The sequence below is a fragment of the Colwellia sp. Bg11-28 genome, assembly GCF_002836245.1.
GTDB lineage: Bacteria > Pseudomonadota > Gammaproteobacteria > Enterobacterales > Alteromonadaceae > Colwellia > Colwellia psychrerythraea_A.
The window spans coordinates 173,015-288,357 of sequence record NZ_PJBA01000008.1 but is presented as its reverse complement, the minus strand read 5'-3'; the positions used below and the strand labels follow the sequence as shown (position 1 = coordinate 288,357).

Sequence of the window (115,343 nt, the reverse complement as noted above, 5' to 3'; positions counted from 1 at the left end):
CATCGCTTTGTTTGGATCAACCATACCACTGCTTTGTTGGTAATCAAGCTGTTTACGTGCAGCTGCTACTCGGCCCATATCAACAAATCTAAATTTACCAGAACGAAGTAATTTGGTTGAAATAGAGTCAGTAATTGATTCGGTATCAATGTGTTCACTGGTCTTATTTTTAATACTTTCAACGAACATAATAGGGCGAGTGTTTGCTGTTAGTGTACCTACGACAGGAGATACTAGTAATGAGTCAGTCATATCACCAGCTACTTTTTGTAGGTCAGTAGAGCCAAAACTAATATCCGTTGTTTCAACTTCAGTCGCATCACCATAACGTACTACAGATTTATTGGTACAACCGGCAACAAGAGTTAGTGTTAGTGCGACACTGGTAATCATAATAAGTTTTTTCATTTGGTTTTCCTCTAACTAATTTGAATAAGTAAATATGCTATTTTTTGGGTTGAGTATTATCGTTTCAATACTAAAATTTAAAGAATTTTTCCGGTACTTCTCGTACATAGAGGCTAAACGATGCAACTTGATTCGTTGGTGCTAATCCAGGTACTGTTTCGGTTTGCATACCATGCAAATCAAGTGGTTTCCAAGGGGCTTTACCGGCTTCAATCACAAAGCCATCTTTATCAAACCAAGTAAATTGATATTGCAGTTTGAGTGTTTTTTCATAGGTACTCGTGAGTGATAAATTAATTTCAAGCAAATCATTATTTGTTCGAGATCTGATATCACTTATATGAAGCTTCCTGCCTAACTCTGGGTTATGCACCTGTAAATGCTTACTGAATTTTTGCCCTGGGGCTATTTGATCACTGCCCATACCGGAGGTAACCGGCGGAACATTTTTACAACCACTGATCAGTAACGTTGCCGTCAACGCTGCGATTAACAGTGCGGAACGTCTTGTTGTAGTCGATGTCATCATTTTAACTTTTTTCATTGTTTAGTACTCCATGTTTAACAGGGCGCTATGCTTAACTAATATTTTAGGTGATATTTCACTGTGTACTTTAATTTAAAGATTGATACTTTGATAATTAGTATAACTTCCGATTGAGGTTAATTTTACTAAGGTTTGTCTGTCTTCGTTAATTTCAACCGTGATAGTGCGACTGTTGCCGTTAATGTTCAATTCTACTTCTTGTTGGCCAGGCGCCAAGTCTAATCGAAGTATATGAATACTATCGGGTAGTGTACTCCAACTGCGAGTATCTGCTTTTTCAGACGCTATATTGTAAAGTCCGGCTAAAATGTTACCGACATCACCACCTTTGCGGCTCATTTGTTGTCTCAGTTCTTCTTTAGCAACAAGACGCACAACTTGTCTGGTGACAATCGCTGGCATCTCATCTTGTAATTGCTTAGCGGCAAGAGATTGTAAGCGGACAATCTCTTGAGACTGATAGGTATTGCCTTGATAATTTAATGAGAGTCCAGAGTATTGGCGTAAGCGATTTTGGTAACTAGGTAAAGCTAAACTGTAAAAGCGCATATCGTTGTGGCTAGTGAAAATGGGTAGGTGGATGGATACTTCCTGTTTACTCGGGATGATGCCTTGTTCAACAAGCACAACAAGTTGGCCACCTTTAGTTAAAGCTTGTTGACCATTAATATTTTGGCGTGTGCTTTGGGTAATATCGCTAGAAAAACGGTTACCGAATAATTGAATGTCATTAGTCATGCCAAGCTTAGTAGCCAAGCGCCAGACATCTTTTTGCACGGTTACGTTGTGAGGGTAAATTTCTAATGCTTTTTTATAGTCTATATAAGCATCATTGGCTTGTCCTGCGGCTTCGTAAAGTACGCCAGATAAGTAAAAGGTATAGGCATTTTGAAAACCATTTTTTACCTTGCCAATGGCGGTACTCATTGATGGATATTTACTTGCTAAGCTTTCAGAACTCACGCCTTTTTTTGACATTTCTTCTTGGCTATCAAAAAGTGCTTGTTGATTGGCTTGTAAGGCTTTTTGCTGAACTAAATTCGCGCGTCGTATTTCAACTAAAGCACCAGAGAGATCATTTTGGTTTAAGTAATTAAGTGCTTGGTAACAATGCAGCATACTTTGTTCATAGTAGTGAATGTCGTATCGAGTTGCGTTGTCGTTACTAACAACTGCTTGAATGTTTTCTATACCACGGCTTAGTTGAATTTTAGCTGCTTGTTCCGCTTGCTGAACCTGTCGATATACTAGGGCAAAGTCTTGCTGACTTTGTGTGTGATTATTGGCGAGAAACTCTAAACGGGCTTTTTCTAATAAACTTAAACCATAACTGCCATTGCTTTCACTGCGCTCTGGTAACAATGATACTGCTTGTTCGAAGTTACCTTGCTGTTGAGCATTTTTTGCCCCTTGCATCTGTTTATTATAGTTACTAAATAAATCACTAAATGAAGTGCCAGCACAAGCACTTAGTGCTAATGAAAGTAGTAGGATTATCGAGATTTTGGAAGGAATATTCAGCATATTAGTAGCTTATCTTGTTAACAGTATATAGCAAGAAGATAGCTGTATAAAAAGTGTAAGTTTATGCAACATTATGAAACACATGAAGAGTGATCTAGAATAAATGGGTATGAATTAAAACACTGTACCCTTAGGTTAAATATGCATTAAATAAGGATGAATGATGATAGATAAAAGAGTATGGCTCTTTATGACGATGAGTCTGTTTATAGGTACAAGCCAAGTACAAGCTAAAGATGTCATTGTTGAAATATATAAAAAACAGTTTATTCCCAGCGAAGTAACCATTGAAGCTGGCGATAGAGTGATTTGGAAAAACATTGAAAAACGTCAATACCACAATGTTTGGTTTAAAGGCTCTGGTGAAGAAGAGCCAGATTACTTTTTTCCTGATGAAAGCTATCAGCGACAATTTGATCAGTTAGGTACATTTGCCTATGAATGTGGCCCTCATCCTAAGATGAAAGGTAAGGTTATCGTTAAAAAATCTCAGCAATAACCTTAAAAATGTTGTTGATATAAAGCGGCCTATTTAGCAGCTATAACCTTAATTTAACTGAGGTTATAGCCTTTTTTTATGATGAAATAAGGTGATAAAAAAGCAAATTTTTTGATATAGCGCAAAATTACTCCTAATTATGTAACTATTTATTACAACCCCTCGAAAACTTGATTTCCATCAAGTTGCTTACTAAGCTTCCTCGCTATCATCTACTTGCTTTATAAAACTTACGCATGAACTATTTCATTAAGGAAACACCATGTCAGAGAGCTTTACTAAAGGCATGGCAAGGAATATTTATTACGGTGGAAGTATATTCTTCTTCTTAATATTCTTAGCTTTGACTTTTCACACAGTAAAAGAGATGCCCAAACGGGATAATCGAGAAAATATTACCGAAGCGGTTGAACGCGGTAAACACTTATGGGAAAAAAACAACTGTATTGGTTGTCATACACTTATTGGTGAAGGCGCATATTTTGCTCCAGAACTAATGAACGTATATGACCGTCGCGGCGGTGGTAATGAAGTAGCTTTTAAAGCTTTCTTAAATGGTTGGATGAATGCTCAGCCATTAAACATTCCAGGTCGTCGTCAAATGCCTAACTTCCACTTAAATGACCAAGAAATTGATGATTTAGCTGAGTTCCTTATATGGACATCAAAGCTAGACGCCAATAACTGGCCACCAAACATTGAGGGGTAGGGCGTGAATACTTTAAAATATCAATCACAAGCCGTAGCAAAACCTTATTTTATTTTTGCTATGATCTTGTTTGTAGGCCAAATATTATTCGGTCTGATCATGGGTTTGCAATATGTAGTTGGCGACTTTTTAGGTGGAATAATTCCATTTAACGTAGCTCGTATGGTGCATACCAACCTATTGATTGTTTGGTTACTCTTTGGTTTTATGGGGGCTGCTTATTATCTGGTGCCCGAAGAATCAGAAACTGAGTTATACAGTCCTAAATTAGCAATTATTTTATTTTGGGTATTTGCTGCAGCAGGTGTATTAACTATCTTAGGTTACTTATTAGTACCTTATTCAACGCTAGCTGATATTACGCTTAACCACTTATGGCCAACTATGGGTCGTGAATTCCTAGAACAACCAACGATTACTAAACTTGGTATTGTTATTGTTTGTTTAGGTTTCTTATTTAACTTAGGTATGACTATCTTAAAAGGTCGTAAAACTGCCATTAACATGGTGATGATGACTGGTTTAATAGGTTTAGCAGTATTCTTCTTATTCGCTTTCTATAACCCAACTAACTTAGCATTAGATAAATACTTCTGGTGGTTTGTGGTTCATTTATGGGTAGAAGGTGTTTGGGAATTAATCATGGGCGCAATCTTGGCTTATGTATTAATCAAAGTGACTGGTGTTGACCGTGAAGTAATTGAAAAATGGTTATACGTAATCATTGCGATGGCACTTATCTCAGGTATCTTAGGTACTGGTCATCACTTCTACTGGTTAATGACACCTGAATATTGGCAGTGGGTTGGTTCTATCTTCTCAGCTCTTGAACCACTACCTTTCTTCGCTATGGTACTATATGCATTTAATATGGTTAACCGTCGTCGTCGTGAACATCCTAACAAAGCTGCTACATTATGGGCATTAGGTACTGCGGTAATGGCATTCTTAGGTGCTGGTGTATGGGGTTTCTTACATACATTATCATTTGTAAACTACTACACGCATGGTTCGCAAATTACTGCAGCTCACGGTCACATGGCTTTCTACGGCGCATATGCAATGATTGTTATGACAATTATCTCTTATGCTATGCCTAAGTTACGTGGTATTGGTGAAGCTAACTGTAACAAAGCGCAAGTAGTTGAAATGTGGGGCTTCTGGTTAATGACAGTGGCTATGGTATTTATCACCTTGTTCTTAACAGGTGCTGGTATCTTACAAGTATGGTTACAACGTTTACCTGAGTCTGGTGAAGCTTTAAGCTTTATGGCAACTCAAGATAAACTTGCTATCTTCTACTGGTTACGTGAAATTTCTGGTGTTATCTTCCTTCTAGGTTTGATTTCTTACATCACTAGTTTCTTCATTACAGAAAAAAAAGCTCAAGCATAATGTAAATATGTCTTGTTGACTGACAAAAAGCCGTGACACTGTCGCGGCTTTTTTTTGCATTTATATTAGGGTCTGTTGATCTTTCGAGATTGTTTTTGCAGCGATTTATTGGGTATTTATACAAGGTAGAGCCTTTGTAATGTGGTTGTTCCACATAAAAAGGCGATAACGCCGTAAAAATGACCAACAAACGCTGTCCGAAGGATTCGGCTAAAAGCGTCTTACTCTTTGTTGAGTAGTCTTTGCTTAGAATGACTAGGCTACACACTACTCGCCGCGATTAAAACGCTTTTATCTCGAACAAAGTTTAACCGCGAAAGATCAACAGACCCTATACCAATCCCATTAAATTATTGCCCACTTGTGCTGGTTAAAATACTCCAAGGCGGCGTTGCTCTCAATCCCAATAGCCAGCTATTGCTCAATCGAGCGCCTTGCCCTGATTTATTTTTCCTATGCACAACAAGATCACAAACTTAATGGAATTGGTATTATTCATCCTATTTTATCTTCACTTTACCGAAAATCGTTTTATCCTATCTTTAGTAGCTGTTACTTTGCGTCACCCTATAATTAACTAATGTTAATTTCAGCCAACTTAATCTGATGAGGATTTCATTATCTCTGCTTCAACCGCTCAAATATTCCAACATAGGCAGAAAGGCTTAAGCTTTCTCGTCCCTTTGATGGTGATGCTAAGTTTATCATCCAGCCCTGTTTTAGCTGCTCAAGAGTCTGAGCAACAGCAAAATAAACATGAACGCAAACTGGCTATCGATGAGAAAAACATCACAAAGCACAGCACTAAGGTCAATGGACAGAAGTTTAAATATACTGCGACTACAGGAACGCAGCCTGTTTGGGACGAAGAAGGTAATCCAATCGCGAGTTTGTTTTATACCTACTACCAACGAAGTGATGTAAAAGATAGCGCTAAACGTCCATTGGTAATTTCCTTTGATGGTGGGCCAGGCTCTGCTTCAGTCTGGATGCATGTGGCTTATACTGGCCCCAGAGTGCTCAATGTGGACGATGAAGGTTATCCATTACAGCCTTATGGCGTAAAGACTAATCCCTATTCAATTTTAGATGTTGCGGATATTGTTTTTGTTAACCCGGTAAATACGGGCTACTCACGTGTGTTGGCTGGTAAAGGCGGAGAAATGCCAAGTAAAGAGCAGCAGAAAAAAATGTTCTTTGGCGTTAATGCTGATATTAACTATTTAGCCGAGTGGCTTAATACCTTTGTAACGCGAAATAATCGCTGGCGCTCACCTAAATATTTAATTGGTGAAAGCTATGGCACTACACGTGTTGCCGGTTTGGCCAAAGAGCTACAAGAACGTCAATGGATGTATGTTAATGGCGTGATTTTAGTTTCACCAACCGATATTGGTATCAAACGAGATGGACCGGTAAAAGCGGCAAATAGACTGCCTTACTTTACTGTTGCCGCTTGGTACCACAAAGCCTTAACTCCTGCGCTTCAACAAAAGCCTTTAGCAGAACTACTTGCAGAAGTTGAAACCTTTACACTTAGTGAATATTTACCAGCTTTGGCTAAAGGCGGCTTTATTACCGCACAAGAAAAGCAAGTTATTGCTGAGCAAGTTGCAAAGTATGCCGGTTTATCAGTAACAGCCGTTATTAATAATAATTTAGATATCGATAATTCATTTTTCTGGAAAGAATTATTACGAGATAGAAAGCAAACTATTGGCCGCTTAGATTCTCGCTACTTGGGAATTGATAAAAAAGTTGCTGGCTCTAGTCCTGATTATAATGCTGAATTAAGCTCATGGTTACACAGCTTTACCCCAGCAATTAATTATTATTTACGTGAAGAATTAAATTATAAAACAGATATTAAATACAATATGTTTGGCAACGTCCGTCCGTGGGACCGTACTGGCAATAAAACCGGTGAGGGACTTCGCTCTGCCATGGCACAAAACCCGTATTTACAAGTGATGATTCAATCAGGGTATTTTGATGGTGCAACAAATTATTTCGATGCTAAATATACCATGTGGCAATTAGATCCAAGTGGTTTGATGAAAGATAGGTTGTCATTTAAAGGGTATGAGAGTGGTCATATGATGTATTTACGTCATGAAGACCTACGAGATGCTAATCAAGACATTCGTGAGTTTATTAAGAAAAGTTTGCCGGCGAAAGGACAAGCAGCCAAATACTAAAACATGATTAGGTCAAAGTAGACTGATAACTAAAAAGCTTACTTGTAAATAGTAAGCTTTTTTTATGTCTAATAATGCTTGATAGAGAACTGATATGGGTAATTAAGTGATAGCCCCGTTGAATTATAAGAATTTATTGTTAAAGTGATTCATTGTGCTATGTTTTTAACGTTAGCGTTTATTTTAGTAGGTTACACCTATTAATTTTTGCATCTGCTGAAATATATAGATCAAATGTACGGTGACTATATTGCAAATAAAGAAAGTGAAATGTGATCTTTATCGATTAAATTACCGTAAACAGTAAGTGATAGTTAGCGTTGAGCTAGGCACTATATCTAACCGTTAAATTGGTCATGAAATTAACAGTTAATTTAGGTGCACATTAATAATGTAAACACTTAAGGTAACCGAATAGGATGTTAAAAAAAGCACTGCTCTTGCTCCAAGATTACCTAAAGCACTTAGGCTTTAAAGCTCAAATTCACTTTGAGTTAGAAGGTTGCTATAAAATCCCTGACCATATTAATGATATTGACCTTACTGCAGTCAACCACAGCTTATCTATGTTGGATATTGATGGTGAAGTCGTTAATGAATATTGGAAAAACCAATGGGAATATGTGTCTTTATTTAATGGTCAGTCTCCGCTAAAAGAAGCTGATAACTTAGTTCGAGCTATACATCACCTTCCCATAATATTTGCTCAACATGGCATTACGGAAACATTAATTCAACCGGTAGTTTGGTCGGGTGATCAAGGAAAGTTAGCGCTAGGCTCTCGCGATATTTTTACCACGGATACTCGGGCTGTTCATATACCCAATGCAATTCAAATCAATGTCAGTGTTATCAATGAGCAGGGAGTTAATATTATTTCCCATGATGGTTTTGGTGAATACTTACAACAATGTTTTTTGCAAACGAGTAAAGCATGTAGTCTTTTATATTTGCCCGAAGAAGAAGCATTCGAACGTTTAAAATTAAAATCATACTATGGCTTGGCAGAAGAGCTTTGTTCTCCTTGTGATATTTCCGGTGGGCATCAAGGTAGTATTGCGCTGTATAAAGAGTTAGGTAAGCATAATCAACAAATGGGTGAAGAGACCTTATTATTTGATCAACATAATAAAATACTAGTTACCGAGCAAAATTGGCAAAAAACAGCACGTATAGAACACCGGCTAGGCGCTTCAAGTACGTCTTATAATCCCCATGTTAATGTTTTATTTTCTTTAATGAATGTTGTTGATGCCCTTGAGGTATATCTGCAAGAAAGTTGCCTATCTGATTTATCTTCTTCAATACCAGCCATCGAATTACCCAAGTCACTATATAACCAATACCAAAAAGCGGCCGGTGGCGCTAAAGACTCTCTTGGTGCTATTGAACTATTTACTCGTTGTCCTTGGTTTAGTGAACGTATCAATAAGGTACAGCAGTTTATGATTTCAATAAATAATGACAGTCACCAACCTGCTTATTTAGGTGATTTAATTAAGCAACAAATTCTCGCTAAATATCAAGTTAAAAAAATAGCATTACCTAATAACTTTAATTACACACTATAGGCGGCGTTTTATGGACACTTACAAAGACAACGAAGTAAACGAGCCCAAATCACCAACGTTAACGGGGGATTCCATAAATGGAAAACGTGCTGAATTAAAACGCTATTTTAAAGCAACGTGGCAACGTTATGATTCTTTGTTCTCATTGGTCAATAATGATGAGGCGTATTATCAGAGACCAGAGCCGTTGAGACATCCACTGATTTTTTACTTTGGACATACCGCCTGTTTTTATATAAATAAACTTATATTAGGTAAATATATTGATGAGCGCATTAACCCTCGAATCGAAGCAATTTGCGCCGTTGGTGTAGATGAAATGAGTTGGGATGATCTGAATAATGAACATTACGATTGGCCAGCAGTCGATGAAGTAAGAGTGTACCGACAACAAGTCTTCAATGTAGTAGATCATATCATTGATACTATGTCGCTAGTATTACCTATTAAGCAAAATTCATTAGCATGGATTATTTTAATGGGCTGTGAACATGAGCGTATTCACATTGAAACATCTTCAGTAATTATGCGGATGTTGCCATTAGCTTCATTAACACCTAATGAATGTTGGCCTACTTGCCTGCAAACCGATAGTCCGCCAAATAATGTATTGATGCCAGTAAAGGGAAGTGTGATTGATTTTGGCAAGCCTACTTCAGATGATAGCTTTGGTTGGGACAACGAATACGGATGTGCAACCTTAGCCTTAGATGATTTTCATGCTGCAAAATACTTAGTGTCTAATGAAGAGTTTTTGAGCTTTGTCGAGTCAGGTGGTTATCAAAATAATTTTTTATGGACCCAAGAGGGACAAAAGTGGTTGGCATATAGCGAAGCGACGATGCCACGATTTTGGTTAAATAAATCGGGTGAATATTGGCAGCGAAACTTGTTAAATGAAATGCCTTTGCCGCTTGATTGGCCAGTAGAAGTAAACTATCTCGAAGCTAAAGCTTTTTGTAATTGGAAAAATAGCTTAGGTGACAAAGTATTAACTATTGAAGGCAAACAAGGTCATTACAGATTGCCTTCTGAAGCCGAATGGCTGTCTTTACGAGAGCAAGTTGAAGGTGATTTACTGTCATGGCACAAAGCGCCAGGTAATATTAATAGTGAATACTTTGCTTCTTCTTGCCCGATAAATTTATTCTCACAAGGTGATTTTTATGACATTGTCGGTAATGTCTGGCAATGGACAGAATCAGCCATTGATGGTTTCAGTGGTTTCTCAGTTCATCCTTTATATGATGATTTCTCTACGCCTACCTTTGATGGTAAACACAACCTAATTAAAGGAGGGTCTTGGATCTCGACAGGTAATGAGGCGATGCAAAATTCTCGTTATGCTTTTCGTCGGCACTTTTTTCAGCATGCGGGCTTCAGGTATGTAGTAAGTAAAAATGAGAATGTACCGAATTTAGCTGATAATCACTATGAAACCGATACTAAAGTGTGCCAGCAACTTCATAATCACTTTGAACAGCTAAATTCATTGAGTGCTTCGTTATATAATAAAGAGCAACAAGCTAGAAAAGATCTGAATCTAGCCATCAATGGACCGCAGTTAGCGAATAATTACTTAGATAAACTCGCTAATACCATTATTAGAGTAGTTGATAAATATAACGTCCAACCAATGTCCAAATGTCTAGATTTAGGCTGTAATGTTGGCGGTTTAAGTTTTATCTTAGCTAAGTATTATGCTTCGATCGATGCGGTTGATTTTTCAGCTAGATACATTCAATACGGTGTAAAGCTCCAACAAGGGGAATCGATACGATATGTAATGCCTCGAGAAGGTGAGCTGATTGATTTTCATGAGTTTAGCTTACCAACCCAATTACAGGAAGAATCAAAAAAAATTCACTTTAGCCAAGGGGATATTGGTAATTTAAAAAACATATTTACGGGCTATGATGTCATTGTTGCCCAAAATGTTTTAGAGAAAAGTTATGATCCCGCGTTGTTTTTAGCGCACGTTCACCAACGACTTAATGCACAGGGTATATTGGTTATTATTTCAGATTATCAATTTACTGAAGAAGTAACAGATAAAACTAAATGGTTAGGTGGACAGAAAATCAATGGTGAAAACTTGACCGGCTTTGAAGCATTAACTGCTTTATTGTCTAAAAAATTCACCTTGGTAATTGAGCAAGAAGTCACTCAAATAATTAAGACCAATACGCGTCACTTTGCGGTCGTTCAACCTCAATTAACAATATGGCAATTGAAAGAAGATAATCGATATTAAGCGCAAAAAAAGTAAGACTATGGCGCTTTTTATAAATAGTAATTGTTGGTAGTAATAGATACGTTAAAAGTGTCTGTATCACCTGCTTTTACTAAGTTCCTGAGACGCCAATACTAATTGTAAAATGTAAAGCTAATGTAGTATGAGATACTAATAACAATGCTTATGGCTTTATTGATTTCTTTTTAGCCTAAACAGCTGTATAATGCGCGCCCAATTATAGTCCAATTCGTTTGTCTGCTTAAAGTAGCGGTCAACGACAGTAACAGCGAGTAAAGCCTGTGTTAGATAAATTAAGAAATGTGGCAATTATTGCTCACGTTGACCACGGAAAAACCACTTTAGTTGATAAATTATTAGAGCAGTCTGGTACTCTAGATACGCGTGGCGGTCTAGAAGAACGTACAATGGATTCGAATGATATCGAAAAAGAACGTGGTATCACAATCTTAGCTAAAAATACGGCTGTTAACTGGAATGGCTACCGTGTAAACATCGTAGATACTCCTGGCCATGCTGATTTTGGTGGTGAAGTTGAGCGTGTAATGTCAATGGTAGATTCAGTTTTACTTATTGTTGATGCACAAGAAGGCCCTATGCCACAAACGCGTTTCGTAACGAAAAAAGCGTTTGCTCAAGGTTTAAAACCAATTGTTGTTATTAACAAAGTTGATAAGCCTGGTTCTCGTCCTGATTGGGTTATGGACCAAGTTTTTGAATTGTTTGATAACCTTGGCGCTACAGATGAACAGCTTGACTTTAAAGTTGTTTACGCTTCAGCAATCAATGGTTGGGCTTCGTTAGAAGAAGGCGTTACTGGCACTGACATGACTCCTTTATTTGATACTATTATTAAAGAAGTTCCACAGCCAATCGCTGATCCAGAGGGTGCATTTCAAATGCAAATCTCTCAACTTGATTACAACTCGTACTTAGGTGTAATTGGCGTTGGTCGTATTACCCGTGGTTCTGTTAAGCCGAACCAACAAGTAACTATACAATTAGCAAACGGCGGCGTTCATAACGCTAAAGTAGGTAAAGTATTTGGTTATTTAGGACTAGAACGCCTTGATATCGCTGAAGGTTTTGCCGGTGATATTATTGCAATTACTGGTTTAGGCGAATTAAAGATTTCTGATACGATTTGTTGTCCAACAGAAGTTGAAGGTTTACCTGCATTATCTGTTGATGAACCAACTATCAACATGACGTTCCAAGTAAACACTTCACCATTTTGTGGTAAAGAAGGTAAGTACGTTACTTCACGTAACATCAAAGATCGTTTAGACAAAGAGTTAATTCATAACGTTGCATTACGTGTTGAACAACTAGCAGATGCAGATAAATTTAAAGTATCAGGTCGTGGTGAACTTCATTTAGGCATCTTAATTGAAAACATGCGTCGTGAAGGTTTTGAATTAGCAGTATCACGTCCAGAAGTTATTATTCGTGAAGTTAATGGCGAATTACAAGAACCATATGAAACAGTAACGATTGATGTTGAAGAACAACATCAAGGACCTATCATGGAGAAGATGGGTGTTCGTAAAGCTGAATTAACAGATATGGCACCAGATGGTACTGGCCGTATTCGTATGGATTTCATCATGCCAAGTCGTGGTTTGATTGGTTTCCAAACTGAATTCATGACATTAACGTCAGGCTCTGGTTTGATTTATCATACATTCTTTGAATACGGACCTCACAAGGGTGGCGAAATCGGCCAACGTAAAAATGGTGTAATGATCGGTAATGCAACAGGTAAAGCATTAACTAACGCTATCTTTAACTTACAATCTCGTGGTCGTATGTTAATCGGACACGGTGTTGATATTTATGAAGGTCAAGTTATTGGTATTCATAGCCGCGATAACGATTTAACAGTAAATGCCCTTAAAGGTAAGCAGTTAACTAACGTTCGTTCATCAGGTACTGATGAAGCACAAACATTAACGCCACCTATTGTTATGTCTTTAGAGCAAGCATTAGAATTTATCGATAACGATGAATTGGTAGAAGTTACACCAGAAAGCATTCGTATACGTAAAAAATTCTTGAAAGAGAATGATCGTAAACGTGAAGGTCGCGGTGTTAAATAATTATTAACTCACTTTTGTGAGTTGTAAATAAAAAGCGCCTATTACATAAGTAATAGGCGCTTTTTTTATGTCAGAACTTCTTAGGTAAATAACTAACTGTCTTTGTAAGATATCTCTGCAATTACTGCCAGTTTTATCAACAATAGCGATAATATTTCCTAGTAAGTGGCTGTTTATACATAGTAAAGGGTAATAATATTTCAATATATAAATATCTTGTTACTTCTACTTTAGAAATAACTCAGCAGATAATATATTTTATAACTACCCTTATAGGTATCAAGCAGTAAGTTATAAACTGCTCTGTCCACACAAAAGGAATTGTATTATGACCCCAGCACAGCTAAAAGAACTCCAAGAGCTAAGCCATATTTTTAGTCAAGGTAAAGCTAGCCCTCAACAAATGCAGCAGCTTTCAGCTTTACTGGCTCAAATTAATTGTTACGGTGAAGAAAATAGAGCGGAAGAAAGTGAGCAAGTTAACTTTATTGATACTCCTCACTTTGGATGATAGTGAATAGCTATTTATCTGAAGCGGGCAAGGGCAGCTTAGCGCTTATCCTTACTAGCCGTAATCTTTATAAGTTGCCGCATCTATTATCGACCACACATGAAATACTCCAGCTATAATTGCTGGAATGACCATCCACCAAAGTGCATAGCCACCCACACATACAATTGCAAAAATCAATGCAGCCATTAACCTGCCTTGCACTAGTTGCCCTAATCCAGGGAAAAAAACATTACATATAGCAGAAATTACATTACCTGCAGAACCTTGACTCGCCATCAGTCACTCCAAATTATTCTATAGTGAAGCTAGCGTGAGGCTAGCTAATTAATTGTCTCTATCTTAATATATATACTACTTAGGGCAAATCAGTAAATTGTTAACAAATATGAGTTTATTCAACGAAAAAAAGCTAATTAGTTTTTGGCATGACAATAAAGAGTTACTTTTTTATTTTACTCGCCGAGTTCGACGTGAGCAGATACAAGTTGTTGCCGGTTATTTATCTTATGTTTGTTTAATGTCATTGGTTCCACTAATTGTTGTCATGTTATCGGTAATGACTGCATTTCCACTTTTTGCTGAGTTACAACAAAGTATTGAACAATTTGTTTATCAAAATTTTGTACCTGCTGCTGGAGATGTGGTGCAACAGTACTTAACTGGCTTTGTGGCAAATGCTTCAAAAATGTCGGCTGTCGCAATCTCTTTTTTGTTTTTAGCGGCACTATTATTGATTTCATCAATCGATAATACTTTTAATAAAATTTGGCGGGTCACTGATAAGCGGCGCACTATTACCTCATTTGCTATGTATTGGATGGTATTAACCTTAGGTCCAATATTGGTTGGCGCAAGTATTGCGTTATCCTCTTACTTAGTTTCAATTGTCGCTGTTGATGAATACGATGTATTAGGCCTGTCTGATATGTTTTTACGCATGCTACCACTGCTTTCTTCCATAATCGCCTTTATCATCCTCTACATAGCGGTACCTAATAAAGCCGTACCTTTCAGATTTGCTTTATCGGGTGCCATTGTTGCGGGTGTTCTATTTGAATTGGCGAAAAAAGCGTTTGCTTTGTATATAACTGCATTTCCTTCTTACCAAGTAATTTATGGTGCTTTAGCTACTATCCCTATTATATTCCTGTGGGTTTATGTCTCTTGGATTATTGTACTAACAGGGGCATTAATCACTGTTTCTTTACAAGAATATGAAATATTAAAAGAGAAAAAAGTAAATGAAACTGATAGAGCACAAGTAAAGGATGAGGAAATATCATGATAGCGTTAATACAACGGGTAAGTCAGGCAAGTGTCACAGTTAATGGTGAAATCATAGGGGAGATAGAAAAGGGTTTATTAGTTTTCCTTGCCATTGAACCGTTAGATAATGAGCAAAAGGCAAAACGATTAGCTGAGCGGGTTGCAGGTTATCGTGTTTTTAATGATGAAAATGACAAGATGAATCTTAATGTTAAACAAGCAGAGGGGAATATCTTAGTGGTATCCCAATTTACCTTAGCGGCAGATACCTCTAGTGGCATGAGACCAAGTTTCACTACAGCAGCAAAGCCAGAGTTTAGTAATCATCTATATCAGTTCTTTGTTACCCAACTTAGAGATAAAGGTTTTGATGTTCCTACTGGGGAGTTTGCCGCCGACATGAAAGTAGCCTTAATAAATGATGGACCGGTCACTTTCACACTGACCATTTAACCTCCCTTAGTGTTATAAACCTTACCAGCCACAGCACTGCTTATTTTTTAACTAATTAAACTATCACTTTATAGTAAGTGGTGTTATAATCTCGCGCCCGTTAAGTTTGAGTTATGGCTTTAATGCCTAAATTCTATACAAGACGGGGGTCTTTCAAAAGGCAGTGACGGGTCAATTTTCGGCCTTAAATTTTATATTATCTTATTGTTTATCTTGCATTTAGCAAGGTTTAGAAAAAAGATAACAATGGAGCAAAATCAATGATCCAAATGCAATCACAGCTGAATGTTGCTGATAACAGTGGCGCTAAGCGTGTTCAATGTATAAAGGTTCTTGGTGGCTCGCACCGTCGCTATGCACGCATTGGTGATATCATCAAAGTTGCCGTAAAGGAAGCAAGTCCTCGCGGTAAAGTAAAAAAAGGTGATGTTCACACTGCGGTAGTGGTGCGCACTAAGAAAGGTGTTCGTCGTACAGATGGTTCTGCTATCCGTTTTGACGAAAACGCGGCTGTAATGTTAAATGCTAACTTACAACCAATTGGTACTCGTATTTTCGGGCCTGTGACACGTGAACTTCGTAATGAAAAATTTATGAAGATCGTATCATTAGCACCAGAAGTACTATAAGGAGTCACGATAATGGCATCTAAAATTCGTCGTGATGATGAAGTAATTATACTTGCAGGTAAAGACAAGGGCAAAACTGGTAAAGTTACCAAAGTTCTTGTTGAAGACGGCAAAGTATTCGTAGAAGGTATTAACCTAATCAAGAAACACACTAAGCCTGTACCTCAGTTACAGCAGCCTGGTGGGATTGTTGAAAAAGAAGCACCTTTACAAGTTTCCAACGTAGCGATCGTTAACTCAGCAACGGGTAAAGCAGATCGTGTTGGTTTTAGAATTGAAGACGGCAAAAAAGTACGTTTTTTCAAATCTAATAACGAATTAATTTAATTGGAGTAAACGATGGCGAAACTGCATGATTTATATAAAGATACAGTTGTAGCTGAGTTGCAAAAGCAATTTGGTTATAAAAGTGTCATGCAAGTCCCTCGGATTGAAAAGATCACCCTTAACATGGGTGTTGGTGAAGCTATTTCTGATAAGAAAGTTTTAGAACACGCCACAAATGATCTTACTGCAATCTCAGGGCAAAAGCCGATCACGACAGTAGCACGCAAATCAGTTGCGGGCTTCAAAATTCGTGAAGGCTACCCTATTGGTACGAAAGTAACTCTACGCGGCGAGCGTATGTGGGAATTTTTAGAGCGTTTAATCTCTATTTCTATTCCTCGTATCCGTGACTTCCGTGGCTTAAATCCTAAGTCATTTGATGGTCGTGGTAACTACAGCATGGGCGTTCGTGAGCAAATTATCTTCCCTGAAATCGAATACGATAAAATCGATAAGATTCGTGGATTAGATATCACTATTACTACTAGCGCGAAAGATAACGAAGAAGGACTAGCTTTATTGTCTGCCTTTGATTTCCCGTTCAAGAAGAAGGTGTAGAGTTATGGCTAAAACGTCAATGAAAGCTCGTGAAGCTAAAAGAACCAAGTTAGTAGCACAATATGCTGAAAAGCGTGCTGCGTTAAAAGCAATCATCTCAGGTACTGATTCTTCGGATGAAGAACGCTGGGATGCTGTATTGAAACTTCAAAGTTTACCTCGTGATTCGAGCAGTAGTCGTCAACGTAACCGTTGTAACATTACTGGACGTCCACATGGTTTCTTACGCAAATTTGGTTTGAGCCGTATTAAATTACGCGAAACTATGATGCGTGGTGAAGTTCCAGGTCTTAAGAAAGCTAGTTGGTAATTCACGGGAGTAAATGGTTATGATGACTGATCCTATCGCGGACATGTTTACACGCATCCGCAACGGTCAATCTGCAGCAAAAGTTGCAGTACAAATGCCATCTTCTAAAGTTAAAGTTGCAATTGCTACTTTGCTTAAAGAAGAAGGTTATATTTCAGAGTTTTCAGTATCAGGTGAAGTTAAACCTGAACTAGCTGTAACATTGAAGTATTTTGAAGGTAAAGAAGTAATTGAAAAGATCAAACGTGTTTCACGTCCTGGTCTTCGTATATACAAAAGCTGTGATGAACTTCCTAAAGTTCTTGCAGGTATGGGTATTGCGATCATTTCAACTTCTAAAGGTTTGATGACGGATCGTGCCGCTCGCTCTGCGGGTATTGGCGGTGAAGTTCTTGGTTTCGTAGAGTAAGGAGAATAATATGTCTCGTGTTGCAAAAGCACCTGTCGTTGTTCCTGCTGGCGTTACCATTACGTTATCAGGTCAAGACATTACAGTTAAAGGTCCAATAGGCGAATTATCTCGCACGATCCACAGTGACGTTGTTGTTTCTCAAGAAGAAAACAACATCATTACTAATATCGTTGCTGATGTTAAAGGCGCTTGGGCTCAAGCCGGTACTACACGTGCTTTAATCAATAATATGGTTGAAGGTGTTAGTAAAGGTTTTGAAAAGAAATTAGTTTTACAAGGTGTTGGTTACCGTGCCAAAGCTGCTGGTAAGTCTTTAGACTTATCTTTAGGTTTTTCACACCCAATCAAACATGCGATTCCTGAAGGAATTACTTGTGAAACTCCTAGCCAAACTGAAGTTACACTGAAAGGTTGTGATAAGCATTTAGTTGGTCAAACCGCTGCGAACATTCGTGCATACCGTAAACCTGAGCCTTATAAAGGTAAAGGTGTTCGTTATGTTGATGAATACGTTCGTCGTAAAGAAGCTAAGAAGAAGTAGGGTAATACTATGGATAAGAGATCATCTCGTTTGCGCCGCGCTAAACGCGCTCGTGCAAAAATTAGCGAGTTGGGTGCGAATCGTTTAGTTATATTCCGTACTCCTCGTCACATTTACGCTCAATTGATCGCTCCAACTGGTTCTGAAGTAATCGCATCTGCGTCTACTTTAGACAAAGAAGTTAGTGCTCAAATTGAAAAAACAGGTAATGTTGCAGCAGCAACTGCAGTAGGTAAAGCAATCGCTGAACGTGCTGTAGCAAAAGGTATCACTAAGATAGCTTTTGATCGCTCTGGTTTCCTTTACCACGGTCGCGTAAAAGCGTTAGCAGAAGCAGCTCGTGAAGCTGGTCTTCAATTCTAGGGGTTGATAATGGCTAATCATAATCAAGAAAACTCACAGCAAAGTGATATGGCTGAAAAGCTAATTGCCGTTAACCGCGTTTCAAAAGTGGTTAAAGGTGGTCGCATATTCAGTTTTACTGCACTAACAGTAGTTGGTGACGGTAATGGTCGCGTTGGTTTTGGTTACGGTAAAGCACGTGAAGTGCCTGCTGCAATCCAAAAAGCAATGGAAAAAGCGCACCGTAACATAGTAACGATTGACTTGAAGGGTACTACTCTTCAACATGTTATTACGGGCAAACATTCTGGTTCTAAAGTCTTCATGAAACCAGCTTCTGAAGGTACAGGTATCATCGCCGGTGGCGCGATGCGTGCAGTACTTGAAGTTGCAGGCGTTCAGAACGTATTGTCAAAAGCATACGGTTCTACTAACCCAATCAACGTAGTTCGCGCTACTGTTTCTGCCCTAGTGAATATGCATTCACCAGAAGGCATGGCAGCTAAACGTGGCAAACGCGTTGACGAAATTTTGGGGTAATTGAGAATGTCTAAAACAGTTAAAGTAACTCAACTAAAAAGTTCTATCGGTCGTTTACCGAAGCATAGAGCTACATTAAAAGGCCTTGGTCTACGTCGTATCAATCATACAGTTGAGTTAGAAGACACTCCATCTGTACGTGGTATGATTAACAAGGTTTACTATATGGTTAAGGTGGAGGATTAATTATGCATTTAAATACTTTATCCCCTGCACCGGGATCTCACAAAGCTAGAAAACGCTGTGGTCGTGGTATTGGTTCAGGCATCGGTAAAACTGGTGGTCGTGGTCATAAAGGTCAGAAATCTCGTTCTGGCGGTAGTGTACGTCCAGGTTTTGAAGGTGGTCAAATGCCATTGAAACAACGTTTACCTAAATTTGGTTTTACTTCACGTAAATCTTTAGTTCGCGCTGAAGTTCGTTTACACGAATTAAACCTTATCACTGGTGATGTTGTTGATATTCATGCACTTAAAGACGCTGGCCTAATTACACGTAATATCGTAGCTGTTAAAGTTATGTTATCTGGCGAAATTACTCGTCCAATTACATTACGTGGTATTGCAGTAACTAAAGGCGCACAAGCAGCTATTGAAGCTGCTGGTGGCAAAGTAGAGGAATAATACACAATGGCTACACCAGGAACGGCTACCTCACAAGGTAGTAAGGGCGCAGGCGGTTTGTCTGAGCTTAAACAAAGATTATGGTTCGTATTCGTTGCCTTAGTTGTGCTTCGTTTAGGGTCTTTTGTGCCAATCCCTGGTATTGACGCCGCTGTATTAGCTCAGTTCTTTGAACAACAAAAGGGCACTATCGTAGAGATGTTTAACATGTTCTCCGGTGGTGCACTTGAGCGAGCCTCAGTGTTGGCACTTGGTATTATGCCGTACATCTCAGCTTCGATTATTATGCAATTGCTTACTGTGGTTCATCCCGCAATGGCAGAGCTTAAAAAAGAAGGTGAAGCTGGACGTCGTAAAATCAGTCAATACACACGCTACGGCACTTTAGTTCTAGCAACAGTACAATCAATAGCGATTGCCAGAAGTTTACCGGAAATGATGCAAGGGCTTGTTATCAATGCAGGCTTTAGTTTCTATTTCACCGCAGTAATTAGTTTGATCACTGGTACCATGTTTTTAATGTGGTTAGGTGAGCAAATTACTGAACGCGGTATCGGTAATGGTATTTCGATTATTATTTTTGCAGGTATTGTTGCTGGCATGCCATCCGCGGTTGGTCAAACAGCTGAAATGGCGCGTCAAGGTGAATTGCACTTATTAGTATTATTGCTTATAGGCGTTGTGGTATTTGCAGTAACTTTCTTAGTAGTATTTGTGGAACGTGGTCAACGACGTATTGTTGTTAACTACGCTAAACGTCAGCAAGGCCGAAAGGTGTTTGCTGCGCAAAGTACCCATTTACCTTTGAAAGTGAATATGGCTGGTGTTATACCGCCAATCTTTGCCTCAAGTTTAATCTTGTTTCCAGGCACGCTTGCGAGCTGGTTTGGTCAAGGTGACGGCCCCGTTGCTGACTTCTTACAAGGTGTTTCAGGAGCTATGTCTCCAGGACAACCTTTGTATGTAATGATGTTGGCAGCAGCAATTATATTTTTCTGTTTCTTTTACACGGCTCTTGTTTTCAATCCGCGTGAAACTGCAGATAACTTGAAAAAGTCTGGTGCGTTCATTCCAGGGATTCGTCCGGGTGAACAAACATCCAAATATATTGATAAAGTCATGACACGTTTAACCCTTTGTGGTGCGGCGTATATTACCTTTGTCTGTTTGGTTCCACAGTTTATGATCATGGCATGGGACGTACAGTTCTATTTCGGCGGGACATCTTTATTGATTATCGTAGTAGTGATTATGGACTTTATGGCACAAGTACAAACGCATATGATGTCTCATCAATATGACAATGTACTTAAAAAAGCGAACTTGAAAGGCTATGGTCGTTAGACCGAGTTGATTTAGTTAACGGAGTATAAAATGAAAGTACGTGCATCCGTAAAAAAGATTTGTCGTAATTGTAAAGTGGTAAAGCGTAAAGGCGTAATTCGCGTTCTTTGTGTTGAACCAAAGCACAAACAAAGACAAGGTTAAGCTTAGCTTTTAACCTAATATCTTTTAGAAGTGGCATTATGTAGATTTATCTGTATAATGCCGCTTCGATTTGCAGAAAAAGAGAATGGTTGGGTATCCTAACGGGCTTTCCAACCAAAGTAATTTTAATTATAAATAGGAGATGTGATTAGTGGCCCGTATCGCTGGCATTAACATCCCTGATCGTAAGCATGCAGTAATCGCCATTACTGCGATTTACGGTATCGGAGCTACACGTGCGAAAGCAATTTGTGCAGCTACTGGTATCGCTGAATCAACGAAGATCAGTGAATTAGACGAAGCAAAAATAGATTTGCTACGCGCTGAAGTGGATAAATTTACCGTTGAAGGTGATTTACGCCGTGAAGTTTCAATGAACATTAAACGTCTTATGGATTTAGGTTGTTACCGTGGCATTCGCCATCGTCGCAGTCTTCCTCTACGTGGTCAACGCACTAAAACAAATGCGCGTACCCGTAAAGGTCCTCGTAAGCCAATTAAGAAGTAAGAGGAACTAGACAATGGCTAAAACACCAGTTCGTACGCGTAAACGCGTAAAAAAACAAGTTGCTGATGGCATGGCTCATATCCATGCTTCTTTCAACAACACAATCGTGACTCTTACAGACCGTCAAGGTAATGCGTTATCTTGGGCGACTGCCGGTGGTTCAGGTTTCCGTGGTTCACGTAAATCAACTCCGTTCGCTGCGCAAGTAGCTGCAGACCGCGCAGGCGCTGTTGCAAAAGAGTTTGGCTTGAAGAATATTGAAGTGTTCGTAAAAGGTCCAGGTCCAGGTCGTGAATCTGCTATCCGTGCCTTAAATGCTGCTGGTTTTAAAATCACCAACATTACTGACGTAACACCTATTCCTCATAATGGTTGTCGTCCTCCGAAGAAACGTCGCGTTTAAGCGCTTTTTTTTAGGATAGTTGGAGAAAGAAAATGGCTAGATATTTAGGTCCTAAGTTAAAACTTAGTCGCCGCGAAGGTACAGATTTGTTCCTTAAAAGCGGTGTTAGAGCAATTGACACTAAATGTAAAATCGAAACAATACCAGGTCAGCACGGCGCCCGTCGCGGTCGTTTGTCAGACTATGGTGTTCAACTTCGTGAAAAACAAAAAGTTCGTCGTATTTTTGGCGTGCTAGAAAAACAATTCAGTAATTACTACAAAGAAGCGGCACGTCAAAAAGGCAACACAGGTGAAAACTTGTTACAGCTTTTAGAGACTCGTTTAGATAACGTAGTTTACCGTATGGGTTATGCAAGCACTCGTGCTGAAGCCCGTCAATTAGTTAGCCATAAGGCTATCGTGGTAAACGGCGTTGTAGTTAATATTCCATCTTTCACTGTTAAAGCTGAAGATACTGTTTCTGTTCGTGAGAAGTCTAAAACTCAAGCGCGTATTATCGCTGCTTTAGAATTAGCTGATCAACGTGAGAAACCACTTTGGGTTGAAGTAGATACTAAGAAGCTTGAAGGCGTTTTCAAACGTGTTCCAGATCGTGCTGACTTATCTGCCGAAATTAATGAACAGTTGATTGTTGAACTTTACTCTAAGTAGAGTTGCACTTTAAGAGAGGACATATATGCAGGGTTCTGTAACCGAATTCCTTAGACCACGCTTAGTTGGCATTGAAACCGTTAGCCCTCGTCGTGCTAAGGTAACTTTGGAACCACTAGAACGTGGTTTTGGTCACACTTTAGGTAATGCGTTACGTCGTATTCTTTTATCTTCAATGCCGGGTTGTGCCGTAACTGAAGTTGAAATTGACGGTGTTTTACATGAGTACAGTAGTAAAGAAGGTGTTCAAGAGGACATCATCGAAATATTGTTAAACCTTAAAGGGCTTGCAGTTATTTTAGAAGGCAAGAATGAAGCCGTTCTTACCGTAACTAAGTCTGGTGAAGGCCCTGTAACGGCAGCTGATATACAACATGACGGAGATGTAACAATTGCAAATCCTGATCATGTTATCTGCACCTTAACAGGTGAAGGTTCTATCAGCATGCGCATTAAAGTTGAAATGGGACGTGGTTATGTTCCCGCTTCTGCGCGCCGTGATGCCGAGGAAGAAGATCGTGCTATTGGTCGTTTGTTGGTTGACGCCTCATTCAGCCCAGTAGTTAGAATTGCTTATGATGTTGATTCTGCACGTGTTGAACAACGTACAGATTTAGACAAATTAGTTTTAGATATGGAAACCAATGGTACATTGGATCCGGAAGAAGCTATCCGTCGTGCTTCAACTATTCTTGCTGAACAGCTTGATGCGTTTGTTGAACTTCGTGATATCAAAGAAGTAGAGCAAGTGGAAGAAAAACCATTGTTCGACCCAATCTTGCTTCGTCCTGTTGATGATCTAGAATTAACTGTTCGTTCAGCTAACTGTCTAAAAGCAGAAGCAATTCAATACATTGGTGATTTAGTACAACGTGCTGAAGTGGAGCTTCTTAAAACGCCTAATTTAGGTAAGAAGTCTCTAACTGAAATCAAAGACGTGTTAGCGTCGCGTGGTTTGTCTCTAGGCATGCGCCTAGAAAACTGGCCACCTGAAAGCATTGTTGACAACGACTAGTTCGATCATCATTTTTTTAATAGTTAGAGAGAAGGATTAACTTATGCGTCATCGTCAAAGCGGTCGCCAGTTAAACCGTAATAGCAGTCATCGTCAAGCGATGTTCCGCAATATGGCAAGCTCTTTAGTTAAGCACGGCGTTATTAAAACGACTGTTGCTAAAGCTAAAGAACTACGTCGTGTTCTTGAGCCACTGATTACATTGGCTAAGACCGACAGTGTTGCAAATCGCCGTTTAGCGTTTGCTCGTACACAAGATAAAGAAGTAGTAGGTATTTTATTCAACGAACTTGGTGCTCGTTACCAAGAACGTCCAGGTGGTTATACTCGCATTTTAAAATGTGGTTTCCGTACTGGTGATAAAGCGCCTATGGCATATATTGAATTAGTAGACCGCCCAGTAGTAGAAGACGCTCCTGAAGTAGTTGAAGAATCAGCAGAAGCATAAACGAAAGTTTATACTTCAATTAAAAAACCGAGCTTAGGCTCGGTTTTTTATTATCTGAAATTTGATAAAACTATTAACCATGCATATAGTGACTATGTAGCCTTCATCGTTAAACTTGTCGCTTTCTTCCTTGACCTAAACGTAAATTCACCGTATAAAATATCTATCGTACTTTAGTTTATCCTTTGAGCCTTTATGTCTTCACGCAATCCAATCATAGCAGTCACTGGCTCATCAGGAGCGGGTACATCAACAACGACTGCTTCCTTTGAGCATATCTTTAGAACACTCGGTATATCCTCTGTCAATGTAGAAGGTGATAGCTTTCATCGCTTCTCACGACAAGAAATGGATATGGAAAAACGTAAAGCGAAAGAAGCACGGAAAAACATTAGTTACTTTGGTGATCTTGCTAATGACTTTAGCGCTTTAGAGAAACAATTTCGTGATTATAGCGAAACAGGTAGAGGACAAATTAGGCGCTATTTACATACGTTTGATGAGGCAGTTCCGTACAATCAAATGCCAGGTACTTTTACTCCTTGGGAAGAATTTGGTGAAGGCACTGACTTGTTATATTACGAGGGGCTTCATGGCGGTGTTGTAACTAAGGATAATGATGTAGCAAAGCATGTCGATTTGCTTATCGGCATGGTACCTATTGTTAATTTAGAGTGGATTCAAAAGATTATTCGCGATACTAATAAACGTGGACATTCTAGAGAAGCGGTGACCGCAAGTATCGTTCGCAGTATGGAAGATTATATCTCTTTCATCACCCCCCAGTTTTCTCGCACTCATATCAATTTCCAGCGAGTACCTACGGTAGATACCTCTAATCCATTCAGTGCTAAGGCAATCCCTAGCTTAGATGAAAGTTTTGTGGTTATTCGCTTTCGTGAAGTCAAAAATGTAGATTTTCAGTATTATCTTCGTATGATTGATGGATCATTTATGTCGCGAATTAATACCCTTGTCGTTCCTGGTGGAAAAATGGGTCTAGCGATGGAGTTAATTTTAACACCGCTAATACGGGATTTAATGGATCGTAAAAACCAAGCAAACAAACAACTAGACTGGATGAGCGATTTATAACGATCGTTTATACAAATTATTGATTTATATAAATACACCTCTAAAGTATTTAATTACTGTTGTTGGCTTTAAATGCATTGCTTTCTGCTATTGTGTTTTATGGTATTCTGAATACTTTAATATTTGGGTCTATTAGAAGTCTTAATTTTTCAGAGAATAACTCTTAAAGCCAAAGTGGTAGAGTTATTCGCAGTACCAAAATTAGTATTAAGGTTTTGGAGAGGAATAATACGATCATTTGTGTAAACAAATTCTCTATAATTGCACGTGAGGGTAAAGACTATTATTAAAAGTGAAAATCACTTTGTTTGCTATTTCATTGGAGTAAGTGACATCAAAAGGTCATTATATGATTTCGACCTGCTGCCTTTGCTTCATAAAGCGCTTTATCAGCTTTAAATAATAGTTCTGATAAATCGTTCTCTCCTTGGTAACTCACGACACCAGCACTGACTGTTTGTGTTAAATCGTTTGAAATGATTGACCACTCATACTGCTCAATGTTAGTTAACAACCTATTAGCAATAGATAATGCTGTATCTATGTCGGTATCAGGCAGTAAAATTATAAATTCCTCGCCTCCAACACGACCTACAACATCACCTTTTCGAATGACATTAGATGCGATATTGGCAAGGCAAATTAACACTTGGTCACCAATATTATGGCCTAATTCATCATTCACTAACTTAAAGTAGTCAGCATCAAAGAAAATTAGCGAGAACTGTGTTTGGTTTTTCTTACTGTAGGTAAGACACTTTTCAGCCTGAAAATAGGTTTCTCGGCGATTAGCTATCTTTGTTAATTCATCAGTAAAGGCGAGTTTTTTAAATTGGTGTTTATGATGCATTTGTTTATAAGCAAATATTGACACCAATATTAATATAATTCCGACTAAGGTAATTATGATTAATTGCATCGATTTATTCCGTTGCAACATGTTCAATTGTATTTCTTTATCTTTAGCGTGCTGAACTAATAAAGTATTTTCATGCTTAATTCTATCAGTATCAAAGCGAGTTTGTAATTCAGCATTTAGCTTTGTAAGCACACTTTTATCTTGTGCTAAATGAACGTGCAGATGATTTCTTAACGCAAAGTAAGCACTTTTCCAGCTTTTATTAGCCTCGTGAATATTGCTTCTGAGTAAATGGACTTTACTAAGTCCACGTTGATTTTTATCGATTAAGAAGGCTGCTTCAGCGTTTTGTAAAGCGTGTAAGCTAGCGGGGTAATTGTTAAGTTTCAGCTGAGCATTAGCTAAATATAATTGTAAAAAACTATACGGAGCATTAAATTCAGGTGTAATTGTACTTTCTGCTTGTTGTAATATAGTCAGCGCTTTGTCGTATTGCCCTAATGTTATTAGGTTGTTGGCGATATTTATCGACATGTCAGCTGCAATGACTGGTTGTTTGTTGAGAAGAAACTGTTGGCTTACTTGATAACGGGTGTTGGCTTCATCTAATTTATTTAATTGCTCCAAAGAAGAGGCTATTTGAATGTTTATGCCATTGGCTTCAAATATTTTCCCTTCTTTGATGTAAACCTCTTCTAACTGTAATTGATATTTCAAAGCTGTTCTTGCATCACCAAATCGTCGATAGCTAGTCGCTAGTTCGCCTAAATTTATATTGGCCCAATAGGTTAATTTAAGTGACTCATAGTGATTTTGTGCCGTAAGTAAATCCTCAAGGGATGCGGAGTAATTGCCTTGATAAGAGTGCAGAGTGCCTCGTTGACTATGTCCATGGGCAACCAGTAGCGGTGCTTCAATGGTGTATGCTTGGTTAATTGCGGTAGTTAAATCTTTAAGTGTAGTCTCAACTTGACCTAGTAATCGTTGATAGCTGGTTTTACATAACGTTAAATCAATTGTGATTTTTGATGGGGTATATTGGCTAAATATATCGAGTTGTTCATTTGCGTATGATATAGCTGATATTATTTGTTCATTTGTTTCGGCTTTTTGATTCCAACACTTTGCCCGTATATATTCTTTTTGACGTAGAAAATCATTGGAAGCAATTGTACTTTTCAATTCTTGAAGTAAGCTATCTGCTTGTTCGGGGGATGCTGGTTTATTAGTTTTAAACAACGCGATTATGACATCAGCGCGTTTATTTTCGTTAGCGTTAACCGATAAACAGAAAAAAATACTACTAATGTAACTCGCAATAATTAAAAAAGTGACAAGACATTGCTTAATGAACAATAAATACCCCTGAAGCATAATGATTAACGCACTATACCATCATAGAAGTTAAACTGTGCGGTTTATCCTGTAAGGTCTCAGAAATGCGGTTCATATATGGAGCGTGTCATTGCGAGTGGTGTGTGATTACTTAAAACTGACGAGATTATGAAAATAAGTCCTTAGAGCTATTTCTGCTTAAATGTAGGCATTCTATTTACGACCTCTTAGGGTTATGTAAATTATTTACCGATAAAAAGTTCATCTAATTCTATCGCTAGTTGTGTTTTTATTTGTATTTCATCCTGAGCTGATAGTTGATGCTCACCGAGGTTAGAGTCAAGATTGAAAATATGTTGTCTCAATTCAATAGACTGTCTTGCTAGCTTACAGTGAAACAAGTTATGTGTTGTCATAACACTGTCTTTAACCTGGTATTTTGAGAGTGTATCTGTGGTTAAATGCTCACTGATTTGACTAATCTCATGATCATTGAAGTGCTTTTTACCGTATTGATCGCGCGTCATACCTCTAATACGATAATCTATATCGATAACATCCGCTGAAAAAGCCTCGATCACATAATCTAATACTTTTAAGGGCGAGATAATGCCACAGGTTGATAATTCTATATCAGCTCTAAAAATAGCTATGCCACTTTGTGCAGTTTCTTCTGGGTAGGTATGAATGCATAAATGGCTTTTATCTAGATGAGCCACTAAAGATTCTGGTTTTGCTTCTTCAGAAATCATTAAAGTTACACTCGCTCCTTGTGGGGTGTAATCTTGGCTCGCTATATTTAATACATTACCACCGATGGCGTGACAAACTTTAGTCAGCAGAACTTCAAGCAGTGCGCTGTTATAGGTTCGATTGATGTAGGTGTTATAACTCTCAACGGACTGAATTGAAGGTAAATAATGTACCTTGTATAACGAAAAGCTTAAACTTTTTGTTAAATTATTAAAGCCATACAGGGGGATTTTGTTATCAGTATTCATAAAGTAGTAGGGTTACGAAGCAACAATTTCAAAGTCGTGAGTAATGTCAACTTTAGCGTTTAACATTAAGGCGACAGAACAATATTTGTCTGCTGATAAGTTCACTGCGCGCTCAACGTGCTTAGCTGCAACATCAGCTCCAGTAATTACAAAATGCAGATGAATTTTTTCAAACAATGCGGGTACGCTATCGACACGAGTACCAGAGATATCGACATGACAGCCGATTATGCTCTGTCTCGCCTTTTGCAATATGCTAACTACATCTACCGAAGAACATCCTCCCAGAGAGATGAGTACGGCTTCCATAGGGCTAGGGGCTAAGTTACCACCATTTGCATCTAAAACCATGGTGTGGCCACTTTCTGAGGTGCCCATGAATAACTCTTCGCCTAACCACTTTACTTGTGCTTCCATAATCGACTCGATTTACAATTAATATATAGGGATTCTATCGAAGTTGAAGCCCCATCACCAGTCGTTATGTGTAATAGAGTTTCTTATTGAAGTTAGCGCTGTAATGACAAGGCTAATTATACCTATTCTACTTGAATATGCAGGGTTCAGCTGGAGTTTGAAACGGCGTCAAGCGGAATGGGTATAAGAGATACTAGCTTGCTTTAATAAGAAGTTAATCTTTATGAATAACGGTATCAAAGAGGTTTTTGATTAAACCTGCAAATTCTTTTATGAAGGCTTGTTGTGCAGCATTAACTGGATTATTGATAACACCTGATAGGATTTCTTCAAGGTCGTAAACGATAGCATCTACTTCTCGAATAATGGCATTGCGTTGATTAAAGGTCAGGTCTTGGTTTTGACTACAGACACTAATGATTTGGTCACACAGTTCTACTTCAATAGCTGACATTACGGTTTCACTAGCTTGTGCTGGTGCTGTTGAGTTTTCAAATAAACTGAGATGTTCGGTAAGGTATTCAATTATTTGAATGTAACCGTCAGTGTCTGTAACCATAATATTTTGGCTTACCTGTGTAAATTAGTAGTACTTTTGTTTGAGTATAGCAGGAAGTTTAGTGTTTTTAATGAGTGTGAATCAATAGCCCTTTATTTTTTATAGACGCTTTTGTACAAAAGCTTCTATAAAAAGATTGATGAGAAAGGGCTTTAAAAGATAAGGCTACTAGTTTACTGCAGTGTGGTAGGGACAACCATTAATACTGCACGCTGACCATTACCTACATTGGCATTAGGGAATACAATGCTCTCACCTAGAAGGGTAGTACGGTATTCTTGATTCATATCAGTAGACAAAAGTGTACCTACTGGGTAATCAGTAAAATTACTCGCTTCATCGGCAACATAAAGTTCAAATATATCACTCACTTTAGTGATATCACCTAGTGCTTCAAATAAATTGAAATCGTTGTTATCAAAACTTTTTAGCGGTATTGCTTCATCGCTAATAAGAGCGCTTAGGTTGTTTGTCATGGCTTGAAAGTTTGCCATATTGTTTTCGCCAAAGGGTCTTACTTTACCCAGCTCAATAGTAAAAGCATGTGCGGAAAAGTTGGCACTACTGAAATAGGAGAATGTACCACTGGGGCCATGACCGAATAAAATAGTGTTAACACCACAGCTAGCCATGAAGCTTAACTGCTCTTTATCCCATGGTTTACCTGCTTGGTATGGGTAAATTGCAAACTTTTCATATTTAGAGTTTCGAATAGCGGTATGCAAATCGTAGTGATAGTTAGTCATTTTGGATGAATTAGTTACTTGGCTTTCGCGGGTATTGCCGCTGGTATTATCAGTCGCGTTTGTAGCAGTGCCAGCGTTAAAGAAATCACTAACGTAACCTTCTAATTTTTCTGCTCGATACTTTTCAAAACAAGGATCGATATCTTGGTACTTACCACAAAATAAGCGATTTAAATTTTCTGTTTGAAAACGTTTTGCGATATTCATTGAAACAGGGTTACCCATAATTAATAGGGTACGGTGCTTTACTTGAATTTTTTGGGCAATAATGTCACTAATCAACTGTTGTACTATTTCAATCGGGGCAGTTTCATTTCCATGAATGCCCGATGAAATAACAATACTCTTACTTGGTGTTGCCGACTTTTCTTTAATCAGTTCAGGCTCAACATTTTCCGGTTCAATTAACAGTACACCGGTGTCGAGTAAGCTAACTTTTGCTTGCTTGACCTTAAAACTTAATTGGTTATCTGCGCCAGTTTGGACAAAGCCTTGCTCAAATTGACGTGTTAACGCGATAAAGTCACCTTGCTCAACAAAGTGGCGATAAGCTTGGGTAAAGCTATCACTGGTAATATCGGTAAGGTTTGCTGCGGTAAGAGTATTGTTGTTTTGCATTTAGAATTTCATACCAGGCGTCAATGTTGCAGGTAAGCTCACTTTTTCTGCTTCAACTGAGGCAATTGGGTAAGCACAATAATCAGCAGCATAAAACGCGCTGGCTCTGTGGTTACCACTAGCACCAATGCCACCAAATGGTGCAGCGCTGCTTGCGCCTGTAATTGGTTTGTTCCAGTTAACAATACCAGCACGAATGCGAGTAAAGAAGTGATTGTAAGACGCTTCACTATCAGATAACAAACCGGCAGAAAGACCAAAACCAGTATTATTAGCTTCATCAATCGCTTTATCGAAATCGTTGTAACGGTATAACTTAACTAGTGGACCGAAATATTCTTCATCAGGTATGTCGGCAATAATGTCACTAACATCGATAATACCAGGAGAAACAAAACCAGTACCTACTTCTAGATGTTTAAGCTCTAAAACAGACTTTGCGCCTAAAGTGAGTAATTTAGCTTGTGCATCTACTAAGCTTAAAGCCGCTTTTTCTGAAATCATAGAGCCCATGAATGGTTGCGCTTCGTCATCGTAGTAACCAATAGTTAAGTTTTTGGTTACTTCGATAAGACGGGCTAAAATAGCATCACCTTGTTCATTGGCTTCAATGAATAAACGACGCGCACAAGTACAACGTTGGCCAGTAGTAACGAAGGCAGATTGAACAATATCATGTACAACCGCATCAATGTCGCTAACATCTTTAACAACAAGCGGGTTATTACCACCCATTTCTAGCGCAAGTATCTTACCCGGTTGACCGGCAAATTGTTCATGTAATATATGACCAGTATTAGAGCTACCTGTGAAAAATAAACCATCAATAAGTTTATGGCTAGCAAGGGCTTTACCTGTTTCTACTTCACCTTGAACTAGGTTGATAACACCGTTAGGTAAACCAGCCTGTTCCCAAAGTTTTAACATTTCTTGTGCAACGCGAGGCGTTAATTCACTTGGCTTAAATACGATAGTATTACCAGCAATTAATGCTGGTACTATGTGGCCATTTGGCAAGTGACCAGGGAAGTTATAAGGACCAAAAATAGCAACTACACCATGAGGCTTATGACGGATAAAGGCTTTAGCGCCAGGCATAGGGTTTTCAACTGTGCCAGTACGCTCGTTGTAAGCTTTCAGTGAAATAGCGACTTTAGCTACCATCGCGCCAGCTTCACCGGTAGTTTCCCACTTTGGCTTACCAGTTTCTAAGGCAATAGTTGTTGCTAACGCATCTTTGTTCTCAGCTAATAATTCAGCAAATTTTGTTACCACGGCAACACGTGCTTCTAAGCTGATATTTGCCCAGCTTTCAAATGCTTGACGAGCACTTAAAACGGCATCGTTTACTTGATCTGTACTGGCAGTTTTACCTTGCCAAATGACTTCATTACGAGCAGGGTTAGATGAGTTAACATCATGACCTAAACCGGCTTGCCATTGACCATTAATAAATTGAACTGGATCTGTGTGAGACATGGTATTTCCTTCTCATTGATAGTGGTGATAGAGGCGTTCTGCTATCACCATTAGTAATTTGACGAGTGACTAGTATTAGCCACGCTAAATTTGTAAGTTGTTGTGCTAAGACAAAGTGGCAGGGACTAATTAGATATTATACGAACCCAATCACCAGCACTGACCATCAATGCATCGGCAACGGCTTGACTAATCACAACTTGGTTAGCTGTGTCGCGTAATGAAAGTGGCGCTTGAGTGGCTCTAAAGTCTTCAACTTTACTATTACAAATAATGTAATTATCAGTTGATTGCACTTCATCAATGATTACTTGGCAACGCTTACTTTGGTTAACCGATCTAATATTGTTAACATTCGATTCCACCGTAGGACCCGCATCAAAAATATCAACATAGCCACGTCTTGCAAAACCTTCCGCTTCTAATAAGCGAAGTGCTGGTACTGTTTGCGGATGCACCTTGTCAATTACGTCTTGTGCTTCTTTACTTAGCAAATTGACGTAAATTGGATACTTTGGCATTAACTCAGCAATAAATTCTTTTTTACCTATACCAGTTAAGTAATCAGCAGTAGGGAAGTCCATTGAGAAAAAATGTTCTTCAAGCCAATTCCAAAATGGTGAGCGACCTTCATTGTCTGAAACACCACGCATTTCTGCAATAATGGTGTCAGAAAAGCGTTCTTTATGTTCCGCGATAAAAAGAAAGCGGAAACGTGATAGAAAACGACCATTGTTATTTTTACGATGACTATTACTTAAAAATAACGTACAAATTTCACTCGCACCGGTGTAATCGTTACATAGTGACAAGGTTTCTACGGTATTGTAAATATTCAGTTCTCGTGAGCTATGGACAACTTTACCTAAATGATAATGATAAAAAGCATCATCTAAACCAACAGCAGCTTCAATACCACTGGTACCAACAACGTCACCTGTTTCGGTATCTTCCATAACAAAAAGATAACCTTCTTTTCCCGCTTGGCTCACTTCTTTTGAAAAGGATTCTTCAGCAAGGCTAATACGTTGTTGAAGTAATTGTTCATTTACTGGTAGTGACGTAAAACCGTGGCCAGAATCTATCGCGATTTGGTATAAGGCTTTCAAGTCACTTGTTTTAATAGGACGTACAATGATCATAAATGCTCTCGATGAAAAGAAGTGGTAACCTGCTCAAACCCTAGCGGCAAGAACAGGTAACTATTAGCATTGACTAGGCTAGTTTCGGTTAAATTAAACTAAACTAACGATAGCTTTTTCAAAGCGCGCTAAACCAAGAGCAATATCTTCATCAGGAATTACAAGTGATGGTGCAAAGCGAATAATACTTGCGCCAGCAACTAATACCATAACGCCTTCATCCATTGCCGCATTTAAAAAGGTTTTAGCTTGGCCTTGGTATTTTTCGGTTAATACCGCACCGATTAATAAACCTTTACCACGAATTTCAGAGAAAACATTATATTTAGCATTAATTGCGTTTAAGCCATCAACGTAAAGTTTAGCTTTAGCTTTGATACCGGCTAAAACTTCTGTTGTATTTACTGTATCTAATACTGCTTCAGAAACAGCACAAGCTAATGGGTTACCACCGTAAGTACTGCCATGAGTACCAATTTTAAGGTGCTTAGCAATCTCTGTAGTAGTAAGCATAGCGCCGATAGGGAAACCACCACCTAAACCTTTAGCCGAAGTTAAAATATCAGGAGTAACACCTAGATCCATATAGGCGTATAACTCACCTAAACGGCCAACACCTGTTTGTACTTCATCAAAAATTAACAAGGCATTGTGTTGATCACATAAAGCGCGAACACCTTTAATGAATTCATCTGTTGGCGAAACAATACCACCTTCACCTTGTAATGGTTCAATCATTACGGCACACGTTTTATCAGAGATTAGTGCTTTTAAACTATCAAGGTTATTATATTCTGCATGATCGATATCACCTGGTTTTGGACCAAAGCCATCAGAATAAGCTGCTTGACCACCAACCGTTACAGTAAAGAAAGTACGGCCATGGAAACCTTGCTTAAAAGCAATGATTTGTGATTTATCTGCACCATGTACGTCTAATGCCCAACGACGAGCTAATTTAAGTGCCGCTTCATTTGACTCAGCGCCTGAATTACAAAAATAAACTTTTTCAGCAAAAGTACTATCAACTAATTTTTTTGCTAAGCGTAATGCTGGCTCATTTGTTTGAACATTAGATAAATGCCAGATTTTCTCGCCTTGCTCTTTTAAAGCACCCACTAAAGCTGGGTGACAGTGACCCAAAGCGCTAACGGCAATACCGCCGGCGAAATCTATATATTCTTTGTCTTGTTGATCCCACACTCTAGAGCCTTGACCGCGAACTGGAATAACCGCTGAAGGTGCATAGTTTGGCACCATTACATCATCAAATAAGCCGCGTTCAACTGAAAAATGTTCTGACATTTTTAAAATCCTCATTTATAAGTGGGTAGTTTTTTTAATAGCTTATACCAATTGAGCTAATATATTAATCAAATTAGAATTTCATTAGCGAGCTTAGAACAAACAAAAATTATTTAAACATAGTTATTCTATATTTGATTAATTTTGCGACGTTATCAGTTCGCTAATGACTTCCCAAAGGGCTAGTACCTAATAAAAGGTAAAGGTTTACATACATCGTTATTGGTTTTGACAAGGTAATAACCATTCTCTTCAATCAATGCCTTGCCTGTAATCCTTTTAACTCTCGCTAATTGAGTAATTAATTAATTCACTTGGTATCACTGCATAATCTAGATAAAGCTTAATGAATATCTAATTATTGTAAAAAATAATAACAGCGAGTTAAAAAATAGAGCAATAGTATGACAGGAAATAGTCTGCTTGTCTTGCGGTGCTAGCCTGTAGCCCAGAAGAAACAAAGGCTTAGCTAACTTTATTCATAAAAGATGAATATTTATTGATTCGGATTGTTTTGTGGAAATAAGGAGATAAGGGAGGGAGTAGGCGCTTGCTTGATGAAAGCCATCAGCGTGATTTTTTAATAATTAATCATAAAAAAATCACGTAAAAAACTAAATTTTGTAGCAAATGAGCAACAAAATAGAGGAAGTTTGTTTTTTACGACGGTTTTACAGTGCTTAATTGAAGTTAAGCTTGATGTGATCAATATCGCTTTTTTTCAATAGTGTTATTTCGGCAGGTGTTAAATTAACCGTACTGAGTAACTTTTTACTTTCATCACTATCAATTAATTCTTCTTTCGCTAGCGCTCTAAAAGCGACATAGGCTTTAGCTTTGGCAACAAGTTGTGCAATAGGGTGCATTTTCTCAATATTATCAGCGTAAGCTAAATCAAAGATGGGCTCGGTGATAGCAAGTCGTTTAAAATGCATTTTCTCAATTAAATCAGCAGAAAGTTGCGAACTTCGCATAATTAGCTGCTCAAGGAGTAACTCTTCACTAGTCTCAATTTTTGATAAAACATTGTGCAAGCGTTTGTCTTTTTTCTCAAAGGCTTCACGTACTTCTTTTTTATGCATCTCACTAAACTTTGTTAAATAGCAGCGAGTGACAGCAAGTCTGCCAATGTTTGACAACATACCTGTGGTAAAAGCAGTAAATTCATCAAGGCCTTGCTCTTTGGCTAATACGCGTGAAGCCAGTGCAATGGATAAACTATCATTCCAAAGTTTACGTTTCATTAAACCGTAAGGAGCTGTACTAGTTGGCAACCAATGTTTTAACGTAAAAGTTGGCATCACTAATTTTAAATTATCTAAACCAATATAACTTAACGCTAGTTTGGCATCAGTAACTTGTACATCAGCACGTTTTCTATATTGTGGTTTATTCACTAAGCTAATTAAATCAATGGTTAACCAAGATAATGAAGCAGCAAGATCTTTGATTTGATTCACTGAAGCCGCACGAGCAGATAAAATATCAAGGATAGCAGGACAGGCATCTTCAATGCCTAATACATAATGATAGAGGTGTTCTTTATTATCAAAGTCACTATTAATTTGCGTACGCAGACGACTAAAGAAATTTTGTTTCGTTTGTTTTCGAAAATGTTCTTCGCCATGCTCGGCAATAATCTTCTCTTGTTGAGCTTGCACTTCAACAGATAACAATTCTCGGCGGCGGTTTTCTTGTTCGCTACCTTGATGATCAACCATAGAGACTTTACCACTTTGCTTTTCCGCAAAATCTTTACAGATAGAGAGGCTAATAGCACGTTGATAAACTGTGGCAACAGTTTGATTGTTTTCAAAAATCTGCATAGAGGTTTTATTGCTTACCTAAAATATAAAATTGAGCATCGAATGTGTGAAATCTATCGCTTTAAGGGTACTACTTTATCTGGCTTTACTCTAAAAAGCTCTTGTTATTAGCTTATCGGGTAATTTTTAAATTGCTTGATAAAATTTGCTAATAAACATTGTCCTTGCTCCGTAAGTATTGATTCTGGATGGAATTGTACACTGCTAATCGGAAGCGTTTTATGTTCTAGCGCCATAATTTCATCTACCTCACCTTGTTCATTTTGGCTCCATGCCGTCATGGTGAGTTCTGCTGGTAATGATTGTTTGTTAACTATCAGAGAATGATAACGTGTTACTTGTAATGGATGATTTAATTCAGCGAATAAACCTTGTTGATTGTGTGAAATCTTGGAGGTTTTACCATGCATAACTTTTTTTGCTTTTACCACACTAGCACCAAAATGTTGTGCAATACATTGATGGCCTAAACAGACACCTAATAAAGGTATTTTACCGGCGAATTCTTTTACCACGTCAAGGGAGATGCCAGCCGAATCAGGATCACAAGGACCAGGCGATATAACAATATATTGAGGCGTTAATTGCTCAATTTCTTTAAGGCTAATTTCATTATTTCTATAGACAACAACCTCTTGACCTAGCGCTTGAAAATAATGCACTAAATTAAAAGTAAATGAGTCGTAATTGTCGATCATTAATAACAAAAAAGTCGCCTCGCAGCTAATAAAATTCGCGGCTATTCTAATGCTTTTATTGGAATGGAGCAATGAAATGAAGGGATAAAAACGATATACCCAAGCCACCTGCATCTTCAGGTGGTTTGGGTATAAGCTAGCAAGTTGCTAGCTCTTATTGTATAGCTTATAGTTTTACTTAGAACTTAGCTGTCATTTGAACCCAAAGTTTATTGGTATCAGTTGGAGCTATGCCTGAATCACCTTCGCTATAGTTAGCAGCTTTAACTAAAACACCATAGTTTTTGTTAATTTGGTAAGTGGCAACTAAATCTAACTCGTTACCAAAATCAATGCTACCTTCATCCGATGAGAAATCATGGTAAGTTGCTGCCCATTTAACGCCTGACACTTTACCTTTGGCAGTTAAATAAATATCTTGTAGACCTTCTTTTGGAGTACCTAAGAATTTATCAGCCCAACCGTTGAATTTATGCTTAGTTGCTAATGGCGTGTTAAATGCAACTTTACCATCATCACTACCCAATAATTCATAACCACCTAAAACAGTTACTTGACCAAAGTTATAACCTGCTTCAGCATTAATATACATTGCTGAATAGCTCATTGGGTTATCACCATTGTCGCTTTGAGTCGCGAGGCTAGCATTTACTAAAAACTTACCAAACTTGCCATTATATAGCGCACCTACTGTGCTGCTAGAGTTTTTATAGTTAGCGACTGCATCATAGTCTAGAAGGTAAGCAAAACCCGCTAATTTATGACTTTTGTTAATGTTGTACTTCGCATTAACTAAGTGGAAATCACCTTTAACGTTTCCGCCTTTAATATCATTGATGTTCTGGATGTAGCTATAGTCAGCTAAGAAAGCATCCGCTTTATATTGTGCGCGAACTCCATCATATGTTTGTTCATTTTGACGCCAGCCTACACCACCAACAAAACGCTGATTGTTGTGTAAAACACGTTGGCGACCAACTACGGCACTAAAGCCATTGTTTGCGTACTTGATAAAAGCTTGGTTTACGTCAGTACTTTGTGGATCAACAACTACTGGATATTCAGTGTTACCATTTTGAGTACTATTATAGTCATCTACTAGAGCATCTACTTTATCAACTTCTAAACCCAGCGAGAAGTTACTGTAACTGCCTGTGTCAATTGTGATACGACTTTTTAGCGTTAACGCTGCAGCCTTTTTGTCTATACCGTCTTGATCTACGCCTTCGTAACGAGCACGTAAATTAACTTTAACTGTGCTCTCACTTAACGCTTCAGTAATGCTGTTGCCGTGTTCTGTTTCACCAGCAAAGGCGGTAGGAGCTGCTAAAATTGCTGCACTGATTAATGTTAAGGTAAACTTATTTACTACTGTTTTCATAATAATATCCTAATTTCATGTTTTTAAGAGGGGTCGTTAACTTTGTTATTATTATTGTTCTAAGTAACTGATGGGGGGAGTTTTGCACTGCATCAGATTGAATAGTTTGATTTAAATCAAGTTGTTAATATATGTATTTTAATAGGTTTACTAACTTGATTTAAATCAAGGTTAGCTTCAACTTAAATGTAGATTCCCATTGTTGGTACTCTTCTGGCTTAAAGATTTGATACAAGCACAATTGTACTCAAGAAAGTGTTACCCAGTTAAGCGCTGCTTAGGATAAAATGGCAAACATCATGCCCTGGCTTATCACGTTAACAGAGTAGCCCAAATTTTTAATATAGCTAGGTCGACCTAACTAAGGTAAAAAAATGAAAAGAGTTGTCTTATATACCATGGAAAAGTGTCCTCATTGCCAAACGGCAAAACGTTACCTTGAACAGCAAGGTATTGCTTTTAGGTTATGTAATATTAAAACGGCAAAAGGACAGAAAGAGTTTTCAGCCACCGGCTTTAGGGGGGTACCTGTGCTGAAGGTAGGTGACCAGCTACTTAACGGTTTTTCAGTTCAAGCGTTTACTGAACTGTATAAAAACTAAGTTTACATAATACTCAGTAGATTAATTTATTCTCCGTTAGTGTTTTCCTTGACTACCTTGTTTGAAAATACAAAATTAAAGACCCCTTATACTGCTTTCTTCTACATTATTTTAATTCCCCCACACACATTGCACCAGATGATCTCAGTGGAGTTGTTTTCTGCACGCTCTTGGTGCGAATAGAACCTTTTTAAAACTCAATTATCAAATAACCAATTGATTTTTAATATTAATTTATGTTGGCACATGAATTGTATTATCAGTTGTTAGCGATATAAAAACGATAACTAGAGGTTAACCATGAAAATAATTAGCGCAATCATAAAGCCATTTAAATTAGATGATGTTAGAGAGGCTATTTCTGAAGTAGGCGTCGAAGGTATCACGGTAAGTGAAGTCAAAGGCTTTGGTCGTCAAAAAGGGCATACCGAACTATACCGAGGCGCTGAATACCAAGTTGATTTCTTGCCAAAAGTAAAAGTAGAAATTGCGGTGAATGAAGAACTTGTTGAACGTTTAGTTGAAGCCATCACTAAATCTGCTTACACCGGAAAAATTGGTGACGGTAAGATTTTTGTTTATAACTTAGAACAAGCTATCCGTATCCGTACGGGCGAGCAAGATTCTGAAGCACTTTAAAGGAGAATAATAATGGAACAAAATATATTTCAATTACAATACGCCTTAGACACCTTTTATTTTCTTATTTGTGGTGCCTTAGTAATGTGGATGGCTGCTGGTTTTTCAATGCTTGAAGCTGGCTTAGTACGTGCTAAAAACACTACCGAAATTTTGACTAAAAACGTCGCGCTATATGCAATTGCTTGTATCATGTACCTTGTTGTAGGTTACGATATTATGTATGGCGGTGGTGTTTTCTTAAATGGTATTGCGCTTGACGGTGCTAGTGATGCAGAAGCACTTGTTGGTGCTGTACTTGCTGAATCAGCTGAAGCTGGTTTTGATGGTGGCGCGGTTTATTCAAACGCTTCTGATTTCTTCTTTCAAGTAGTGTTTGTTGCTACGGCAATGTCGATTGTATCAGGTGCTGTTGCTGAGCGTATGAAGTTATGGGCTTTCTTAGCATTTACCGTTGTATTAACTGGCTTTATCTATCCTATGGAAGGTAGCTGGACTTGGAACGGTGATGCTGTCTTTGGCTTATATACCTTAGGTGACTTAGGTTTCTCTGATTTTGCTGGTTCAGGTATTGTTCACATGGCAGGTGCTTCTGCAGCATTAGCTGGTGTGTTATTACTTGGTGCTCGTAAAGGAAAATACAGTAAAGACGGTAAAGTTAACGCCATTCCTGGTGCTAACTTACCCATGGCGACATTAGGTACCTTTATTTTATGGATGGGTTGGTTTGGTTTTAATGGTGGCTCAGTATTAAAACTAGCTGACATTAATAGTGCTAACTCAGTAGCTATGGTGTTTTTAAATACCAATGCTGCCGCTGCTGCGGGTGCAATATCAGCGCTTATCTTTGCTAAAATATTGTTTAAAAAAGCGGATTTAACCATGACATTAAACGGTGCATTAGCAGGCTTAGTGGCTATTACGGCTGAGCCATCAACACCTTCACCATTGCAAGCAACAATCTTTGGTGCAATTGCGGGCGTTATTGTGGTGATGTCAATTTTAGCTTTAGATAAAGTGAAGATTGATGACCCAGTAGGTGCTATCTCAGTTCACGGTGTTGTTGGTTTCTTTGGTTTAATGATTGTTCCAATCACTAACTCGTCGTCTAGCTTCAGTGGTCAGCTTATTGGTGCAGCAACTATCTTTGTTTGGGTATTTGTTACTAGTTTCATTGTGTGGTTTGCTCTGAAAAAAGTTATTGGTATTCGTGTAAGTGCTGAAGAAGAATACGAAGGTGTTGATATCTCTGACTGTGGTATGGAAGCTTACCCTGAGTTCACTAGAGGTTAGAGCTCCAGAAGTTAGTAATATTCAAGTCTAGAATACTAAGAGTCAAACAAAAAAGCAGCGACATCACTAGATGATACGCTGCTTTTTTATTGACTCTCTTCTGTTTTACTAAATCAACTGATAGCTAATAGATAGTAGTTTACTAGAGAACAAGGGTTTAACTTTCGATAAAACGTTTTCTGGTTGCTAATAATCCTAACATTGCAATGGTAAACCAAGTCATTGAGCCGCCACTGTCTTCCACGTCAGGCACACTTTTATTTGGATCACTTGGGAAAGCATCATCGATATCCTTTACGCCATCACCATCACTATCAGGGTATTTTGATAGTAGAGGATTCAAACCGCTATCAGTAACTCCTGAACTATCGATGATTGTTACTTGTTCAATCACAACAAAGTTTTCCGGACCCGGCACGACCATATCAGTACATGTTTTATTACTTTCAATTATCATAGGAATGCCCTGTAAAGCGCCATTCGTACAAAGATTTTGAATCAGGGATATTTTTTCTATGATATCAAAGCCTTTAATAACTTGACCAAAAACGGTGAAACCACCGTTTTGTCGGTCTAAGTTATTAGCGTCCGAGGTGTCATTGTTATCTTTTAAATTAAAAAACCATTGGTTCGTAGCACTATTAACATCATTGCCTTTTTTAGCCATGGCAATGGTGCCTTTGACATTAGAATAAACCGGTTCGTTTACTACGGGAGCGTTAGGCTCTAGAGGTGTTAATGGCCAAGTACCGCTAAATTCAAAACCGCCCGCTTGCACAACAAAACCAGGAGAAACTCTATGAACAACCGAGTTGGTGTAATGCCCATTATCAATATAGTTAAGAAAGTTCTTTACTGTTTCAGGTGTTGTTTTATCAAATAAGTTGATTTCAATACTGTCAGGGCTTAATGATGTTTTAATTGCAACTATGGTGGCATTAGCTGTGTTTGCAATACCTAAAGTCGCAGTGGCTATGCCGACAAGGGCGAATATCTTTCTGGTATTTTTCTTTGTTATTTGTGTAAACATGGACAACCTAAGTTTGCAGTTAATGGTTCGAATTTGTAGCTCATAGTAAAGACTGTGATTGGTGTTAACAAGTAGCCGTTACACTTTAGTAACTTAGCTTTAAATATTAAGGTTACTTTTTTTAGGGAAATTAGGCTGGTAATACCTTGATTATTTATAAGAAATACTTCGCAGTAAGCCTGCTATGTTCACCAGCTTAATTAGTGCTTTGAGAGTTCGCTTGCTTTGGTATCGAAAGACATTAGAATAGCGCCAACCGCGTTGTAAATACGCTTATAAGTTTAAGGAAAAAATGTGAGAAAACTATTGTTGGTGAGTATTTTTATGCTGCTTTCGTCTTTGTCTAGCTTTGCTCAAGCCGACATGAAGTTGGGTGTCGCGCTCGATATGGATTTAAGCCTTGTCGCGCAAATAGATCGTTACAATATCGTACTGGGTGATAGAGGCTTTGCGGTCGATTACTTAATTAAAACAGGTCAATTTGATAATAAAACGCCATTGTCTTGGTATTTTGCTGGTGGTGGTTGGACTGAGTGGGATGATGGCTTTGGTGTTCGTGCTCCCGTAGGTATTTCTTGGTACTTTGCTAAGGGTTGGGACTTATATGGACAGGTGCAGCCAGTAGCAAATTTTGATGATGGCTTTAAGTTTAGCGTTGATGGTGCTGTTGGTGTACGTTTTTCATTTTAGCGGATAATTACATAAGTGAATAATCTACCATAAAAAAAGCGCCTCAAGGCGCTTCTCATTCCTGCTGAATCCTGCATTTAGAGATAACATGGGTATAGATCAATAACCATAATTCTCAATTTGTTTACACTGAGCCAATAAATTGAACAGAGTACTTAATTATGCGTTGGCGTTATTTTATTATTTTACAAGCTATTATCTTGCTGATTGCAGCAGGGCTCGTTTATAAACATCAAGATAAAGCTAAGTTAATTAAAACTCCGCCTATTGAATTGGCAAAGTGGTACAAACCTGACAATAAGCGTCAAGTTTGGCTACATAATATGTTTAAACTTCGCCGTGAAATGCAGGCGGTAGAGTTCTACGCGCAACAGCAAGATGCTGAACATTTGCAAGTGTGGACAGAGCAGCTGACTGAACACTACCTTAAAATTGCCGACATGGTACCTGCTTGGCAAAAAAAATTATCGATAAACACGATGGAAGAATTGAAGTTCGCTAGTGAGCAACAGGATTTCTCATCGGTATTAGTTCAGCATAAAACGTTGCAAAAAAGTTGTGATTCTTGTCATGACGATTATCAAGCCATTACGGCTCTGACCTATAGAACACCAGACTTCTCAAACATTCAAATTACCCCTGAGCTTAGTTTTGTTGAACATATGGATATGTTAACAAGGCAAGTGAACCAGATAAAAATTTCAGCACAGGATGGTAATAAGTCTTTAGCGCTATCATCTTTAGCAGACCTGAATGATGAAATGGCAACGTTGGGAGAAACCTGCGTAGATTGTCATAAAAAAGATCGTAAGCCTTACCCAAGTGAAATGATGAAACAAACACTCAGTAGTTTAAAAACATCCATAGAATCAGGCACCGCTAAACAACAAGGACGCGATCTTGGTACGTTAGCCGTATTAGCATGTGCTCGTTGTCATGGCACACACCGTATTGCTTATGGTGCTAAAAAACATTTAGTTAAAGAAGTTAGCTTCAGTAATTTGATAAAGCACTAACGGTTAAATAGCTGCTAGTGAGTTTGCGTTGACTTAACTCTCAAATTAACCATTGATGGTTGGGCGAGTGTGTTCACTATTATTTACCTTTAGTATCACTTAGGCTTTTTATCAACGCTAACTTGATCAAAATCAAGCGAGCAGAGCAGCTTTTACTGTTGTATTGACAGACTAAATGCTATTATCTAAATAATAGTAATTATCATTAGCTCTTAGGTTACACCTTTGAGTAAGATGAATTTGTTTTTTGGATTTATATCATGACTCTAGCTGAACTTCCCCTTAATAAACCAGCCAAAATTAGCGCGCTACCGAAAGATGAAGCTATTGCTGCTCAATTGATTGAACAGGGCTTCACGCTTAGGTCACATGTATCATTAGCGCATAAGGCTCCTTTTAATGGCCCAATGGCTTTTCGCTTACACAATACTAAAATTAGCATTCAGCGAGATATCGCAAAGCAAATTGGCGTTAATTTTTAATCAATGAATGAGCTATTCATTCATAACAAGCAACCAAAAAGAATCTTTCCGTGAAACAATCAAAACATTTCGCACTGGTTGGTTTTGCCAACTCGGGCAAAAGCACTTTATTTAACCTGTTATTATCTGATAGCGAAAGTAATAAAAAGCAAAGTAAACAAAATGTAGGCAATTGGTCAGGTGTGACAGTTGCAGCTAAAAAAACAAGCATTACCCTAAATAATAACGCTGCCTATTTATCTGATCTTCCTGGTTTAAGTTCATTAGAACGTCATGCAGAACAGGGTAAAGATCTCACTATTTCTCAATCATTTTTGCAAGAAAATGATATTGATTTTTTAGTCAATGTTGTTGATATTAATCAGCTTAGTCGTCAACTTTATTTAACTAGCCAGTTATTAGAGCTTGGAGTACCAATGATCGTGGTGCTTAATAAAATCGATCGACAAAAACAGTTAGACATTGATATTTCGCAATTAGCAGCCGAATTAGGTTGTCCTATTGTTGCGATTAGCGCACAACGTGATGATGCCCTAAAAAAGGTGCAACAAGCACTTGGTCAATTAAACGGTGACCTATCTGCCGTTCACCAAAAAATTATTGATAATGCTCACACCGAGTCAAAAGATAAGCCAGAGCCAAACGTCAAAGTAATGCACGCTCGTTATGACTACATTACGGATATGCTGGCGCGCGTAAGCAGTGTTGAAGCAACAAACGCTGCTTTTGCTAATCCAACATCTAGCAACAAGCCCTTTTCAGAAAAAATTGATAGCCTAGTCTTACACCCTATAACGGGCATACCCGTTTTTCTTGGTGTGATGTACTTGCTCTTTATGTTTGCCATTAATGTCGGTAGTGCCTTTATCGATTTTTTCGATATTATTAGTGGTACCTTATTCGTTGAATATCCTCTGCACTTCCTTGCACCTTTAGATTTACCACAGTGGATACTTACTATTGTGGAAGGCTTGGGCAGTGGTATGCAAACGGTCGCGACTTTTATTCCTATTATAGCCTGTTTATTTATTGGCTTATCACTGCTTGAGAGTTCAGGCTACTTAGCTCGCGCTGCTTTTGTTGTAGACAGTTTGATGCAAAAAATTGGCTTGCCCGGTAAAGCTTTTGTTCCTTTGATTGTTGGCTTTGGCTGTACGGTACCTGCGGTAATGTCAGCAAGAATACTTGATAGTGAACGAGAACGTATTACCACAGTAATGATGTCACCCTTTATGTCATGTGGGGCAAGGTTACCTGTTTATGCACTATTTGCCGCCGCATTTTTCCCTGATAACGGTCAAAACTTAGTGTTTTTATTGTATTTAGTCGGTATTGCCGCCGCTATATTTACCGGATTCTTATTAAAGAAAACCGTTTTATCAGGCACGACCTCATTAAACATTATGGAATTACCGCAGTATGAGATGCCAAGAATTGGTGCTCTTAGTAAGCGAGTATGGCAGCGTACCAGTAGTTTTGTCACAGGTGCAGGTAAAACAATTGTGATCGTGGTGTGTTTACTTAACTTTTTTAACTCTATTGGCATTGACGGTAAGTTTGGCAGTCAAGACAGTGAGAACTCGGTATTGAGCCAAGGGGCAAAAGTGGTTATGCCGTTATTGGCACCTATGGGTGTTCAAGAAGACAATTGGCAAGCCGGCGTAGGAATAATTACCGGAATATTTGCCAAAGAAGTATTGGTTGCCACGTTTAATAATTTATATTCACCACATGCCTCAGAGGGTGAAGGCGCACCATCATTGGTGCAAAGTTGGCAGGACGCGACTGATAGCATTAAAGAAAATTTATTTGGTATTTCTCCTGATGACCCTTTGGGTATTAGTGTCGGTGATATCAGTGATTTGAATATTGCTGCACAAGAGCAAGGTGTTGAATTAACTACTTACCAACGAATGCAGTTAGCTTTTGTTAGCCAGTTAGGCGCTTTTAGCTATTTATTATTTATCTTACTTTATACCCCTTGCGTTGCTGCTATGGGAGCAATTAAAAATGAAGTAGGTAGTCGTTGGGCTGGATTTGCTGGAATATGGAGCTTTGTTTTTGCTTATTTGGTATCAACGTTATGTTATCAAATTGGTAATTTCTTGGCATCACCATTAAGTTCTAGTATTACTATTGCTCTCGCTTTATTAACCTTTGTTTTGATTTACTTTTGGCTTAAACATAAAGGTAAAAAGGTATTAACTATTCCTGTAAGGGTCAGTTACAGCTAATAACTATGTAATTTCGCTTAATATGGGTTTAACTCTATCTGAATAGTTTGCCCAACAAGTCCCATTTCAATTTACCTCATTCGTCATAGCTAACAATCCTCGTTGTTGTTAGCTATGTCACCTTAATTACTACCTTCATTGTTACTCTCACAACATCCAAAACTCCACTATTTAAATCGTTTTCCTTAACCAAAGTCATATTATACCAATCGTAATAATTGATTAATCACTTAGCGATAATTAAAAGGCTTAGAGGCAAGGCATTGATTGAAGAGAATGGTTATTCAGGAGAATATGCTCCTGCATTCTCTAAGAAGCTTCATCCCTGTAGCGTCCTTGTCAAAATCAATAACGCCGGATGTAAGCCTTTTAGACTCGCCCTTTGGGAGCTCATTAGTAAACTGATAACATCACAAAATAAATGAAATATAGACTAACTATGGTTAAATTATTTTACTTGTTTTAAGCTCGCTAATGTAGCTCTAAGCAGACCAATAAATTAATGCGATGGGTATTAATTCTCACTGAAATCTTGTACTTTGAATAGTAACGGGTATATACCCCAGTGTGATTTCTATCGGGTAATAGAGTGAAAATATGAATAATAAAAAAACAACATCAATTAAGCGCATTGCACTATTAACCAGTGGCGGTGATGCTCCAGGGATGAATGCAGCGATACGTTCAGTTGTATTAGCAGCTCATCATTATCATATTGAAGTCATTGGTTTTTATCATGGTTATAACGGCTTGGTATGTGAAGAGCATATCGCCATGGCTGAACCGTTAACCTTGTTAAAAGTAAATGGCATTATTCACCTCGGTGGTACGATATTGAAAAGTGCTCGTTGTCAGTTAATGCATGAAGCAAAAGGCTTACAGTTAGCCGCGGATACCTTAAATGATAAAAATATCGATGCACTTGTTGTTATAGGTGGTGATGGATCTTTTTCTGGATTGCTGGCGCTTCAAGCGTATTGGTCAGGTCAGATGATTGGAATTCCGGGAACGATAGATAATGATCTTGATGGGACTGATTACACTATTGGCTTTGCCACAGCAGTAAACACTGGCATAGAAGCAATTGACAAAATTCGTGATACCGCAGATGCTTTTGAACGGATATTTATTGTTGAGTTGATGGGGCGACATTGTGGCCATATAACGTTCAATGTTGGTATTGCTTGTGCGGCAGAGCAGGTATTATCTTTTGAAAATTTTAACGCGAATGAGCAGTCGTCAAAATTACAGCAACTTGCGACAGAAATTACCACAGCAAAGAAAAATCGTCATTCAAGTTATATTATTGTTATCGCAGAAAACCTGTGGCCAGGTGGCGCTGTAGAATTAGCGAGACAATTGCACCTACAAGCTGATATTGAGTGCACGCCCTGTATATTAGGCCATATACAGCGAGGTGGCTCACCCATTGCTAAAGATAGAATACTCGCGACAAAAATGGGCGTAGCTGCTGTGCAAGCACTTATAGACGGTGAATCTAATATTATGGTGGCAGAGCAAAATAATGCGATGAATTTTATTACGCTGGATGAGGCAATTAAGCACAAAAAAGTAGTAAGCAAACAACTCATTGATGCACAACAAAATATCTTGGCGTTAACAGCGCAAACCCAGTGTTAATAACGAGTTGAAAATAAGGCTAATAATTGCCTTTAATCAACCCCTTGCTTAAAAATCGTTTCTACTTCAAAGAGGTGATTCATTATCAAGGCAACATGGGTAGAGATAATGAAAAGCTGCTGCCATTACCTAGTTCGCTCTTAACCATGAGTTCAGAATTTATCACTTGAGATAATTTTTGGCTAATCGCCAATCCTAATCCGGCATGTTGAGTACTATCTTCTATGGCATTACTCGCTCTATATCTTGCATCAAATATATAGGCGATATCTTCTTTACTTATACCACTACCATTATCCGTTACGCTAACTTTTACTTGTGTGGATAGTTGAGTAACCGTCATGACAATGTCACCACCGTTGTCGGTATGTCTAATGGCATTTTCTAATAAATTTGTCATTATTCGCTCTAACTTAGCAATATCAGAGTAAACAATGAATTGGCAAGGCTGAGGTTGCAAGGTTAGAGCAATATTTTTCTCGGCAGCTTTTAAGGTAAACTTAGCCAGAATGTCGTGTAACAACTCACCAATAGGGAAGGTTTCTAGATTGACAGTCACTTGACCATTTTCTAGATGCGCGAGCTCAAAAATTTGGTCAATAAGACGCTTAAGTTGACTAACGTTGCGCTGAACAGTCGCTAAATAATCTTGTTTTTCAATGCTGGATAAATTGTCTCCTTTGATCGCTAAGATTTCAATATACCCTTGCATTGTCGCTAGTGGTGTTCGCAGATCATGAGATAAATGAGCTAATAACTCTCGACGTATACGATCGTTTTCAGTCAATAAAGAAAACTGCTGATTGATTTGCACAACCATATCGTTAAAGGTAGCACCAAGGAAATGCACTTCATTACTATCAATGTTCTGGCTTGACTCAGAGCCCCATTGCTTTAATTCAACCTTTGTTTGATCAAATTTCACGGCTTTAAGCGCCTGCATTTGTGTTGCTAGCTCTCTTACAGGACGAGTGAAATAGCGAAATACGGCTAATAAAACAAGTAAAAATAGGAACAAACTGGCGACAACAAATGCGCCATATTTCTGTAAGTCTTTATCTGATTGTACTTGGCTAAAAATTGAATCATAAATTTCGCCGCCAATAATAATATATAAATAACCCTGCAGCAGCTCACCTTGATAAACCGGAGAAGCTGAAAATATTTTTTTATTATTTATATCGCGAGGATCATCTCCAAAAACAGGCACTTGCTGTGGTTTATCAATAAGCTTTTTTAACGGTATTAGTGAAACAGATTTTCGTTTTATTTTAGCGGGATCAGCGGAATACGTTAAAATATTACCTTGGGTATCTAAAAAGTAAAATTCAAAGGCAGGACCTAAAAGCATTAGTGTATGAAAAAGATTTTCTAGAGCCGCTTTATCGTAAACACCATCTTGTAATAACGGATTATCGTGGGCTAGATGTTCCGCGAGATTTACGTGCAACTTTTGCTCTGCCTGGTACTTTGATTGCTGTACCAGAGAGTTACTCCAAGCAACGAGTAGTGAGGCCATGACCATGAAGGTAGCGCAGAGTGTTAATGCTAAGCGTTGATAAAGTGATGTTTTCATCGAAGATCAGTCCTTACATACCGTTGATGGCATTACGCCCGCTGAATTAAGTTTATAACCAACTCCCCAGACGGTCTGAATTATTTTTGGTTCAGTACAGTCTTCCTCAAGCTTACTTCTAAGGCGATTAATATGAGAGTTAACCGTGTGTTCATAACCATTGTGATGGTAACCCCAAACACCATCGAGTAATTGAGCGCGTGAGAATACCTGATCAGGGTGTTGACAGAAAAAATCAATCAATTCAAATTCTGTAACCGTTAAGTTAATTGCTTTATTTTTATAAGTGACTTGATGAAATCTATGATCAACCAATAGTTGTCCTATCGATGTACTTGTCTTATCTAACTGAGCCGATTCTTGAACTGGTTTTTCTTCATGTACCAAGCTATTAATTTCAGAGGCGTTTTTAGCGGTAATTGCATGGACTCTGCGTAATTGGCTTCTAACGCGGGCTTGTAATTCACGAACACTGAAAGGTTTAGTCATATAGTCATCAGCCCCCAACTCAAGGCCCAATATACGGTCTATTTCTGATGTTTTAGAAGTAAGCATAATAATGGACTGTAACGGCTTTTCTTGTCTAACTTGTCGACAAATATCTAAGCCGCTAATACCAGGCAACATCACATCAAGCAAAATAAGCTGATAGTCTTTTGTTAACGCTTGTTGTAATGCTTCGTTTCCTTGTGTACAAATATCGCAATTCAAATCTAATTCAGATAAATGCACCTTAATAAGTTTGGCAATATCAATTTCGTCTTCAATTATTAGAATATTATCTTTCATATTTTGGCCAATGAGTGAACTGAGCCGCTCATTGGCCAAGAACACTACTTAGTTCGAGTTATAGTTAATTTAACTGCAGGATTATCAAAACGATGAGCCTGAGTTAGTACTGAGCTTGGTAAACCATCATCTTTACTAACCACACCAGAATGATAACCGACTAAATCGATATCATCACGCGTTGAATCATAGCCAACCCCACCATCAGCTGGGCCTGGAATAGTACCTGCGGCTTCGTTGTTTTGCTCGGTGCCTGAATCATAGACATTTAATCGCCATGATTTTTCTTGGTTTAAGGTCAATGTTGATATATCTACACCAGTAAGACCCGAGAAAGCATCATTTGTATTCACCAACATAGTGGCAACAGTCAAATAAGTTGCTGCACGATCCATTGTACTGATGTTCACAGTAACGCTAGTGCCCGGTAACGTAGGACCTTCAGCCGTTGCCGTGGCTAGATTATTCTCTAGTGCAATAAAGTCAGCATTATCTCCACCTTCAGCTAATTTTTCTAAAGCAACAGAAGCTGCTTGACCAACTTGCCACATTTTAGCATCGCCGTGAAGTGAAACCGCAACAGGTGATAAAGGCTGAGCGTAGGTTAGATTAGATAACGTTAATGAATAGCTATACTCCATAGGCGTTTCTACTACAGGAGGTGTTTCTACTGCAGGAGGCGTGTCGTTGTGATTATCACTACAAGCAGCTAGGCCTAAGGTGAGTAAACCCGCAATAAGTAATGGCTTAGCCAATTTTATTGTATTCTTTTTTTGAGTGTTAAAGGTTAACATGTTGCCCCCTTATTTCACGGTAATGGTAAGTTTAGCAACAGGGTTTAACCAACGTTGCACGCTATTATTAATATCACTCATGCCCGCAGACATATCACTATCGCCTAAGCTACCACGGTGAATATGTACTTTATCGTTAGACTCCATATCTGTTACACCAGTACCGTTCATACCTAATAGAGGATCAAGTGGTGGTGGCACCGGCATGCCAGCTTCTCCAGGTGCACCACTGCCGCGAAGTTCATCATTGGCTTCAGTACCCGCATCATAGGCATTTAAAAATACGGTATAAGTACCTGCTTCTTCGGGTATTTCCCAACTATCTAAACCAACAAAACCATCATTAGAAGGCAAAACCATCGCAGCAAGTGATAAATGAGTATTGGCGCTGTCATTCGATAAATCAAAGCTTGCTGACATTGCAGGTGCTAATAATCCACCAGCAGGGTTTTCATTAAGATTAGCATCGGCGTTGGTTAATATATTTGATAAACCTGAGATGCTACCACCCTCAGCCATTGCTTGAAGCTCATCGCTAGCCATTGTACCCGACATAAAAATGTGGTTTTCACTGGTGTGTGCAGCTGTAATAACAGGAGTGAAATACAAACCTTGCGTTAAGTTTGTGACAGTAATGGATAATTCTTGTGCCATAGTGGTTGAGCTCGCAAGTGCGAGTGCTAAAACACTTAATGTTGATGTGATTGGCGATTTCTTGATTACTTTCATGATACTTTCCTTTGCAGTTAGATTATACCAATCTGTTTGGTATGGTTTTGTTGTAGTAATGAAAGTATGCGACTGAATTATCGCTTGGAGATCACGCATTTATCACTTTTTGTTGGAGAATTAATCACAGAAGTATCACAGCAAGGAAGGGGTAATTATTCTGTAAACAAAAAGACAATAAAATCGTGTTGAATGTGTAGTGTTTTAAATCGTATTGAAAGGCTTTAAGAGTCTACAAATTCACAAGTAAGGTGATAGAGAGAAGGGCGTTTTATGCAATGGCTGTAGGATTTCAGTGGCATTATATAATTAGAGGTATTGTCAAACACCTCTAATTATAGGGGGATTTCGATTATATTTTTTTAACGTAAAAAGCCGTTTCATGCCCCTGTATGTACATAACTGTTTCTGATTTTTCCCCAAATATAGGCTCATCTAGCGAACTTACATTGTGAATCAATGTTATTGAATATTCTCCTGATGCAGTGGTTGCTGGCGCTAATGCACCAGTAATCACCCATAAAGAACCATCACTTAACAGTATTGAATCATTTTCACCTTCAGAGTAAAAAGTGTGAAGGCCTTGCCATATGATTTTTGCTTTCGTTAAAGGCTTAAGATAATAGCCAAAAGGTGCGTATTCATTATATAAATACCACGCACTAAATTCACCCAGTTTTTCAGCTGTTTGGGATGTTAGATCAGGAAAATTACTTCTTACATTATAGAGTGTGTAATCAAAAATACCCCCAGTGTTAATGTCTGAATAGTCAATACCGTTAACTCTCCATATTGAGTTATCATCTAATAACATTACGCTACCGACGGATAATGGCGCTAACTCTATATTTCCTTGTTGTAAAATAGTAGGGGTTTGGATCGGGTCAATGTAAAAGCTAGCTGCGCTATTGTTAATAAATACGTAATATTGCCCTTTAACACCTTGGTTAGGCTCACCAAAATCATTTGGGTTATCATAAATGATGACGTCTACTTCTCCAGCACTATGCGTTCCATCACCGAGTGATAGACCGACAATACTCCATAGCGTGCCATCTGCTAACTTTATTAAGTCGTTTATAGAGTGACTCTTAAGGTAAATTATTTCCGAATGCTGGGACGATATTTTATTATCAGATGAACCCCCTCCTTCACCGCATGCAGAGAGCATAAAAACGAATACAAAAAAACACCAAAATTTCATGAAAAATCCTTTTAAATTAATGAACTATATTATGGTAACAGTAGAATGATTGTTATACAACGTAACTCAGTTGTAGGCCTCGTGCATCTAGGGGAGACCTGTTAATCGCTTTGATTGTAGATATTTTTACACTAGAGGATTTGCTATTAACTATGCTTGCATAGCTAGTTTTATTAACTCAGGCTCAGCTTCACAAAGTAAAATAAATAACTGAATTTGGTTGAAAGCGCGATCTAAATTATGTTTTTCACGGCTTACTTGGAAATAGCTATCACCATTTAAGTAGTCTGTTAAAAAACGCGTACCAAGACTAAAAGGTACTGATTTAGTACCAACAATTAAGCTGTCTTTTTCAAGAGCAGACATCTTAGTGCCAAAAGCATTTTGATAACTTTGAATAAGTGCTGAAAAAATATCTAATTTAATTATCATTGCATCAATATTGGTGTCATCTTCTGCGAGATTACTGCAACATGTTCTTACCATGTCACCAAAGTCATGCATTAGTAAACCAGGCATACAGGTATCAAGATCAATTACTGCACAAGGAGTGTCACCTTCAGTAAATAATAAATTGTTTATCTTGGTATCGTTGTGCGTAACATGCAGGGGTAACTTTTTGCTAATATCGATAACATGATTGATAAAATCTTGTTGGTCTAAGCAAAAGTTGACTAACGTTTGGCAGCTCGACAAACGATCTTGAAGATCATTTTCAACGGCTTCGTTAAGTTGTCGCATGCGAAAACTTATATCATGAAAGTCTTCAATGATAACAGCGAGTTCTTCAACGGGAAAGTCACTTAGCGTACAGCTAAATTCTGCAAACGCATTGGCAACAAGCGCGGCTTGTTCAAGTGACTCAACTTCCTCTAGTGTGTAAGAGTTGCTGATAAATTCCATCAAACGCCAATAATTAGTACCAACTTTGCTATAAGTCTCGCCTGTTTTGCTCAATATTTGTTGGGGAATTGATAGTGGGTAGTTGCCGATATTTTTTTGTCGTTGCAAATGTAGGTTTATTTTTTGTGCGTTACTACTTAACTCTGCGGTTTTGGGAAAAACATCATGGTTGATTTGCTGCAAGACAAACTCAACTTCGGGGGTAGTCAATTTATAAGTATTATTGATATGACCATTACCTAAAACAGCTATTTCAACTTCAGCAAAGTCATAATCATAGTTATTTAGAACGGTATCTATATCTGAGTGGAGCGAAGCTGATCTGTTATCCATTGCTTTTAATACTTATGTTTTAGTGATTATCTTGTTAGCAATGTGATTATTCTAGTAAGTACTTACCAGCGAGCCTATGCTAATACATTAATCTGTAACAATTCAATTGTTAACAAATTAGCGCAAGATGTTACTCTTTTTTGTCAAATAGTGCAGTAACTTTCTCATTGACTGGGTGGTGATCATAGGGGATTAATTAAGGTAATTATCTTAAGTATTAGTAACTTTTGCCTTTTTTAAGCTGAATGCCAAACAGACATTAGTGATGGGTATGAGCCCATTACCGTTCAAAGTACATGCTGAAATGTGCATCTTGATTGGTAACGGGCGTATCGTTAATCTATAAATCGGCCAACGGATTTTGTTGCCAAGGAGCCTCGAAAAATGGTGCTATCACCTCGTTTGTTACTTCGCTCAACTGTTTATATTGCCAGTCAGGGCTTTGGTCTTTATCAATTAATAAAGCCCGCACGCCTTCAGCAAATTCAGTGTGACGAATAATGGTTGTGGCAAGTAATACTTCTTTTTCAAAAACAGTTTTTAAACCTAACCCTTTACAAAGTTCGAGTTGATGGAATATCCACTTAATTGCCAAAGGTGAACCACTGGCTAAACCATTTTTTGCTCGTTGAAGCCACTTGTCATCAGTCTTGAGTGATGAGAAATTAGCCGCTATTTTTTCTACATTATCACTGCGACACAAATCGTTAATTAATGTTTGATTAGTTGCTAAATTTCCTGCTGGAATATCGGCAATACACTGACTTTGATAATGGTTAAAAATGTTATCTAAGTTGTTGTTGATTTCAAACGCAGGACATTCTAAAGAGGTCAATTCATCGATAACGGCTTGCTTGCTTGTATGAGTAATTGCGTAATTAGCAATACCAGCATAAAGACCGTCAGCAGCATTGATGGAGGAACTTGTTAAGGCTAAAAATCGACCACAATAACCTGGCATAGTATTTAAAAAGTAACTACCACCGACATCGGGAAATAAGGCAATGGTTACTTCTGGCATCGCTATACGTGTTCTTTCTGTGGCAATACGATAAGAGCAGCCAGCAAAAACACCCAAGCCACCACCCATCACAATACCATGGCCCCAAGCGATGGTCGGTTTAGGGTAATTATGCAGTAAATAATCTAGGCGATATTCACGCTCAAAAAATGTTTCTGCATACTCACATGGGCCTCCCGGCTGTTCAATTGATGACTTGTACAAGGCTTGTACATCACCCCCCGCACAGAATGCTTTTTCACCTGCACCTTGAATAAAAACGGCGGCAATTTTATCATTTGTTTGCCATTGCTGTAATTGAGCTGACATCAGATCAATCATTTCCAGTGTTAATGCGTTTAACGTTTTTTCACTGTTTAGTGTTAAAACACCGATACATTGGCCATTTTTAATCGCTAATTCTTCAACTGTTACGGGACTGGTCATTAGTTATTCTTCCACTGAGGTTTACGTTTTTCAATAAAAGCACTAACACCTTCTTTTTGATCTTCGGTATCCCATAATTTTACAAAAAGTTCTCGTTCTTTAGTGTAAGCAGAATTAATATCACCATTACGGGCTTCCATAATTAACGACTTACAATAAGCTACAGAGGTTGGTGATTGACTTTCAGCTTTCTCAGCGAGTGCTAAAGCTCGCGATAATGAGGTGCCAGTAGGGACTACTTCAGAGACTAAGCCTATTTTTTCAGCTTGTGGCGCTTTAATACGCTCACCTAATAAAATCATGCGTTTAGCCCAACCTTCACCGATTAACCATGACAATTGTTGTGAGCCTAAACCACAAGGCAATAAGCCAACAGCAGCTTCAGGTAGTGCCATTTGTGCTTGTTCTTCACATATTCTGACATCGCAAGATAAAGCGACTTCTAACCCGCCTCCCATAGCAAAACCAGTGATAGCAGCGATGGAAACCCCTTGATAGTTTGATAGTGCTTCAAACGCACCGCCAAAAGCGGCTGAAAAGTCAAAGGACAAACCTTTGTCATCATGATTGAATTGATTTAGGTCTGCTCCTGCACTAAAGAATTTTTCACTGTCACTCGTTAAAATAAGTGAGTAGTTATCTTTGTCTTCATTAAGTACACCAATTAACTGTTTTAAATAATTTAAGCTCTCAGGTGTCCAAGTATTTGCTGGAGGGTTGTTAAAAGTCACAATAGCGACATGGCCGCGTTTTTCTACCTTTAATAAATCACTCATCGATAACTCCAAAACATTGTTTAAAAATAGGGTTTAAAAAAATTCTCATGCTGCACTAACGAATAATGTTAGTGGCACCTTCTTCTAAGATACGTCGTGCGGTTATTACCCGCATAATTTCATTAGTCCCTTCAAGAATTTGATGAACGCGTGCATCGCGCATATATCGCTCGATAGGATATTCTTTGATATATCCGTAACCACCGTGTAATTGCAGGGCATCGTTACAAACATTAAAACCAACATCGGTTGCAAAACGTTTTGCCATGGCACAATAAGTTGATTTATCAGGGTCGTTTATATCTATTTTACTCGCCGCTAATCGAATCATTTGTCGTGCTGCCACTAATTCTGTCACCATGTCAGCCAATTTAAATTGCAAGGCTTGAAAAGCTGCCAGTGGTTTACCAAATTGTTTACGCTCTTGCATATAAGCTTGTGACAAATCAATACAGGCTTGCGCAGCACCAATTGAACAACTAGCGATGTTAATACGGCCACCGTCTAAGCCTTTCATGGCAATTTTAAAACCTTCACCTTCAGCGCCTAATAGACAATCGGCAGGTAGTTTAGCGTTCTCAAAACTAATGGCGCGTGTTGGTTGAGAATTCCAACCCATCTTGTCTTCATTTTTGCCATAACTAACGCCAGCAAGATCTGCAGGAACTGCAAAGGCTGAAATACCTTTTGCGCCTTCTTCTTGTGACCCTGTACGTGCCATTACAACTAATACATCGGTTTCACCTGCACCACTGATAAACATTTTACTGCCGTTAAGCAGGTAATAATCACCGTCTTTTTTAGCTGTGGTACGCAAAGAACCAGCGTCACTGCCGGCGCCAGGTTCGGTTAAACAATATGAGGCGAGTTTTTGACCCATGACCAAATCATCACACCATTGCTGTTTGGTTGATTCAGTACCCCAAGTGGATATCATCCAACTGGCCATGTTATGAATTGAAATAAAGGCTGCCGTTGAGGTACAACCTACGGCTAATTCTTCAAGAATGATGGAGGTATCTAAACGCGGCAAATTCATACCACCTACGTCTTCTGGGCAGTACATACCCATAAAGCCTAATTCACCTGCTTTTTTAAACATGGCTTTGGGAAAAATTTTCTTCTCATCCCATTCACTGGCATATGGCTTCATTTCTCCGGCTGCAAAGCTTCGTGCCGCATCTTGAAAGGCTAATTGATCTTCGTTCAGTAAAAAATTCATAAATGCCCTTAATTCGAGTCATTACCAAGATAACTGGTATGGCCTGATTGTATTATTTTTATATTCTAATGAAACAATAACATGAACTTTATTGCTTTGATAAAACTACAGTGACTATATAAACACATTGAAATAGGGGCGTGAATTAACTATATTATTCTTTTGATGGACTATATTGCTGTTAATGGTGTGGCCAATGCATATTTTTAGTGGAGGAGTGGAAAATGAGAACTGATAGATGAGTAAACCTTCACGTTGGCCACTTACCGCAGACGGTATTCGTTTTATTACGCCACATGTACTGGTTAAGCGTTTGCAAAACCATGCCTTAGCTAAAGGGCTTTTTGTTACTGCAATGGGCTATTACCCAACAGCAAGTGGTCATGCTATGGAACGCAAAGGTCATCCTGACCATATTCTTATTTACTGTACTGCAGGTAGCGGCTCTCTAACGATGGCAGGTAAAACAACTGAGATTAACAGTGGTGATATTTTTTATTTACCAGCAGGTTCACAGCATAGCTATCAAGCGAGTAAAGAGTTGCCTTGGACATTATATTGGCTTCATTTTGATGGCACGTTAGCAAATGATTTTTGCCAACACATAAATATTGTTGAACGTAAGTTTACTATTGGCGTACAGCCCAGAGTCATTCGAGTGTTTGATGGCATCTCACACCTTCGCCACAGTAGTCATAATCTGGCTGAGTTTATTCAAGGTGGTCATCAGGTTCAAGCGTTGTTAAGTTATATTGCCTTATTAGTGCAGCAGCGAAAACCCAGCGCAATCAATACTTTTGATACAGAGAATTTACGTGCCATGATGCAAGAGCATATTCATAGCAAACTGGATCTTGATTCATTAGCAGAAGCCGCTAAGTTATCTAAATACCATTTTTCAAAGAAATTTAAACAAGTCACTGGCGAGTCGCCTATTAGTTACTTTATTAATATGAAAATGCAACGCGCTTGTTATTTGTTGGATAGCACGCCACGCTCTGTTAAGCATGTTGCATCAGAGTTGGGTTACCACGATACCTATTACTTCTCGCGCTTGTTTAAAAAGAATATAGGAATGGCACCCGCTATTTATCGAAAGGCTAAACTGTAGATGGACTTTACCTGACTCTGTCTAAGTTGTGATACCAATCTGATTAATTTATTGAGCGAAAAAATATTAAATAGCGTATTGTTATGATCTATATCGAATTTATTCTCAGTTATGAGCAATAGTAATGTAGATAAATACCCTAACCATCAGTTATAATTTAGAATAGTTGAAATCGATTTATGGTATCAAACTCAATATTTATACGAAATTTTTATGATTACTAGTAAATATTGTTTGTACTCGTGTATTGGTATTGTATGTATTATTTTTTCAAGCTAAATGAGGAATATTTTGCTTGAAAATAGTTTACAGGGTTACTTAATGAAAACTACCATTATTGTTTGCGCGCTTCTTCCTGCTTCCTTTATTTATGCTGATGATTCTGAATTAAATGACTTTGACTTGGAATCGCTTTTAGCGACTGATGTACAAGTTACCTCTGCGATGAAACGCACTCAAATAGCTTCTGAAACAGCTGCCTCTGTTTATGTCTTATCGAGTGAAAAAATAAAAAACTCAGGTGTTACGTCTATCGCTCAGGCGCTGACATTAGTTCCCGGTATGCAAGTACGCCAAATTGATGGTAATAAATGGGCCATTAGTGCTAGAACCCAAGCAGGACGTTTTACGAGTAAATTACTAGTAATGATTGATGGTCAAAGTATTTACAACCCTTCTTTTGCAGGAGTGTATTGGGAGGCTTTGAATATACCACTTTATGATATCGAGAGAATAGAAGTCATTAAAGGGCAGGGGGGACTGCTTTGGGGGAGTAATGCGACAAATGGTGTGGTTAATGTTATTACCAAACATTCCTTAGATACACGCTCAACGGTAGGGCAGGTTGAAACGGGTTCGAACTTAAATCACCGTGTGAGCTTTCGAGTTGGTGATGACCTTAGTTGGACCAAGCATAGTAGTTATAGAGTTTATGGTAGTAATGAAAGTTCCGCTAAATCGGATCAAGCTGTACTGTGGGATACTAGGGATGATGCCAAAAAAAGTAGCCTTGGTGGTAGGGTAGATCTTACCCTAAACGATGATAATTCATTAATTATTCAAGGAGATTATACTAAGATCAACGTTGGACAAACGCTTCAACTTCCTTCCCCAATCACTCATGCAAAAATGGAAGTCGGTGAAGCTGAAAAGCGTCAACATGCACAGTTAATGGTACGTTTAGAGAATCGTTTATCCAATACTTCAAATCAAATGTTTCAAGCTTCAATGTCACGTCAAAAAGGTGAACAGGTATATTTTAATGAGAAATTTAGTCATTATGATTTTGATTACCAACTCAATATGCTAGCGGGGTCAACCCAAACCAATATTGGAATAAATTATAGATATAACGATATACCTTTTACTGACTCAGCTTTTATTCATAGTGCTGGTATGACAGAGTCTATTACTCAGTTTGGCGGTTTTTTACAAACCAATATTTTTTTAGTTCCAAATGTATTAGATGTAATCGTTGGTAATAAATCAGAGCATAATGACCTTACTGGCTGGGAGCACCAACCTTCAATTAGGCTGACTTGGACACCGAGTGAATCTCATTTTTTTTGGTCGTCAGTTTCACAAGGCGTTCGAATTCCCTCTCTAACAGAATATGATTATGAAACGGTTGTTAATGGTGTAAAAGTAGAGAGATTTCTCGTCACAGGTGTTCCTGCCTTTGATAGTACGAGGATAAGAACGGTACTCAAAGGTGATTCACATGCAGAAGCCGAAACCTCGATATCAACTGAGCTAGGCTATCGTGTAAATCAAGATGATTGGAATGTAGATTTATCTTTATTTCATACTGACGCGAAAAACACGCTAAGTGTTGCTCCAAATATTTCAGATACAGACATAGCAGCAGTTTCTGGTTTTTTAGGCGGGAACGACTTCTTGGGCGCGCTGGGCTATTTAAGTACGGCAACCGTTGATATGACTTTTCTTAACGGCGTTGACTTGATTTCAAAAGGTGGGGATTTAATTATTAGTTGGCAAACAAACTCGCTTGTGCATTCAGAGTTAGGATTTAGCTATACAACATATCATTATGAAAATGAGCGTAATTCCATTCTGGCCGATGATGGACTACTTCGTCAGATTTTTTTATCTAATACGGTCCAATTGACAGATAACCAGACACTTTTTTCATTAATCAAGTGGGAAGATGGCGGAGCATATGATACTGATAATTATGTGTCATTAGATCTCAGTTGGGGATGGGCAATAACCCCTAGGGCTCATCTTACAGTGACGGGAAATAATTTACTTAATAGCTCACAATTAGAGTATGGAAAAACGAATGACACGCTTACAGTGCCCACTTATATCGATAGAAGTATGATAGTTGGATTCAGATTCAACTTTTAGTTGAATTATTAAAGATGAAGAATATTTACCGCACTCTCACTCTCATTGCCTGTCTATATATTGCTCAGGTAAATAACCTGTATGCATCAGATAGAGAAAATGCTTTGAAGGCAGGGTTAATACTCAACTTTGCGGTTTATAGTAAAGGAAAATGGTTCGATGCGGTAACGCATAAAAATTATCTCATTTGTAGTCCTGATCCTGATTTTGTTAAAGTAGCGCGTCAGGTATTACAACATAAAAAGGTACGAGGTTCAGATGTTGTAGTTCAGCATATTTCTATTGATACCCTCCATATCCATGATTGCAACTCCATTTTTTTTAGTATTAATTCGAATAAACTATTAGAATCTGACTTTCTTGCTAATGACTTTATAGGTGCGATGCTGATCGGTGAGTCTGATGGCTTTATTGAGCATGGAGGACATATAAACTTTTTTCTTGCTGGCGGAAAAGTTCGTTTTGAGATTGACCCTATAGCATTGCGCAAGAGTAATATTGAAATTAGTTCCAAGGTTATTAGACTGGGAAAGGTCGTGGTAAGAGGTGCAGATGAGTAATCATTCAACAGCTCAGCCGATTCGTCGTAAATTTCTACTGATTTTGATGCTGATGTCAACTTTCGCTACAGCAATTACGGCTATGTCATTATTAATTTATGAATCTAGCAATGCTGAGCAGGCACACAGCGAAAAACTCAACCTAATTTCTACTGTTATTACGCCGAGCTTAACGGCTGCCGTTATCTTTAATGATATTGACACTGTTATGGAATTAATTGAGCCCATTGTACAGACCGATGGTATCTTTAGAGCGCAAGTCTCTAATACAAAAGAAATTATTGCTGATGTATTCGACACAACAAATAAAAAAGAAGATGTAGTTGTCATCAAAAAAACAGCAGCGTTAATCATGAACGGCATTAATTATGGTGTTCTAACTATTTATTCGGATAGCACTGTTGTTGATAAGCGAATTAACTTTTATAAAACCTTTGTTATGCAACTATTGTTAGGGACATTTGTTTTAAGTTTTATAGTGTCAATGGTATTGAGTCGATTATTCACTCGACCATTGCTGAATTTAACTGCGATTGCTAAAAAAATAACGTCGAGTAATAACTATAATTTGCGGGCAATCCGCCTCACTTCAGATGAAATTGGCGAGTTGACAGATTGTTTTAATACGATGTTAGAAACCGTTGAGCATCGAGATAGAATGCTTGAGTCTGAAGTGCTGTCGCGAACAAAAGAGTTGGAATTAGTCAACAGTAGATTACATCTTCAAGCGAATGAAGATGCCCTCTCGGGTTTACCGAATAGACGTGCTATTTACAATACATTGCAACAACTTATTGATAGTAACACTCCATTTTCGCTGTTATTTATCGACTTAGATGGTTTCAAAAATGTGAACGATACCTTGGGTCATGACTACGGAGATATTTTACTTAAGCAAGCCAGTGATCGTATTGTCGGTTGTGTCAGAAAGTCAGATTCTGTTGCTCGATTAGGAGGAGATGAGTTTACCGTTATTCTCAAAGATCTAACTTTACCGCACCGGGTTGATGAAATAACAGCGGTTATTTTAAAACAATTATCAGATCCCTTTAAAATTGAGGGCGAGACCGTATACATTTCCGGTAGTTTGGGGGTGACGTTATATCCTGATGATGGTTCTACGGTCGATAGTCTAGTAAAAAATGCTGATCAGGCGATGTATGAGTCTAAAAATCAAGGAAAAAATCGTTGTAGTTATTTTAGTGCTGATTTGCAAAATCGAGCGCAAGAGAAAAAAGTTTTAATAAATGATCTTAGGTTAGCTCTCGAAAGACAAGAATTTGAATTGCACTATCAGCCCGTAATATGCCTAAAAAATAATAAAGTTCGTAAAGCTGAAGCCTTAATACGCTGGCGTCACCCAGAGAGAGGTTTATTATTTCCCGATGAATTTCTACCTACCGTTGAGGAAGAGGGATTTATCAGTGAACTTGGTTACTGGATAGCTATGCAAGCAAGTAATGATGCGGCCCGATGGATGAATGTATTCGGTTCAGATATCCAAGTTAGCATTAATATATCTCCCTCCCAATTCAATGAGAGTAATGGGCTGCTTCAGGATTGGCTTTGTTATGTTGAAAATCTAAATTTAAATACTAAAAACATTGTTGTTGAAATCACAGAGCATTCTCTTATGGAAAACAGGGAAGATATTAGAAACACCTTGGATGATATGCGAAAGTCAGGAATCGGTATAGCTATTGACGATTTTGGTGTCGGTTACTCTTCATTATCTTACCTACAACAACTGGACCTGGATATTCTTAAAATTGATAGATCCTTTATCAGCAATCTATCTGATAAAAATAGCCTTGCACTATGTAAGGCCATTATTACCATCGCGCATGAGTTAGGTTTAAGCGTCATAGCTGAAGGAATTGAAACAGAGCAACAAAGAGACATTTTAACGAAAGCTGGATGTGATTTTGGTCAAGGATACCTTTTTTCCCAGCCTTTGCCATATCAACAATTTGAAGATGACTATATGAATAAAGCTAATCAGCTTGCTAAAATTAATTAGTTGTCATTATTAGAAAAATTTAGTTTCTATCATATTGATATTGATAATTTCATTCTTGCTCTATGTTGTTAAACCTAAGATACAGCTTTATATGCTAAACAGTATCGTGGCTGCTAGGAATACAAAGTTAGGATGACGGCAGAGTAAACGAGTGAATGTAATGCTGTTTTCAAAAAGTATAAGCAGCAGGAATATATTACCCTGCTGCTTCATTCTAATTGAAATTTATTGATGGAAAAGGATGCACTAGTATTGTGGTACTGACATCCCCATTATTTTTTTAACCATGGCATCCACGCTCCAACTGGCCGGTTTTTGGCGAGGAGGGAATTCAACAAAGGTCTTCATTTGCTGTGCTGTCATGGTAATGCCGCGAGAAAATTCAAAAATATGATCCACATACCACCTTTCATAACTACCTGATTCGTCTCGAGCACGTTCATAAGGGTCTTGACGTAAATTGGTTAGCAGCGGTGCTCTTAACGGGGTTAATGGACATATCCAAACATTTAATCCTTCACATTCTTGAATACTGTATTGCAGTTTCATATCGCCGAAACGAACCGCTGATAAATCGCCACCATCGGTAAAATACAGGTAACTCGGTCTTGGCGCTTCATCGGTTGCTCCCGTAAGATAAGGTAACAGGTTATAACCATCTAAATGTACTTTATACTTTTTGCCATTAACGGTAGTCCCTTGTTTTAGCTTTTCTTTAATATCAGTGACACCTGCAGCAGCCAACAATGTTGGTGCCCAATCCATATGTGACACCATTTCTATTTTAGCGTCGCCAGCTGTTATTTTACCTGGCCATCTCACCATAGCCGGTACACGGAATCCGCCTTCCCAAGTCGTATTTTTTTCACCTTTAAACGGAATGGTGCCACCATCAGGCCAAGAAAAGACTTCAGCACCATTATCGGTTGTGTATAAAACAATGGTGTTGTCAGCAATAGCTAAACGGTCTAATTGATCAAGTAATACGCCGACCTGATAATCATGTTCCATCATGCCATCACCGTATATGCCGCCACGCTTTGATAAACCTTTAGACTCTTCTTTTAAATGTGTCCAGATGTGCATGCGAGTCGCATTAAACCAGACAAAAAATGGTTTGTTGTTTTTATGCGCTTTATCGATAAATTTAGTCGTTGCCGCTAAAAACTCATCATCGATTGTTTCCATGCGTTTTTTAGTTAATGGTCCCGAATCCTCTATTTTTCCATCAGCAAAGGAATGAATAACACCTCTTGGGCCAAAACGTTTTTTATAAGCTTGATCTTTTGGGTAGTCGGGATGTTCTGGTTCTTCTTCTGCATTTAAGTGATACAAATTTCCCAAAAACTCATCAAAACCGTGATTGGTTGGTAAAAATTCATCTTTATCCCCTAAGTGATTCTTACCAAACTGGCCAGTAACATAACCTCTATCTTTTAATAGTTCGGCAATGGTCACATCCTCTGCGCGTAAACCTTTATCAGAGCCAGGTAAGCCAACCTTGGTTAATCCCGTTCGTACCGGATATTGACCAGTAATAAAGGCTGCACGACCAGCGGTACAAGAGTTTTCACCGTAATAATCAGTAAATAACACACCTTCTTTTGCTATACGGTCAATGTTAGTGGTTTTATAGCCCATCATGCCGTGGGTATAAGCGCTAATATTACTTTGGCCAATATCATCTCCCCAGATAGCTAGTATGTTTGGACGCTCTGTATCAGTAGTCGCTGAGGCCATTCCAGAAGTGACTAATAAACAGGTTGTTATGATTTTGGTGAAATTCATTGTTAAGTAACTTTTCATAGGTAAAAATTTATCCATTAGTTGATTGCTCTGGTTTCATTGATCCAATAGGGTTCACGTAATTCATTTTTCATGATTTTACCCGCACCGGTTATCGGAAAAGCTTCTACTCTAATTTCGATGCTCTGAGGTACTTTATAACCAGCAATATATTCACGGCAGTGACTAAATATTTCTTCATCCGTGATTTCTTGGCCTTCATTAAGTCGAAGAATGGCATGCACTGACTCACCCCATTGCTCACTTGGAATACCTAAAACAACGGACTCTTGAATAGCGGGATGATGAGACAGCGCGTTTTCAACTTCAGCAGAAAAAACATTTTCTCCACCGGTAACAATCATATCTTTAAGCCTGTCGACCAAGAAAATAAAACCATCTTCGTCCATGTAACCCGCATCACCTGTCATTACCCAGCCATCAATGAGGGTTGCTGAGGTTTGTTCGGTATTATTCCAATAACCCAACATACTGTTTGGACCTGATGCCGCTATTTCTCCTACTTTACCTGTGGGTAATACCTTGCCGTTTTCATCTCTTATCTCAACACTAACGCAATAGGCAGGGCGACCAGCTGAACGAAGTTTTCCCGCGTTAGGACCTTCTAAAACGTGGTACTCGGCAGGAAGAATCGATATAACAGGAGATAATTCAGATTGCCCATAGGCTTGAATAAACTTTACCGAGGACATCTTTTCCATGGCAGCAATTAAGGTGCCTTCTGGCATGGGAGACGCGCCGTATATAATATGCTTGAGACTACTAAAATTGGCGTTATCTAATGCCGGTGTTGCAAGCATCATAGTCACCATAGTAGGCACCAATAAAACATGGTTTACTTGTTTATGTTCGATAGCTTCAATAACAGACGTTGCTTCAAAATAAGGTACAAAGACCTGAGATAAACCGCCAATAACCATGGCATAACTTACGCCAACATCGGCAAGATGAAACATAGGCGCCGCATGAAGGTAACGCTCACCTGCGACATTTAAGCCCATCTCTGCCGTGACCACTATGGAGCTTGACCATAAATTAGTATGAGATAGCATCACACCTTTAGGGAACCCTGTGGTACCACCGGTATAAAATATGCCGGCAAGTTTACTATAGTCATTTTCAACGGGGGCAATGGCATCAGCATGCTCAATTAATTGTTCATAATTAAGCATGCCTGCTGGGGTTTCACCGTCGCCCATATAAATGATTACTTGAATCTTTTCACATTGCTTTGCTAGTTCCTTACCCATTTCTAGAAAGGCATCATCGACAAAAAGCACGCTACTTTGTGAATTTTCTAATGAGTAGATATTTTCTTTAATGGACCAGCGAATATTTAGTGGTACAACAACGCCTCCGATCCAAGGAATAGCATTGTAATATTCGAAATATCGATCTGAATTCATGGCGAGAATAGCCACGTGATTTTCTTGTCCTACCCCGTGTTCAACTAATGCTCCGGCAAGCTTGGCAACCCGTTGTTCCACTTCCTTCCATGTTCGCTCTCTATCACCGAAAGATGTGCCAATATTATTACTAAATATTGTCGCATTGCGTTGTAGTGCCTGATAAAAGTACATAAAAACCTCTTTTTTCAACTGAAAAAGCGCAGTTTTATTTTATGAACAAAATAAAATGAACGCTCAGTGCAACTGATATTATTATAGTTACCGTTAAGGCTAACGGTACATACCCGTCACCAATCAAGATGCAAGTTTCAGAGTGCTTGAGCAATTTCAATTTAAGGCGCTGTGATGAAATAAGGGTTATTCCCTTATAAATCACAGCAACGATGAAGTGATGTTGCTCAAGCCCTTCTTCGATGGGTTTAAAATAACTTTATTCGGCGTTAAATAATCAAAGCATAGAGTGACTATGCTTAAATTATTTTTCTTGCCTAAAGTCATTTTAATTCCCACTGAAATCCTACACTTTGAATGGTAACGGGTATGTATTGCTTCAATCTTGCTATTCAAACTATCGGTTTGGCGATTAAAGAAACATGATAATAAGCGCCAAAATTGAAATCAATTGACGCATAAAGACAAGAGAGATTTATTTACCTGTTTGGTATAAAGGCTAGTTTTTATATTTTGAAGGGCTGCAACCGGTCCAGCGAATGAAGGCGCGCGTAAAAGAGGCCATTTCACTAAAACCGCAACGCTCGGCAATTTCATCAAGGCGTTTGTCGGTATGTTCCAGGTAAAAAATCGCTTTTCTTTGGCGAATATCATCTTTAATTTGCATGTAATTTGAATTTTCTGCATCAAGCTTACGTTGCATGGTTCGTACCGATACACCTAATTGTTCGGCAAGTTCGAGTTGGTTAGGAAATCTGGCATAGGGACATGCAGACAACAAATCTTTAATTTGTCGAATAAAACCTAAGGTTTGAAAAGAATATGTGATCAATGAGAGAGGAATATCGAGGTAAGATTTAACTTCCTGATAATTACATTTTACTGGCTGTTTGAGCCACTTTATATCAAAAGCTAATTCACAATGTTGCTGATTAAACTTTATTGGGCAAGCAAAAAGAAATTGATAATCACTAATATTCTTTGGTTTATCTTCCATAAAGTGGCTGTATTTCAACGGTATTTCTTTTTTGATCAACGTTGATAATACTTTGTGCCCCATACATGTACATAAAGCACTGATGAGTAGTGAAAATCGGGGGTCTTTAACTTTGGGGATAAAACGCCAACGTACAAGTGAACCCTCAATAATCGTGCTGGAGTTCACCGGACTTTGAGATATTCTTATCACTTGCTCTATTGCTTTTAACGCTTGAGCTAAGGTTTGCTCGGTACATGCTGATTTAACCATAAGATCTACTGAGCCGCGTGGCAGCTTTGCGGTTCCTGCGCCTAGAAACTCATCATCTGAGTATTCGAGGATAATGGTATACCCCTTGATAATATAATGCTTTGAGATAACTACCTGGGGATCTTCAATTGACTTTAATGATAGCCCTATTCTTTTAGCGAACTCTTCTCTTGCAAGGCCTAATGACTCACCAAGAAAGCAAAAATCCCTAACAAATATATTGGTAGCAAATAACTCACCTGTTGCGGCAGAGATATCATTTTGGTTCAATTTTTTCTCCTTCATTTAGTCTGTAAATACATTAATAAATGGCCTGACATCATGTTCGTTTTGTTTTTATACGTCAATTGATTTCAATTTTGACGTTTATTGTCATATAAGAACAATACGTTAACTTGCTAGTTTTAATAGGGCGCTAACTAAGCAAATAACGAAACAGCTAGCACAACACATAACAAAAATATTTACTACTAAGGGTCTTGCAACATCGTAACTTCGATGCATGGCCCGATAAATATTAAGAGAGAACAGCATGTTAAACACAAGCGACATAGGTAAAGTCTTTCCATCGGTAACCGCCGCAGTAGAAAAAGGTCGTTTACGCTTTTTTGCCAAAGCGATTGGTGAGAACAATCCTATTTATACTGATGAGGCTGCAGCAAAAGATGCAGGGTATGAGTCTTTACCTATGCCACCAACCTTCTTTTTTAGTTTAAAGATGGACGTACCTAATCCGTTTGAAAACTATGAAAAAGTAGGGGCGTCACTGGCAAAAATACTGCATGCGAATCAAGCCTTTGTTTATCATCAATCGGTTGTAGCCGGGGACTCGTTAACCTTTGAAAGCCATATTGCCGACATTTATGACAAAAAAGCTGGCGCGCTAGAGTTTTTGGTAGAAAAAACGAAAGTCTCTAATCAACGAGGACAACACGTTGCCGATATGACAACGACACTCGTTGTTCGTAACTAATACCATGCACAAGATTTAATAAAAGAGAGTTATTAACATGATTGGATTTGATGAAGTTCAAGTGGGTGATGAGTTACCCGTATTACAAACCAAAGTGATTTCACGCACGACATTAGCGTTATTTGCTGGCGCTTCGGGAGATCACAACCCAATGCATATCGATATCGACTTCGCAAAAAAAGCGGGCATGAATGATGTTTTTGCTCATGGCATGTTATCCGCAGCCTATTTGGGACGACTGTTAACTGGCTGGGTTGCGCAAACCGCGATTAAAAAAATAGATGTTCGTTTTACCGCCATCACGCAACTGTTTGCCGAAATTACTTGCAGCGCCATCGTGAAAGAAAAATTTGAACGTGATGGTAGCAAGTTAGTGCTGCTACTTATTGATGCGAAAGATCAAAACGGTGACATTAAAATTTCTGGCAGTGCTGAAATAGCGCTTAACTGATCTTTAGCCAATTACCCCAAGCAATTTAATTAACGACAGAAATAAAGAGAATATGATGAGTAAGAATTTACAAAATAAAGTGGCATTAATTACTGGCTCTGGCCGCGGCATTGGTAAGGCATTGGCATTAAAACTCGCAAGTGAAGGTGCAAAGATTGTTATCAATGATTTAGATGAGGCACCAGCCCAAGAAACTGTTTCTGAAATTAAAGCCGCTGGCGGAGAGGCCATTTCTTTTGTCGGTAGTGTTACGGCGAAAGGTTTTGCTGAAAACTATATGGCTGCCGCGATAGAAGCATTTGGCACGCCAGATATTTTAGTTAATAACGCGGGATACACCTGGGACTCACTGCTTCACAAGGCTGAGGATGAACAATTTGATGCTATGTATGATATTCACCTTAAAGCACCTTTTCAACTCAACCGAGCATTTACTAAAGCGGTAACTCCAGCGGCAAAAAATGAAGCTGAGGCCGGTATAGAAGTGTTCCGTAAAATAATTAACATCTCATCTATCGCCGGTGAATACGGCAACATCGGACAGGTAAATTACTCCTCGATGAAGTCGGCATTGAATGGTATGACTAAGACCCTTTCTAAAGAATTAGGTCGCCTTAAAATAAATGTTAATTGTGTCGCTTTTGGTGTGGTTGAAACTCGTCTAACACAAGTAACCGATGTAAAGAAAACGATTGTAGTTGATGGCAACGAAGTTGGCGTGGGTATTCCTGAAAAAGTGAGTGCAGGTTTTGCCCGAATGATACCTCTTGGTCGCAGTGGTACTGCTGAAGAAGCGGCTAACGGAATTTATTTATTTTGTACGCCAGAATCAAATTACATCAGTGGCCAAACCGTGGTCGTTGGTGGTGGTTTAAGAATGTAGGAGAACAACAATGGTACCTTTTTATTGTACTTGGATTGATGAAGATTTACGGATTTTCTCTGAATCGGTGAATAAGTTTATTGATAAAGAAATTGCTCCCTATTATGAAAAATGGGAAGACGACGCTTGGATGCCAAGAGAGATATGGAACAAGTTAGGTCAAGCCGGTTTGTTATGTGTGGACATGCCAGAAGAATACGGCGGTTTTGGTGTTGATTTTAAATTCGCAGCACTGATTAATGATATTTTTTATCGTCGCGGTGTTGGCGCTATAGCGGGTGGTGGTATTGCCGTTCATGCGGGCATCGTTGGTCACTATATTTTAAATATGGGTACTGATGCACAGAAACAAAAGTACTTACCTAAAATGGCCTGTGGTGAATGTGTTGGTGCTATTGGCATGACCGAGCCAGGTGCGGGTAGTGATTTGAAAGCATTGAAAACCACGGCGAAGAAGGTTGATGGCGGTTATGTGATTAATGGTAGTAAAACCTTCATCTCCAACGGTCAACATTGCGATATTGTGGTACTCGCCTGTAAAACCGATCCCAATGCTGGCGCGAAAGGTGTTTCATTATTTATTGTTGATGCGGACACCAAAGGTTTCGTCAAAGGTCAAAAACTGAAGAAGCTTGGTATTCATTGCCAAGATACCTCAGAACTATTTTTTGATGACATGTTTGTACCTGATGATGCGTTGTTGGGGCCACTTAATACTGGTTTTATCGCCATGATGAAGGAATTGCCTCGCGAACGTTTATTGTTAGCAGTCGGAGGACAGGCAGCGGCCGAGGGTATGTTAGAAATAACGCTAGATTATGTGAAAGAGCGCAATGCTTTTGGTAAGCGTATAGCTGATTTTCAAAACACGCGTTTTAAATTGGCAGAGCTTGCAACAGGCGTTCGTGTGCAAAAAGCCTTTGTTGATCAGTGTGTGATGCTACTGGCTGAAAACAAACTCGATGCGGTTACCGCTTCAATGGCTAAACTGCATGTTACTGAGTTACAAGGGAAAGTAGCAGATGAGTGTTTACAGTTTTTTGGTGGCTACGGCTACATGACCGAATACAGAATCGCGCGAGAATTTGTTGATGCACGGGTGCAACGAATTTACGGTGGTACTTCAGAAATAATGAAAGAAATCATCGGCAGAGAGCTGATTAAAGACTAATTAGAATAAGAATAAGAATAATAATAAGAACATATGACAAGTTATTACAATAATTAGGCTAAAAAATATAATAAAAAGCCTTGTTCACTTAAGTGGAATAATTGGAGATATTATGAATATCCTACCTATAGCAAAAAGCATTATCGCAATGTCGGTTGCCTCAGCGTTATTAGTTAATAACGTGGCAGCAGAAGAGCTGAATGAATCAACAGTTGATACCAAAGATGTTGAGGTGATTGAAGTTAGAGGCGGTCAACGGGTTAAAACTCTGCGAGAAGTGCCCGCTTCTGTCAGTGTCATTAGTGGTGAATCATTAAGCCAAATGAAAATTAATAAGTTAGACGACTTATCTCAGTCTTTACCTAACGTTAGTATTTCTGAAAATGCGGTACAAGATACTATTTCTATTCGTGGGGTTAATTCAGATCTTCAAGCGGGCGGTGAGCAATCGGTCGGCATATTTTTAGATGGTGTTTATCATGGGAGAGGTGTGCAATCACGTTTTTCGTTTATGGATGTTGATGCTATTGAAGTATTACGTGGCCCTCAAGGAAGTTTATTTGGTAAAAATACTGTTGGTGGTGTTATCAGCATTTTGCCAGCACAACCGAAAGATTATTTTGAAGCAAAACTAATTGCAGCTTATGAATTTGAATATGAAAAAGTCGATTATTCAGGCTATGTAACCGGGGCACTTAACGAGAGTGGATCTTTAACGGGACGTTTTGCTTTTAAGGGATCAAATAGCGAGGAAGGTTGGGTTGAAAATGAAGCCAATGGCGAAACCATGCCGACCAAGGAAGATAGCGCTTTACGTGGTATTTTAAACTGGCAGGTAAACGATGACTTTAAAGTTAACTTACGTGCAGAAAATGGCACATTTGAGACAAAAGGAGCCCCTTATGAGATCCTCTATTTGGAAGACAGCCAACCCATAACAGGGCTCGCTAGAATGTTTGGCGCAGAAGCCAATATTGATGGTAAAACCAATATTTCAAATGGTAATTACCCTGGCTTAGGCTTTAATGGCGAAGAAACACCTTATTTCATGGATGCTAATTTTAGCGAATATGCGCTAAAAAGTGACTATAAAATAGATCAAGGCACCATTAGCGCCACCATAGCACAATCTAATTTAGATTTTGTTCGCTCTCAAGATGCTGATTTTGGTCCTTTACCCGTCATACAGTTTAGTGAATCAGAAGACTACCAACAGAACAGCGTAGAGTTAAGATTTGTTTCAGAAGATAACGATAACTTTGAATATTTATTTGGTGTCTTTTGGCAAAACAGTGACTTATTAGTTGATGCGGTTGCTGATTTTGCCACAGCTCCGGGTACTCCTGTTGCGGGCGCCTTTCCTATTCCTATTGAGCATGCAGTAACCAGTCGTTTTAATGAACTTGAACAAGAAACCGATTCGTTAGCATTATTTGGCCAAGTTACTTTTGGCTTAACAGAGTCGCTGAAACTTGAACTGTCAGGGCGTTATTCAAAAGAAGAAAAAACAGGTCGTCAAACAGTGGAAGTATACGGTGGTACGGGTGATGGCAGTAAGAGCGGTTTACCATTAACTAACCCGACTGAGCTTTTCATTTGGAGTCAGGCCATTATGGAAGCGTTCCCGCATTCCGTACCAGTAAGTCGAGAAGAGAATCTATTTTCACCTTCTGCTAGTTTAACTTGGCTTGCCTCTGACTCGGCCAGTTTTTATGTCTCAGTGAGTAAAGGTTTTAAAGGTGGCGGTTTTAATGCTATTGCTATGTCGCCTGATTTAGATGAAATTGAATACGAAAATGAAGAGGCTATTTCTTCTGAAATTGGCGGTAAATTTGAATTTTTCGATGGTACTGTGCTGTTAAATACCGCTATATTTAATGTTGCTTATGACAATATGCAGACCACATTATTTACTGGCGGAACAACGTTTGTTGTTGAAAATGCAGCAAAAGCTACCTCTCGTGGTCTTGAGGCTGAATTACGATGGTTAATAAACGACGAATTTACCTTAGATGTTAACCTTGGTTACATTGATTTTGAATTCGACGATTATAAGAATGCCGGTTGTACAGCACAGCAAGTGATTGACTCAGGTTTGACGGGGTCAGCTTGTGCCGCTGCGGGGCTGAATGATCTTTCAGGTAAAACCAATCAAGATGTGCCTGAAATAACGCTATCGTTAAGTTTACAACATGAGTTCGCCATAAACGAATATGTGGTCACTAGCCGTATTGATAGCAACTATGTTGATGATTTCTTTGCCACTGCAGATTTAGACCCTATTACAGTACAAGAAGCTTATATCGTTTGGAATGCCGCAGTAAGTGTCGCTTCGCCTGATGGTCTTTGGAAAACAGATCTTATCTTTAAAAATATAACCGATGAAAGCTATTTTTATTACGCCAATGATGTACCACTATTTGCAGGTTCGCAATTTGCTTCCTTCAGTCAACCTAGCACGGTAACACTGCAATTTAGTTACTTATTTGAATAATTCCTTACCAAGTTTTTAACAGAGCAAGGAGGGAGAAAACTCCCTTCTTATTTTATAAGGTTAGTTATGTCAGCACTTGCTAATGTAAAAATATTAGATTTTTCAACCTTGTTACCGGGTCCTTTTGGCACCTTAGTATTAGCGGATTTAGGCGCCCAGGTTTTACGTGTTGAAGCGCCGGGTCGTACTGATTTAGCACGCATGATTGGCGAGCTTGATGGTGATGCTTCGTATGCACATCGTTATTTAAATCGCTCGAAAAAATCCATGGGTTTAGATCTTAAAAAGCCAGACGCTATTGAAATTGTCAAACAACTGATTGCTGAATATGACGTGGTGGTTGAGCAATTTAGACCTGGCGTGATGGATAAGTTGGGCTTAGGTTACGAAGCGTTAACAGCGATTAACCCTAAACTTATTTATTGCTCGTTAACGGGGTACGGACAAACCGGCCCTTATAAAGATAGAGGCGGTCATGATAATAATTACTTGGCTATCGCAGGCACGCAAGACTATAGCCGCAGAATAAATACCGCGCCTGTGCCTGCGGGTATTCAAGTAGCTGATGTGGCAGGCGGCTCTATGCACCTTGTTGCAGGTTTGCTGGCAGCAGTTATACAACGCTTAGAAACGGGTATTGGACAACAAATCGATATCAGTATTACTGATGCCGCTTTTAGTCTAAATGTTTTTGCTGCCTCAAATTATCTAGGCGCAGCAGCAACAACAGGACCGGAGCAAGAATTACTTAATGGTCAGCAGTTTTATGATTACTACCAAACCAATGATGATCGATATTTATCCGTGGGTGGTTTAGAGCCTCAATTTAAGAAAACCTTGTGCGAAGCAATAGGGCAGCCAGCATTAGTCGAGTTAGCTCTTTCGCCTAAGTTAGCGCATCAGCAAGCCTTTAAGGCGCAATTAACCGACATTTTTAAATCGCAGGATTTTACCTATTGGAAAACATTATTTCGTTCAATCGATGCCTGTGTTGAACCCGTGTTAACCATGGACGAAGCGTGTCAGCATGAACAAATTAATAGTCGAGAAATGATTGTCGAGGTTGATGGTATTAAACAAGTAGGCTGTGCAATAAAAATGTCAGCTAGCCCTGCCAAATATCATTTTAAAGGCTGTAGCTTAGGTGAACACAACCAAATCTTACAACAAGAGTTTGGTTTTAGTGAACAACAAATTAATCAGCTTAAAGCTGATGGTATTTTTGGAAAACAATCTTAGGAGATAAAGAAATGAGTCAAGTAATCGTAGCTGGCGTCGGTATGACAAAGTTTTGTAAACCGGGCCAACAAGAACCGTATCGTGTGATGGCAGCTACAGCGATAAAGATCGCATTGGCTGATGCAGGCATTGATGCAGCAAAGATTCAGCAAGCTTTTGGTGCTTATATCTATGGTGATAGTACCTGTGCCCAACATGCTTTTTATGATGTTATTCAAAGTGGTATTCCTGTTGTAAACGTCAACAATAATTGCTCTAGTGGTTCCACTGCGCTGTTTTTAGCGAGACAAGCGGTGCTCTCGGGCGAAATTGAATGTGCGTTGGCTTTTGGTTTCGAAGAAATGCAACCAGGCGCATTGGGCTCAGGTTGGGACGATAGAGAAAGTCCTTTTGATCGAGCAAAACCAGTGTTAGAAAAATTTAATGCACCCGATGGACCTCTGGCATTGCAAGCCTTTGGTGCTGCAGGACGTCATTATATGGATTTATATGGTGCTGAAGCTGATATTTTTGCCAAAGTCTCTGCAAAATCACGTAGTCATGCGGTGCATAACCCTTATTCTATGTTTACTAAACCGCTGACCTATCAAGATGTGCTCAATGACAAAGTGATCTATGACGGTTATATGACACGCCTAATGGCCTGTCCTCCTACTTGTGGCGCGGCGGCGACTATTGTCTGTAGTGAAGCTTTTGCTGCAAGAAATGGCATCACTAATGGGGTGAAAATTCTAGCGCAAGCCATGGCAACAGACACTGAGAAATCGTGGCAAGATCCTATTTATGCGGCGGGTAAGGGCATGACAGAAATAGCAGCCCAAAAAGTATATAACATGGCAGGCATTAGCCCAGAAGACATTGATGTGATTGAATTACATGACTGTTTTACCACGAATGAAGTGATCAGTTATGAAGGCTTGGGGCTTTGCCCTGAAGGTGGCGCCGCTGAATTTATCGACCAAGGTGATAATACTTATGGCGGGAAGTTTGTTATTGGTCCATCTGGAGGCTTGATGTCCAAAGGTCATCCTATTGGCGCAACAGGGCTGGCACAATGTACTGAGTTAACTTGGCACCTACGTGGTCAAGCAGGCGCACGTCAAGTTGAAGGTGCTAGACTAGCTTTACAGCATAATGTTGGTCTTGGTGGGGCAGTGGTTGTAACGCTTTACGGAAAATAAAAAAGACGACTCGAGTCACTTCGGTGATTCGAGTTTTATACCAATGTCATTAAATTTGTGATCTTGTTGTGCGCAGGAAAAATAATTCAAGGGTAGGCGCTTGATTGACCAATAGCTGGCTATTGGGATTGAGAGCAACGCCGGCTTGAGATATTTTAACCAACACAAGTGAGTAAAAACTTGATGAGATTGGTATTAATAAATAGCAACCGTTATGAGTTGTAATAGATGATGGGGAAGAGAAAATGTACAACTATATTATTGTTGGTGCTGGCTCCGCAGGTTGTGTCTTAGCTGCGCGTTTAACCGAAAATCCTAATATTACTGTTTGTTTATTAGAAGCGGGCGGACCCGATAAAAGTGTCTTTATTCATGCCCCCGCAGGCGTAGCAGCAATGTTGCCTACGAAGATAAATAATTGGGCATTTGAAACTATTCCTCAAAAAGGACTAAACGGTCGTAAAGGTTATCAACCTCGGGGAAAAACCCTTGGAGGCTGTTCATCTACCAATGCCATGCTGTACGTAAGAGGCAATAAATGGGATTACGATAATTGGTCAGCGTTAGGCAACAAGGGCTGGAGCTATGAAGAAGTACTGCCTTACTTTAAAAAATCTGAAGGCAATGAGTATTTTTCTGACCAATATCACAACCAAGATGGTCCGCTAGGTGTCTCCAATGCAACGGCTGCCAGTAATACCAATGAAATGTTTATTGCATCTTGTCAGGAACAAGGGCTGAAACAGAATGATGATTACAATGGCGCTGAGCAAGAAGGTTGTTTTATGTATCAGCGCACGGTAAAAAATGGTGAACGTTGTAGCGCAGCTAAAGCCTTTTTAACACCGCATTTGAACCGTCCAAATTTAACGGTAATCACTCATGCATTAACGGAAAAAGTATTATTTGAAGGAAAGAAAGCAGTCGGCATACGCTATAAAAAAGATAAAACATCAGTCGATATTCAATGTGATAAAGAAGTCATTCTTAGCGGTGGTGCTTTTGGTTCACCACAAGTTTTAATGCTCTCAGGGGTTGGTCCAAAAGAGCACCTTTCAGATAAAAACATCCCACTTGTTCACCATCTCCCAGGTGTAGGTCAAAACTTACAAGATCACATTGATTATATACAAACTTATCGAGTTGCCAGTAGTGATGAGACTTTTGGTCTATCACTACAAGGTGGTACCAGCATGCTTAAATGGATGTTTGAATGGAAGAATAAACGTTCTGGAAAAATCACCAGTACGCTGGCAGAATCAGGGGCATTTTTTAGTACGCAGGACAATGTAGTCGCGCCAGATGCACAGTTAGTCTTTGTACCCGGTATTGTCGATGATCATGCCCGTAAAGTGAATTTTGGTCATGGTTATAGTTGCCATATTACGGTGCTTCGTCCTGATAGCACAGGTGAAGTGAAACTCAATAGTAGTAATCCAGAAGATTCGTTAGCAATAGATCCTAAGTTTTTTGATAATGACAAAGATTTAGATTTGATCAAACGTGGTGCGAAAAAAATGCGCGCTATACTTGAAAGTAGTCCTTTCGATGGTATTCGTCAAAAGCTGTTATTTCCCCTTGAAAAAGGCAATGAGCATGCCCTAGAGCAAGACATTCGTAATCGCTCAGACACTCAGTATCATCCCGCTTGTACTTGTAAAATGGGCACTGAGTATGATGCTATGGCTGTTGTTGATGAACAGCTTAAAGTACATGGTTTAAATGGAATTAGAGTTGTAGATGCATCTATTATGCCTAAATTGGTCAGTGGTAATACCAACGCACCTACCATCATGATTGGTGAAAAAGCTGCCGATATGATTCTGGCTGATTATGAGGATTCACAATGAGTGACGTTATCAGTGAGTCTGCATTAAAGTCAGCCAAAACAGAAAAAAATCAAAAGATCTACTGGGATGAACTTAAAGAAGGAGAGCAATTTTCTTATGGCCATTATCAAGTCTCAGAGCATGAGATCATTGATTTTGCCAAACGTTACGATCCTATGGAGTTTCATGTCGACCCAGAAAAAGCGAAGTTATCACCTATAGGTGCACTGTGTGCCAGTGGCATCCATACTTTAGGCATAATGCAGCGTTTAACCTTTGATAACATCTATACCAATTGGCATATTGTAGCAGGACGAGAGCTTAGAAAATGTCAATTTCGACTACCTGTTTTTGTTGATGATTGCCTAACGGTTAACATGACCATTGCCAAATTAAGCGTAGATACTCGTAGTGACAGAGGAAATGCAGAATTAACGTTTGATGTGAAAAATGCCAAAGGAAAGACGGTATTGGAAGTGGAAGGTGAAATAGTCTTACAAAGATTTCCAAGTATTTAATGACTTCGTTGATGCATTAAACCGATAAACAACCCAATTAAAGTAATAGTGTTTTACTGGTTTTGTTAACGTTAATTGACTCTTATATATCCAAACTAGATGAATATTCATCTTCAAGTGCTTTGGGTATAGGTTTTAAAAGCCAATTTATTTTGGCATAAAAATGTCTCTCTTATTAAGTGAACCAACAATGAACAATTTAGTTTTAACAGAAGAACATCAAGGCGTTTTGACTATAACGCTAAACCGATCAATGAAAAAAAATGCGATTAATGCTGCCATGTATAAATCTTTGTGTGAGCATTTAACCTATGCCAATGAATCAGCACATATACATTGTCTGCTCATTCAAGGAGATGAAAATTGTTTTACTGCTGGTAATGATTTTGCAGAATCAGGCAATGAAGAAGAGCTTTCTGCGTTTGTATTTATAGAGCAATTGGCAACATTCTCTAAACCTATTGTTGCTGCGGTTGCTGGGCCAGTCGTTGGCATTGGCACTACATTATTGTTGCAATGCGATATGATTATTGCGGCTAATAATAGTAAGTTTATCCTACCTTTTGCACACCTAGGCATTTGTTTGGAAGCCGGAGCAAGTTTATTGCTGCCACTAAAAGTTGGTCTAAATAGAGCATTCGAGTTGGCTGTATTAGGGGCACCTTTCACCGCAGAACAAGCCTATCAATACGGCATAGTTAATCAGGTTTGCCAACCTAATGAGGTGATAGCAAAGGCACTGAATGTTGCACAAACCATTGCCAAATTACCAGCAGACTCAGTACAAACAAGCAGACGATTAATGCGCCAATCGACAGATAAATTGATGTTAGATGTTATCAATAGTGAAAAAAGTGAAGTGACACGATTGTTGAAAACTGAATATTGTCAGTCAATGTTAACTAAATTTTCTTAATCAGTCAGATATTAAGAGAATTTATCAAGTGTGAAAAATAGTAAATTAATTAAGTAGTGGTGTTTAACTCAAGGTCTAAAGGCCACTACAGCTTTATGCCTTTTAGTCTAGCGCCGCAGCAAAGTTAACTGACATGGAGCTTACTAATTCCTCGAACTCTGCAATAGGCACAGGACGGCTAAACAAATAACCTTGATATTGACTACAGCCATTATTAAATAAAAATTGACGCTGCTCCTGGGTTTCAACACCTTCTGCAATGACGTCATATTTTAGACTGTTAGATAAGTTGATAATGGTTTGTACGATTGCGGCATCATCGGGATCTGTGGTGATATCACGTACAAATGATTGATCTATTTTTAACTGCTTCAGTGGTAATCGTTTCAAACACGAAAGAGAAGAGTATCCAGTACCGAAATCATCCATCGAGAAGTCAATACCGAGTTGATTTAACTGGTGCATTTTCTCAATGATAATATCTACATTATCTAGCACCATGCTTTCGGTTAATTCCAGTTTTAAACCGTGGGGATTTATATTATTTGAAAGGATGATTTCTTGCACAATTTCAACAAAATTTTCTTGTTGAAATTGTAAGGCACTCACATTAACGGATATTTGCCAGTTTTCTCGGTTGGGGATGTTTTCCCACACTTTAAGTTGATGACAAGCTGACTCTAATACCCAACGTCCTATGGGTATGATTAAACCGCTTTCTTCCGCCATAGGAATAAAATCAAGTGGCGAAACCATTCCTCGTATCGGATGAAACCAGCGTAATAAGACTTCGGCACCTTGAATGCCCTTAGTTTCATCTATTTGTATTTGGTAAAATAATTCAAGCTCACCATTATCAATTGCTTGGTGCAGTTCAGCTAACATAGCCGCATTTTCTTCTAACGCAATCTGCATAGCTGGATCAAAGAAACGAATAGCATTTCTGCCCGCCGCTTTTGCTTGGTACATTGCAACGTCAGCTTGTTTTAGAATTTCATCGGGGCTGGTTAAGTTTGATTTGAATAAACTGATGCCAATACTTGGCGTGCAGTGAAAAATCATTTCGTTGTTAGCATCTACATTTTCTTTGATAGATAATTTGTAAGGTTGGCAAATGGAGAGACGTATTTTTTCAGCGACTTTTTCGGCAACATGACCAGCAGTTGCTTCATCTTCACCAAGATTAGAAATTAAGGCAACAAACTCATCACCCCCTAATCGAGCGACAATATCTTCATCTCGAACACTGTCTTGTATTCTGGCGGCAACCGCTATTAATAATTGATCACCCATATTGTGCCCTTGGGTGTCGTTAAGGGTTTTAAAGTGATCAAGGTCGATGAAAAAAAGTGCGTTGAATCGTTCGTCACGAACACTAGTGGTCACTAGAAGTTGCAATCTGTCTTGCAACATCCTGCGATTAGGTAATTGTGTTAATGAGTCATAAAAGGCGAGTCGTTGAATTTGATCTTCATGATTTTTGCGTTCAGTGATGTCTCTGCTAACGCTCATTAAACCATAACGAGTTCCATCAAAACCATCAAAAGTTTTCTTAATGGTTTCATGTAATACTTTGCTACCGTCAGGGTAAACTACCCATTCATCTTGACTGTACACTTTACCACTGGCAATAATTTCTTGCTCATCAAGCCCTGCGATATCAGAAGGTTTAAAATTCCCCTTTAGCTCTTGATCCATTTTTCCTTTCAGTTCTTGCTCTGTCAGGCCAACGAATTGTTCAAAAGCATGATTGCAGCCAAGATAGCGTCCTTGCACATCTTTAAAAGATATTAAATCAGGTAATGAGCCAATCAAACCTCTCATCAAGCTTTGCTCTCTGTTTAACAATTTTTGGCTTTCAGTTAAGTCATATTCAGATTTTCTGCGATCACGTTGACGCCTTAGTATCAAACCCACTAGCATGGTACATACAGGGAAAACGACGATTACTGGCTGTATAACTGCGCCTATAACTTTGTAACGTAAATGTTCGGGCATTAGTAACATACAACCCAACACCGTGATTTGAATCAGCATGCCAAAAGAATATAGCTTGAACCAATCAAGCTTCAGGTTTTTTCGTTTTAATATAATGGCAAATAAACAACCAATACTGCCAGGGATGATGACACATAATGAGCCGACTAGAATTCCTGCCCCGCCTATATGAAGCCTTAAGCTAACCATCATAGCTCCGGCAATTAGGGTTGGTACCAGGCCAAAAAACAAACCACAAAGACTGATCAACACCCATCGCGTGTCAAAGAACATGCCAGGGGCCATTTCCCATGAAGTGTTCATCACTGCAAGGCCGAGCATACCGACCAATAATCCAGAGATTAGGTCGCGTAGCTTTTTATTCTTGATTGATTCAAGCTTCAGCGCATCATAAATGACGCCTAAAGAAATTAGGAGTGCTGCATTGTAGAGTAGGGCAATAAAACTGCTAGTATCCATATACGAGAACAAATGCCTTCGAAAGTTAGTAAGTATTTTATCAGCAAAGCGACAATAACTGTATATGAGTTCTGATGCTAGGTGATTTTACATAGAGACTATTATATTTTAATTAACTAAATATTACCTTGTTTACAATCGCATATAACGGTGTCTATTTAGAACATATCTTCTTCGTATATAACAAGATCAGAAAATTCTTTAGTCGTAAGTGCATCGTATTTTTTTTCGATAATATTTCTTTTAATTTTCATGCTGGGCGTCAGTAAATGATTTTCTACACTCCAAGCTTCGTCGCAGACAAGTAAATAGTCAATTTTTTGATGGCTTTCTAGTTCGGCATTAACGTTGCTTAATGTGTTTTTTAAACGATTGACGAGCTCAATATCACGTTTATTTTTCATGGCAGTTAATACAATTAATGCGACAGGTTGTTTCATACCAGAGCCTATCAAGCAGACTTGCTCAATATCGAGGTTAGTACAGAGTAAACTTTCAATGGGAACCGGCGCTACGTATTTTCCTTTACTGGTTTTAAATTTGTCTTTGATACGACCAATAATAGTATATTCCCCTTGCCCATTTACCACTGCACAATCGCCCGTGTGGAACCAACCATTAGAAAATGACGCTTCGGTGGCTTGAGGGGCTAAATAATATTCAGTGAAGACTGCATCGCCACGAATGAGGATTTCACCTTCTGCGGACAACGTCATTTCTACACAAGGTAAAGGTTTACCAATGGTACCTAAACCTCGTTTAGTGAAGGGATAGTTTAGGCAAGAAGCACCAGATGTTTCGGTCATTCCCCAACCCTCGCTAATAGGCATGTTTAATTTTTCATACCAGTGGAGTAAAGACAGGGCGATTGGCGCCGTACCTGAGACAAACCACTGCGCATTATTTAGTCCTAATGCATTGCGGATTTTTTTGGCGAATAAGTGCTTTAATAAAGGAATACTTAATAATATTGCTATTGTATTTTGTGATATTTTATTCAGGACATTGCCTTGGAAAATGGTCCATAAGCGTGGTACGGAGATAAACCCAGTTGGTTGTGCGTATTGCAAATCATCTATAAAAGTATCGAGTGATTCGACAAAAAACACTTCAAATCCAGCATAAAGAGCTACATATCCATTACTGCGCTCTACTATGTGCGCTAATGGCAAATAAGATATTTAGCGAAAATTGTTAGAGAGCTTAAAAAGTTCAACGAGGTTTTGGGCGACGGATGCCATGTTTTTGTAGCTTAATACTACGCCTTTGGGGCGACCGGTCGAACCTGAGGTATAAACAATGGTCGCTATTTCATTAATAGTGTTTTGGTGAACATTCAGTAAAGGTTCAAACTCGGTTAACCAGTCGGAGAATTGTACTGTTGTGGCTGGCGTAGGATAGGGAAAAGCGATACTTAATAGATCATCGTTAATAGCACTCTGTACTTCTTCTGGATTATCTAATTTGCCGATAAAAATAGCGCTTAAGTCAGCATGCTTAATAATGTGGCTGATGTTTGTTTGTTCTGCAGTCGGATAAATTGGCACGCTGATCATGCCTGCCATCATGATGGCTAAGTCAGTAATAACCCATTGAGCACAGTTTTTAGAAAGAATACCGATCTTAGCACCACTCTCAAAACCTTGACTTTTCAGGGCTGCAGCAATACAACGAGCTTGATAATCAACATCGGCCCAGCTGAATTCTTGCCATTGTCGATTGACTGGTTGGTGGAGAAAAATTTTATTAGGATGACGGCTGACATTATTTTTCAGATTCTGTAAAGGGGTTAAATATTCCATGTAGCACGTTCCTTTTATTGATATCGATGAGTATAGTTTTTATCTCTCACTAATCAATAATACATGAAAACTATGCGAGGTAACCGTTTGATGCTCAAGCAGATGTCGATGGTTTTTATTAATTTAAATTACAATGGCTTAAGCTAGGCAAGGAGTTTCAGCACGCTTGCCAACAAGTTAATTTAAACTTATCATCGATACAAATAACATCTGAAGTTTATCTTAATTATGAACATTTTTTTAATTAAAGAAGCTGACCTTGTAGAGGCAGCTAAAATTATTAGTGCTTCCTTTAAAGACTACGAAGTAATGCGTTATCTATTCAATGATTCTGGCAATGACTATGAAGCACACATTACTGAATTTTTCTTAGCATTCTATCAATTCGGTTTAGCCAATAATTGGCCCTGTTATGGCGTGAGAGTTAATGAACAATGGGTAGCTGTTGCTCTTGGCTGCAACTCCAGTGAACAAGAGATAATTAAAGGCAGCGATGACGCCTTAACTGAATTTTACAAAAAAATAAGCCCTCAAGCTTGCTGTCGCATTGAACAATATGATCAGCAGGCTGATGCTGCACACCCCAGTAAGGCACACTTCTTCATCGACTCCATTGGCACCCACCCCGATCATCAAGGTAAGGGCTATGCAAAAGCCCTAATCCTTAAATTCCAAGAGCTATCAAAGTTAGATGTACATTCAACAGGTGTTGGTCTCAATACCGAGTCTGATAACAATATTAACTTTTATCAGCACTTAGGTTACCAAGTAAAAGCGCAACAAAAGATAGGAAATCTTACCAGCTGGAGCCTATTTAGAGCGGATGATTAACAAGCTTACTGGCATCTATTATTTATGGGAAGCTGTGTGATACTTTTAATCTATATGTAGATTGAATACTATCTTTTTGAAAATACCAATAGCTGATTATTAGCAGGCATAACATGATCGTCTAGTAATGTAAGCCCCGCAGAAGTTGCTAATAACAAGATTGCTTCGATATCACGAATGCCGCTATCTATATCTCTGTCTTTCAACCATAGATCAAAATTAGCGTTACTTTCGCTGGTGTATTTTTCTTTATATTTAAAGGGGCCGTATATGCAAACGATGGCTTTGGCTGCTATGTTTTGCGCGATACCCTCAAAAAATTTCACCACTAATGGCCAACTTATTATATGCAATGTATTGGCTGTATATAGCCCATCAACTTGCGGATTATTCTTAGGCATAGGCCACGCTTTATTCAGATCTATCCCGATAGGTTTTTGCACGTTAGATAAAGCCGTTTCATCTAGCCACAAATTAATACCTTGATGATTGATTGGTAAATCACTGGTTTGCCAAGTTAAGTGGGGTAGGTGCTGGCCAAAGAAAACGGCATGTTGTCCCGTTCCCGAGCCAATTTCTAAAATATGCTCATTTTCTGAAAATACTTCTGACAGTATGTTTAAAATTGGCCGTTTATTATTTTCACATGCTTGGGAAAAGGGTTTATTCATCATATCTTTCTATAGGGTAATACCTGCTGACATTGTTCTTGATACGTTAGCATATGCTGCTGCTCTTGTTGACAAAAGTTTTTAATTGCCATTCTAAAAGGTACATGTTTTACCCAGTGGTAAGAGTAGGTTAATACTGGCTCGAATCCTCTTTGAATTTTGTGTTCACCTTGGGTGCCAGGATTAAAACTTTGCAATTTATTTTGAATGCAAAATTCGATACCGCGATAATAACAGAGTTCAAAGTGCAAATTATTATAGTGCTTGGTGCAGCCCCAATATCGGCCATATAGCTGAGAATCATCATAAAAAAATAGCGCACAAGCAATATCTTCTTGTTCATTGCTAGCAATGATTAATAAGATATTATCTGCCATGTCAGCGACTATTTGCTTAAAAAACTCATAACTTAAGTGTGGTTGATGACCCCGTTTCAAATAGGTAAGTTGATAGGTTAAGTAAAAAAACTCGAGATCTTGTTGGCTGATTTCGTTATTTTTCAGCTGACGGATGTCAATCTCTTGCTCAATGATTGACAGTCTCTCCTTACGGGTATTTTTTCTTTTACGTGAAGTGAAGGTATTTAAGAAATCATCGAAGGTTTCATAATCACGATTAAACCAATGAAATTGTACGGTATTACGCTGATAAACATCCTCAGGCAGAGCCGTCCTAATTTCATTGCAATACAAAATATGCCAGCTATTAATGTTTTCTTGTTGGCAATGCTCGATTAACGGTTCAAACAATTCATTCATTTGACCTTGTGAAGTTAGTAATTTATCACTACTAACGGGAGTAAACGGGATGGTGGCGACTAATTTAGGGTAATAATCTATGTCATTACGTTTGAAAGCATCAGCCCAATCCCAATCAAAAACATATTCACCCCAAGAGTGACTTTTCAAATACATCGGCATAACAGCCGTCACTTCATTGTTATTGGTGGCAACTAAATGATGGGCTTGCCAGCCTTGTTTAGCACTTGCTGATTCGCTTTTTTCAAGGGCATTAAAAAAATCATAACGAAGAAAAGGGCAGGGTGAGTTATTTAAATTCTGCCAATCACTAGCACTTATTTTATCAATATTATCAATAAAACTTATTTTTATATCGGCATTCAATAGAGTCTTTCTCACTAGCTAGTGGCTCAATGTAGCTTCAAGGTTAACGTTAACAAGAAATTTATTAAAGGATATCTTATCAATTATCGATTTATGTCTTGGTTTAAAAGGCCAATATTTAAAGCAATAAATCGGCTAATAATTGTATTAATTAGCTAATGAACAGGGAATGATAGAGTAAAGTTAGCACCACAAAGTTGTGTACCGTTAGCGGCGCTAATACTCCCATGATGCCAATCCATCACTTTACTACAAATCGCTAAGCCTAAGCCAAAGTGCCCTTGTTCTCGCGTTCTATCGGCATCAAGTTTTACGAAAGGATTGAAAATAATCTCCAACTTATCTTCACTAATACCTTTACCATCATCGGCTACAGTAATGGAAATGGCGTTGTTACTACTTTCTAATAAGATGACTATATTGCTGTCAGCATAGCCAATAGCATTACTGATTAAGTTGACTATGGCGCGATAACACCAGTGATAATCTAGCCCATAACTAAGTACTTTCTCTGGGGAAATGGTGCTAATTTCGATGCCTTTTTGTGTGGCAAGCACTTGGCAATCAGTGATTGCGGAGGCAATTAACGCTTGGATATCGGTTTGTTGTTTTTTTAGATTTAACGCTTGTCGCTCCATTGAAGCATAATCGAGAAACAGTGAAGTCATTTCTTCCATTCGCGTTAATTCATTATCCATACGGGTTAAATAGCTATTTTTTTTATCCATTGATTTGCTATCAAGTGCTGCTTCAATACCAAAACGTAAACAAGACATTGGTGTGCGAATGTCATGGGATAAACTGCGAGCAAGAATTTTATTATCGGCTACCAGGTTTTCTATTTTCCCCGCCATAGTATTAAAGCTTTTTTCTAACATTTTAATATAGGAGAACCGGCTTTTAGCTATACGGGCATCAAGTTGTCCTGAGCCAATTTTAGCTGCAGCATTGTTTAGTAGGTATAAGCGTCTTGTTAAGGGGATTAACCATAAAATTAATATGCCGCAAATGCTTACATAGAGGATTAAGGTTAGAAAAAAATTGAAATTGTCGTCGTCGACGGTTTCAATGGGTAGCTCAAAGCGTAATAGATAGTCAGGGTGATTGGCGATGTTTTTTACTAAATACTGGTTGTGACTTGAAGCAAGTAGTAACCCGCCTTGCTGGTTTAACTCTGCAACTAATGAGCTAGGTAAGGCTATGTTTTTACTTGAGGCTAGACTGGCTTTTAATTGATAATGCTGTTGAAACAGGTTAACTTTTTCGCTTAATTGCGAATGGCTAAGCGAGCTAAGTTCACTTGATAAACCGTCGAGCAGTTGACGGTATACAATAGTGCCTTGTGTTTCAGTTACTTTATCTTCAGTTGAGTATTCTACTAGTTCATCTAATCCCCAGCCGATAAAAAATAGCGAACCTAAGACGGTAAAAATGATACTAATATAGAGACTACGCATGGTTATTCTTCAATATCGCACGCTGGCTTATCTTGAGAATTATCTTGCCAAGCATCACTAACAAATAAATAGCCTTTACCCCAAATCGTCTTAAATTTTTGTGGCTTTTGTGGATCGTCATTAAAGAGCTTACGTAAGGTGGATAACATCACATCAAAGCGTCTATCTTGGCCATCATATTCACGCTTTTTAAGGGCTTTAAAAACAGAGTCTCTATCAACAACATTACCCGCATGCTGTGCCAGGTAAGTGAGAAAAGCAAATAGACTGGTGGATAACTCCACCTCTTTTCCCTGATAAAGCACACGCTTCGCTTCTTGATTAATGGTCAGTTCGCCAAAAATTAGTGGGGCATTGAGATCAGGTTCTACTTTATCATTATGGCTTAACTGACGATTTATTCGCGCTAGTAAGGCGCGGGGACGAACCGGTTTTATCACATAATCATCAGCGCCAGCTTCTAAACCTATTACTTCATCAAATTCATCGGCGCGGGCGGTCAACATAATAATCGGCACTTGTTTACTTTGTTCATGCTGGCGGATAAGGCGACATACTTCTATACCATTTAATCCCGGCAACATAACGTCAAGTAACACTATATCGGTGGTGTTTTTTTTGATGACATCAATGACTAAATCACCACGAGCAACATGGGTAACATTAAAGCCTTGCTCGGTTAAATATTCAGACACCCAGTCGGCAAGGCTAATGTCATCTTCAACCAATAATATATTGTACATTTTGCTTTTCCTACTGTGTTAAACCATGCTTTATCTGCATTTATAAGGGGTCTAAATATTTAAAATAGTTCTGTGTTTTAATACTATTGTTATTGGTAATCATACGCTTAATTAAAGCGCTTGTTCACAGGTAACCTACTGCTAAAATAGTCGCCAACGACGTTTACGCGCGGTATTTTTATGCTGCCAACTCACTTCAACTTGAGCTTCGGCTACGATCTTATTGTTAACTTCTTTACGTAACTGATACTTAACACTTTTGTTTGATTCAAAGTCTATTTTTATCTGAACATTGTTACTGTTTTTCCAACACCCTAATTGTTTCTCTTCACCTTCTTGATATAAACAAAAACTTTGTTTTGAAGGTGATTGCCATTGCAATTCTACAGTGGCAAAACAACTACGACCTTGCCTTAAGGTTACACACTGCTGGGGTAGGGCAGTAAAAACTACTTCGTTATCGTTCGTAACTGTTAGCTCACTTGCACTAACTTGCTTACACACCAGTAAGCAGTAAAGCAGTGTTGGCAAAACAATGGCAATTCCTTTGCCAACATTAAAATACATACATCACTCCAAGCGTAACTTGGGTGGTTTGGTTAGTATCAACCAAAGGACTTTCTTTCACATTCTTTGAAAAATAGCTGTGGGTGATGCCAGTATGAAAAGACCAACTTTCTGATACAGGATATTGCGCATAAACTTCAGCTTGCGCTCTAAAGCCTGCTTCAGCATCATATTCAGGCCTTGTTGCTAATACTTCATCAGGACTAACACCAATATAATAATTAATAATATCTTGGCTAAAATAACTTAAACCTGCGCCTAAATAGATATCCCAGTTTTTGTAGGGTAATAAATAGCTGTAGAAGCTGTCAATAATTAGACCACCGACATGATTTTCGTTTTCATCTTCACCTGAACTGCCATAAGCAAAATCAATACGAAATAAGGCATCTTCAAAATACTGGGAATAACGTATCGCTGCACCAATAGTTACTTCTCGCTCTTTTAATCCTGCTAGCAACTCTGCATCGCCGCCGCCATACTCAATCAATGATTCAGAATCGTAACCTTGCATGTAAGCTTTTAGTATTAGGTCAAGTTGCCAGTTTTCCTCAATAAACAGTTGGTAACCTAGCTCAGTGCCGCCAAGTAGTACATGGGAACGTCTTTGATTGCTTTGTAAATAAAAACCTTTGTAAGAAATATCAACCAACAAGCCTGGCAGAAGATATTCTGATAATTTTTCCTGTTCAATGCCAGCTATGATTGTAGGATCATAAATTAAAGAGAGATCTAGGATAATTTGCCATTCAAAATCATCTTTAATAACGGGTTTGTTGGCATCGTTCTCTTGACTGACACCGGTATCTTGCCCGTAACTTAAGGAGCTAAATACCAACAAGCTAATGGCAAATAGCCAAGAAAAGCTTTGATTCTGTAGTAGTCTGATATTATTTTTTTTAATGGACATAGCAAAGCACAAAGCGTATTTACAAAAAGTAATCATATGTTACCACGGTGTAAATGTTACTTGTGCTTAGCGGTTCATTTTTATTGTTTAAAAAGTGTAAGTAAACTTAAACCCGTTACCCTGTAAAGTGTGCTGTGAAAAACTTTGCAGTGAGTTAACGTCTGACTAAAAAGTCATCTTTAAACCAATGTAGGGAAATACGCCGATATCTTCTTCACCTGAGACATTGTATTCAGTCAGGCTGTCGTTATCACTAGGATCGTAGTAGTAACCTGAGACATTTTTCTGTGCCATGGCATTGATAATAGCCCAAGTCCATTGCGCGTCGTAGCCCCAATAGTTTGTCTTGTAATTAGCTTCTAAATCTAAGCGATGATATACCGGTAGTGTTTTGGCATTTAACTCACCATATGTTGGTAAAAAATGGTCCTCATAGTCAGGGTTTTCACGTAATCCAACGATAGGTGTGTATTTTGCGCCACTGCGCAGAGTGAAACGCAAACCAAAATCCCAACGTTCATTTAATTCATAATTGACAACTACATTGGCGACCAGAGGCGTATCTAAGTAGTAATCAGCAGTGACATTAGTCAAGTCATCCGTACGTTGACTTTGCGACCAACTTAAGGATGCCCAGCCAAACCAGCCATTATGTCGTTCGTGTCTAACTAACCATTCAACCCCTTGCGCATCGCCTGAGGTATCATTGGTATAGTGCACCTCAGCATCCTGTACAGCGGTATTTTCATCAACAGAGCGGGGCAGTTTAGTTAGCTCTTTATGGTAGATATCAACTGAAGTGAACCAAATGCTGTTTAAATCATAATCAACACCTAATGAGTAATGCGTTGCTTGCGGTGATTTTATCTTTGGGTTGCCAAGTTTATTTAACGCGGTATCAACATCAGGAAAACGGCTATAGGTACCTGCCTTTGCCTTAAAGGTTAAGTCATCAGTAGCGAACCAATCTAAGGCTAACCTAGGATGAACAAAATTTTGGCCAGTGTAATCGTTACGTTCAGCTCTTAGGCCAACAGTCAGCTGCCAAGCATCACTTAACTGCCAAATATCATGAACATAAACGGCTATATCTTCATCGGTGAGGGTGGCAACATCTTGAATGCGATCACCTTTGTTTTCATTACAGTCGGCATCATTTTCTGTACAGTAATAAGGGATCATATCGAAACTGTAATCAACATCTGATTTACTGTAGTCAAAGCCAAAACCTAACTTATGATTATCAAGCCAGGTGATTTGTGATGAAAAACGCACATTATAGGATTCTTCATCAACTTTGATAAACTGCCCTTTACCAAAAATCTGATCAGTTGTATTGACCGTATGACCTGCGACTAACTGCATTATTTTTTCTTCATCGCCATAGTATTGCCATGAAAGGCTTTGGCTATCAAATTTGGTCGTTATTTTAAAATCACCGACACTATCTGGGTCAATTCGACCTTCTTCTGAATTTTCAGAAATATTAATGCCGCCAGTATCACTAGCACCTGAAGCACTTAAGGTAAGTTTGTGAGCATCACCAATGAGCCACTGATATTTACCCTGATAATCTTCACTTATCGGAGCTTTAAATACCGTATATCCTTCGTCTTCTTCACCTTCAGGTAAAAATAAGTGGATCTGACTACGACGATAAGACACGTAGAAAGCTTGGTCTTCAAAGGTTTCACCTTCGACCATAACGCCACTTTTGAGCATGCTTAAATCAACGGTAGTCGTGATATCTTTTTGTCGAGGATCGCGTAATTGCACATCAAAAACACCGCCAGTGGCATTGCCATATTCACTGCCAAATGCCGCTGGATGTAAGGTGAAATCTTGAATAAGATTTTCATTAAAAATACTGTCGCCAAATAAATGGAATATGTAACCTGCTGGCATGTCATCAATGTAAAAGGCATTATCTTCAGGAGAAGACCCGCGCACTGCCGGTGAACCGGTATCACCACCAGCATAAACAATACCGGGTAAACTATAAACGGCGCTTAATGGGTCATTGCCAATACCGGCAACACTCATTAACTGTTCAGTTTGTTCAGTCATCTCACTATTGGCTTGATTACGCCTTGAGGTGACTTCGATAACTTCAATGTCTTGAGCTTTTGCTTTTTTTTCTGAACTTTCTTCTGTTGCTGCCAATGTCGTGACAGGCATTGCCGCTATTAACATTAAAAGTGAACTTGCCATACTAGTGGTGGATGTTGCTTTCATTTCTAGCTTCCCTGTCTTTTTCTCGGTGTAAGATGCATGAGGTATGGACTAATTCTGACCAATGCTACTGTGTAAATCAGTAATCTAAGTGTCGAAAAACTGTTAGAAAGTGTAATTTATACGATGTACATGTGATGAATATTGAAGTGGACTAGGTGTAAAAAAGATTGATGACTTAGATGTCATATCATTAGGTAGGCACGAACGTGGATTTAGGGCTTTTTAAGTGTATGCGTAGCACTCATTAAGGGGTTACTGATGTACAAGTAAATAGCAGTACAATGATCCTATTTCACGAATTCTTTCTATACTTAAAAAAACCTTTATGTTGTATTGATTATTTTGATTAATAAAAACCTTACTTTGTCTTTGATCACACTGCTTGTATTTATCAGTGTTGTCTGGCTTTATTCCAATTTTGAATCTCATTGGCAGCAGCCAAAATATCCGCTAATTATTGCGGTTTCTAAAACACCGTTATCAACGCCTTTCTATGTTGCTAAGGCTATAGGAGCCTTTGATGAAACTTGCGTTAGTGTCAAATTTGATGAAGTTGTTGGTGGACAAAGGGCATTTGCTAAAGTCATGAATGGTGATGTTGATTTCGGTACGAGTTCAGACTCAGTTATTGCTTTTCAAAGCTTGGCGAACAAAGCCTTTGTCACTCATGCAATGTTTGTTCAATCTGATAATGATGTCAAACTTATTACTAGAACCTCCGAAAAAATAAACTCAACCATGGATCTTAAAGGGAAGAGAATTGGCGTAACTAAAGGTACTGCAAGTGAATATTTCTTGAGTACTTTGTTAGCGCTTGAAGGCTTAACCATAGAAGATGTAGATCTTCATCATTATAAACCAGAACAGTTAATGAATGGCTTTATAAACAATGATATTGATGCCTTTGTGCCTTGGGAACCTTTTGGGTTTCAAAGCGCTCAATTGCTTAATGGCCAAATTAATATACATAACACTAAAAGTTTGAACTCCTTAAGTTTCAATTTGATTTCTGTCACTGCAGATAATTTACTGGTGGAAAAGGCAAAATGTGTTGTCCAAGGGCTGAGTATTGCCATTGATTACATTGCTTCTCACCCTTCTGAGTCTAAACAAATAGTGATGAATGAACTTAAACTTTCAGCTGAGTTTATTGATTGGGTATGGTCCGATTATATATTCAAACTTGGGCTCAACCAGTCTTTAATGTTAAGTGTTGAATCACAAGCCATTTGGGCTGTTGCGACCCAGATGACTCAATTTAATGAAATTCCTAATATCGAGCACTTTATTGACAGTAGAGCTATGTTACAAGTTATTCCTAATGCGGTAAATATCCCCCAATAAAGGAAGGTTTACGATGAATATCAGTTTGTTGCAACGTATCTTTTTTTTCACCCTAAGTTGTTGTTTATTATTTGTCTTGTTACTTGGTAGTGTCATCTGGTCATCACAGGCGATAGAACTGGCTTTTAGTCGAAATCATTATGCGCAACAACTCACTAACCAGACAAATACATTAAAGCAGTTGGTCGCTAATGATAATATTTATGACAGTAATTACAGTATTAATGATTGGCAATCGTTAGAGGTAAAACTAACAGCGCTACTCAAATCATCACCCAAATTAACAGAGCAACAGCTAACTATCCAAAACAGTCTTCAAAGTCAAAATGAAAGTTTGAAAAACCTTTTTACTCTGATCAATAAAAACAAACTAAAAAATGCCAGCGAAGTGATAAAAACGCATTTGAAAGCAAAGTTGATGACACAGCTAGAAGCTATTCGATCAGAGGCCTTACACTTGTCAGCAATTGCACAAAAAGATATTTACAACACCATTAAAAACCAAGCTATTTTTATTATTACAGTTTCTGCTGTCAGCATACTCGCTTTGCTATTTGGCGCTTTTACCTTGACCTATATAGTCAGAAAATCATTGACTGAAGTGAAATGTGCTTTTGAAAAAAACCACAGTGGTGACTATCAAAATATACAGCTTTCTCATCATTCACAAGAATTTGATAGTATCGCTGATGCGTTTAATACCATGAATGAAAAATTAAGTGAATCTACTATTTCTCTAACAGAAATGAAAAAAATAGTGGAGGAAAGAACACATGTCTTAGAGCAGTTATCAAGGACTGATCCTCTCACTAAAGTGGCCAATCGTCGCGCCCTTTTTGAGCGTGCAAATATGGAATTCTCACGGGCAATGAGAAGTAAAAATAAATTGACGTTATTACTATTAGATTGTGATTTCTTTAAGAATGTGAATGACGAATTTGGTCATTTATTTGGTGATGAGTTGTTAATTCATATTTGTAATATTTGTGGTCAAGAAATACGAGATATTGACTTTCTAGCGCGATATGGTGGTGAAGAATTTATTATTGTATTGCCAAATTGCGATATAGCTGGTGGTATTGAAACAGCTAACCGCATACAGAATTCACTCGCTAGGCATTGCGTGGCGATAGAAGATAAAGAAGTTTGCGTGACCTTAAGTATTGGTATTTCCATGCTCAGTGAACGACATAAAAACTTAGATCAACTAATTAATGATGCTGATAAAGCTATGTATCTAGCGAAGGAAAATGGTCGAAATCGAATTGAAGTACTCCCTGCACCTAATCTGCACTAAATCAACATGCGCTACCGAGTTGTTACATATTTTGAAACAAGTTACTTATTGCTCAAAGAAAACTCTGTTATAGACTGTTAGCTTATTTCAGGCGTTGTCGATGCATTTAATTGTGAAATTTTCGCAACGTATTAAACTTAATACTAATAATAAAAGCAAAGTAAGTGCTTTAATAACTGCAAAGGACATAACAATGAGTATGAAGACATTTAAAGGGAAAGTTACCACTACATTAGCGGTACTTTCTGCAATGAGTTTATTCGCTTTTAGTGCATCACTTTTAGCCGGTTCACTCGACTTATCAGGTCGAAGTGATGATGATACCCAGCAAGATACTGGCAGAAAACCTGCACAAATCATCGATTTTGTCGGTGTTGAAAAGGGTGACAAGGTACTCGATCTGTTAGCGGGAGGAGGCTATTATTCTGAACTACTCTCCCGAGTTGTTGGTGAGAAAGGCGAAGTTACCTTACAAATACCTAAGGCATACCTTAAGTATGCCGAAAAATCGATAAAAGTTAGGCTTGCCAATGACAGATTAAAAAATGTTACTTATTTACTCAGTGAAGCCGATGACTTAAAACTGAGTGAAAATACGTATGATAGTGCTTTTTTAGTGTTGGGTTTCCATGACATGTTTTTCAAAGAAGATAGTTGGAACTTCACGGCAGATGAAGTGATGCCGCAAGTACTTAAATCATTAAAGTCAGGCGGAAAATTATTAGTTATCGACCATGATGCAACAGAAAATAGTGGTATTCGTGATGTTAAGTCACTGCATAGAATTGATAGCGCCTTCGTTAAAGCTGATTTGGAAAAACGTGGTTTTAAATTAGTTAAAACCTCCAAAATATTAGAAAACAATGCAGATGATCACTCTAAATTAGTTTTTGTTCCTGAACTGCGCCGCAAAACTGATCGCTTTGTTATGTTGTTTGAGAAAATTTAATCTCATCTAAAAGCGCCATACTTATTGATACGCTAGGAATGCTTTTTTTGAATATGAGCATTCCTCACTTCTCTATCAGATTTATACCAAACGGATTAATGTATTAGTCAGCTTAGAGCTACACTAGCGAGCTTAAAACAAGCAAAATGAGTTAAACATAGTCACTCTATATTTCACTAATTTTGTGATGTTATCAGTTTGCTAATGGGCTTCCGAAGGACTAGTACCTAATAAAAAGTAAAGGCTTACATGCGGCGTTATTGATTTTGACAAGGACGCTGCATGGATGCAGCTTATTAGAGAATGCAGGAGCACATTCTCCTGAATAACCATTCTCTTCAATCAATGCCTTGCCTCTAAGCCTTTTAATGCTCGCTAAGTGATCAATAAATTAGTCCGATTGGTATTACCCTACCTCAGTTTTAACCCTCGACTAAAATCAAAATTAATTGAACGGCCATTCGCCAATTACACCTTTACAAAAACTGTAAAAAAGACTGCACACACGGCTTCAAAGTGATTTTATCTAAAGATCATAAAAGATGATCTTAATCATATTGGTTGTTTAATAGCCCTTTAAAGTACAGAGATAAACTTTATAAGAGAGATTAAAATCATGTCGTATGAAATGAACTTTGGCAAAGCTTACAATGAGAAACTACCTACGTTAGGCGAAACCATGAGCGATGTTATTCGCTTTTTTGGTGGCCAACATATTTATGGTGTTGGTGGCGATTTTGCGGCTAACTTAATAGCAGCTCTTAGTGTTAATGAGCATGGCGAAGGCATTCAAATTAATCCCTCAAGTAATGAAATGCATGCAGGATTTTCAGCGTGTGCTCAGGCTGAAGTCGACGGTATGGGGTTTTGTTTAACAACTTATATGGTTGGTAGCTTACCTTGTACCAGTGCTGCCGCATTAGCGGTCACTGAGGGATTACCTGTTGTCTTTATTTCAGGTGCTCCTGCAGAAAGTGAGGTGAATCAAGTAGCTATTCATCACACTATTCATCCCAATGCCTCATGGAAAGCTGAATATGATAATGCTTTAGAAGCTTTTTCTGCCTTGGGTATGCGTGTAGAGCGTTTACAAGGACAGCGCGTAGAAGGACATCCTAATCTTGCCGGACAACGTTTTTATCAAATTGTCAGTGAAGCGTATAAGAATAAGCAGCCCGTTTTTATTGAAGTACCACGCGACCAAGTCTTTGCTAAAACCCAACCCATTAAGCTACCAAGCACATTGGATAATATTTGCTGCGGAAGTAATATTTTAGCGGGGACAGAGTTAATTGTTGATAATATTTTAGATAAATTGGCCCAAGCCAAAGCACCTATGCTCTACTTAGGCGATCGCCTAAAGCACAATGAAAAACTTAAACATTTGATTATTAGTTTTGCGGATAAATTTAATATTCCCTATGCCACTACTTGGTTTGCTAAAGGGCTTTTTGATGAATACGCACCATTATGTTTAGGTGCTTATAATGGTATTTTTACTCAAACAACTGGCCGTGAGTACATTGAACAAAAAGTTGATTATGTTATTGATATTGCTACCAGTATATTCCCGCAAGACAGTAATATTGCCTTTGGTACTGGTACCCATAAAATTGAGCGATTTGACAATAAAACACTGTTAAAAGGCGGTTCACTATTAGAGAAAGACCTTATCGCTATTTTTGAGCGCTTGATGGAGCAAAATATTATCCCCTTCGAGTTTACAGCGCCATCTCAAAGAGGCTTAACAGCGCTGTCGCCACAGCTTGAAAGTAATGAATTAGCCAATGGTGAAGACGATATTGATTTCAATAACTTGGCACAAACACTCAATGACTTACAGGCACAAGATGCCAGTACCTATGTTTATCTACCTGAAGTAGGTAATTCATATTTTGCCAGTTACAGTTTGAAAGTTCGTCAATCAATACTTGGTCGCTCTTGGCTTACTAATCCTTGGTACGGGGCAATGGGCACAGCATTACCTTATGCCAGAGTGGTTGCTCAACGCATCAAGTCACAACAAATAGCAGAACGTGCAGTAGTGATCATTGGTGATGGTGGTTTTCATTTTCAATTAAATGAACTAATCCATTTTTTAAAGGATAAGTCAGACGTTACTATCGTATATATGCGTAATAATGTTTTTCACTTAGGCAAAAGTGGTGATGGCGCTATTTATCACTGTAATGACAGTGAATTTGATGTGCATAGTTTAGTGAAAGCCTATCAAGGTGATAGCAAAACATGTACTAGCGTCGGTGAGTTTAAAGCTTACTTTAAAGCATGCAGTCAGCAAACAGGCATCTCCTTAATTGAAGTGCCAGCAAAACCGATTGAAGCAAGACAAAGCAACGAACTGAAGTTATTAAATCTGTATATCAAATCTCAAAATGGTCAAGCTGAAGCAGTGAAAGCATGGCAAGCATTAACTCAGTAATTTTAGTTAGTTTTAACGTTAGATAATGGGTACTTAATGCTGTTGTGAACAGGCTTTACCTATTTTTGAAGTGATGAAAGTATGGGATATTAGGCAGTCTATACTTATTGCCAATCAAGAGCACCCGAAATAGGCATCTTGATTGGTAATGACAATAAATAAGCTTTACTCATGCTGAGTGACGCTCTCCGCCGTGAGGAAAGAATATTGAGAAAGGTGTTGGTTTTTGGCAATTCAGCTAGCGGTAAATCTACCTTAGCTAAGCGCTTGGCTGCGTCAGAGCAATTAGCGCACTTAGATCTCGACTTGCTCGCTTGGCAAGCGACCAACCCACCAACTAGAGTGCCGTTAGTTGAAAGTGCTAAAGCGATTGAAAAATTTATGCTACAGCATGAACACTGGGTTATTGAGGGTTGTTATAGTGACTTATTAAAGGTCGCAAAGGAACAATCGACAGAAATTATCTATATGAATTTATCTGTTGATGATTGCATTGAAAATGCCAATAATAGGTCTTGGGAACCGCACAAATATACGTCTAAAATTGAACAAGATGCTAACTTAGCCATGCTTATACAATGGATTTCTCAATACGAACTCAGGGATGATAACTTCTCTAAAGCAGCACATATTTCCTTTTACCAAAACTATACTGGCGCGAAGAAAATGCTGACCACTAATTCTTAATGTTGAACGGCAATGTTAATAGCGGACGTTAATTTGATAAAGTGCTAAGTGGAAACTTATAATGAATAAAGCATACCGTGAAAGTGGTTACTTACTAATTAAGAATTTCCTTAATGAAAGTGAAGTCTTAAAGTTACATACCGTAGTAGCTGAGTTTCATCGTTTATGGCAAAAGGACAATGCCACTTATTATGCGCAGAGCGCGGTGAATTCAGCTTATCTGACTAATCGAGAATACTTAAATGATAGACAGCGACAAGTGCTGTTTGATTTTATTGGTTCAGAAAAAGTAATGTCTATTGTTAATGAACTAATTAGCAAACAACCTTGCTTTTTAAATACCCAACTATTTTTTAATCCGATGAACCCGAAGCAGCGTAACTACTGGCATAGAGATCCGCAATATCACCTATCTATTGAACAACAAAAAGTAGCTTTATCGGCATCTGATGTAATTCACTTTCGGCTCCCTTTACTTGATGAACCAGGTATTGAATTAGTGCCAGGTACACATAAGCGTTGGGACTCTACTGAAGAGCTTAAAGTAAGGTTAGAGCAAGCAGGTCATAAAAATAACCAGCCACTATCACAAGGAAAAATCATTAAACTTGAAGCGGAAGATTTATTAATCTTTTCGGCAAATATGATTCATCGTGGTTTATATGGCTTGGATCGTTTGGCATTCGATATACTCTTTTGCCAGCCTGACCCAAGTGTTATTCAATTTGTGTCCAATGACTCTTTACCAACTGCTGAGGCCTTAACAAGTCTTGAAAATTCAGATGCTTTTGACAATACTATTAAGTTATACCAACCAGACTAACTAAATGATCTTTTTAAATGGTCTAAATACTCAATAACATTGTTGCTTTCAATCCCAATAGCCAGCTATTGCTCAATCAAGCACCTTGTTCTTGAAAATTTATCCTCATTAAAATTTGAACCATTAATTAATCTGATTGGTACTAACATCAGCGATAATTAATCTATATAAAATAAAAAATCCGGCACATGGCCGGATTTTTATAGTGAGACTTGAATAAGTTAAAGACTATTCAACAATATCCATTTCTTCGATTAGGTTAGTGGCGCCATCTACGTGCTCCATAACCCAAAGCATGTAACGTACATCAACGTGAATTGAGCGATTCAACTTAGTATCGTAATCCCAATCACCAATAATGCTTTCATAAACACCGTCAAATACTAAACCAACAAATTCAGCTTTGTCATTTAGCGTAGGTGAACCTGAGTTACCACCGGTAATATCAAGTGTACCTAAGTAGTTAACAGGTACTGAGCCCAATGCTTTTTTCGCGTACTCGCCGTACTGTTTTTTATTGATTAAATCTAATTGCTTTTGTGGTGCATCAAATGGTGCAACACCAGTATCTTTAGCAACAATACCTTCAAGCGTAGTATAAGGCGTAGCCGTTAAACCATCTTGAGGAGAATAACCTTTTACATTACCGTAAGTAATACGCAAAGTGCTGTTAGCATCCGCATATACAGGTAAGTCGTTATCGTTGAAGTAAGCGATAAGCGCTTCCATGTACTTAGGACGGAAAGCTTGAATATTACCTGCTAGCTCTTTCGATTTGTCTTCAATCGCTTTACGTTCTTTAAAACTAGAAACAGCTAATTGAATAAACGGGTCTTTGCTGTTGTTAAAGTCACTTACAGAGTTATTCATCAGCGCTAAACGTTGTTCTTGTGAATTAAGTTTGGTGTTTTTATACATTTTGCTTAATTGCTTGCGAAGCTTCTTCTCGTTAAAGTTTTTAGCTGTGGTATTGGTTAACCCAAAGAATTTATCAAATGATTTAAGACGCTCAGCTTTAGGTAAAGCAACGTAGTGCGTTAGCATAGCTACAAGGATTTCTTGATCAATTTTTTCATCATAACGACGATCAACAGATTTCATGCCTTGTTCAAAACGGGCGATATCACGTTCTTGATAACCACGTTCACGGTCAATATTTGCTTTAGTGTTTTCAACGGCTAAACGGTGAAGTTTTTTCGCAGTTGATAACATTTTGCTGTAACGCATATAACCTAAAATTAAATCACGTGCTTGTTGCTTATCATCCATTTTAACTAATTTGTCTAAACCAGATAACGCTTCACCATATTGGGCTTTACGCTTTGCACTGCTGTTTAACCATTTAGCTAAGTTCGTTTCAAGTGTTTGCTTACGTTGTAAAAAAGTACCCTTGTTGTAACTGTGGATCATTGAACCATAGTTTTTAGCATAGTTAGCAAGACCAGCTAATGTGCTTTCATATTTAATACGCGCTTCACTACCTACCTCTGAATGCGTATGAATTAAATCAATAATCTCTTCACGGTACGCTTTAGCGTGTGGGTAAGTCCAAGAGAAAGTATTTTCAACTTCATAAGCTGTACGGTAGCGGTTAGTTCGGCCAGGGTAACCAAGAACCATGATGTAATCACCGTCATCAACACTGCTTTTGTTTACTTTTAAGTGATGTTTAGGTTTGTATGGAACATTGTCTTTACTGAAATCAGCAGGTTGACCATCTTTACCAACATAGGCGCGGTAAAAACCGTAATCACCCGTGTGACGTGGCCACATCCAGTTATCGATATCGCCGCCGTATTTACCAATACTGCTAGCAGGCGCATGAACTAAACGCACATCACGAATAGTAAGCTGCTTGAATAAGTAATATTCTAAACCGCCGTGAAAGTTAACTACACTACAGCGGTATCTATCATCATTTTCACATTCAGCGACTAATTTTTTAGAATTGGTATCAACCGCTTTGTAACGATCACTACCTGACATTTTCTCTGTAACGCCTGATTTTACCAATTTAGTTACTTCGGTAATCTCTTCTGTTACATAAATGCGACTACCTGGTGTTGCTGGTAATTCTTCAGCGAAATTTTTAGCTAAAAAACCATTTTTAAGTAAGTTGTTTTCTGCTGTTGAGTTGTATTGCACTGAACCGTAAACACAATGATGGTTAGTTGCTACCAAGCCCTGATCAGAAACAAACGATGCGGTACAACCACCCAAACTAACAATGGCACCCATAGGGAAGCCGGTAAGATCGGTTAAATCATTTGGATTTAACTTTAAACCCGCGTTGGTTAATTCTTTAGCGATAGTTGGTAATTGGTTTGGTTGCCACATACCTTCATCGGCTAATGCTGAACCTGCGCTAAGAGCTAGTGTTGGCAGTATTACTGACCAGCTCAGAAATTGTTTCATTTTAATCATAGCTATCCTACTTTTCTTATGTAGTTTTGAACCGAATCAAATTAGTTGTGGGACTACATTTTATGTTATTTAGTTGTTATTTGATTGTAATTTTTTTGATAAAAAATATCGACAACAGAGTGTGCGCTAGTGATAACCCTTAGTCAAAAAAAACAACGAAAATTATTCATTTCAATTGTAAAGATAGGTTTCAAAAAGTAATTCACGAAGTGCCATTATTGCCATAAAACTTATCATTAACAGTGGCGTATATTTTTATGCTTTAAGCAGTAGTCATGAAGTTAGCACCTATTGAGCTTTACTTGTTCTTTAGCAATAAGTTGATCAAATTACAGTTATTGCAAATAAAAACAATTCTCACTTGTAATTGTAATCAAGTGTCATTATCATTAGCGCAAATAACATTAATTCTCGTTCTTATTTGAGTGATTCCATGAATAACGTCCTAAAATTTATAGCCATAAGTACTCTATTTCTCTTTCATCATCAAAGTTTTGCGGCTAGTGAGACTGAGTTACAGACCGAAATATTAAAGCAGAAAGAGCAACTGCAGTTGATTGAAAAACAATTAGCAGAATTAAAAACAACAATGATAAGTGCGCAAGAGCAGCGTCATGAGGAAAAAACAGCAAGTTATAACAATGATAAAAATTGGCAAATTAACTCATACGGTAGTGTGCTTTATAAGAGCGAAGAGATTTATCGTAATATCCAAGATATTGACCCAGAGCGAAAAGCGACCACTGATTTAGAGCGAGTCGTCTTAGAGTTTGTTTACGACTTTGATGCTAAATGGCAAGTAGAAATTGAACTTGAATATGAACATGGCGGAGTGGGTTCAACGCTTGAATATGATGGTTTTGAAGAGTTTGGCGAATTTGAAACCGAAATTGAAGCAGGCGGTGAGGTTATTGTTGAAAAGCTACAAGCAAAATATACAGCCAATGAAAACTTCACCATTAAAATGGGTCATATCTTTGTTCCTGTCGGTTTAGGCACAGACTTACATAAACCAGGTCAGTATTTTACGACTCAACGACATTGGAGTGAAGCCACACTCATCCCACAAGTATGGCACGAAACAGGCGTTAACTTGATCAGTAAATGGCAGGGATTCACGGCACAAACCTTAATAACAACAGGTTTAAATTCAGAGTATTTTCGAACTTATGAATGGGTAGCTACGGGACATCAAAAAAGATTTGAACAAGTGAATGCTGATGATTTAGCACTAACGCTTCGTTTAGATTACGGTGACATAAAAGCAGGTAAAGGGTTTGGCGTTAGTTATTACACAGGTGACACTTCAGGAAACCGCAATAATACCGCTAAAGTTGCTGGTGACGGAAATCTCACTATCATCGGTCTTCATGGAGCTTACCGCTATGAAAACTGGCAAGTTAGAGGGCAATATCTCTTTGGTACTTTAGATGACAGTGAAGCGATAACCAATGCCAATAAAACCACACCTGGCCTTAAACCAGGTAACTTCGCACAACTGGGCAGTGAAGCAGAATCTTCATTTGTTGAACTTGCTTATAACAGCCAAGGTCTTTTTAATTTAAGTAATCCTCTTTATTTATACACCACTTATGAATATGCCAACCCAATCAAAGAGGTTGAGCAGGGCAATGCAACTGAACGTTTTAATAAAGAATCAGTTGCCTTAGGTATTAATTACTTTCCTATCAAAAACATTGTCTTAAAAGCTCAAGTAGCACAACAGATGTATGCACAAAGTGATTTGGATGACAGCACAAGCTTCAGTCTATCGATGGGGTACTTTTTCTCAATATAAAAACTTTAATAATAGGGTCTGTTGAACTTTCGAAATTATTTTTGCAGCGAATTGTTGGGTATTTATACAAGGCAGAGCATTTGTCATGTGGTTATTCCACATAAAAAGGCGATATCGCAGTAAAAAGACCCTACAAACGCTGTCCGAAGGATTCGGCTAAAAGCGTTTTACTCTTTGTTAAGCAGTGTTTACTTAGAATGACTAGGTCACACACTACTCGCGCGATTAAAACGCTTTACTCTCTTTAAAAAAGGCGAACAAAATTTAACTGCGAAAGGTTAACAGACCCTAGTTAATCAATATCAATATTTAAACAAGGAATATAATAAAATGTTAAAAAAATCACTTCTGGCTTTGGCCTTGTCGAGCGTATTTCTTACTGGTTGCGGTGGTAGTTCATCAAATGATGCTGTTGTACCTGAAGTAGAATCAAAATTTACTTTTGACGCAACAGAAATGATCACTAATTTAACCAATGATGTGATTGTTGCAGGCTATAAAAATCTTAATGATGAGGCCGCAGTTTACTTATTAGCCACTCAAAACTTAGCCAATACGGCTACGGAAGAAAATTTAGCGGCAGCGCAACAAGCTTGGAAAGATGTTCGTGTACATTGGGAACAAGGCGAGTCTCATATATTCGGTCCTGTTGATGCACTTTCTATTGACCCACATTTAGATACTTGGCCATTAAATACCAGTGACTTACAAGCATTGTTAAATACTCAATCAGGTTTTAACGCGACTCAATTAAAAGCATTTAATGATGACGTACAGGGTTTCCATACCATGGAGTTTTTATTGTTTGGTGACGGTGTTGCCGACAATGAAAAAGCTATTGGTGAAATGACAGCCTTAGAGCGTGAATATTTATCTGCTACTGCGGAGGTTTTCAAATCTCATACGCAAACATTGTTTGATGCATGGACTGTTGCCAATGATCCTAATGATGCTAACTCTCCAGCCTATAAAGACTTATTACTAACTCCGGATAATGAGGTTTATTCTTCTTCGTTAGGTGTAGTCCAAGAATTAATTAACGGCATGATTGGCATAGTGGATGAAGTCGGCAATGGTAAAATCGCTGAACCTTTTGGCAGCAGTATTGATAATATCGATACCACAAAAGTAGAATCACAATATAGCTGGAACTCTCTGGCTGATTTTACTGACAATATTCAAGGTGTTCAAAATGTTTATCGTGGTGAGTTTCTAGGGCAAGCGGATAAAACCGGTATTATTGATTTTGTTACAGCAGCGGATGCTGCTATTGCAACGCGCGTCGATACTGAAATAGTTGATGCTATCGCAGCCATTAAAGCCGTTGCTGGAGACAATGACCTACCTTTTAGACAGGCCATTAATGATGCAGATGCTCGCGTTCGAATTCAAACAGCAATTGATAAGTTAACAACATTGCAAACCTCGTTAGAGAATGATGTGCTAACGCAGTTGAATGAATGGCAACAGCCGTAGTCGTGTAGCTAGTTATCATGAGCGTTTTTCAAGGATGAATGTTGTGCAAGGATGCACAATCGTTTAGAAGAATGTCCTGGAAGTATTCCTATGAAAATTTTAATAAGAGCAAAATGGTCAAACTTGGCCATCATTATCGCAAGTTCGATAATTGTTTCTGGCTGTAACTCAAGCAGCTCAGATAAAAAAGAAGAAACACAATCAAAAGCCCAAGTTGCCTATACCCATATAAGCCAATTAGGTGGTGATGCTACCGCGGTAAGTGCGAGTGATTCAGGACATGGATTTTCAACGCCTATGCCTAATCTAACTACTGAACAGTTAACTCAACATTTAGCCGGAGATGCTCATTTTGAAACAGCATTTACTACGGCTCCAAATAGTGAACACCCTGAACTCGATGGTTTAGGGCCTGTCTTTAATAATCAAGATTGTAATTCTTGTCATCAACGTGATGGTCGATCGTCAACGATTACCTTGGCACAAGGTCAAGAGCGTGTTTTATTGGGTTCTGAAGCTGGAATTTTCTTACGCATGAGTATTGATGATGGTGAATGTTCTAATCCATCTGCAGATAACAATTACTGTAAAAATGCGGGTGTTGATGGTTTTGGCACACAGCTATTTCATCGGGGCGTATTAAAAGCTCGAGATGATTGGCAAGAAAACCCTTTCATTGGTCAAGCAGATGTGTATCTTGCGTATGAATATTCGACCGTGGAATATGCCGATGGCAGTTCCGTTGAACTTAAAAAGCCTATTTTTTCGATTGAACAGCCTTATGATGTGAGTGCCGAAAACCGTTTAGACAGTGCTATTTTACAAGCCGATGTTCGATACAGTCCAAGAAATGGTATGCCAGTGTTCGGCTTAGGTTTGCTTGAACTTATCAGTGATACTGATATTTTGGCAAATGCCGATGAAAATGACTCTAATAGTGATGGAATATCTGGGCGTCCAAATTGGGTGTTTGATCCTATCAAAGCACAAAGTAATGATCCTGTACCTGTCTCTTTAGGTCGCTTTGGTTGGAAAGCCAGTACGCCGAGCGTTCGTGTGCAATCACTTGGGGCATTACGAGGCGATATGGGCGTGACCAATCCATTATTCCCGGATGAAAGTATTGCTAACACGCCTTTGCATGAAAGTTATTTAACACGGACAAACTTTGTTGATACCGGTGTTGATGAGCAAGGTAATACCGAAGCTTCGCAAGAATTTTCTGATGAGGTGGTGTTTTATGCTGAAACGTTGGCAGTACCAGCAAGACGAAATATTGAAAATGAATCTGTGATAGCGGGTGCCCAGCTTTTTGATCAAGTTAATTGTACTGGCTGTCATCAACCCGATTTTACCACCGCAAAGGGTGAGTTATTAGTGGGTGGTTTACCAGCACCTGATGGTTTGAAAGGTCAGAAAATATATCCTTTCACTGATATGTTGCTGCATGACTTAGGCGAAGGTTTAGCTGATAACCGTAGAGACTTCACTGCTACCGGCGTTGAATGGAAAACCAGGCCTTTATGGGGAATAGGTTTAACTAAAACGGTTAACCCTGCCGCAGGATTTTTACATGATGGTCGAGCTGCAACGGTTGAAGAAGCTATTTTATGGCACGGCGGTGAAGCACAGCAAAGTAAAGCAGACTTCATGGCTATGACACCAGCAGATAGACAAGCGTTATTAGATTTTGTTATGTCATTGTAGTGACCGATAAAATAGTACTTATCTTTAGTTCATCTTTATTTTTTTAGTGACAGCCCTAAGACGGAGTTGTTTTTTTAAGTCATTAACGCTAATAAACTTACTGCTAGCCATAACTCAAAGGTGACGCAGAAGCGACTTTGATTACTGATAGCATTGTCGCATTCACAGATAGAACGTGTGGTGTTGCACAAAATCCCCCTAAAAAGCTTACCAATTAAATGCTGATTTTAATGATTTTCGTTGAGATAATGATAGGACAGTGATTTCAGTCTAAAAAACATGATTATTATTGAATAAATATTCACTAATTGAGTATCAATAGTGTAGAATTAATTAATATCAATTAATTATATGAAGAAGCTAAATGACTAGCACCCGAAAACAAAAAGAATCCCTATTAGTTCAAGCATTTAAAAGATTATTAAAAGAACAATGTTATGGTTCTCAAGGTCAGTTAGCAGAAGCTCTTGCTTCGCAGGGGTTCGAAGATATGTCGCAAGCGAAAATTTCTCGCTTATTATCTAAACTCGGTGCAGTTAAAACGCGTAATACCAATAATGAAATGATTTATATTCTGCCGGATGAATTGGCCGTACCAAAATCAAAGCAATCAATCGAATCAGTGGTATTGAGTGTTAAGCATAATCAAATGCAAATTATCTTAAAGACAGGTATTGGCGCTGCGCCATTAATTTCTCGTATGCTGGATAGCATGGGTGAGTCTGCAGGTATTTTAGGCACCCTTGCTGGTGACGACACCATTTTCATTGCTCCGGTTGATGTCGATAATATTGAAGAAATCACCGTTTCGATTCGTAACTTGTTAGCGGTAAAAGATGAACAGTAAAAAATGACCTTAGCGTCCTACTAGAATAATAATCCTCGCCATACTTCGCGAGGATTAACTTAATTTATCTAAACTCTTCAGCTATCCTTAGTCATTAAACCATCACACAACACCTTAGAAAACATGGTTATATTGTGCAGAAACAATGTAAGCATCACCTTGTGATTCGAATGTCCACTGTTGACCTAAGTCATCTTTTTCAGTGAATGTTTCACTATTGCCTTGAATGACACTGACACCTAAATCTATCGATGATTGGTCGTCAAAGCTATAGTTTAAGCCGCCACTTATCCATATACGATTACTATCAGGAATTGAGATCGATCGATGTTCTTCATCGGTGGGTGTTTGGTCATAAGCAATACCTGTTCTGAGCTTTATATTGCTACTTAATTGATAGGTGGCACCAATGGCATATCGCACTGAATCAGCAAAGTTCTCTTCTTTTGAAAACACAGGGTCTTCTACACCTTCAGCGTATCCCGCTAGCTCATCAAAACTACTCCAACCAGTCCACACGGCTGAGTAATGCACAGCTAAGGAACTATTTAATTGATGAAAACCTGAAAACTCCATAATAGCTGGCAAGGTTATATCCATGGTGCCCATGTCTACGTCACCCGCTAAGCCACCAAGGTTAGCTGGTAAACCATTACTGTAATCACCTTCAAGTGTTAGTTCTACTTCACTTCGATAACTAAAACCTAGTCTATTGTTTTCGTTAAAATCATACGATAAACCTAGGTTCCAACCATAGGATATATCATCGCCAGCCAAATTTGCGGCCACCGTTTCAGGTGGCAAAGGCAGCGGACTGTCACCAAAATTACGTATTAATGAAGCATCGGCATAAATAACATTTAACCCCCCAGCTATGGCAAAGTTATCATTTACTTTATAAGAGAGGCTGGAATTAAAATTAACCGTAGTAATTGACGTTTCCCCCGCGAGTTGCCCCGCAGCATAATCATCATCAAACTCAGTGGCTAAACCAAAATTAGAGAAGGTGCCAAAACCTAGAGCAAACTTGTCATTTAGCGGCACTACTAGATATATTGCTGGAATGATGGCACTTGGCGCAATACTACTATCATTCAATGCTACTGGGTTAATACCCGTTGGTGCATCAATACCCGTTAAGCTGACATCAGGTATAACGTAAGTGCCAGTAAATGATAACTCTATTTGATCAAATTGCGCCATAAGGGCAGGGTTGCGTGCAATTACAGATGCATCATCGGCAATTGCAGCTTCACCAGCAAACGCTCGACCTAAACCAGCAGCACTATGCTCAGCCAACTGAAAGGCGGCGCCGACACTGTAAAATGATGAACAGGTTAACGATAGTGTTAACAATGTTTTATTGAATGTCATAAGTTTGGACCATGTAAAAAGGATAAAGTAATGAGCCTACCTTAAAGGTTAGTTTTGAACTGTTATCAACAGTGAAAACTAGTATTCACTTGTGAACAGCTTTAGCGTTATTTTGATCATAGTGCTGTTGGCTATTGCGGATTTTTACTCTTAACCATATTGATTTAGAACATCAATAGAGGCTCTAGCGATAATATTTATTATTTGCTTGAGATTTTGTTAATGTAGGTCAAAACATGGCATTAGTTCCTGCTTTAACATGCCAACATTGATAATAGATAGTAGGAAGTTTTATGAGTTCAATTCCAGAGTACATGACGACAAAACATAGAGAATGTGATGAGTTTTTTTCTGAAGCCGAAGCCGCTGTTGCCGATAAAGATTGGTCGTTGGCATTAGCTAAATGGCAGCTATTTACCAGTGAATTAACTGAGCATCTTGCCCAAGAAGAAGATACTTTATTTCCACAGTTTGAACAAGCTACTGGAATGACAGCAGGACCGACACAAGTCATGCGCATGGAACATCAGCAAATGCGTGCGCTGGTTCAATCCCTTGATAATGCGCTTGCTGCCAAAGATAAAGATGAATATTTAGGCTTATCTGAAACCTTGATGGTAATGATGCAGCAGCATAATATGAAAGAAGAAATGATGCTTTATCCTATGATGGCGCAACATTTAAGCGATGGCGAGCAGCTTATCGAGGGCTTTAAAGCCAACGCAGCAGTTTAAATCATCATGGAGCTTGTAGCTGTTGATGTAAGTGAACTTGCTCCACCTGAGCCAATGACAGTGATATTAACTGCGTTGGCTAGTTTGGATCTAGGTCATTGTTTATTGGTTACTCATAGACGGCAACCCTTTCCTTTGTATGAAAAACTGATTAAAGCCGGTTGGGCGTACCACTGCCAAGTACATGATGATGATCATATTTCATTGTTCATCTATCGCCACATCGAACAACAATTGTTTGAACAGCACTTTGACGGTCAAACCTTTCAAAGTACAACAAAGTAAGGGCTCGCTATGAATATGTCAGGCTTGTCATTTAATGCATTACCTCCTATCGATTTACCTTTTCGTTTTTTCTTAAGTGCACCAATCTTTATCATCGCTTGTGCGCTATTAGTTTTATTTTCAGGGGAAACTCTTTGGCTAAGTCGTTGGCAGCCGAGTATGTTGGCGCTGACACACGGCTTTACCTTAGGCTTTATAACCATGGTGATGATGGGCGCATTATTACAATTATTACCCGTAATCGGTGGTATTGGTATTGCTAAACCTAGACTCATTGCGACCACTAGCCACGCTTTATATTGTGTTGGTGTAATGGCCTTAATGCTCAGTTTTATTCTTGCGACTAACTGGTTAACGCTCGCTGCATTGGTGTTGCTTAGTTTGGGGTTAAGTATTTATCTCGGTGCTATTATTTGGGTGCTAATCAAAAAAATAAGCCAGGGTGATTCCATTAATTGCTTTCGCTTAGCGATAACGTCATTGGTAATATTGCTGCTGTTAGGAATATTGCTTTTAGCCAATAGATTAGGCATCACGGTGCCATTTATTAGCCTTGATAAACATGTTACTGATATCCATGCGCTAATGGGGTTAGTTGGCTGGGCAGGTATGTTAATTATTGCGGTGAGCTTTCAAGTATTGCCTATGTTTCATGTTGCTCCCACTATGCCGAAATACATAAGACAATATCTTGGTATCAGCATTTTTATCTTACTGATAGTGTATGCTTTTTATACTGAGTTTACCTTAGGGCTAATTGTCATTAGTCATGGCGTGTTTGCCTTTAGCTTATTTTATGTGATCAATAAGCGCAAACGTAAAGTACCCGACACCAGTATTAAGTACTGGCAATTGGCTGCGGGAACATTATTGTTACTCAATATACTGTACTTCTTACCGGATAGTTTTTATAGCGCAGCACAGACCCCTTTATTTATATCACTACCTGATAAGGGGATGTTATTAACGGCAGTTTTCATTTATTTTTATTTGCTTTCCGTGATCCAAGGTATGTTACTAAAAATATTACCCTTTCTGAGTTACACCCATCTTCAACAACGCTGTTTGATTGACTTCTCTGCGATGCAATTCATTCCTCATATGCATGAATTTTTAAATAAAAAACATGGTTTAGCACTTTACTACATGCATATTTTTAGTGGATTATCACTGGTGGCAGTACTCTTTGAACCGAGCTTATATTTTGTCTTTGCTATTTTACTGTTACTTGAATTTATATGGTTATTAGTCTTAATGGTGAGGTGCATGCGTTTATATTTTACCGTCAATCAGAAAATCAACTTGTCCAATACCCTGTAACTGATTAGTATGCTCGCTAATAAATTCTTACAGGCTAAATAGGTCCTTTTATGAATACTGTCACCTTAGTTTCAGCTGAAAAATCAGCACAACAAATAACACCCTCAAAAGTTATTTGTATAGGTCGTAATTATGTAGACCATATCAAAGAGCTGGCCAATGAAATACCGGATGAAATGGTGGTGTTTTTAAAGCCTAATTCAGCAATTAATACCGTGCTTAATGCTAAGCATAATAATGATGTATTACATTATGAGGCTGAGTTAAGTTTTCTCTACCAGGGTGGAAAATTCACTGCAGTGGCCCTTGGTCTAGATTTAACTAAACGCGAAGTACAAGGAAAGTTAAAAGGTAAAGGACTTCCTTGGGAACGTGCTAAGGCATTTGATAACTCAGCTATTTTCAGTGATTTTGTCAGTATTGAGCAAGAAGACATTCAGACATTAAACTTATCACTTATGATTAATAATGTTCCCAAGCAGCAGGGGGGCGTTAATTTAATGATGGCAAAACCTGATGATATCTTAACGGAACTGCAAACGTTTATGAGTCTTGAAGATGGCGACATTGTCATGACAGGTACACCGAAAGGCGTGGGTGTTATTGGTGTAAATGATAACTTTACGGGTCAAGTATATTTGAGCCAAGAAGATAAATTAGTGGATAATAAAGTACTACTTGATTGCCATTGGCAAGCACAGTAATTACCTTACGAAGTTATACTATTTTTTATTAAAGCTGCAAAGCTTGCTACACTTAATGTAGGCCCTTTTATACCCCATTGATAGGAAAGGCTATGGAATACGAATTTGTACACGACGCCATAACAGGCGAAGCCCGAGCGCTCTTTTCTTTAGAGCATGAGGTCATAGGTCCGTGGATGGAAGTTGAACTAGGACATAACGTTACTAAGCTTACCGATCTACTAACTGCGATTGATAACATTGAAACCGGACAGTCTCAAGAGCTACTCATCACAGGTAGCGAATATTCGATTACCTTAAATAATGAAGATGTCTCGATTCAAACTAATGTGAGCATGAATGGTTCGTTAAACGGCAGTGGTGAAGGTTTACCTGAGATGTTAACCGATGAGCATATTCATTTAGATCAAAATGAAATGGCTAGCTGTGGTTTAGATGACTTTAGAGCGTTATTACTTTCTTGGGGCCAGTTCACTAACGGTTTACGATAAACCATAGGTGAACTAATTAAAGGTGCTTTGCTAGCATCTTTAATTAGTTAGTTGTGCCGTTATTATTTGTTATGTACTCACAGTAAACTCTGAAACTAAACTCTGTAAAGTCGCTTCATCAATTGCCAATATCTTGCAAACATTTTCTTGCACATAGGGCCAGTCCGCACTAGAAAAATCGGAATACTTCATTGAAATTAACTGTTCACTTAACTTAAGTACAGCAAATAAATCTTGCTCTTGTGAGCCGTTAAGTTCACTAATAAAGTTTCTATCACGGTGCTGTAAAATAATTTGGCACACGTCTTTGGGTAGTCGCCATGAACTGGCAACATAATAACCAATAGTCGCATGATTCACGCCATAATGTTGTTCTTCAGCTTGAGTAAGCGCGATCTCTGGCGTTGTTAATGCATTATCTAATAGCTGTTGGTAATCATTATATTTCATCGCCATCACAGGTACACCGCAGGCATGAAATAACCCTAAGCTAAAAATCTATCATTAGCAATCTCAGGTTTATACCTTTGCCCAAGCAACATGGCCGCATTGGCAATATCAGAAGTGACTTGCCAAAAGTCTTCCAAATTAATGCTGCAGCTTTTGGGATCAAAACTCTTTTTAAGTAAGCTACCCGTGACCAACATGACGACACCAAAAATACCAATGTAGTTCACTGACATTTTTATATCGGTTATTGTTCTACCTAGGCCGTATAGAGGCGAATTAATGGTTTTTAAAATAGTAGCGCTGACCGCGATGTCTTTACTAATGGCACGGCTAATGGCGTTAATATCTGGATTTGCTTCTGCCATAAGTGTCAATAACTCTAGCAGCAGTTTGGGTTGGGCCGGAACAGAGAAGCCACGACCAATATCATCTAAAACACTTTGATCAACAATTAACATAAGACTAATAAAAGCTATAAAAATATGGCATTAGTGTATGTTATAAAAAACCTGCTTGCTATGTTTCTTATCAAATAACGCCATCATTTGTTGTCTGAATTTTTGTCTGTATTACCCTTAATAAAAGATGAGCTTCAATCATAACTCTCTCAGGAATCCTGAAACTTAAATCTTGGCAAAACTTTCTTATAAAACTTATAAATCAGTGTGTTATATAAATCATCATCACGAAAAAACCAATGATGATAGTGTTGAAAGCGAGAATGTAAGTAAAACCTTTGATACCTTCCTTAAGGCTGTACTCATGTACGTTAAGATACCAAATCCAAATGGCACACATAATAATGGGCATTAAAAAGAAAAATTTTATCATAATGGTTAACTTGTGCTCGAATTAAGGGATGTCTCATTCCAAGGGGCAACTTTAAGTAACATCAACATACCTGGAACAGCTAAAGCCGTACAAAGAAAATAGAAATTTGTCCAACCTAT

At 38.5% G+C, this 115,343-nt stretch carries 108 protein-coding genes and 3 pseudogenes (2 of these 111 running past the window's edge); 66 read left to right on the top strand and 45 right to left on the bottom strand.

All coding sequences use genetic code 11. From position 1 onward, the window contains the following. The 3 genes from lpoB to CXF79_RS17335 all read right to left on the bottom strand — a co-directional run. Positions 1-408: the 5' portion of a penicillin-binding protein activator LpoB gene (gene lpoB / locus CXF79_RS17345; RefSeq protein ID WP_011041446.1), read on the bottom strand. The gene continues 195 nt to the left of window position 1, outside the view; the window shows 408 of its 603 coding nt (coding positions 1-408); the start codon lies at positions 406-408; the stop codon falls past the left edge of the window. A gap of 70 nt (positions 409-478) precedes the next feature. Beyond that, positions 479-952, bottom strand: coding sequence for a YcfL family protein (locus tag CXF79_RS17340; RefSeq protein WP_101156790.1), 474 nt, complete (start codon positions 950-952; stop codon positions 479-481). Between the two features lie 75 nt (positions 953-1,027). Further along, entirely contained in the window at positions 1,028-2,479 is a 1,452-nt protein-coding gene (locus tag CXF79_RS17335) for a COG3014 family protein (RefSeq protein WP_101156788.1), read from the bottom strand. 163 nt (positions 2,480-2,642) lie between these two features. On the opposite strand from CXF79_RS17335, the gene CXF79_RS17330 reads away from it, so the two are divergent. The 3 genes from CXF79_RS17330 (at position 2,643) to CXF79_RS17320 (ending at position 5,082) form a co-directional block, all read left to right on the top strand. Then, on the top strand, positions 2,643-2,978 hold the full coding sequence (locus CXF79_RS17330; protein WP_011041449.1) for a cupredoxin domain-containing protein: 336 nt from the start codon (positions 2,643-2,645) through the stop codon (positions 2,976-2,978). A gap of 262 nt (positions 2,979-3,240) precedes the next feature. After that, positions 3,241-3,687 (top strand): c-type cytochrome, encoded by a 447-nt coding sequence (locus CXF79_RS17325; RefSeq protein WP_011041450.1) that lies wholly within the window; start codon positions 3,241-3,243, stop codon positions 3,685-3,687. 3 nt (positions 3,688-3,690) lie between these two features. Further along, complete coding sequence (locus CXF79_RS17320; protein ID WP_101156786.1) at positions 3,691-5,082, top strand: cbb3-type cytochrome c oxidase subunit I; 1,392 nt, start codon at positions 3,691-3,693, stop codon at positions 5,080-5,082. 64 nt (positions 5,083-5,146) lie between these two features. Here the strand turns inward: CXF79_RS17320 and CXF79_RS23735 are convergent. Further along, positions 5,147-5,350: pseudogene (locus tag CXF79_RS23735) on the bottom strand (hypothetical protein); the annotation flags it as partial. Between the two features lie 418 nt (positions 5,351-5,768). On the opposite strand from CXF79_RS23735, the gene CXF79_RS17310 reads away from it, so the two are divergent. From CXF79_RS17310 to CXF79_RS17290, 5 genes are all read left to right on the top strand, one after another. Further along, positions 5,769-7,280 carry a S10 family peptidase gene (locus tag CXF79_RS17310; protein ID WP_101156784.1) on the top strand — a complete coding sequence of 504 codons (1,512 nt, stop codon included), beginning with the start codon at positions 5,769-5,771 and terminating at the stop codon, positions 7,278-7,280. A gap of 419 nt (positions 7,281-7,699) precedes the next feature. Beyond that, positions 7,700-8,851, top strand: a complete 1,152-nt coding sequence (locus CXF79_RS17305) for a hypothetical protein (protein WP_101156782.1) — start codon at positions 7,700-7,702, stop codon at positions 8,849-8,851. Positions 8,852-8,861: 10 nt separating this feature from the next. After that, positions 8,862-11,105: a 5-histidylcysteine sulfoxide synthase gene (ovoA, locus tag CXF79_RS17300; protein ID WP_101156780.1), complete on the top strand. Its 2,244-nt coding sequence runs from the start codon at positions 8,862-8,864 to the stop codon at positions 11,103-11,105. A 281-nt stretch (positions 11,106-11,386) separates the two neighbouring features. Then, positions 11,387-13,204 (top strand): translational GTPase TypA, encoded by a 1,818-nt coding sequence (typA, locus tag CXF79_RS17295; RefSeq protein ID WP_101156778.1) that lies wholly within the window; start codon positions 11,387-11,389, stop codon positions 13,202-13,204. Between the two features lie 328 nt (positions 13,205-13,532). Then, positions 13,533-13,715 carry a hypothetical protein gene (locus tag CXF79_RS17290; protein ID WP_011041457.1) on the top strand — a complete coding sequence of 61 codons (183 nt, stop codon included), beginning with the start codon at positions 13,533-13,535 and terminating at the stop codon, positions 13,713-13,715. A 54-nt stretch (positions 13,716-13,769) separates the two neighbouring features. On the opposite strand, the gene CXF79_RS17285 is transcribed toward CXF79_RS17290, so the two are convergent. After that, positions 13,770-13,994, bottom strand: coding sequence for a hypothetical protein (locus tag CXF79_RS17285; protein WP_011041458.1), 225 nt, complete (start codon positions 13,992-13,994; stop codon positions 13,770-13,772). 109 nt (positions 13,995-14,103) lie between these two features. Here CXF79_RS17285 and CXF79_RS17280 point away from each other — a divergent pair, with 109 nt between their 5' ends. The 20 genes from CXF79_RS17280 (at position 14,104) to CXF79_RS17185 (ending at position 25,329) form a co-directional block, all read left to right on the top strand. Then, positions 14,104-15,003 carry a virulence factor BrkB family protein gene (locus tag CXF79_RS17280; RefSeq protein WP_232769232.1) on the top strand — a complete coding sequence of 300 codons (900 nt, stop codon included), beginning with the start codon at positions 14,104-14,106 and terminating at the stop codon, positions 15,001-15,003. Further along, a complete protein-coding gene (gene dtd / locus CXF79_RS17275; RefSeq protein ID WP_011041460.1) occupies positions 15,000-15,437 on the top strand; it encodes a D-aminoacyl-tRNA deacylase in 438 nt (145 codons plus the stop codon). The genes CXF79_RS17280 and dtd overlap by 4 nt, the downstream gene beginning before the upstream one ends. 260 nt (positions 15,438-15,697) lie before the next feature. Then, the gene (gene rplN / locus CXF79_RS17270; RefSeq protein WP_011041461.1) at positions 15,698-16,066 is read left to right on the top strand and encodes a 50S ribosomal protein L14; all 369 of its coding nucleotides are present in this window, start codon (positions 15,698-15,700) and stop codon (positions 16,064-16,066) included. A 12-nt stretch (positions 16,067-16,078) separates the two neighbouring features. After that, positions 16,079-16,393: a 50S ribosomal protein L24 gene (gene rplX, locus CXF79_RS17265; RefSeq protein WP_011041462.1), complete on the top strand. Its 315-nt coding sequence runs from the start codon at positions 16,079-16,081 to the stop codon at positions 16,391-16,393. Positions 16,394-16,405: 12 nt separating this feature from the next. Beyond that, positions 16,406-16,951 carry a 50S ribosomal protein L5 gene (gene rplE / locus CXF79_RS17260; RefSeq protein WP_011041463.1) on the top strand — a complete coding sequence of 182 codons (546 nt, stop codon included), beginning with the start codon at positions 16,406-16,408 and terminating at the stop codon, positions 16,949-16,951. A 4-nt stretch (positions 16,952-16,955) separates the two neighbouring features. After that, a complete protein-coding gene (gene rpsN, locus CXF79_RS17255; protein ID WP_011041464.1) occupies positions 16,956-17,261 on the top strand; it encodes a 30S ribosomal protein S14 in 306 nt (101 codons plus the stop codon). A gap of 19 nt (positions 17,262-17,280) precedes the next feature. Then, positions 17,281-17,670 carry a 30S ribosomal protein S8 gene (gene rpsH / locus CXF79_RS17250; RefSeq protein ID WP_011041465.1) on the top strand — a complete coding sequence of 130 codons (390 nt, stop codon included), beginning with the start codon at positions 17,281-17,283 and terminating at the stop codon, positions 17,668-17,670. Between the two features lie 10 nt (positions 17,671-17,680). Beyond that, complete coding sequence (gene rplF / locus CXF79_RS17245) at positions 17,681-18,214, top strand: 50S ribosomal protein L6 (RefSeq protein ID WP_011041466.1); 534 nt, start codon at positions 17,681-17,683, stop codon at positions 18,212-18,214. A gap of 9 nt (positions 18,215-18,223) precedes the next feature. After that, positions 18,224-18,577 carry a 50S ribosomal protein L18 gene (gene rplR / locus CXF79_RS17240; RefSeq protein ID WP_011041467.1) on the top strand — a complete coding sequence of 118 codons (354 nt, stop codon included), beginning with the start codon at positions 18,224-18,226 and terminating at the stop codon, positions 18,575-18,577. 9 nt (positions 18,578-18,586) lie between these two features. Continuing rightward, positions 18,587-19,096, top strand: coding sequence for a 30S ribosomal protein S5 (gene rpsE / locus CXF79_RS17235; protein ID WP_011041468.1), 510 nt, complete (start codon positions 18,587-18,589; stop codon positions 19,094-19,096). A 6-nt stretch (positions 19,097-19,102) separates the two neighbouring features. Then, the gene (rpmD, locus tag CXF79_RS17230; RefSeq protein ID WP_041736596.1) at positions 19,103-19,282 is read left to right on the top strand and encodes a 50S ribosomal protein L30; all 180 of its coding nucleotides are present in this window, start codon (positions 19,103-19,105) and stop codon (positions 19,280-19,282) included. Between the two features lie 2 nt (positions 19,283-19,284). Then, positions 19,285-19,719 carry a 50S ribosomal protein L15 gene (rplO, locus tag CXF79_RS17225; RefSeq protein WP_011041470.1) on the top strand — a complete coding sequence of 145 codons (435 nt, stop codon included), beginning with the start codon at positions 19,285-19,287 and terminating at the stop codon, positions 19,717-19,719. Positions 19,720-19,725: 6 nt separating this feature from the next. Then, complete coding sequence (secY, locus tag CXF79_RS17220; protein ID WP_011041471.1) at positions 19,726-21,063, top strand: preprotein translocase subunit SecY; 1,338 nt, start codon at positions 19,726-19,728, stop codon at positions 21,061-21,063. A 30-nt stretch (positions 21,064-21,093) separates the two neighbouring features. Continuing rightward, a complete protein-coding gene (gene rpmJ / locus CXF79_RS17215; protein WP_011041472.1) occupies positions 21,094-21,207 on the top strand; it encodes a 50S ribosomal protein L36 in 114 nt (37 codons plus the stop codon). Between the two features lie 151 nt (positions 21,208-21,358). Then, the gene (rpsM, locus tag CXF79_RS17210) at positions 21,359-21,715 is read left to right on the top strand and encodes a 30S ribosomal protein S13 (protein ID WP_011041473.1); all 357 of its coding nucleotides are present in this window, start codon (positions 21,359-21,361) and stop codon (positions 21,713-21,715) included. Positions 21,716-21,728: 13 nt separating this feature from the next. After that, a complete protein-coding gene (gene rpsK / locus CXF79_RS17205) occupies positions 21,729-22,118 on the top strand; it encodes a 30S ribosomal protein S11 (protein WP_011041474.1) in 390 nt (129 codons plus the stop codon). A gap of 32 nt (positions 22,119-22,150) precedes the next feature. Continuing rightward, on the top strand, positions 22,151-22,771 hold the full coding sequence (gene rpsD / locus CXF79_RS17200) for a 30S ribosomal protein S4 (protein ID WP_011041475.1): 621 nt from the start codon (positions 22,151-22,153) through the stop codon (positions 22,769-22,771). Positions 22,772-22,796: 25 nt separating this feature from the next. After that, positions 22,797-23,786: a DNA-directed RNA polymerase subunit alpha gene (locus CXF79_RS17195; protein ID WP_011041476.1), complete on the top strand. Its 990-nt coding sequence runs from the start codon at positions 22,797-22,799 to the stop codon at positions 23,784-23,786. A 43-nt stretch (positions 23,787-23,829) separates the two neighbouring features. Next, complete coding sequence (gene rplQ, locus CXF79_RS17190) at positions 23,830-24,234, top strand: 50S ribosomal protein L17 (protein ID WP_011041477.1); 405 nt, start codon at positions 23,830-23,832, stop codon at positions 24,232-24,234. 195 nt (positions 24,235-24,429) lie between these two features. Next, complete coding sequence (locus tag CXF79_RS17185; protein ID WP_011041478.1) at positions 24,430-25,329, top strand: phosphoribulokinase; 900 nt, start codon at positions 24,430-24,432, stop codon at positions 25,327-25,329. 334 nt (positions 25,330-25,663) lie between these two features. Here CXF79_RS17185 and CXF79_RS17180 read toward each other — a convergent pair whose 3' ends face one another. The 11 genes from CXF79_RS17180 to CXF79_RS17130 form a co-directional block, all read right to left on the bottom strand. After that, positions 25,664-27,544: a tetratricopeptide repeat-containing diguanylate cyclase gene (locus tag CXF79_RS17180; RefSeq protein ID WP_157825893.1), complete on the bottom strand. Its 1,881-nt coding sequence runs from the start codon at positions 27,542-27,544 to the stop codon at positions 25,664-25,666. Between the two features lie 221 nt (positions 27,545-27,765). Then, positions 27,766-28,524: an adenosylmethionine decarboxylase gene (gene speD, locus CXF79_RS17175; RefSeq protein ID WP_101156772.1), complete on the bottom strand. Its 759-nt coding sequence runs from the start codon at positions 28,522-28,524 to the stop codon at positions 27,766-27,768. Between the two features lie 12 nt (positions 28,525-28,536). Then, positions 28,537-28,941 (bottom strand): OsmC family protein, encoded by a 405-nt coding sequence (locus tag CXF79_RS17170; RefSeq protein WP_011041481.1) that lies wholly within the window; start codon positions 28,939-28,941, stop codon positions 28,537-28,539. A gap of 214 nt (positions 28,942-29,155) precedes the next feature. Then, positions 29,156-29,500, bottom strand: coding sequence for a DUF3802 family protein (locus tag CXF79_RS17165; protein WP_101156770.1), 345 nt, complete (start codon positions 29,498-29,500; stop codon positions 29,156-29,158). A gap of 173 nt (positions 29,501-29,673) precedes the next feature. Next, complete coding sequence (astE, locus tag CXF79_RS17160; RefSeq protein WP_101156768.1) at positions 29,674-30,864, bottom strand: succinylglutamate desuccinylase; 1,191 nt, start codon at positions 30,862-30,864, stop codon at positions 29,674-29,676. Beyond that, complete coding sequence (gene astD / locus CXF79_RS17155) at positions 30,865-32,343, bottom strand: succinylglutamate-semialdehyde dehydrogenase (RefSeq protein ID WP_101156766.1); 1,479 nt, start codon at positions 32,341-32,343, stop codon at positions 30,865-30,867. 125 nt (positions 32,344-32,468) lie between these two features. Then, positions 32,469-33,485: an arginine N-succinyltransferase gene (astA, locus tag CXF79_RS17150; RefSeq protein ID WP_011041485.1), complete on the bottom strand. Its 1,017-nt coding sequence runs from the start codon at positions 33,483-33,485 to the stop codon at positions 32,469-32,471. 93 nt (positions 33,486-33,578) lie between these two features. Continuing rightward, positions 33,579-34,790: an aspartate aminotransferase family protein gene (locus CXF79_RS17145; protein ID WP_011041486.1), complete on the bottom strand. Its 1,212-nt coding sequence runs from the start codon at positions 34,788-34,790 to the stop codon at positions 33,579-33,581. A 680-nt stretch (positions 34,791-35,470) separates the two neighbouring features. Further along, positions 35,471-36,616 (bottom strand): HDOD domain-containing protein, encoded by a 1,146-nt coding sequence (locus CXF79_RS17140; protein WP_041736601.1) that lies wholly within the window; start codon positions 36,614-36,616, stop codon positions 35,471-35,473. 107 nt (positions 36,617-36,723) lie between these two features. Continuing rightward, positions 36,724-37,323: an anthranilate synthase component II gene (locus tag CXF79_RS17135; protein ID WP_101156764.1), complete on the bottom strand. Its 600-nt coding sequence runs from the start codon at positions 37,321-37,323 to the stop codon at positions 36,724-36,726. A gap of 169 nt (positions 37,324-37,492) precedes the next feature. Beyond that, complete coding sequence (locus tag CXF79_RS17130) at positions 37,493-38,695, bottom strand: alginate export family protein (protein ID WP_011041489.1); 1,203 nt, start codon at positions 38,693-38,695, stop codon at positions 37,493-37,495. Between the two features lie 374 nt (positions 38,696-39,069). On the opposite strand from CXF79_RS17130, the gene CXF79_RS17125 reads away from it, so the two are divergent. The 3 genes from CXF79_RS17125 (at position 39,070) to CXF79_RS17115 (ending at position 41,229) form a co-directional block, all read left to right on the top strand. Continuing rightward, a complete protein-coding gene (locus tag CXF79_RS17125) occupies positions 39,070-39,297 on the top strand; it encodes a glutaredoxin family protein (RefSeq protein ID WP_011041490.1) in 228 nt (75 codons plus the stop codon). A gap of 300 nt (positions 39,298-39,597) precedes the next feature. Then, the gene (locus CXF79_RS17120; protein ID WP_101156762.1) at positions 39,598-39,936 is read left to right on the top strand and encodes a P-II family nitrogen regulator; all 339 of its coding nucleotides are present in this window, start codon (positions 39,598-39,600) and stop codon (positions 39,934-39,936) included. 12 nt (positions 39,937-39,948) lie between these two features. Then, positions 39,949-41,229 carry an ammonium transporter gene (locus CXF79_RS17115; protein WP_011041492.1) on the top strand — a complete coding sequence of 427 codons (1,281 nt, stop codon included), beginning with the start codon at positions 39,949-39,951 and terminating at the stop codon, positions 41,227-41,229. 157 nt (positions 41,230-41,386) lie between these two features. On the opposite strand, the gene CXF79_RS17110 is transcribed toward CXF79_RS17115, so the two are convergent. Continuing rightward, positions 41,387-42,259 (bottom strand): peptidylprolyl isomerase, encoded by an 873-nt coding sequence (locus CXF79_RS17110; RefSeq protein ID WP_101156760.1) that lies wholly within the window; start codon positions 42,257-42,259, stop codon positions 41,387-41,389. 294 nt (positions 42,260-42,553) lie between these two features. On the opposite strand from CXF79_RS17110, the gene CXF79_RS17105 reads away from it, so the two are divergent. The 5 genes from CXF79_RS17105 (at position 42,554) to CXF79_RS17085 (ending at position 48,322) form a co-directional block, all read left to right on the top strand. After that, positions 42,554-42,949 (top strand): hypothetical protein, encoded by a 396-nt coding sequence (locus CXF79_RS17105; protein WP_011041494.1) that lies wholly within the window; start codon positions 42,554-42,556, stop codon positions 42,947-42,949. 161 nt (positions 42,950-43,110) lie between these two features. Then, the gene (locus tag CXF79_RS17100; protein WP_101156758.1) at positions 43,111-43,965 is read left to right on the top strand and encodes a multiheme c-type cytochrome; all 855 of its coding nucleotides are present in this window, start codon (positions 43,111-43,113) and stop codon (positions 43,963-43,965) included. A gap of 260 nt (positions 43,966-44,225) precedes the next feature. After that, on the top strand, positions 44,226-44,447 hold the full coding sequence (locus CXF79_RS17095; RefSeq protein ID WP_011041497.1) for a FeoA family protein: 222 nt from the start codon (positions 44,226-44,228) through the stop codon (positions 44,445-44,447). Between the two features lie 50 nt (positions 44,448-44,497). Continuing rightward, on the top strand, positions 44,498-46,681 hold the full coding sequence (gene feoB, locus CXF79_RS17090; RefSeq protein ID WP_101156756.1) for a ferrous iron transport protein B: 2,184 nt from the start codon (positions 44,498-44,500) through the stop codon (positions 46,679-46,681). Between the two features lie 597 nt (positions 46,682-47,278). Next, entirely contained in the window at positions 47,279-48,322 is a 1,044-nt protein-coding gene (locus tag CXF79_RS17085) for a 6-phosphofructokinase (RefSeq protein WP_101156754.1), read from the top strand. An 85-nt stretch (positions 48,323-48,407) separates the two neighbouring features. On the opposite strand, the gene CXF79_RS17080 is transcribed toward CXF79_RS17085, so the two are convergent. From CXF79_RS17080 to CXF79_RS17040, 9 genes are all read right to left on the bottom strand, one after another. Then, positions 48,408-49,898, bottom strand: a complete 1,491-nt coding sequence (locus CXF79_RS17080; RefSeq protein ID WP_101156752.1) for a sensor histidine kinase — start codon at positions 49,896-49,898, stop codon at positions 48,408-48,410. A gap of 6 nt (positions 49,899-49,904) precedes the next feature. Continuing rightward, entirely contained in the window at positions 49,905-50,687 is a 783-nt protein-coding gene (locus tag CXF79_RS17075; RefSeq protein ID WP_011041501.1) for a response regulator transcription factor, read from the bottom strand. Positions 50,688-50,731: 44 nt separating this feature from the next. Then, positions 50,732-51,481, bottom strand: coding sequence for a spondin domain-containing protein (locus CXF79_RS17070; RefSeq protein WP_101156750.1), 750 nt, complete (start codon positions 51,479-51,481; stop codon positions 50,732-50,734). A gap of 9 nt (positions 51,482-51,490) precedes the next feature. Beyond that, positions 51,491-52,210, bottom strand: a complete 720-nt coding sequence (locus tag CXF79_RS17065; protein WP_198560092.1) for a spondin domain-containing protein — start codon at positions 52,208-52,210, stop codon at positions 51,491-51,493. 352 nt (positions 52,211-52,562) lie between these two features. Next, positions 52,563-53,414 (bottom strand): hypothetical protein, encoded by an 852-nt coding sequence (locus CXF79_RS17060; RefSeq protein ID WP_011041504.1) that lies wholly within the window; start codon positions 53,412-53,414, stop codon positions 52,563-52,565. A 150-nt stretch (positions 53,415-53,564) separates the two neighbouring features. After that, positions 53,565-54,650, bottom strand: a complete 1,086-nt coding sequence (locus CXF79_RS17055) for a phosphotransferase enzyme family protein (protein ID WP_101156748.1) — start codon at positions 54,648-54,650, stop codon at positions 53,565-53,567. 340 nt (positions 54,651-54,990) lie between these two features. Then, a complete protein-coding gene (locus CXF79_RS17050) occupies positions 54,991-56,097 on the bottom strand; it encodes an enoyl-CoA hydratase/isomerase family protein (RefSeq protein WP_011041506.1) in 1,107 nt (368 codons plus the stop codon). Then, entirely contained in the window at positions 56,097-56,873 is a 777-nt protein-coding gene (locus tag CXF79_RS17045; protein WP_011041507.1) for an enoyl-CoA hydratase, read from the bottom strand. Before CXF79_RS17045 ends, CXF79_RS17050 begins: the two co-directional genes overlap by 1 nt. A gap of 55 nt (positions 56,874-56,928) precedes the next feature. Continuing rightward, on the bottom strand, positions 56,929-58,095 hold the full coding sequence (locus tag CXF79_RS17040; RefSeq protein WP_101156747.1) for an acyl-CoA dehydrogenase family protein: 1,167 nt from the start codon (positions 58,093-58,095) through the stop codon (positions 56,929-56,931). A gap of 238 nt (positions 58,096-58,333) precedes the next feature. On the opposite strand from CXF79_RS17040, the gene CXF79_RS17035 reads away from it, so the two are divergent. From CXF79_RS17035 to CXF79_RS17020, 4 genes are all read left to right on the top strand, one after another. Continuing rightward, positions 58,334-59,206, top strand: a complete 873-nt coding sequence (locus tag CXF79_RS17035) for an AraC family transcriptional regulator (protein WP_101156745.1) — start codon at positions 58,334-58,336, stop codon at positions 59,204-59,206. A 321-nt stretch (positions 59,207-59,527) separates the two neighbouring features. Continuing rightward, on the top strand, positions 59,528-61,576 hold the full coding sequence (locus tag CXF79_RS17030; protein ID WP_198560091.1) for a TonB-dependent receptor plug domain-containing protein: 2,049 nt from the start codon (positions 59,528-59,530) through the stop codon (positions 61,574-61,576). A 14-nt stretch (positions 61,577-61,590) separates the two neighbouring features. Further along, the gene (locus CXF79_RS17025) at positions 61,591-62,136 is read left to right on the top strand and encodes a YfiR family protein (RefSeq protein WP_101156741.1); all 546 of its coding nucleotides are present in this window, start codon (positions 61,591-61,593) and stop codon (positions 62,134-62,136) included. Beyond that, on the top strand, positions 62,129-64,156 hold the full coding sequence (locus CXF79_RS17020) for an EAL domain-containing protein (protein ID WP_101156739.1): 2,028 nt from the start codon (positions 62,129-62,131) through the stop codon (positions 64,154-64,156). Before CXF79_RS17025 ends, CXF79_RS17020 begins: the two co-directional genes overlap by 8 nt. Positions 64,157-64,402: 246 nt before the next feature. Here the strand turns inward: CXF79_RS17020 and CXF79_RS17015 are convergent, their stop codons facing one another. The 3 genes from CXF79_RS17015 to CXF79_RS17005 all read right to left on the bottom strand — a co-directional run bounded on the left by CXF79_RS17015 (position 64,403) and on the right by CXF79_RS17005 (position 69,061). Continuing rightward, a complete protein-coding gene (locus CXF79_RS17015; RefSeq protein WP_101156737.1) occupies positions 64,403-65,980 on the bottom strand; it encodes an arylsulfatase in 1,578 nt (525 codons plus the stop codon). Continuing rightward, positions 65,980-67,542, bottom strand: a complete 1,563-nt coding sequence (locus CXF79_RS17010) for a long-chain-fatty-acid--CoA ligase (RefSeq protein WP_101156735.1) — start codon at positions 67,540-67,542, stop codon at positions 65,980-65,982. Before CXF79_RS17010 ends, CXF79_RS17015 begins: the two co-directional genes overlap by 1 nt. A gap of 499 nt (positions 67,543-68,041) precedes the next feature. After that, entirely contained in the window at positions 68,042-69,061 is a 1,020-nt protein-coding gene (locus tag CXF79_RS17005; RefSeq protein WP_198560090.1) for an AraC family transcriptional regulator, read from the bottom strand. Between the two features lie 262 nt (positions 69,062-69,323). On the opposite strand from CXF79_RS17005, the gene CXF79_RS17000 reads away from it, so the two are divergent. The 10 genes from CXF79_RS17000 (at position 69,324) to CXF79_RS16955 (ending at position 80,446) form a co-directional block, all read left to right on the top strand. Then, positions 69,324-69,764: a MaoC family dehydratase N-terminal domain-containing protein gene (locus CXF79_RS17000; RefSeq protein WP_101156731.1), complete on the top strand. Its 441-nt coding sequence runs from the start codon at positions 69,324-69,326 to the stop codon at positions 69,762-69,764. A gap of 37 nt (positions 69,765-69,801) precedes the next feature. Continuing rightward, positions 69,802-70,215, top strand: a complete 414-nt coding sequence (locus CXF79_RS16995) for a MaoC family dehydratase (RefSeq protein WP_011041514.1) — start codon at positions 69,802-69,804, stop codon at positions 70,213-70,215. 55 nt (positions 70,216-70,270) lie between these two features. Then, positions 70,271-71,098: an SDR family NAD(P)-dependent oxidoreductase gene (locus tag CXF79_RS16990; protein ID WP_101156729.1), complete on the top strand. Its 828-nt coding sequence runs from the start codon at positions 70,271-70,273 to the stop codon at positions 71,096-71,098. 10 nt (positions 71,099-71,108) lie between these two features. Next, the gene (locus CXF79_RS16985) at positions 71,109-72,269 is read left to right on the top strand and encodes an acyl-CoA dehydrogenase family protein (RefSeq protein WP_101156727.1); all 1,161 of its coding nucleotides are present in this window, start codon (positions 71,109-71,111) and stop codon (positions 72,267-72,269) included. Between the two features lie 112 nt (positions 72,270-72,381). Next, positions 72,382-74,763, top strand: coding sequence for a TonB-dependent receptor (locus CXF79_RS16980; RefSeq protein WP_101156726.1), 2,382 nt, complete (start codon positions 72,382-72,384; stop codon positions 74,761-74,763). A 66-nt stretch (positions 74,764-74,829) separates the two neighbouring features. Further along, positions 74,830-76,002, top strand: a complete 1,173-nt coding sequence (locus CXF79_RS16975; RefSeq protein WP_101156725.1) for a CaiB/BaiF CoA transferase family protein — start codon at positions 74,830-74,832, stop codon at positions 76,000-76,002. Between the two features lie 11 nt (positions 76,003-76,013). Beyond that, entirely contained in the window at positions 76,014-77,183 is a 1,170-nt protein-coding gene (locus CXF79_RS16970; RefSeq protein ID WP_101156724.1) for a lipid-transfer protein, read from the top strand. 245 nt (positions 77,184-77,428) lie between these two features. Further along, positions 77,429-79,033: a GMC family oxidoreductase gene (locus tag CXF79_RS16965; protein ID WP_101156723.1), complete on the top strand. Its 1,605-nt coding sequence runs from the start codon at positions 77,429-77,431 to the stop codon at positions 79,031-79,033. Further along, the gene (locus CXF79_RS16960; RefSeq protein ID WP_101156722.1) at positions 79,030-79,530 is read left to right on the top strand and encodes a MaoC family dehydratase; all 501 of its coding nucleotides are present in this window, start codon (positions 79,030-79,032) and stop codon (positions 79,528-79,530) included. The genes CXF79_RS16965 and CXF79_RS16960 overlap by 4 nt, the downstream gene beginning before the upstream one ends. A 163-nt stretch (positions 79,531-79,693) precedes the next feature. Further along, positions 79,694-80,446, top strand: a complete 753-nt coding sequence (locus CXF79_RS16955) for an enoyl-CoA hydratase-related protein (protein ID WP_232769231.1) — start codon at positions 79,694-79,696, stop codon at positions 80,444-80,446. A gap of 102 nt (positions 80,447-80,548) precedes the next feature. Here the strand turns inward: CXF79_RS16955 and CXF79_RS16950 are convergent, their stop codons facing one another. From CXF79_RS16950 to CXF79_RS16945, 3 genes and pseudogenes are all read right to left on the bottom strand, one after another. Continuing rightward, positions 80,549-82,903, bottom strand: coding sequence for an EAL domain-containing protein (locus tag CXF79_RS16950; RefSeq protein ID WP_101156721.1), 2,355 nt, complete (start codon positions 82,901-82,903; stop codon positions 80,549-80,551). Between the two features lie 158 nt (positions 82,904-83,061). Next, positions 83,062-83,493 carry a hypothetical protein gene (locus CXF79_RS23925; RefSeq protein ID WP_442871901.1) on the bottom strand — a complete coding sequence of 144 codons (432 nt, stop codon included), beginning with the start codon at positions 83,491-83,493 and terminating at the stop codon, positions 83,062-83,064. A gap of 75 nt (positions 83,494-83,568) precedes the next feature. Next, positions 83,569-84,705 (bottom strand): annotated as a pseudogene (locus tag CXF79_RS16945) (AMP-binding protein); the annotation flags it as partial. Between the two features lie 228 nt (positions 84,706-84,933). On the opposite strand from CXF79_RS16945, the gene CXF79_RS16940 reads away from it, so the two are divergent. After that, positions 84,934-85,536: a GNAT family N-acetyltransferase gene (locus CXF79_RS16940; protein WP_101156720.1), complete on the top strand. Its 603-nt coding sequence runs from the start codon at positions 84,934-84,936 to the stop codon at positions 85,534-85,536. Between the two features lie 68 nt (positions 85,537-85,604). On the opposite strand, the gene CXF79_RS16935 is transcribed toward CXF79_RS16940, so the two are convergent. The 7 genes from CXF79_RS16935 to CXF79_RS16905 all read right to left on the bottom strand — a co-directional run bounded on the left by CXF79_RS16935 (position 85,605) and on the right by CXF79_RS16905 (position 93,243). Further along, a complete protein-coding gene (locus tag CXF79_RS16935) occupies positions 85,605-86,207 on the bottom strand; it encodes a DUF938 domain-containing protein (protein ID WP_011041528.1) in 603 nt (200 codons plus the stop codon). Continuing rightward, positions 86,207-87,346: a GNAT family N-acetyltransferase gene (locus CXF79_RS16930; protein WP_232769230.1), complete on the bottom strand. Its 1,140-nt coding sequence runs from the start codon at positions 87,344-87,346 to the stop codon at positions 86,207-86,209. The genes CXF79_RS16935 and CXF79_RS16930 overlap by 1 nt, the downstream gene beginning before the upstream one ends. A gap of 140 nt (positions 87,347-87,486) precedes the next feature. Beyond that, on the bottom strand, positions 87,487-88,788 hold the full coding sequence (locus CXF79_RS16925) for a sensor histidine kinase (RefSeq protein WP_101156718.1): 1,302 nt from the start codon (positions 88,786-88,788) through the stop codon (positions 87,487-87,489). Between the two features lie 2 nt (positions 88,789-88,790). After that, the gene (locus CXF79_RS16920; RefSeq protein WP_011041531.1) at positions 88,791-89,531 is read right to left on the bottom strand and encodes a response regulator; all 741 of its coding nucleotides are present in this window, start codon (positions 89,529-89,531) and stop codon (positions 88,791-88,793) included. 141 nt (positions 89,532-89,672) lie between these two features. After that, entirely contained in the window at positions 89,673-90,098 is a 426-nt protein-coding gene (locus CXF79_RS16915; protein ID WP_101156716.1) for a DUF3019 domain-containing protein, read from the bottom strand. Further along, positions 90,088-91,008, bottom strand: a complete 921-nt coding sequence (locus CXF79_RS16910; protein ID WP_232769229.1) for a MipA/OmpV family protein — start codon at positions 91,006-91,008, stop codon at positions 90,088-90,090. Before CXF79_RS16910 ends, CXF79_RS16915 begins: the two co-directional genes overlap by 11 nt. Before the next feature lie 165 nt (positions 91,009-91,173). After that, complete coding sequence (locus CXF79_RS16905; protein WP_101156712.1) at positions 91,174-93,243, bottom strand: TonB-dependent receptor; 2,070 nt, start codon at positions 93,241-93,243, stop codon at positions 91,174-91,176. Positions 93,244-93,585: 342 nt separating this feature from the next. On the opposite strand from CXF79_RS16905, the gene CXF79_RS16900 reads away from it, so the two are divergent. The 6 genes from CXF79_RS16900 (at position 93,586) to CXF79_RS16875 (ending at position 100,783) form a co-directional block, all read left to right on the top strand. Beyond that, positions 93,586-94,587: an ABC transporter substrate-binding protein gene (locus CXF79_RS16900; RefSeq protein ID WP_232769228.1), complete on the top strand. Its 1,002-nt coding sequence runs from the start codon at positions 93,586-93,588 to the stop codon at positions 94,585-94,587. A gap of 13 nt (positions 94,588-94,600) precedes the next feature. Further along, complete coding sequence (locus CXF79_RS16895) at positions 94,601-95,884, top strand: sensor domain-containing diguanylate cyclase (RefSeq protein WP_101156708.1); 1,284 nt, start codon at positions 94,601-94,603, stop codon at positions 95,882-95,884. Positions 95,885-96,077: 193 nt separating this feature from the next. Continuing rightward, a complete protein-coding gene (locus tag CXF79_RS16890; protein WP_232769227.1) occupies positions 96,078-96,833 on the top strand; it encodes a class I SAM-dependent methyltransferase in 756 nt (251 codons plus the stop codon). Positions 96,834-97,449: 616 nt separating this feature from the next. Beyond that, positions 97,450-99,273: a thiamine pyrophosphate-dependent enzyme gene (locus CXF79_RS16885; RefSeq protein WP_232769226.1), complete on the top strand. Its 1,824-nt coding sequence runs from the start codon at positions 97,450-97,452 to the stop codon at positions 99,271-99,273. A gap of 207 nt (positions 99,274-99,480) precedes the next feature. After that, positions 99,481-99,960: an AAA family ATPase gene (locus CXF79_RS16880; RefSeq protein ID WP_101156705.1), complete on the top strand. Its 480-nt coding sequence runs from the start codon at positions 99,481-99,483 to the stop codon at positions 99,958-99,960. Positions 99,961-100,021: 61 nt separating this feature from the next. Continuing rightward, positions 100,022-100,783 (top strand): phytanoyl-CoA dioxygenase family protein, encoded by a 762-nt coding sequence (locus CXF79_RS16875; RefSeq protein WP_101156702.1) that lies wholly within the window; start codon positions 100,022-100,024, stop codon positions 100,781-100,783. A 228-nt stretch (positions 100,784-101,011) separates the two neighbouring features. Here CXF79_RS16875 and CXF79_RS16870 read toward each other — a convergent pair whose 3' ends face one another. Next, complete coding sequence (locus CXF79_RS16870) at positions 101,012-103,207, bottom strand: S46 family peptidase (RefSeq protein WP_011041542.1); 2,196 nt, start codon at positions 103,205-103,207, stop codon at positions 101,012-101,014. A gap of 433 nt (positions 103,208-103,640) precedes the next feature. Between CXF79_RS16870 and CXF79_RS16865 the strand changes: the two genes are divergently transcribed. Further along, positions 103,641-105,005, top strand: coding sequence for a hypothetical protein (locus CXF79_RS16865; RefSeq protein WP_101156699.1), 1,365 nt, complete (start codon positions 103,641-103,643; stop codon positions 105,003-105,005). Here CXF79_RS16865 and CXF79_RS23730 read toward each other — a convergent pair. After that, a pseudogene (locus CXF79_RS23730) lies at positions 104,971-105,219 on the bottom strand (hypothetical protein). The gene CXF79_RS16865 and the pseudogene CXF79_RS23730 sit on opposite strands and share 35 nt — an antisense overlap. Before the next feature lie 116 nt (positions 105,220-105,335). On the opposite strand from CXF79_RS23730, the gene CXF79_RS16855 reads away from it, so the two are divergent. From CXF79_RS16855 to argR, 3 genes are all read left to right on the top strand, one after another. Further along, positions 105,336-106,481 carry an imelysin family protein gene (locus tag CXF79_RS16855; protein WP_101156697.1) on the top strand — a complete coding sequence of 382 codons (1,146 nt, stop codon included), beginning with the start codon at positions 105,336-105,338 and terminating at the stop codon, positions 106,479-106,481. A 90-nt stretch (positions 106,482-106,571) separates the two neighbouring features. Beyond that, positions 106,572-108,188 carry a di-heme oxidoredictase family protein gene (locus CXF79_RS16850; RefSeq protein WP_101156694.1) on the top strand — a complete coding sequence of 539 codons (1,617 nt, stop codon included), beginning with the start codon at positions 106,572-106,574 and terminating at the stop codon, positions 108,186-108,188. Positions 108,189-108,552: 364 nt separating this feature from the next. Continuing rightward, positions 108,553-109,035 (top strand): transcriptional regulator ArgR, encoded by a 483-nt coding sequence (gene argR, locus CXF79_RS16845; RefSeq protein WP_011041547.1) that lies wholly within the window; start codon positions 108,553-108,555, stop codon positions 109,033-109,035. A gap of 114 nt (positions 109,036-109,149) precedes the next feature. Here argR and CXF79_RS16840 read toward each other — a convergent pair whose 3' ends face one another. After that, the gene (locus CXF79_RS16840) at positions 109,150-110,409 is read right to left on the bottom strand and encodes an outer membrane protein transport protein (RefSeq protein ID WP_101156691.1); all 1,260 of its coding nucleotides are present in this window, start codon (positions 110,407-110,409) and stop codon (positions 109,150-109,152) included. A 293-nt stretch (positions 110,410-110,702) separates the two neighbouring features. On the opposite strand from CXF79_RS16840, the gene CXF79_RS16835 reads away from it, so the two are divergent. The 5 genes from CXF79_RS16835 (at position 110,703) to CXF79_RS16815 (ending at position 113,943) form a co-directional block, all read left to right on the top strand. Continuing rightward, positions 110,703-111,143, top strand: a complete 441-nt coding sequence (locus CXF79_RS16835; protein WP_011041549.1) for a hemerythrin domain-containing protein — start codon at positions 110,703-110,705, stop codon at positions 111,141-111,143. A 6-nt stretch (positions 111,144-111,149) separates the two neighbouring features. After that, positions 111,150-111,428 carry a DUF2249 domain-containing protein gene (locus CXF79_RS16830; protein WP_101156689.1) on the top strand — a complete coding sequence of 93 codons (279 nt, stop codon included), beginning with the start codon at positions 111,150-111,152 and terminating at the stop codon, positions 111,426-111,428. Between the two features lie 9 nt (positions 111,429-111,437). After that, positions 111,438-112,748: a hypothetical protein gene (locus CXF79_RS16825; RefSeq protein ID WP_101156686.1), complete on the top strand. Its 1,311-nt coding sequence runs from the start codon at positions 111,438-111,440 to the stop codon at positions 112,746-112,748. 50 nt (positions 112,749-112,798) lie between these two features. Then, positions 112,799-113,452, top strand: coding sequence for a fumarylacetoacetate hydrolase family protein (locus tag CXF79_RS16820; RefSeq protein ID WP_011041552.1), 654 nt, complete (start codon positions 112,799-112,801; stop codon positions 113,450-113,452). 92 nt (positions 113,453-113,544) lie between these two features. After that, positions 113,545-113,943, top strand: a complete 399-nt coding sequence (locus CXF79_RS16815; protein ID WP_011041553.1) for a YacL family protein — start codon at positions 113,545-113,547, stop codon at positions 113,941-113,943. Between the two features lie 69 nt (positions 113,944-114,012). Here CXF79_RS16815 and CXF79_RS23850 read toward each other — a convergent pair whose 3' ends face one another. The 3 genes from CXF79_RS23850 to CXF79_RS16800 all read right to left on the bottom strand — a co-directional run. Further along, positions 114,013-114,399: an HDOD domain-containing protein gene (locus CXF79_RS23850; RefSeq protein WP_101156683.1), complete on the bottom strand. Its 387-nt coding sequence runs from the start codon at positions 114,397-114,399 to the stop codon at positions 114,013-114,015. 29 nt (positions 114,400-114,428) lie between these two features. Next, positions 114,429-114,851: an HDOD domain-containing protein gene (locus CXF79_RS23845; protein ID WP_101156680.1), complete on the bottom strand. Its 423-nt coding sequence runs from the start codon at positions 114,849-114,851 to the stop codon at positions 114,429-114,431. A 378-nt stretch (positions 114,852-115,229) separates the two neighbouring features. Further along, positions 115,230-115,343, bottom strand: the final stretch of a protein-coding gene (locus tag CXF79_RS16800) for an AmpG family muropeptide MFS transporter (protein ID WP_011041556.1). The gene runs 1,167 nt beyond the window's last position; 114 of the gene's 1,281 nt are visible here — the last part of the coding sequence; its start codon lies beyond the right edge, outside the window; it ends in the stop codon at positions 115,230-115,232.

What these genes read in the sequence shown, in the direction of transcription:
- CXF79_RS17060 (WP_011041504.1), bottom strand. Translation starts at nt 53,414, where the DNA reads ATGAAATTTTGGTGTTTTTTTGTATTCGTTTTTATGCTCTCTGCATGC.
- CXF79_RS17310 (WP_101156784.1), top strand. Translation starts at nt 5,769, where the DNA reads ATGGTGATGCTAAGTTTATCATCCAGCCCTGTTTTAGCTGCTCAAGAG.
- CXF79_RS16925 (WP_101156718.1), bottom strand. Translation starts at nt 88,788, where the DNA reads ATGCGTAGTCTCTATATTAGTATCATTTTTACCGTCTTAGGTTCGCTA.
- astE (WP_101156768.1), bottom strand. Translation starts at nt 30,864, where the DNA reads ATGCAAAACAACAATACTCTTACCGCAGCAAACCTTACCGATATTACC.
- CXF79_RS17015 (WP_101156737.1), bottom strand. Translation starts at nt 65,980, where the DNA reads ATGGATAAATTTTTACCTATGAAAAGTTACTTAACAATGAATTTCACC.
- CXF79_RS16890 (WP_232769227.1), top strand. Translation starts at nt 96,078, where the DNA reads ATGAGTATGAAGACATTTAAAGGGAAAGTTACCACTACATTAGCGGTA.
- CXF79_RS17000 (WP_101156731.1), top strand. Translation starts at nt 69,324, where the DNA reads ATGTTAAACACAAGCGACATAGGTAAAGTCTTTCCATCGGTAACCGCC.
- CXF79_RS16995 (WP_011041514.1), top strand. Translation starts at nt 69,802, where the DNA reads ATGATTGGATTTGATGAAGTTCAAGTGGGTGATGAGTTACCCGTATTA.
- rplX (WP_011041462.1), top strand. Translation starts at nt 16,079, where the DNA reads ATGGCATCTAAAATTCGTCGTGATGATGAAGTAATTATACTTGCAGGT.
- CXF79_RS17035 (WP_101156745.1), top strand. Translation starts at nt 58,334, where the DNA reads ATGAGTAAACCTTCACGTTGGCCACTTACCGCAGACGGTATTCGTTTT.
- CXF79_RS16955 (WP_232769231.1), top strand. Translation starts at nt 79,694, where the DNA reads ATGTCTCTCTTATTAAGTGAACCAACAATGAACAATTTAGTTTTAACA.
- CXF79_RS16985 (WP_101156727.1), top strand. Translation starts at nt 71,109, where the DNA reads ATGGTACCTTTTTATTGTACTTGGATTGATGAAGATTTACGGATTTTC.
- rpsD (WP_011041475.1), top strand. Translation starts at nt 22,151, where the DNA reads ATGGCTAGATATTTAGGTCCTAAGTTAAAACTTAGTCGCCGCGAAGGT.
- CXF79_RS17130 (WP_011041489.1), bottom strand. Translation starts at nt 38,695, where the DNA reads ATGAAAACAGTAGTAAATAAGTTTACCTTAACATTAATCAGTGCAGCA.
- CXF79_RS17125 (WP_011041490.1), top strand. Translation starts at nt 39,070, where the DNA reads ATGAAAAGAGTTGTCTTATATACCATGGAAAAGTGTCCTCATTGCCAA.
- CXF79_RS17070 (WP_101156750.1), bottom strand. Translation starts at nt 51,481, where the DNA reads ATGTTAACCTTTAACACTCAAAAAAAGAATACAATAAAATTGGCTAAG.
- CXF79_RS17120 (WP_101156762.1), top strand. Translation starts at nt 39,598, where the DNA reads ATGAAAATAATTAGCGCAATCATAAAGCCATTTAAATTAGATGATGTT.
- CXF79_RS17325 (WP_011041450.1), top strand. Translation starts at nt 3,241, where the DNA reads ATGTCAGAGAGCTTTACTAAAGGCATGGCAAGGAATATTTATTACGGT.
- CXF79_RS17110 (WP_101156760.1), bottom strand. Translation starts at nt 42,259, where the DNA reads ATGTTTACACAAATAACAAAGAAAAATACCAGAAAGATATTCGCCCTT.
- rpsE (WP_011041468.1), top strand. Translation starts at nt 18,587, where the DNA reads ATGGCTAATCATAATCAAGAAAACTCACAGCAAAGTGATATGGCTGAA.
- rpmD (WP_041736596.1), top strand. Translation starts at nt 19,103, where the DNA reads ATGTCTAAAACAGTTAAAGTAACTCAACTAAAAAGTTCTATCGGTCGT.
- CXF79_RS17030 (WP_198560091.1), top strand. Translation starts at nt 59,528, where the DNA reads ATGAAAACTACCATTATTGTTTGCGCGCTTCTTCCTGCTTCCTTTATT.
- CXF79_RS17080 (WP_101156752.1), bottom strand. Translation starts at nt 49,898, where the DNA reads ATGAAAACATCACTTTATCAACGCTTAGCATTAACACTCTGCGCTACC.
- CXF79_RS16855 (WP_101156697.1), top strand. Translation starts at nt 105,336, where the DNA reads ATGTTAAAAAAATCACTTCTGGCTTTGGCCTTGTCGAGCGTATTTCTT.
- CXF79_RS16990 (WP_101156729.1), top strand. Translation starts at nt 70,271, where the DNA reads ATGAGTAAGAATTTACAAAATAAAGTGGCATTAATTACTGGCTCTGGC.
- rplF (WP_011041466.1), top strand. Translation starts at nt 17,681, where the DNA reads ATGTCTCGTGTTGCAAAAGCACCTGTCGTTGTTCCTGCTGGCGTTACC.
- CXF79_RS17185 (WP_011041478.1), top strand. Translation starts at nt 24,430, where the DNA reads ATGTCTTCACGCAATCCAATCATAGCAGTCACTGGCTCATCAGGAGCG.
- CXF79_RS17085 (WP_101156754.1), top strand. Translation starts at nt 47,279, where the DNA reads ATGAATAATAAAAAAACAACATCAATTAAGCGCATTGCACTATTAACC.
- CXF79_RS16885 (WP_232769226.1), top strand. Translation starts at nt 97,450, where the DNA reads ATGTCGTATGAAATGAACTTTGGCAAAGCTTACAATGAGAAACTACCT.
- CXF79_RS17305 (WP_101156782.1), top strand. Translation starts at nt 7,700, where the DNA reads ATGTTAAAAAAAGCACTGCTCTTGCTCCAAGATTACCTAAAGCACTTA.
- rpsK (WP_011041474.1), top strand. Translation starts at nt 21,729, where the DNA reads ATGGCTAAAACACCAGTTCGTACGCGTAAACGCGTAAAAAAACAAGTT.
- CXF79_RS17140 (WP_041736601.1), bottom strand. Translation starts at nt 36,616, where the DNA reads ATGCAGATTTTTGAAAACAATCAAACTGTTGCCACAGTTTATCAACGT.
- CXF79_RS17170 (WP_011041481.1), bottom strand. Translation starts at nt 28,941, where the DNA reads ATGGAAGCACAAGTAAAGTGGTTAGGCGAAGAGTTATTCATGGGCACC.
- CXF79_RS17020 (WP_101156739.1), top strand. Translation starts at nt 62,129, where the DNA reads ATGAGTAATCATTCAACAGCTCAGCCGATTCGTCGTAAATTTCTACTG.
- CXF79_RS16825 (WP_101156686.1), top strand. Translation starts at nt 111,438, where the DNA reads ATGAATATGTCAGGCTTGTCATTTAATGCATTACCTCCTATCGATTTA.
- CXF79_RS17065 (WP_198560092.1), bottom strand. Translation starts at nt 52,210, where the DNA reads ATGAAAGTAATCAAGAAATCGCCAATCACATCAACATTAAGTGTTTTA.
- CXF79_RS17025 (WP_101156741.1), top strand. Translation starts at nt 61,591, where the DNA reads ATGAAGAATATTTACCGCACTCTCACTCTCATTGCCTGTCTATATATT.
- CXF79_RS17045 (WP_011041507.1), bottom strand. Translation starts at nt 56,873, where the DNA reads ATGAGTGATTTATTAAAGGTAGAAAAACGCGGCCATGTCGCTATTGTG.
- CXF79_RS16915 (WP_101156716.1), bottom strand. Translation starts at nt 90,098, where the DNA reads ATGTATTTTAATGTTGGCAAAGGAATTGCCATTGTTTTGCCAACACTG.
- CXF79_RS16895 (WP_101156708.1), top strand. Translation starts at nt 94,601, where the DNA reads ATGAATATCAGTTTGTTGCAACGTATCTTTTTTTTCACCCTAAGTTGT.
- CXF79_RS16850 (WP_101156694.1), top strand. Translation starts at nt 106,572, where the DNA reads ATGAAAATTTTAATAAGAGCAAAATGGTCAAACTTGGCCATCATTATC.
- CXF79_RS16975 (WP_101156725.1), top strand. Translation starts at nt 74,830, where the DNA reads ATGTCAGCACTTGCTAATGTAAAAATATTAGATTTTTCAACCTTGTTA.
- CXF79_RS23845 (WP_101156680.1), bottom strand. Translation starts at nt 114,851, where the DNA reads ATGTTAATTGTTGATCAAAGTGTTTTAGATGATATTGGTCGTGGCTTC.
- CXF79_RS17340 (WP_101156790.1), bottom strand. Translation starts at nt 952, where the DNA reads ATGAAAAAAGTTAAAATGATGACATCGACTACAACAAGACGTTCCGCA.
- CXF79_RS17195 (WP_011041476.1), top strand. Translation starts at nt 22,797, where the DNA reads ATGCAGGGTTCTGTAACCGAATTCCTTAGACCACGCTTAGTTGGCATT.
- CXF79_RS16980 (WP_101156726.1), top strand. Translation starts at nt 72,382, where the DNA reads ATGAATATCCTACCTATAGCAAAAAGCATTATCGCAATGTCGGTTGCC.
- CXF79_RS16865 (WP_101156699.1), top strand. Translation starts at nt 103,641, where the DNA reads ATGAATAACGTCCTAAAATTTATAGCCATAAGTACTCTATTTCTCTTT.
- CXF79_RS17145 (WP_011041486.1), bottom strand. Translation starts at nt 34,790, where the DNA reads ATGTCAGAACATTTTTCAGTTGAACGCGGCTTATTTGATGATGTAATG.
- CXF79_RS17165 (WP_101156770.1), bottom strand. Translation starts at nt 29,500, where the DNA reads ATGGTTACAGACACTGACGGTTACATTCAAATAATTGAATACCTTACC.
- CXF79_RS17010 (WP_101156735.1), bottom strand. Translation starts at nt 67,542, where the DNA reads ATGTACTTTTATCAGGCACTACAACGCAATGCGACAATATTTAGTAAT.
- CXF79_RS17335 (WP_101156788.1), bottom strand. Translation starts at nt 2,479, where the DNA reads ATGCTGAATATTCCTTCCAAAATCTCGATAATCCTACTACTTTCATTA.
- CXF79_RS16820 (WP_011041552.1), top strand. Translation starts at nt 112,799, where the DNA reads ATGAATACTGTCACCTTAGTTTCAGCTGAAAAATCAGCACAACAAATA.
- CXF79_RS16815 (WP_011041553.1), top strand. Translation starts at nt 113,545, where the DNA reads ATGGAATACGAATTTGTACACGACGCCATAACAGGCGAAGCCCGAGCG.
- rplN (WP_011041461.1), top strand. Translation starts at nt 15,698, where the DNA reads ATGATCCAAATGCAATCACAGCTGAATGTTGCTGATAACAGTGGCGCT.
- CXF79_RS17330 (WP_011041449.1), top strand. Translation starts at nt 2,643, where the DNA reads ATGATAGATAAAAGAGTATGGCTCTTTATGACGATGAGTCTGTTTATA.
- secY (WP_011041471.1), top strand. Translation starts at nt 19,726, where the DNA reads ATGGCTACACCAGGAACGGCTACCTCACAAGGTAGTAAGGGCGCAGGC.
- CXF79_RS23850 (WP_101156683.1), bottom strand. Translation starts at nt 114,399, where the DNA reads ATGGCGATGAAATATAATGATTACCAACAGCTATTAGATAATGCATTA.
- CXF79_RS16970 (WP_101156724.1), top strand. Translation starts at nt 76,014, where the DNA reads ATGAGTCAAGTAATCGTAGCTGGCGTCGGTATGACAAAGTTTTGTAAA.
- CXF79_RS17100 (WP_101156758.1), top strand. Translation starts at nt 43,111, where the DNA reads ATGCGTTGGCGTTATTTTATTATTTTACAAGCTATTATCTTGCTGATT.
- CXF79_RS16965 (WP_101156723.1), top strand. Translation starts at nt 77,429, where the DNA reads ATGTACAACTATATTATTGTTGGTGCTGGCTCCGCAGGTTGTGTCTTA.
- rpmJ (WP_011041472.1), top strand. Translation starts at nt 21,094, where the DNA reads ATGAAAGTACGTGCATCCGTAAAAAAGATTTGTCGTAATTGTAAAGTG.
- rplO (WP_011041470.1), top strand. Translation starts at nt 19,285, where the DNA reads ATGCATTTAAATACTTTATCCCCTGCACCGGGATCTCACAAAGCTAGA.
- astA (WP_011041485.1), bottom strand. Translation starts at nt 33,485, where the DNA reads ATGATCATTGTACGTCCTATTAAAACAAGTGACTTGAAAGCCTTATAC.
- argR (WP_011041547.1), top strand. Translation starts at nt 108,553, where the DNA reads ATGACTAGCACCCGAAAACAAAAAGAATCCCTATTAGTTCAAGCATTT.
- CXF79_RS16910 (WP_232769229.1), bottom strand. Translation starts at nt 91,008, where the DNA reads ATGTCCATTAAAAAAAATAATATCAGACTACTACAGAATCAAAGCTTT.
- rpsN (WP_011041464.1), top strand. Translation starts at nt 16,956, where the DNA reads ATGGCTAAAACGTCAATGAAAGCTCGTGAAGCTAAAAGAACCAAGTTA.
- CXF79_RS16840 (WP_101156691.1), bottom strand. Translation starts at nt 110,409, where the DNA reads ATGACATTCAATAAAACATTGTTAACACTATCGTTAACCTGTTCATCA.
- CXF79_RS16870 (WP_011041542.1), bottom strand. Translation starts at nt 103,207, where the DNA reads ATGATTAAAATGAAACAATTTCTGAGCTGGTCAGTAATACTGCCAACA.
- CXF79_RS16835 (WP_011041549.1), top strand. Translation starts at nt 110,703, where the DNA reads ATGAGTTCAATTCCAGAGTACATGACGACAAAACATAGAGAATGTGAT.
- ovoA (WP_101156780.1), top strand. Translation starts at nt 8,862, where the DNA reads ATGGACACTTACAAAGACAACGAAGTAAACGAGCCCAAATCACCAACG.
- CXF79_RS17115 (WP_011041492.1), top strand. Translation starts at nt 39,949, where the DNA reads ATGGAACAAAATATATTTCAATTACAATACGCCTTAGACACCTTTTAT.
- rplE (WP_011041463.1), top strand. Translation starts at nt 16,406, where the DNA reads ATGGCGAAACTGCATGATTTATATAAAGATACAGTTGTAGCTGAGTTG.
- rplR (WP_011041467.1), top strand. Translation starts at nt 18,224, where the DNA reads ATGGATAAGAGATCATCTCGTTTGCGCCGCGCTAAACGCGCTCGTGCA.
- astD (WP_101156766.1), bottom strand. Translation starts at nt 32,343, where the DNA reads ATGTCTCACACAGATCCAGTTCAATTTATTAATGGTCAATGGCAAGCC.
- CXF79_RS16875 (WP_101156702.1), top strand. Translation starts at nt 100,022, where the DNA reads ATGAATAAAGCATACCGTGAAAGTGGTTACTTACTAATTAAGAATTTC.
- CXF79_RS17050 (WP_011041506.1), bottom strand. Translation starts at nt 56,097, where the DNA reads ATGACCAGTCCCGTAACAGTTGAAGAATTAGCGATTAAAAATGGCCAA.
- rpsH (WP_011041465.1), top strand. Translation starts at nt 17,281, where the DNA reads ATGATGACTGATCCTATCGCGGACATGTTTACACGCATCCGCAACGGT.
- CXF79_RS16940 (WP_101156720.1), top strand. Translation starts at nt 84,934, where the DNA reads ATGAACATTTTTTTAATTAAAGAAGCTGACCTTGTAGAGGCAGCTAAA.
- CXF79_RS16905 (WP_101156712.1), bottom strand. Translation starts at nt 93,243, where the DNA reads ATGAAAGCAACATCCACCACTAGTATGGCAAGTTCACTTTTAATGTTA.
- rplQ (WP_011041477.1), top strand. Translation starts at nt 23,830, where the DNA reads ATGCGTCATCGTCAAAGCGGTCGCCAGTTAAACCGTAATAGCAGTCAT.
- CXF79_RS16920 (WP_011041531.1), bottom strand. Translation starts at nt 89,531, where the DNA reads ATGTACAATATATTATTGGTTGAAGATGACATTAGCCTTGCCGACTGG.
- CXF79_RS17285 (WP_011041458.1), bottom strand. Translation starts at nt 13,994, where the DNA reads ATGGCGAGTCAAGGTTCTGCAGGTAATGTAATTTCTGCTATATGTAAT.
- CXF79_RS17055 (WP_101156748.1), bottom strand. Translation starts at nt 54,650, where the DNA reads ATGGATAACAGATCAGCTTCGCTCCACTCAGATATAGATACCGTTCTA.
- CXF79_RS16950 (WP_101156721.1), bottom strand. Translation starts at nt 82,903, where the DNA reads ATGGATACTAGCAGTTTTATTGCCCTACTCTACAATGCAGCACTCCTA.
- CXF79_RS17280 (WP_232769232.1), top strand. Translation starts at nt 14,104, where the DNA reads ATGAGTTTATTCAACGAAAAAAAGCTAATTAGTTTTTGGCATGACAAT.
- CXF79_RS17040 (WP_101156747.1), bottom strand. Translation starts at nt 58,095, where the DNA reads ATGAATTTTTTACTGAACGAAGATCAATTAGCCTTTCAAGATGCGGCA.
- speD (WP_101156772.1), bottom strand. Translation starts at nt 28,524, where the DNA reads ATGAATACTGATAACAAAATCCCCCTGTATGGCTTTAATAATTTAACA.
- CXF79_RS17075 (WP_011041501.1), bottom strand. Translation starts at nt 50,687, where the DNA reads ATGAAAGATAATATTCTAATAATTGAAGACGAAATTGATATTGCCAAA.
- CXF79_RS16960 (WP_101156722.1), top strand. Translation starts at nt 79,030, where the DNA reads ATGAGTGACGTTATCAGTGAGTCTGCATTAAAGTCAGCCAAAACAGAA.
- CXF79_RS16830 (WP_101156689.1), top strand. Translation starts at nt 111,150, where the DNA reads ATGGAGCTTGTAGCTGTTGATGTAAGTGAACTTGCTCCACCTGAGCCA.
- CXF79_RS17095 (WP_011041497.1), top strand. Translation starts at nt 44,226, where the DNA reads ATGACTCTAGCTGAACTTCCCCTTAATAAACCAGCCAAAATTAGCGCG.
- CXF79_RS17290 (WP_011041457.1), top strand. Translation starts at nt 13,533, where the DNA reads ATGACCCCAGCACAGCTAAAAGAACTCCAAGAGCTAAGCCATATTTTT.
- dtd (WP_011041460.1), top strand. Translation starts at nt 15,000, where the DNA reads ATGATAGCGTTAATACAACGGGTAAGTCAGGCAAGTGTCACAGTTAAT.
- CXF79_RS16935 (WP_011041528.1), bottom strand. Translation starts at nt 86,207, where the DNA reads ATGAATAAACCCTTTTCCCAAGCATGTGAAAATAATAAACGGCCAATT.